Below are 100,424 nucleotides of genomic sequence, written 5' to 3'. Positions count from 1 at the left end.
CGAGACCATCGCGTCCGTTCGCGACGCCGGCGCCACCGTCGCCGTCGCCGGCGGAGCCATCTACAACGCCACCGACCCCGCCGCCGCCGCCAAAGAACTCAAAAAACGCGCCGCCTGACACCGCCACTCCGCTGTGTGCCGAGCACAAGCTCGGCACACAGCGGAGACCACCAACCCCACCACTCCGGCTTCACGGACGGGTTGGGTTCCGCACCGACCGAACAGCCTCGCGGTGCGCCAGACCTGGTACGCGGCAACAAAGCACGATCAGCTATCCGGCCCGCAACTAGTCGGAGAATAGTCGTCGCCGACGAGGCGCTGGTGAACCCCGCCGAGACGACTTGGAGAGAGAAAGGAAGTCGGCGTGGAAGGCCAAGAGTCAGGTGCTCGATCTACTCGGGCGACATCTGCACACGATGCATACTGCTTCTTTCTGCTACAGGCCGCGGGTGTGCTGCGGATGCGCTACGTGCAATGTACCCAGGACACCAGCCTGTCCCCGCTCGCGGCAGACGAGCTGGCAAACGTCTTCGAGGGTCTGGCCAAGAGCGATCCCGCCTTTGACCAGATCGATCCAAACGAGGCGATCGCGTTGGCGCATCGCCTTATTGATGATGATCATCCTGAGATGTCACGAATGTGGCCCAAGACTGGGTAGACAGTCGGGAGTTTCCACCGGGCGCGTTGTCGAGAGCGACTGCTGACAGGTGATCGCGAGGGCCGGTCACGTCTCCGGACGCGCAAGGACCCAATGCCAACGGCACCTGGATTCAGATCTGGTGACGATAGGTGGAGATGGTTCCACTGCGGTTCGTCGACCTTGCTTGTGATTTGCCTTGCCGGGCCGGTGAACCGCGCCGACCACGTCGCCGCCGAATACCTCGCCCCTACGGCCCGCTCGGTTGCGGGTAGTCCGTCACGTCGCAGTTTGTTGGCTACGGCCACGTCCGCCGCTCCGGCCTGGCTACCGTGACCGAGCTCGGTGCGGAAAGCGGGTGATGTGATCGCGTCTCCCGCTTCAACCGCGGACGGCCGATCCTGGACCGCCGCCCAACTTCGACGCACTCAAGGATCAATCACAGCTCAACGAGGAGTAGACGATGACCACTGCCGTTGCCACCGAAGCCCCCGCTCGATCCGCGCCCGAGGGCGACCCCTCCCTGATCGGCGTACCCACCTTCATCGTCGGCGCGACCGCGCTCGGCCTGGTGCTAACCGGGTACGTCCCAACCGGTGCTGTCGGGGCCTCGATCGCGATCATCCTGCCTGCCACGGGCCTGGGCCAACTCGTCGCAGCGGTGTGGGCTGCGGCACTGGGCCAGAGCGCAGTCGCCGCCGTGTTCGGCGTGTTCACCGGTTTCTGGTTCAGCTATGCGGCACTTGTGCTCGGCCTGATCCACGGTTGGTTCGGCATCTCCGGCGAGGCGGCGGTCTCCACACAAGGTCTGTTTCTGATCGCCTGGCTGGTCACGATCGGTCTGCTGACGCTGACCACCCTGCGACTGCCTGCGGCGTTCACGCTGCTGTTCGCGTTGATCGACGTCGCGCTCGCGCTCGTGCTGTACGGCACCGTGGGCGGCTCCACTGCTGCCACCACTGCAGGCGGATACGTTGTGTTCGCGTTCACCGCGGTCGGGGTGTACCTGTTCGCTGGCGCGCTGTCCGCCGCGACGGGCGGCAAGCCGCTGCCGCTGGGTCGTCCGGTGCTGAACTGAGGTGACACTGGGTGGGCGGCACTCTTCGGCCGCCCACCCAGTGTCAGAGCATCCCGGCTTGCCGACCCTCATACATCGTCTCCGCGCGGCTCGACGCATCGATCTTGCGCACATGGAACTTCACAGTGGTCTCGGAGATGAACAGCCGCGCGCGAATGTGGCAGGTTGCCAGCCCTAAAATCTGCAGCTCCGGCCCGTTTCCTTTCACAGCCGATCAGCACCGGCTCCTGGTAAGCCCTTAGTCACAGTGATCCCGGCCGTCAAATCCGAGCGTGCGGGCGGCCGCCGAGAACCTGGCAAACTACACGGCGACAAGGCCGACGATCAGACCGAACTGCGGGTCTGGTTCGACGGCAGCGCAGCTAGTCCGAATTAGACACGGATGCATCGTGTCCAGCGAGAGACTCGGTAAACATCGCTGCGTCCCCGAACCATCGATCGCCTGGCTCTGGTCCACAGCCGACTCGCCATCCGCGTTCACCGGTACGCTGAGCACTTCTGTGCCTTCTCACTCGCGGCAAACCTCACCTGTTGCGGAAACGTGCGCAAGCGCGAACGCGGCCACCGGCGCGCGGCACCAGGACGCGGACGCTCTGCCAGCGCGGTGCCACGGTCCGGTGATCATGACATGAGGTCGTCGAATTCGAAGTCCAGGTAGTTGTGTACGGCGACAACGCCGGGTACGCGGCGTGCTGTGCGGTCGGCGTGCTCAACCGTGCTACGTAGACCGAGTGCACCGTTGAGAGTGGCTATTCCGGCATTGACCTGGACGGTAATGCCGTCGGCTCCGGGGTGGGTACCGGCCACGAGTTCCTCGATGTCGGCCTCGATGGCGGTGTCGTCACGCAGGAACAGACGTAGAGCGTCGGGGAAGGCGAGTACGCCGACCAACTGTTGGGCGCGATTGACGACGCACAGTTGACGGAGCTGGGCCCTGACGAGCCTACGCACGGCGGCACGAAGTGGGGCTTCGGCAGCGATCGTGATCGCCGGTGTAGTCATCAGGTCGGCGGCGGTCTTGGCCGACGACTTGCGCCAGCGTGCTCGGGTCCGGCCGTTTGACAACAGTGGTCGCACGTCGGCTCCGCATTGGAATTCGAGTTTGGCCAGGACGTCAGCCTCATCCACGATCCCGATGGGCCGGCCGGCCGGGTCGATGACCGGCAGCGCGGCGACTCCCGAACCGATCATGACGGAGACGATCTCTCTGAACGGCGTGTCATACACCGCAGTGGCAACGGACCTGTTCATGATGTCGGCGACGATCGGTTCGCGCATCTGCCGCCTCTCAATGTGATCAGCTCAATGCATGATATGAGTTCCCGTCGGCGCTCGCAAACGTAGCTCTGCCAGACAACGCAGTGCGAGGCAACAACGAACCCCAACACATGATCGCGAACAAAGAATCTGTCTGGGCGATCAGCGACCATCCTGACCAACGGAATCGCGTCTTAGCAAACCCTATCGCCGCGCTCAACGCCCTCCCGCGACGAGGAGTATGCTCCGCGCCTGCGAGACGTGACAGACCTGCGATTTTGTACGCGAATGTGCCCGGGATGAGGAAGGTGACTACGGCCCCGTTGAAAGCGGTCGCGGAATGAGGTGAACTTTCCAGGATCGAGACGCTCTGGCCGGATATGTTGCGGGTGGCAGGGTCGTCGACACCGATCATTCCGCGCCTGGTATCTGCTGCGCATGTTCGGATGCGATGGGCGAAAGCAGTGGCCGGTGGCGGATTCCTCGACCGCAGTCCGTTCGTATGCCAATCAGAGAGGAATTTGGTCGTGCCCGGGAGGAGTTTTGACCTCCGCTGCCGCCGGAGCCGTTCGCGCCAGGTCAGACCTCGGGGAAGGCGAAGAACTCCAATGCGATGTTGTCCGGATCCCGGAAGGAGATCCCGCTACCGTAATGGGCGTTCTTTATGCCGTCGTGCGCGATACCCAATTCGGTCAGCTTCTGAGCCCAATGCTCCAGGTCGGTATGCGAGCCCACCGCGAAGCTTACGTGATCGAGGCCGGTGCGCTCCTCTGCGAAGCGATCGCCGGACTCTCGCCCCTGATGAGTGTGCAGGCCGAACAGCATGCCGCCGTCAAGGGCGTAGACGGTGTGGTGGAACCTACCGCCTTCCTCATCCTCGTCGAGGACGGGCCCGGCGCCGAACAGTGCCGAATACCACCTTGTGCTGCGCTCGAGGTCGCTGACGGTGATCGCGACATGCTGCAGGCCGGGGAAAGTCACGGACACTCCCTGTCTATCGGCGGATGGGTCTGTGGGGCAGAAATGGCTGGCTGTCCACCACTTGAACATACTCCTTGAACTATCCGCAAGGTCATAGTCAAGCCAAATGAGGCTCATTGTGTTTACGGATTGGTTGTGGCGATCAGTTTGTTGAGCCAGACGACCTCGGATAGCTCGGGCAGCTTCGCAGACGCTCGCGGCTTGGTGGCTGCCATTGCCTTGGGCGCGGCAGGCATCAACATGGGCACCCGGTTCCTGTGCACACGAGAGGCTCCCGTTCACGAACGCGTCAAGGAGCGAAGATCGAACGAGGCGGGGGAAATTTCTCGGACGTTCGGGGTCTCGTGCGAGGCGTCCGCGGCAGAGAGTTTTATGAGATCGGCGATCTCGATGGCGGCATATGGAGTGCAGGGGCTGATCAACGACATCCCCACCGTGGCACAACTCGTCCGCCGGATCATGACCGAGGCCGAGACACTGATCGAGTCCCGGCTCCGGGCTGCACTGCAGTGAGCGGCGGCATGTGACCTGACCCAGCTCTCAGCGTCTCCTCCTGGATCGCTCCTCGACCCGCACTGCGCACGGGCGGCCCATCCGGTTGCGCAACCAGAAGTTGCGCGACGCTTTGTGGTGTGCGACAGTGAAGCGCAACAGATGGTTGCCTATTGGAGGTCCACGATGGAGTTCAGGACGTTGGAACGCGAGATCCACATCGATGCGTCACCGGAGGTCGTGTTCGACGTGGTGAGTCGACCCGAGCACATCAGAATGTGGTGGTCGGACGACGCGTCGTTCAAGCCCGTTCCGGGTGAAGTCGGTGAACTGACCTGGGGCGACCGCGCCAAAGTCGCACCTCTGACGGTCGTCGAGGTCGACCCGCCTCGCAAGTTCGCGTTCTACTGGGTCGCTCCTGACGGCGAAACGCCCGCGGCGAACAACTCGCTGCTCGCCACCTTTGAGCTAGAGGCCTCCGGTGACGGCACGATTCTGCGCCTGACCGAGAGTGGCTGGCTGGACAAGGGCTGGGAACCTGATGTGCTCGAGGAGGCCTTCCGCGATCACGAGCGTGGCTGGAACCTGTTCCTGCCCAGGCTGCAGAACTACGCCGCGTCCGTGGCGCCGCGATGACCGTCGCCATCGACGACGAAGTCTGGTCGGCGATCGGCGACCCGGTCAGGCGCCGCCTGATCGATCTGCTGCTCGCACAGGAAGCCGGTACGCCGACTGGCCTCAGTGATCGTCTTCCGATATCGCGCCAGGCAGTCACCAAGCACCTGGGTGTTCTCGACCGCGCCGGCCTGGTGCATGCGACACCGATGGGCCGTGAGCGCCGTTACGAAGTGGACCAGGCTCAGCTCTCTCGCGCTGTCCGGCAACTGAACGAAGTCGGCAGGACCTGGGATGCACGCCTGAACCGCATCAAGCACATCGCAGAACAGATCCAGCGTCAACAGGACGACTGACGACAGATCGCCGGAATGTCACGCCCGGTCAAACGGAACAGCAGATCATGCTGCAGGAAACTCTCGTATTTGGCCCAATCCACGAAAGGTCAAGTCATGACTGAATTGCTGCTGGAGAAGAAGAATGCGGTGATCTACGGGGGCGGAGGCGCAATCGGCGGCGCCATCGCGCGGGTATTCGCCAGGGAAGGCGCACGCGTCTTCATCGCGGGTCGGACGCAGGCCAAGCTCGACGCCGTCGCGGAGGACATCACCGCCGCCGGTGGAACAGTCGAGACAGCACAGGTTGACGTATTCGATCAACAGGCGACCGAAAGGCACGCTGACGCGATCGCGGAGACGAACGGCGGCATCGACATCGCCATCAATGCCGTGAGCGTCATGCATGACCAGGGGACCATGCTCGCCGACCTCTCACTGGACGAGTTCATGCGACCAATTGACGGTTTCCTGAGGGCGATGTTCATCACCAGCAAGGCCGTGGCACGCCACATGGGTCACGAACGGCCCGGCGTCATCCTGACCTTGTCCGAACCTGGTGCCAAGCTGGCTGTCGGCGGCATTCTGGGACACGCTGCGAGCGCCGCTGGCAAGGAGGCCTTCTCGCGGGTGCTTGCCGCGGAACTGGCCCCCAGCAACATCCGGGTCATCGGCATCCGCACGCACGCTGTCGCCGACGCGCCCGCGGCAGGTTCATACACAAAGGACCTGTTCCAGCCGGGTGCGGAAGCCGCGGGGAAGACGGTCCAGGAGTTCCTCGACGACGGACTGGCCCAGGGAACGCTACTCAAGCGACTGCCGACGCTTTCTGAAGTAGCGGAAACGGCCGCGTTCCTGGCCTCAGATCGAGGTGGGGTCATGACCGGAACCACCGCCAACCTATCCGCCGGCGCACTGGTCGACTGAGGCCGCCATGTCCGATCAGACCGACAAGGCCGAACTGCTTCGTACCTTGCACGTTCCGGGTGCTCCGCTGGTGCTACCCAACGCCTGGGATGTCGGGAGTGCCCGTGCCGTCGCCGACGCGGGCTTCCCGGTGGTCGCGACCGCGAGCAACGCGATCTCCGCCGCTTTGGGCTATGCCGACGGTGAGGGCGCCCTGAGCGAGGAGATGATGTTCGTCGCCCAACGCATCGCATCCTCTGTCGACGTGCCGGTCACCGTCGACGCCGAGGCCGGCTACGGGCTGACGCCGGAGGAACTGGTCGAACTGCTGCGCGGAATCGGCGTCGTCGGCTGCAACATCGAGGACTCCGATCACGTCAACGGCGGCCTTGTCGACGCCGATGTCCGCGCCACTTACATCGCCCAGATGCGTGCGGCGGCCGGTCGCATCGGGTTGCCGCTGGTCATCAACGCCCGGATCGACTCGTTCTCCCCCTCCTCGCCTCTGGCGGGAAACCAACAGTGTGCCGATGCGGTCAGCAGGGCTGCGGCGTACTGGTCGGCAGGCGCTGACTGCGTATTCCCCATCGGAGCCGGCCTGGACGATCTCCGTGCCATCGTCGCCGAGGCCGGCGCACCGGTGAACGCTGGTCTTCCGCTCAATGGCGGGTCAATGGACGAACTTCGTGCCATCGGCGTGGCCCGGGTCTCCGTGGGGCCCCAGCTCTATCGCAGCGCGCTTGACCACCTGCACACCGATCTCCAGCGTCTTCTCGCGCTGTGCGGCTGATCGCGCTCCGGGTCTGCTCCAGCCTTCAGCGAGCCTCCGGCAATCATCGTCGGAACGCCAGTCACAACTTGGAAACGTCCTCGGGGATATCGGCTCGCCGTGCTACTCGCTGGACCGCGCCAGTAGTTCGCTGGTGAGCGGCGCACTCCGGTACCCGATCGCCGCCGCCCAACGCCGCTCCGTTGAGCTGATCTCCAAAGGCCACCCGGCGCACGCGTAACCCGGACGGTGGTCCGCTCGTTGGCTGTCAAGCGCATCCGCTGCTCTCCGGGAGGCCCCGCGTGTTCCGATCCACTCGCCGCTATCGCCGCGCCGCCGCCGTCACAATCGGCGTCGTCGCAGCTCTCGCCCTTGCCCCAGCATCCGCCTTCGCACACGGCAACGACCACGGCTCCGAGGAACGCGCGGAGAAACGCGCCAGATTCCTCGACGGTACCTCGGTCCCCATGGTGACCAGCCCGAACGTGCGTTTCGTGACGAATGTGCCGGACACGGCAGGCATCTCCGGCATCTTCGCCAAGAGCGCGCCGTACTTCTACGTGTCGAGCACCGACAGCATCAGCGTCTACGACGTGAGCGACCCGCTGAGTCCGCGGATCGTCGGCACACTGCCGAACCTGGTGTTCGAGAACGAGGCCATCAACTACGGGGAGAAGCGGGGAAAGGGCGGCGAGATCGAACGTTTCGTCCTGGTCGGCTCCGACCTCTTCCAGTACACGCCCACCGAACCCGACCATCTCGGGTTCACCAACGAGGTCGTGGTTGTTGATGTGACCGATCCGGCGAATCCCCATGTGCGCTCGCGTGTCCCGACGCAGACCAACACCCACACGATCTCGTGCGTGGACCAGACCGACTGCCGCTACGCTTACACGGCGGGACGCAACGGAGAATTCTCGGTCATCGACCTCACCGACCTCGACGATCCGAAGGAACTGCAGGTTTTCGAGTCACCGGCGGGTAAGCCGAACGAGATCTTCACCCGTGGTGCGGGGCACAAGTGGAACTTCGACGACGCCGGCTACGGCTTCCATACAGGCTCCGGCGGTACAGCGGTCTTCGACGTCAGTGACCCTGCCAAACCGGTGCCTGTCGAGGGGACAAACGAACTCGGCACCGACAACCGGCCCGAGGGTCCGAACGCGGGATGGAACAACTTCATCCACCACAACGCCTTTCGTCCGAACGCGACCCGCTTCACCGAAGGCGCCCCGCCGAGTGTCGAGAACGGCAACGTCCTCCTCGTGACCGAGGAGGACTACGCCAACGACGGCGAGGAACTGGCCTGCGACCAGGCTGGAACTTTCCAGACCTGGTACGTGCCGACCCTGGACGGCGCGGCCTACCGCGCGGGGAACCCAGACCTCGAGCCCGGCCTCGGGAACATGCGTCCGCTCGACAAGATCAACGCTCCCGCCGAGGGTGGCGGGTTGTCCACGCCGGTCGGTGGTTTCTGCTCTGGACACTGGTTCGACTACCACGGCTCAGGCATCGTCGCGCAGGGCTACTACCAGCAGGGCATGCGACTGACGGACGTGCGCGACCCGGGCGACCTCAAGCAGTACGGCTGGTTCACCTCAGGGGTGAGCGAGGTGTGGGACGCGTACTGGGTGCCGCAACGCAACAACAACGGAATCGCCACCGGCAAGCAGACGAACATCGTGTATTCCGTCGACCTCGTCCGTGGCCTTGACGTGCTGACCGTCGACCTGCCGGGTGACGAGACAATGCCGCCCATCGTTGACCTGAGTGTCGCCGACGCCTCGCAGACGGCCGCCATACCACCGAACGGCACGGGCGGCGGTGCATCCGGCACGGGATGGGTCGCACTGCTCGCCGCCGCAGTGGCCATCGCCGCACTCCGTTACCGCGGGCGATTTCCCCTCGCCTGGATGGTGAGTCTGCCGCTCACCCGTAAGCCTGCCGATCCCCACCTCCACAGGTGACCGCTCACCTGAAGTCAAAAGAAGGTGCAGACCGGCCCGTGCTCGGTCAATAGCGCGACAGAGAAGCCTTCTGTCGCGGCGAGTTGCGGGCCGGTCCACCCGGCCAGGGTGTCGGTGCGGCCTGCGGGCAGGCTCAGGCCGCAACCGAGGGTGGTGTCGAGCATCCCAGGCGGAACGCCGGTCGCGTAGCTGTCGTCCGGCGCCACTCCCCTGGGCACTACCTCAGCGGCAACGTCATCCTCGACGCGTTGGACACCCCCTGATTCCGGCCCGCCGGGGAACGCGAGGGGGGTTCGAATGTGTAGTCGCGCAGGGGAAACCTGTGGCTGGCCAACATTGTTTCGAGGGTGGGCGACGCGCGGAAGGGGACGTCGCCGTTCTCATCGAAGTAATAGCTGTTGGCCAGGGAGCAGGAGTCCTGGAAGAAGACCTGGTGCCTGCGCCGTCCGAGCATCGTGCGGAAGTACCGGTCGTTGGCTTCCTGGGTGACCTCCACCCTGCTGGCGCCGATTCGGCGCGCGTGCGTCAGGCACCGCACGATGTGCGCTGACTGGGTTTCGATGAGGTTGAAGTAGGACGAGCCGTTGTAGCCGTAGGGGCCGAGGATGGTGAACAGGTTCGGGAAGCCGGGCACGCTGACTCCCTGGTAGGCCTGGAACCGGTTCTCGTGCCAGAACTTCTCCAGATCGTTGCCGCCGGTGCCGCGCACGGTGAAGGCGGGCATGTTGCCCTTCTCGAAGACCTTGAACCCGGTCGCCAGGATCAGCACGTCCACCGGGTGCTCGGTGCCGTCCGCGGTACGCACGCCGCGCTCGGTGATGGCCGAGATGGCGGTGGTTTCCAGGGTGACGTCGGGCCGGTTGAAGGTGGGAAGGTAGTCGTTGGAGAAGCTCGGGCGTTTGCAGCCCAGCGCGTAGTCAGGTGTGAGCTTGTCGCGGGTCGCCGGATCTCGCACGGCCCTGAGCAGGTGGGCACGGGCGATCCGCTCGCCGACGCTCGCGGTGGGCAGCAGCCGGTGGAAGTGCGCGGCAAGCGGGAACGTCAGCTCCACGAACGTCTGGCTGGCCAGCCTGGCCAGCCGCTTCACGCCGGGCAACCGGTTCAGCGCCAGACGGGCGGGGCCGGACAGTGTGGTGTCCGGTTTGGGCAGACACCAGATGGGGGTGCGCTGGAAGACGGTGAGGTGCTCGACGTCCGGGGCGATGGACGGGATTACCTGTACCGCGGAGGCGCCGGTGCCGACGATCGCCGCTCGCTTGCCGCGCAGGTCCACCTCGTGGTCCCAGCGAGCGGTGTGCATGAGCGTGCCGCGGAATCCCGCCAGACCATCGATGTCCGGTGGTTTCGGCTGGGTCAGTACGCCGGTGGCGCCGATGACGAACCGCGCGGTGATGGACGCGCCGTCGGCGGTGTCCAGCCGCCACAGGTGCGTTTCCTCTTCGAACGTCGCGGCGACGACTTTCGCGCCGAGGCGGGTGCGGCGGCGGATGTCGTACTTGTCCACGCAGTACTCGGCGTAGGCCTTGAGTTCGTTGCCCGGGGCGTAGACGCGCGACCAGCGGGCGACCTGCTCGAAGGAGAATTGGTAGCTGAACGACGGGATGTCCACGGCCACGCCGGGATAGGTGTTCCAGTGCCATGCGCCGCCGAGTCCTTCGCCTTCCTCCAGCACGACGAAGTCGCCGAATCCTGCTTTGTCCAGCAGGATCGCGGCACCGATGCCGGAGAATCCGCCGCCGATGATGGCGACCTCGTGGTCCGGGAAGCTCATGCGGGACGTCCTTCCAGTGTGCGGGCGAAGATCGAACTGCTGCCGAGGACAACGACGTCGAATCGGTGCTCGATGCCCTCGGCAGTGCGCACGCCCTCAGGAACGAAGGCGTACACCGGCCAGGTGATGAGTTTGCAGTTCGACCGCTGCAGTGCGTCGTAGTAGTTCAGTCCGGATGCCAGTCGGCGGGAGCCGAACCGGCGATGTGGGGTGAGCAACTTCCGCAGCCACGGGTCCTTGACCTGCGAGCGCAGGAACGCCCGTGCCACCGCGACGCCGACGACACGCCCGCCTGGTACGGGCAGTGGCAGCATCCAGTCCGGCTCCTCCTGGAACACCTTCACCGACAGCGCGGTGGCGGCCACCTCGGGCGCGATCTGCGCGGCTTCGCGGCCCGGGGCCGCCACGGCAACTCGTTGCCCGGCGTAGTCGTGGCCGAACCATTCGGTGCCGCGCAGCACCTCGCCGGTGAAGCAGGCGATTCCCCTGCCACTCATGACGCCACCGGCTCATGGGTGATTTCCTCGGTCCACGACTGCGGCTTCCCGAGCAGCTTGGCGGGCACGCGGCTGGTGAGCTTCACCATCGGATCGGCAAGGTATTTGTGGTAGACGTGCGAGCGGTCCACGACCATCGCCGCCTGAGCCTTGAGCACGTGGTAGGCCGGGATGCGCTTGGTGAAACTGCCGCGGCTGCCGATGGTGCCGAACCGCTTCACGGCGTTGTACAACTTCTTCTCCGGCAAGCCCATCGCCACGATGTTGTCCCGCATCTTGTTGATCAGCGGCACGAACACGACCAGCAGCCCGAGTACCACCTGCGGTTTGAGATTGCCGATGGTCTCGATCAGCAGTTTGTGCCGCGGCCCGGCACCGATCAGCTCCAGCACCTGGAAGTCCACGGTGATGTGCCGCGACTCGTCGGAGTTGATGTGCTTGAACACCTGGTGGCACACCGGATCGGTGACCTCTTCGAGCAGGAATTTCACCAGTGCGCCGTCCAGCGCGCACTCCAGTAGCGGGATGAGCGTGGCGAGCCCGGTCAGCGGCAGCGTGTCGCCGAAGTTGTCGAGCACCTTGATGGCGAGTTTGACGTTGATGTCCGGCTCGGGCATGGCGCCGTCCTCGTCGAGCATTCCCCAGCGCTTCATCAGCGCTAGCTCGGCGTTGGCGTGCTTCTGCTCCTCGGCATGGAAGTAGCGGTAGATCTCCTGGATCTCCGGGGTGGGCGCCTTCTTGGCCAGCGAGGCGAAACCGCGAGCACCGACGTGCTCGATCCACACCAGGTCAGCCATGAACGGTCGCATCTTGGCGCGCAACTCGTCGGTCATCGTTTCCGCGCCAGGGGCATCCCAGTCGATGTCGGCCAGCGACCACTGTTTGTCCTTGATGGTCTGCAGCATGGCGGCAAAGTCGTGGGTCATCGATCCTCCTTGTGTTGTGGCGCCGGCACGAACCGGCCGAGCAGCCCGGCGACGCGGGCGTAGGGCGTGGGCAGCAACCGTTTGGCGTGCCAGAGCATCTGGGCGTCCGGCTGCGGCACCACGTAGAGCCGTCCGCGGTCATGCGCGTCGAGGGTCCGCCGGGCGACTCGCTCGGGCGAGAACCCGACCAGGTCCGACAACCGCTGGGCCAGCCCGCGGGCGGCGGCGTCGATGAGTTCGCCGCCGAAAATGTTGGTGCGCACGAAGGTCGGGCAGAGCACCGTGACGCCGACGCCGCTGCCGGACAGCTCGGCGGCCAGCGTCTCGGACAGGCTGACCACCCCGGCCTTGCTCACGTTGTAAGCCGCCATCCGCGGGGCGGATGTGAAGCCGGCGGCCGAGGCCACGTTGATGACACCGCCCGCGCGGGCCTGGCGCATCGCGGGCAGAAACGTGTGGCAGCCGTGGATGACGCCCCAGAGGTTCACGCCCAGTGTGCGCTGCCAGTCCGCGAGCGGGACGTCGCCGACCACTTGGCCGCCCGCGCCGATGCCCGCATTGTTCACCACCAGGTCCGGGTCCCGGCCGAGCCACGAGCGCGCAGCGTTGGCCAGGTCACCGACGTCATCAGCACTGGAGACGTCGCCGACGACGGCAAGGGCCTCGCCGCCGTCGGCCTTTACCCCGGCCACGGTTTCCTCGACGGTGGCACGGTCGAGGTCGGTGCAGACCACCCGCCCGCCGCGCCGCGCAAGCTCCACGGCGAACGCGCGCCCGATCCCGCTGCCCGCCCCGGTAACGACGGCGTGCGCGCCGTATGTCCGGCGGCCCATCAGGACGCCTCCCGCAACGGCCCCGGTGCGACGGGGGGTAGGCGGGCGGCCAGGAACTCGCAGGCCCGCTCCAGTGCGGCCCGCCCCTCGGGTATCAGCCGGGGCAGTGCCTGGAACACATGCATCTGTCCCGGGACGATCTCCAACTCGCAGTCCGAGCCCGCACGGCGCAGCACACGCGCCAGCGCCTCCGCGTCGGCGGCCAGCATCTCCCGGCCACCCGCCTGGATGAGCGTGGGCGGGAACCCGGTCACGTCATCGCCGGACAGCCGCAGGCGGGGCGAACGCGGGTCGGCGTCGCGAGCATAGAGACGGATCAACCGAGCGGCCCGCGCCGCGGAGATCATCGGGTCCCGCCGCAGCCGGTCCCGCTCGGCGGCCAGCGCGAACGTCGGGTCAAACAGCGGCGAGAACAACGCCAGCGCGGCGGGCGGCGGGCGACCCTCGCGCAGCAGTTGCAATGTCAGGTCGACAGCGAGGTGCCCACCAGCCGAGTCGCCCGCCAGCACGATCCGCCCGGGGTCGCCGACCTCCGCCACCAGCCAGTCATAGGCCGCACGCACGTCATCGGCCGCACTGGGAAACCGGTGCCGGGGCGCGAGCCGGTAGTCGCAGGCGAACACCGGCACCCCGGTACCTGCCGACACCCGGCTGGTCAGGCCGCGATGGGTTCGGGCCGAGCACAGCACATAGCCGCTGCCGTGCACGTAGAACACCGCGACGTCGTTCCGTACGACCCCTGGCCCTCGGACCCATTCGCCGCGTGGACCGGACCCGGCCGGGCCTATCCGGCTGCCCGTTAGTGGCGGGCCAAAGGTGGCCAGCGCGCTCGCCACGACCCAACGAGACAGCCGGATACCGGCCCGGTTGAGCGGAATCACCGCGGTGAGCGGGCGAAGGGTGGCCGCGGTGACGGCCGCGGCCACGTCACTGCGGATCGTCCGTACGGCCGACCTATTCTGAGGGCGCATGCCATCAGAATTGTGAATGTGAACTGTCATGTCAAGATGTACGGGTGAGCTCCTCAACCGGACCCGCCCGGCGCTACGGCGGTAAAACCGCGGATGAGCGCTGGCAGGAGCGGCGCGACGCCCTGCTCGGGTCGGCGATGGAAATCTGGCAGGAGCAGGGCTGGGCAGCGGTGACCATGCGCGGCGTGTGCGCACGCGCCAAGCTCACCGACCGCTATTTCTACGAGAGCTTCGCCAACCGCGACCAACTGCTCGTTGCCGTCTGGGACCAGATCCGGGACCAGACGCTGCAAATGCTCCTCAGGGTGATCGACGCCCGCGCCGATCAGCCTGCACTGGACCAGTTGCACGCCGCCCTGCACGCCCTCGTGCACCACCTGCAAGCCGAGCCCACCTGGGCGCAAATCCTCTTCGGCGACCATTCCGGCAGTGCCGTCCTGGAACAACGCCGAAGGCAAACCGTGCAGCAGGCCACCGACATCATGGTCGACCTCGCCCGTCCCTTCCTGCGTGACGGGGTCGACGATCAGGCCCTCCGCACCACCGTGCTTCTCGGTATCGGCGGGTTCGTCGAGATCATGCTCGCCTGGAGATCCAACCTCGTCGACGTCGACGCCGACGCACTCGTCGACCAACTCACCGGCATCAGCCAGTCACTGTCCCAAAGCTTCCTCCGCCCGGACAATCGCGATCCCCACGCGGGCACGGCGCAACCGATCGCCCAATACAGTGACCACATAGGTTGATCTGCCCCTCGGGCTCAATGCGAGGTCCAGCAGGTGCCGGGAATGCCGGAGGCAGCACACCGACCTGCGGAAACTTCGATCTGGCCTTCGCCGACGTTGCTGCCGTTGATTGTGCCCTCGGTGCCAACGAGGCCGGGTCAATCCAAACCGGGGACCACCAAGCTGACCGATCGAGAAGCTCAATAAGGCGTGGATCATGCCGTGACCGCACGCGCGCACGGAGAGCCCTTGAGAACCGACGCCGCACTCGCAAGGTCAACACCGGCATCAGCCGCCACCATGCCGTCTGCGCCCGGACCTTCTTGCCGCTGCTGCAGCGCGCACGGCTCAGCGCGGGCAGTCGGTCTGTTGACCAGCGGGCCCAGCGCTTCCAACTCGCCGGTGTCACCGAGTCCGAGCATCACATTCAGGCGCAGGTTGATCTTACGATCCAGACTCAGCAGATCAACATAGACCGCGAAAGGCTGCAGCTTCCGAAGCCGGCTGTACCCATACTCGAGACTGGTGATGAGCAGCATGCCGAAAAGATCGTACGTAAATCTCTTAAACGATCGTAAGCCATATGCCGGCTACATGAGGGCGTTGTTGTTACCGGCCAATAGTGAGTGTACAGTCACTCACGTGAGCGAAGAGCGAGCGACACTGTCTACGTCCGAGGCCCGCCGAGAGACCGTCGTGACCAGTGCCGTGAAGGTGTTCGCGCAGGGCGGTTACTCCGGCACGCCCATCACGGCGGTCGCCGAGCACGCGCGGATCTCGCCCGCGTATGTGTTCAAGCTGTTTGCCGGCAAGGTTCCGCTGTTCGTCGCAGCACTGGAGCGATGTTACGAACGAATCCTCGACGCACTCGAGGACGGGGCCGCGCGCGCCACGACACAGACCCCGGCAGGCGTACTCCACGCGATGGGCGAGGCTTATGCCGCCTTGATCGCCGATCGGGATCTACTGATGCTGCAGGTCCACGCGCAGGCCGCGACCGACATACCGGAGATCGCCTCGGCTGTCCAAAATGGCATCGCTCGCATCACCTCGTTGGCTACCAGCCGATCCCGCGCCAGCGCGGCACAGGTGCAGCGGTTCGTCGCCTATGGACAACTGTGCCACCTGCTGACCACGCTCGACGCCTTCAGCGTCGACGAGCCGTGGGCGACCACGCTGACCGACGGCGTCCGACACCACCCAGCGGAAGGAGGTGAGCAGACATGACCCGCACGGCAACGCGATGGTTTGCACTGATGCCCCTGGCAGTCCTTGACGTCATCATGTTCGTCGCCTGGAACTGATCCAACCCCGCCCGCGGTCCGACAGCGGGCGCTTCTTTTGACCGCTGTAGTGATTGATCAGTCACTCACAACTCGAGGAGTATCCCGATGCCTCAGGAAGCCGACAGCCGCACTCCCGTTCCCGGCGAACTCATCGCCTGGCGAATCACGCTCGCGGTCCTCGTTATCGCCGCCGTACTAATGCTCGGCGCGTGGAACTAGCGGACCGTCCAGCACGCAATCGACATATCGATCCACTCCAGGAGAACACCCATGAGCAGCACAGACCTGCACGTCGTACTCGGAGCCGGGCCGGCGGGTACCGCGATCGCCGCCGAACTGGCAGGCCGCGGCCTCGCGGTGCGCCATGTCGACCGGGAAACGATCAACGGTGCGCCGACCGGTGTCGAGACGCATCAGGCCGACATTTCCAGACCGGAGGCGGCAATCGCCGCGACCGACTCCGCATCCGTCATCTACCACGCGATCAACGTGGCCTACCACCGCCAGGTCGAGGCCATGCCCACGATCGCGAACAACATCCTCACCGCGGCCGAGCGGCACGGCGCGAAGCTTGTCGTGCTCGACACGCTCTACCCCTACGGCGAGGCCGATGGTGAACACATCACGGAGGCCACACCATGGGCGGCGACCAGCCGGAAGGGAAAGCTGCGCGCCGAACTCGACCGGCGCTATCTAGGTGCCCACTCCTCCGGCGCCGTGCTCACCGCGATGGGCCGCTCGGCCGACTTCTTCGGCCCTGGCGTGCTCAACTCCACCCTCGGCGCCGCGTTCTTCCCGGGAGCACTGACCGGGCAGTCCGCACTTGCCTTCGGCGATATCCAGCTACCACACAGCTACAGCTACATCCGCGACATCGCTCACGGGCTGGCCACGCTCGGCACCACCGACCGTGGTGACGGCAAAATCTGGCACCTGCCGACGGTCCCCGCTCTCAGCACCACCGAGATCCACCGCATCGTCGAGGACATCACTGGCAAACCCATCGAGGTCGACCTGCTGACCGAAGCGAAACCCTACGGCCCCTTCGACGAAACGTTCATGGCGGAGTACGCCGAGATGTTCTACCAGCACCGCATCCCGCAGAACATGGTCTCCACCGCATTCGAAAACACCTTCGGGCAGCACCCGACCCCTCTGCGCGATGCGTTACGCGACACCATCGACTGGTACCGCGAGTACCTCGTGCGGACCTGAGGCCGAAGGAGCGGCCGAGGCCGTGCAGGAGTGATTCGGCCGTTCACTGAACGAAGCCCGGCGTCGTTGTCGTCGAGACAGGCGCCGGGCTTCGGCCGGTGGTGGGGTGTGCGACTGCCCCGTCATCCGGTCAGCGGCTGAGGAATTCATATGAGCTGGGGCGCTCTGGCAGCGAACCCTCGCCCTGCCGCCGACGGCAACACCCACATCACCAACCCCATCCATCGGCTCCACCCCATCAAACCCGGCCCGACCTTCCACGGCCTGTGCCACAGCCGCAAACCTGGCTCATCGACGACGGCGTCCTTTCCCTCAGACGTTGCCGGAGGTGTTGTACAGGCCGAAACCGTTCGGCCTGAAGGAATCTGCTGGGGCGGTGCCGAAGTAGCCGTCGTCTTTGGTGTTGTGGTGAGGGAAGTTGCCCTGCCAGATGTTGACTCCGATCGGTCCGTCTTCGCCCGTGGGAAGCTCACCGCGATCAGCACTTCCCGGAGCCGGCTGATCAGGCGTGCTACCGGTGGTTCCGCGGGTCGCCGGTGACGCGAGACGGGTGATGACCACGACGGCCACCGCTACAGCCAAACCGAGCAGGCTGCTGGTCGTTTCGGGGGCAAGCATCGCAAGGCCGGCGAGGGATCCGATGATTCGCGCGACCCAGTGCATGGGCCGGTTGATCCCCGCCATCCAGCCTTCGAAGCTGTAGGCCATCATCGTCACACCCAGGACGGCCATGCCGAACGTGAACGCAATCTCCGGAAGGCTCGCCTGGCCGACCAGAGCGGGGTTGAGCGCGAAGCAGAACGGGATGACGTACTTGACCACGCCTAGCCGCATGGCCGTCAGACTGGTCTGCATGGGTCGTGTCCCTGCGATGCCCGCGGCCGCAAAGGCTGCTAGGGCCACCGGAGGAGTGATGTAGGAGACGGTGGCCCAGTAGATGACGAACAGGTGCGCGGCGATCGGGTCGATTCCCAACGCGACAATCGCGGGCGCCATCACGATAGCCAGGAACACGTAGACCGCCGAGACGGTCATGCCCATGCCCAGCACGAACGAGGTGACCGCGCCGGCGAAGAGAATCAGAAGTACATTGTCTCCCACCAGTACAACCAGCTCTCGGGCCAGCGACAGTGAGACCCCCGACATGGACAGGCCGCCCACGATCAAACCGACACCCGCGATGATGCCCAGGATTTCCGCAATCGTCTTACCCGCGGCGAAAAACATCTCGACCAGGCCCCGAAGCGTCAACCGCTCGGTTCGCCTCAAGGCAGCGACCATGATGAGAGCCGCGACGATGATGAACGGTGCCTGAGCCTCCCTGCGGTAGACCACCAGCAGCACCAGCAGACCCGCCAATGCCACAACGTAGGGCCAACCGGACACCAGCACGGGCAGCGTCCGAGGCAGCTTGGCCCGCGGCATGCCGCTGAGCTTGGACTTCGCCGAGAACGCATCGATCTGCGCGAAAATGCCGAGGAAGTAGAGCACAGCGGGAATGGCTGCTGCCACCGCGACCTCTCGATAGGGAACGCCGACGAACGACACCATCAGGAACGCCGCGGCGCCCATGATCGGGGGTGTGATCGAGCCACCGGAGGAAGCGGTGGCCTCCACACCCGCCGCGTACCGGCCCGGAAACCCCCCCTTCTTCATCGCCGGGATGGTCATCGGACCGGTTGTCAGCACGTTGGACACCGCACTGCCGCTCATCATGCCCATCGAGGCCGAGCTCACGACCGAGACCTTCGCCGATCCTCCCCGGGCATGCCCGAACAGCGACTGCGCGAACTCGAAGAAAAAGCGCGCACCGCCGGTGTGCTTGAGCACCACGCCGAAGAACAGAAAGCCGATGAGGATGCTCGCCGCCGCCTGCAACGGCAGGCCCAGAATGCTGTCCCCACCCATGGCGTGCATCCGGGCCGCGCTGGGCAGGTCGAACTCGATGCCCTGGAGAAACCCGATGGGCACATGACCCGCGAACAAGGGGTAGACCGAGAACACCACGGCGATCACCGCCACCACCGGCCCTGCCGTCCGACGCAGCGCCTCGACAACCAAGACCCACAACACGAAGCTGAAGGCCAGCGCTAGCGGAGGGCCGGTGTAGTCCCACCCCATGGTGACGATGTTCTCCGCGTTATAGGCGAAGTAGACGTTCACCACGATCGCGCCGACGAACAGGAGCATGTCGTACCAGGCGACGTTCCTCGTGGATTCCTTGCGAGCGGGGAAAATCACGAACACCAGCGGGAGAAAGATCGCCAGGATGGCGTACAGGAACTGCGCCTGAAGCAACGTGCCGCCGAACGGGTTCCAGAAGAACGCCTGGCTTACCGTCAACAGCAGCCCCAGCACGGTGAAGGATATGACGACCGCGCGCCAGAAGGTGTTGCACCGTACGTTCATGTCGAATGATCCTCTCTCTGGAGCGTCCCTGCGACGTTCAACCATGTCGCCGGGCCGGGGCATCTACCGCGCCCGGCCACACCGCGATATGCGGCCCCTCATTCAGCCGGGACGTTCTTGTCTTTCCAGGCTGTCCATGCCTTTCCGACGTTGCCGTCGCCTGCGTCCTCGATGAAGCCGTTCCACCCGGCCCTGAGCGCTTCCCCGCGCTTGATCAACTGGTTGTTCCGGGCCTCGGCCTCAGCGCTCCAGGCGTCGTTCTCCTCGAGGAACCGGACCAAGCCCGGGTGAAAGGGGACCTGCCGCGGCTCGGTCTGAATGTTCTCCAGGCTCCAGGCGGGAGTGTTGGCTGTCGCGTCTTTGTAGCTGTCGAAGTTGCCATGAATGGCCTTGACGGTCTCGTACACCAGCGTCTGATCGGCCTCAGCCCACGCCACGACCGGTACGGCGTAGCGGAGACCCACGGCCGTTTCGCCCTTCTCCTGGCCGGGCGCTTCATCGAACACCCCGATCTCGACGGAGGGAGCGGTGTCTTCGATGGCCTCGACCTTCGCCACGGAGTCGTCGTCGATACTCAACCAGCGCACCGGGAACGCGCTTTCCAACTCATAGAGCGCCGCTCCGTATACCGCGTGGAACAGGACGTCGATCTTGCCTGCCTTCAGCGCATCAGGCTGTTCGCCATATCCCATCTCCACCACCTGCACGTCGTCCCAGGTGAGTCCTCCGTAGGCAAGGTATGCCTCCAGCTTGTTGTTCACCGAGGGATTGGCGGTGGTCCGCGGGAACCGTTTGCCGCGCAGGTCCTCGACGTTCTGGATGCCAGAGTCGTCCCGCACAAGCAATCCGGTGTCTAGCGGGGCAGGCCACACCACGCGAACGTCTTGCGGTCCCCACTCCTTGGTGGCGAAGTCATGGTCGCCCTCGAAGGCGTAGATGTAGTCATCACCTGTCCGCGACATCTGGGCCTGCCCGTTGCGTACCGGTGTCAGCCGACCGATGGCCGTGTCCGAGGTGATGATCCGGATCCTCGTGCCCTGGTTCGTGGTTATTGCGTTGGCGACCGCGGCCGCGTCGGCGTAGGTTGAGGTCCCGGTGCCATACGTACTCCACACGATCTGGCTCGGCAGACCCTCGCCGTCGGCGCCTGGAGCCCCGGAAGTGCCGCAGGCGATCAGGCCAAGGGTTCCAACGATGGCGAAGGCAGTCGTAGCAATTGCTTTCCTCATGACGTTTGTGCTCCTCAAGTGAGCCAAATCGTTCGCCGACAGTGCTTTGCACAACACACTCCCCGAACGATTGACATAGATCCAATACGTCCTGTCGGTTAACTATTGCGTTGCGAGTATCAAAATTCCTCTTCACGAGGTTCGGGCGTGACAGAGTGCGTCAACCGTCGGATCGCTTCGTCCTCGTACCCGAGTTGGGCGAGCACCTCATGGTTGTGTTGACCGAGCATCGGTGGTGCGGTGCGAACTTCGGGCCGCGAACCGCGGTAGCTGACCGGGAAGGCGACCTGGTCGAGCGGGCCGACGGCGGGATGATCCACCGTAGTGACCATCCCGAGCGCCTCGGTCTGTGGACAGCTGTAAATCTCATCCAGCGTCCGGATCGATGTGGCCGGGACGCCGCCGCTTTTCAGAGCGCCACACCAGTTGCTGACGGTGTCGCCGCTTAGCGTCGCGTCGAGTTCGGCGTTGAGTTCTTTGCGGTGATTCACCCGGTCTCTGTTAGTGGTGAACCTCGGGTCCGCAGCCAGATCGGCACGGTCAATCACCTCGCACAACCGCTGCCATAGTTGGTCGTTGCCCACGGCGATCACGAAATAACCATCTGACGCCGGGTAGGCCTGATACGGCACGAGACTCGGATGCCCCGAGCCCAGTCGAGACGGCGTCTCACCGGTGGCGAAATACCCGGTCGCCCAGTTGATGTGCAAGGCAAGCTGCGACTCGTACAGCGAGGTTGTCACACACTGGCCGAGGCCCGTACGGGCGCGTTCAACGAGCGCCGACAGGACACCGATGACGCCGAACAGGGCCGCACTGAGGTCACCCATCGCATACCCGGCCTTGACCGGCGGGCCTCCTGGCTCGCCGGTAAGCGACATGAGACCCGCCGCCGCCTGCGCCACCATGTCGTAGCCGGGCTCAGCGCGCAAAGGACCAGTCTCGCCGAACGCGGAGACGTGCAGTACCACCAGTTTCGGATATGTCGCACTGAGTGCTTCGTGGTCGAACACCCGTGCCAGTGAGCTACCCGGCCGGAAGTTCTCGACGACTACATCGGCGCCTGCGATGAGGCGGTGCACCGCCTCCTGCCCATCCGGCGACTTCAGGTCGAGCGTTACCGAACGCTTGTTGCGATTGGTCGCCAGGTAGTACGTCGCATCCGGCCCATTGAACGGAGGGCCCCAGTGCCTGGTCGGGTCGCCCCCGTCAGGATGCTCAACCTTGATAACATCCGCACCGAGATCGGCCAACGACATGGTCACGTAGGGACCGGCCAGAATCTTCGACAGATCCACGACCCTGATGCCCTTGAGTGGCGCCGGGCGGTGCCGCGTTGCGCCCTGCGCCAGCCCGCACTGCGCTGTGTCCGCTTCACGCATATGCGACCTCCTGGCGATCCAGTGCGGCCAAGGCAACGTCCAGGGACACGTGGCCACCGTCGGCCAGTTCTCCCAGGTAGTCGAGAGCGATGTGCGGCCTCGTCATCGCGGAATCCAGCAAGCACACGTAGGTGTTCGCGACCAACAACTTGCGATACCGACGGTTTCCTGCCTCGTGCGCTGCCTGCTCCACCAACAGCGACGCCATCACGGTGTGTGTCATCGACTCGGCATAACTGCCGATCCGCGCCTGCTGCTCGTCCGGCGCCCTGCCCAGCAGTTCCTCACCCTCGTTTCGGACTGCCTCCCATCGCTTGACGAGCGCCGCAACCGTGTTCTGCACATCGGGATTCTCGATGGCGCGTAGCCGCCCGTCGTACTCGTCGACAACAGTGCGGTGCAAAGCTTCACGCCGCATGCACCGCAGGACGTCGAGCGCGATTACATTGGAGGAACCTTCCCAGATCGACCCCAGGTGCGCGTCACGCAACAGCCTGGGGTTGACCCAGTCCTCGATGTAACCGTTGCCTCCGCGAACCTCCATCGCCTCGCCGGTGACCCGACGCGCCTGCTTGCACACCGTGTATTTGGCCAGCGGCGTCAGCATCCGGATCAGCCGTCGCGAGTAGGCATCGCCTGCGTCAGCCTCGTCAAGCCGGACCGCCGCCTCGAGAACCAGTCCTAGCGCGGCCTCGGTGTCGAGGAGCATGGGCAACAACGTCACGCGCATCAATGGCTGGTCGAACAACGACTTTCCGAAGACATTCCGGCCGCGAGTGTGCTCGATCGACTCGAACACGGCCCGACGCATCAAGGCGCAGGCCCGCATAGCATTGGACAAGCGGGAGACGTTGAGCATCTCCGCCATCTGACGGAATCCGTCGGCGAGCTCACCTACCGGAAGCGCATACGCGTCCTCGAGCGTGACCTCCCCACTGGCCATCGACCTGCTTCCGAGTTTGTCCTTGAGCCGATCTATGCGGTAGGTGTTTCGGTTACCGTCCGGAAGCAGCCGGGGGACCAGGAACATACCGAGGCCCCTGGTCCCCGCGCCTTGGCCAGGAACCCGTGCCAGCGTCAGGATGACATCGGCCGAGACATTGGACGCGAACCACTTGTTCCCGCGCAATGTCCAATGTGTACCATGGTTGGTCGCCTCGGTCGCTGTCTGCGCGATGTCGGTTCCGCCCTGCTTCTCTGTCATGAACATCGCTCCTGTGGACAGCGAACTCATGTCCGTTGCGGTAAGCGCAGCGATCTCCTCCGCGAATCGGTCCGGATCGAACATACGGAGGATGCGGGCTGCCGAATCCGTCATCGACATCGGACACGCCAGCCCGAACTCAGCTTGCACGAAGAGGTAGGACAGCGAGTACTTCACCACGTGCGGCGCAGGTGCGGGCCAACCCAGCACGCCGGAACGGTGCGACATCGCGGCAAGGCCGAATCGCCCGAACGCCAACTCCACCATCCGCGCGTAAGCAGGATGGTAGTCAACTTCATCGATTCGCTCACCGCTCGGCGAGTACTGACGCAACACCGGCGGATTGGCATCAGCGGTGGCGGCGAGCCGATCGAGCTCGCCCGCCGCAAGTGCACCGAGCTCGGTGAGCATCGGCTCAAGGCGTGCTCGGTCCGCAGGCGACAGCAACCTGTCCACCAGCGGGCGCAACGCGGGGTCACGGTCGGCAAAATTCATTATGACCTTTCGATCAAGCGAAGAGTGAGGATTGTGAGCGGGTGGCCGTTCCCGTTCTGGAGACACCAATCACTCTGACTGATCGGATTAAGATTTGTCCAAGACCAATCGGCTTAAGCGGTGAGACGTCATTCTATATAATCAGCAGGTGTCGGCAGGACGTCTTCGGCGACCCGTAGCACCGATCGCAGCGCTGCCGAGTTGTTGCCCGAACGCCACGCCAAGGCGATGGGGAGAGGCAGTACGTCTCCCGCGATGGGCCGGAATACGACATGTTCCAAGTGGATGTTCTGGGCTGATTCGACGACTATGGCCACACCGACGCCCGCGCCGACGAGCGCGAGCAGGTTGTATGCGTCCGGTGCCTCCTGGCTGATCATCGGCGAGAACCCGGCATCGAGGCACGCATGCACGGCCGCGTCGCGTATGGCAGACCCGCGCGAGGCAGGGAAGGTCACGAATCGTTCCTGGGTTAGCGCCGTCAGGTGGACGCTGACCCGGTCGGCAAGGAGGTGCGTATCCGGCAGGGCGAGGACCAACTGCTCGACCCGCACCACCCGCGCTGAGATGCCACGACGAACCGGAAGTGCGACGAAACCCAGATCGAGCGTGCCGTCGGTAATGCGTCCCAGTGCTTCGCCCGAGTATGTCTGGCCTCGTAAGGCAAGCTCTATCCCCGGCAGTTCGGAGTTGACGGCCCTCGTCAGCAGGGGCAGTGCCGAGTAGGCGCTTGCTCCCGCGAAGCCGACCGTGATGCGGCCGACTTCACCCAGGTTCGCTGCCTGCACCGTGCGACGCGCGACCGAAGCTTCCGCCAGCACCCTACGGGCAGGTTCCAGGAACGACTCGCCCGCCGCAGTCAGATGAACCGACCGGGTACTCCGGTCGAACAACGTGACACCGAGGTCACGTTCTAGCAGCCGAATTTGCTGGCTCAATGGCGACTGAGCCATGTGTAGCCGTGCCGCTGCACGACCGAAGTGCAGCTCTTCGGCGACCGCGACGAATCCAGCTAGGTGACGCAACTCCACGCTGTCACGATTCCAGGCATCCGGCAGACGATCAAATATTGACGGAAAACTCGATCAGCTCGCCAGAGGGACCTTGGGCTCGCCTGCCTGCCTGCGGAAATCCACACTCTCCGTTCAGTACGACCTTGGCAGGCCGAGCACGTGGGTCGACACTTAGTTCATGACCATCTCCTGGCTCACCGGCGCGAGGCGAAGAATGCGTGACTCGCGGAAGTACCGTTCGACGTGGTACTCCCTGGCGTAGACCATGCCGCCGTGAGTCTGGACAGCCCTGATCGGCGGCGGATCCCGCGTCCGCGCACAACCACTTCGCCATGTTCGCCTCCCGCCCGCAGGGCAGCCCCTTGTCGTAGCGCCACGCCGCGTTGCGGGCCATCAATTCTGCCGCATTGAGCCTGGTCACGGCTTCGGCGAAGGGAAACGCGATGCCCTGGTTCTGCCCGAAGAGACGGTCGAACACGACCCGCTCCTTCGCGTACCGCACGGCGCGGCCGATAGCGGCCCGGCCGATGCCCAGCGCTTCGTGCGCGAGCCGGATGCGCTCCGGTTTGAGGCCGTCGAGCAGGCACCGGAACGCCCTGCCCCTCCGCACCAGTGGGCGACCCACTGGCCGCTCTCAGCTGGCTCGCCCGGACGGCCCGGGAGTTCGGCGAGCCGCTACGCGCCGGTCAGGTGGTGCTTTCCGGCGCACTGGTCCGATGTCGCCCGTGGTGTCGGGCGACGAGGTCATCGCGACGACCACCGGTCTGGGCACGGTCGATGCCCGATTCGACGGCTGAGCAACTGCCGGTCCCGGCCAGGCATTTCCCTTGATCACCGCACGCTTGTGCGGTCCCCACGAGGAGACATGGACATGCAGAAGAGGAAGGTCGCGATCATCGGGTGGGGCAACATCGGCACCCACCTGATGATCAAGATCGTGCGGGTGTCCGACACGGTGGAGGTGGGCGCGATGCTGGGCATCGATCCCGGCTCCGACGGGGCTGGCCCGCGCCTCCCGGTTGGGTTGCCCCACCACTGCGGAGGCGTGGATGGGCCGGTGAGGGCGGAGAAGCGGGGCCTCGGTACAAGCGATGCCTAGGTCATGACGAGTCCACCGTCGACAACCAGGTTCTGCCCGGTGATCGAACGAGCCCACGGTGAGGCGAACAGCAGGACGGCGTCGGCGAACTCTTCGGGCGTGGTCACCTTTCGCAGCGGGGTGCTCGCGGCGATCTGGTCGAACACCGCCTGCGGGGTGGCGGCACTGGCGTCGGTGGTCCGCAGCAGCCCACCGGAGACCATGTTCACCGTGACACCCGCTGGGCCGAGATCGACCGCGCAAGTTCGAGTCAACGACAGCAACGCCGCCTTCGCGGCCGTGTAGTCGTGGTAGGCGACCACCGGGTTCTGAAACAGGTTGGTGCCGACGTTGATGATCCGCCCCCATCCGCGGACCCGCATATCGTCGACGGCGGCCTGAATGGTGTTGAGCGAACCGCGGACGCTGCCCTCGAACTGTGCCGCGAACTCACTCCATCCGATCGACTCCGCTGTGGCCCGGGCATCGCCGTTGAACGAGTAATCCCGGAGCGCATTGTTGATCACCGTGGTCACCGGGCTCCCAAAATGCTCCCGCACGGTCGCGAACAACTCCCCGACCTGACCGGCATCTGTGACGTCCGCCCGCACGGCCACAGCACGTTCGGGGCCGAGCTCCGCCACAAGTGCCGCCGCCTCCTCCGCGCTGCGGTAGTAGTTCACCACGACCCGCGCTCCCTGTGCGGCGAAGGCGCGCGACACGGCACGGCCAACCCCGCGGGCACCGCCGGTCACCAGAACAATCTGCTCGTCCAACTCCATGAACCGACCCTCTCACGCCGGCCATCCCCTGCCGGGGACCGGCAGCCAAACGCAACACCATGCCCGCGACAGACCCACTGCTCCCGCGGCTCGCCCATTAGCGGAGTAGGTGACATCGGACCGATACCTGGCCAGGGCATGGTCACCTCCTGACGCCTCGGCCGCGCAGCCCTCCGGCACCGAGGCGTGGCAACAGCGCACGACCGGAACCTCCTCTGACTTCCCGGCCCTTACCGTGACCACGACCCGCACCCTTGGAACAGACGATCCGTGGGTCGTCCCCAAATCCCTGTTCCGCAACACAGGTATCGCCCGATCTCGGCCTGGCCCGGTGCCGCGATCGACACCTGTCACCTGATCTTGCAGCAGTCCCTGATAAGACGGTGGCGGGATGGGTAGTCTTCTCGCGGCTCAAGTGCTCGCCGGCCACTTTCGAGCGCGTTACAGTTTTTGATCGCGACCGGTTCCCGGACTCGCAGCTGACTTGTGTGAGTGCGAGGGGGTCCGACCTCCATGCGCGTCTAGGTAGGATTCCTTGGCAGCCAACACTTTGCGTCGGAACTCGCAGACAAGAGCGCCATTCTGGTTGTAGCCGCGCGTGTCGACGGTGACGATGCCGCGGTCGGACTTGCTAGCGCTCTCCCGCTTCTCCACCACCGTGGTTTCACCATAGATGGTGTCGCCGTGGAAGGTTGGCGCGACGTGCTTGAGGTTCTCGGTCTCGAGGTTCGCGATAGCGAGCGCCGAGACGTCTTCGACGCTCATGCCGAGTAACAGCGAATAGACGTAGGGCCCGACCACGACGTTCTTGCCGAAGTCGGTCGCTCCCTTTGCATAGTGGGCGTCGAGGTGGAGTGGGTGATGGTTCATTGTTAGCAGTGAGAATAGGTGGTCGTCGTACTCGGTGACTGTCTTTCCGGGCCAGTGCCGGTAGATCGCGCCGACCTCAAACTCCTCATAGCTGCGGCCAAACTGCATTGTGTGCTCCTGGTCGTCGTATGGTCGAGAGACGTCAGGACTCCGGAGGCGTCCATAGTTTGCTGCGCTGCATTGCGGCGGCTCTGCCCTTTGCGGAGATCACCAGGGCCATCTTGCGGGAGGCCTCGTCGATCATCTCGTCGCCGAGCATGACCGCGCCGAGCTGGCCGCCCGCCTCTGAGGTGAAGTGGTCGTAGGCGTCGAGGATGTTCTCCGCATGGTCGAAGTCCTCTTGCCTCGGCGAGTAGACCTGGTTGGCAACCTCGACCTGGGAGGGGTGCAGCACCCACTTGCCATCGAAGCCAAGGGCGGCCGACCGGGAGGCGATGCGCGTATAGCCCTCGACATCGCGGATCTACGCGTACGGACCGTCGATCGCCTGCTTGTCGTGGGCGCGGGCTGCCATCAGGATGCTCATCAGCACGTGGTGGTAGGCGTCGCCGACGTCGTAGCCTTGGGGCTGCTCGCCGATGACGAGGGACTTCATGTTGATGCTGGCCATGAAGTCAGCGGGACCGAAGATGATGGTCTCCACTCGTGGAGATGCCGTCGCGATGGCGTTGATGTTGATCAGGCCCAGCGCGTTCTCGATCTGTGCTTCGATGCCGATCCGACCGGCCTCAAGCCCGTGTTCGTTTTCGAGCTGGGTGAGCAGCAGGTCCAGGGCGACCACCTGCTCGGGCGTCTGGACCTTCGGGAGCATGATGCAGTCAAGGTTGGCTCCGGCCCCCTCCACCACCTCGATCACGTCGCGGTAGGTCCAGTGGGTCGTCCAGTCGTTGACCCGGACGACGCGCAGTCGGTCGCCCCAGCCGCCCTCGTTGAGAGCAGCCACGATGTTCTTGCGGGCTTCGGGTTTCGCGAGCGGCGCGCAGGCGTCCTCCAGGTCCAGGAAGACCTGATCGCTCGCCAGGCCCTTGGCCTTCTCGAGGAACCGGGGGTTAGAGCCGGGCACCGCGAGGCACGAGCGGCGCGGCTGGGACCGGCGGGCGGACAGGGATTGTGTCTCGGTCATCGGATCACCCGTCCACGCGCTCGAAGACGGCAGCAAGCCCCTGGCCGCCCCCGATGCACATCGTCTCCAGGCCGTAACGGACCTGGCGGCGGTGCGTCTCGTAAGCGAGTGTGGTCAAGATGCGCATGCCGGTAGCCCCGGCCGGGTGGCCAAGGGAGATCCCCGAGCCGTGAACGTTGAACTTCTCCTCGAGCTCGGATTGGGTGAGTCCCCACTCCTGAATGCAGGCAAGCACTTGGGCGGCAAAGGCCTCGTTGAGCTCGATCAGGTCGATGTCATCAAGCGCCAGGTCCGCGCGCTTGAGAGCCTTCGCCACTGCGGGCACCGGCCCTATCCCCATCACACGGGGCGGGACGCCGGCCACTGCGGATGTGACCACGCGCAGCATCGGCCGCAAGCCAAGCTGGTCAGCACGGTCGCGTGTGGTGACAATGCAAACCGCAGCACCGTCGCTCTGGCCGCAGGCGTTGCCCGGAGTGACGGTCGATGCCGGGTCGACACTGCGTCGCACGGGCTTGAGCCGCTGCAGGTCTTCCATGGTCAGGCCGCGTCGCGGGTGCTCGTCGGTGGTGATGACCTGCTCGGGCGTACGCCGGGTGGCTGGAATGGTCACCGGGACGATCTCGTCGTCGAATACGCCGGCGTCCTGGGCGGCGACGGCCTTCTGCTGGCTCCACAGGGCGAACTCGTCCTGCGCCTCACGGGTCACGCCGTAGTCGATCCGGACGTTCTCGGCGGTCTCGAGCATGCCACCCGGGACCGGGAAGTTGTAGCCGCCGGCGGTCACCCGGCCGCGCCCGATGCGGCTGACCAGCTCGATCGTCTCCTTCTTCGTGCCCTCCTGCGCGCCGAGCAGGTAGTACTCTGCCTGGCTCATCGACTCCGCGCCGCCGGCCACGACGGTGTCGGCCCAGCCCTCACTCACGGTGAGGGCGGCGTACAGCACCGACTGCAATCCGGAGCCACAGCGCCGGTCCAGCTGGATCCCACCGGTAGTCGTTCCTAGACCGGCGTTGAGCGCTGCGACGCGGCCGATGGCCGGCGATTCTCCGTTGGGGTAGCCCTGCCCAAGGACGACGTCATCGACGTCGCCCTCCGAGAGACCGGTGCGCTGCAACAGGCCGGCGATGGCGGCGGTCGCCAGGTCGGCGGCGTCCAGGCCGCGGAACTGTCCTCCGTCCATCCCCACCGGGGTGCGCACCGGGTTGCAGATGACGACGTCGTTGTTCACTTCGCTCCCTCCGGGGCCGCGCTGTGAAGCTCGGCTGCGAGCTCCCGGAGCGCGGCGGCCCTGATCTTCATTCCATTGGCTCCCCTGGTGGTGGGCATCTCGTCGATCACGTGGACGAACTCAGGCACCTTGTAGCGCGCCAGCTTCTCCACGCAGTAACGCCGGACTGCGTCCGCGTCCACCACGGCGCCGGGAACCGCGGTCACGAAACCGATCGCGCGCGTCTCGGCGCCGCCCTCGATTCCAACCACCTTGACCATGCTCACCTCGGGCAGCTGAGCGATCACCGACTCGATCTCGATGGGCTCGACCAGGAATCCTTTGAGCCGCAACGATTCGCCCAGCCGGTACTGGTAGACGAGAGCGCCGTCCTCGCGCAGGTGGCAGAGATCGCCGGTGTGGAACCACCCGTCGTCGTCGACGTTGTGCCTCATCACCGACCCGTCGCAGTCGCCGAGGTAGGCGTCGACCACCGAGTAGCCGCGCACCAATAGCTCGCCGGACTCACCAGCGGGCAGCTCCTCCCCGCTCACCGGATCGACGATGCGCAGCTCCGCCCGGGGTGAAGACGCGCGACCGCCCCCGACCCAGCGGTCTGATGCCCCGTCGTCGCCAAGCCACAGCGTGAGCAGTGCAAATACCTCGCTGGAGCCGTAGATGCTCACGGCGGTGCCGCCGGTTTTCTCCTCGAACCAGCGGGCGACCTGCAGAGACTGGCCATAGAAGTCGCCGAACAGGAAGCGGCGGAAAGCACTGAGGTCCCGGGGATTCCGTTCCCATGCTTCTTTGATACGTAACCCGACGTCGTCGGCCGAGGTCATGTGAGTCACCCGATGGCGCTCCATCAGCTCCACAGCCTGCGGGCCGTCGAACGAGGGCTGCATGACCAGTGCGCCGCCAGCGCACAATGCCGCATAGCCAGGCGAGAAGGTCAGCACTCCCGAGAGGGGAAGCGGCATCAACATCCGCGAGTCGGGACCCAGGTCGGCGGCCACCGCGACCGCGCGCGAGTGGTGGACCACATGGCTGCCCAGGTGGGCCGCCAGCTTGGGCTTGCCGGTCGAGCCCGAAGTCGTGAAAGCCACCGCGAGGTCGTCGGGTGCGTCGTCGAGCGCCCGTAGGTCGAGCGGTGCCGATAGGTCGGCCGGCCGCGGCGCCCAGGCGCCTGCGCCCAGGTCGTAGGTAGAGACCACGTCGGCCGCGGCTGCAGGCAGGCCGGGGCCGGTGATGACGGCCACCGATAGTGCGGCGACACCGGCCTCCTTCAATCCCTCACGCAGCCGGTCACCGAAGGGGAGGTTCCGGAAGTCGTGAGCCACGGCGACGACCACTGGCCGTGCCAGGTCGAGCACGTGCGCGATGTCGCCGACCGCGTAGCGAGTGTTGAGGCCGATCACGTGGGCGCCCAGGCTCGCGGCGGCGAACTGCCAGACGACGATGTCGACCCAATTGGGGAGGTAGACGCAGACGCAGGAACCTTTACGCACACCGAGCCCGCGCAGTTCGTCCCGTAGCCCAACAACGCGGCGCCACAGCTCGCCGTACGACGTCGTCAGCGCCTCGGGAGTGTCGTCAATGACGGCCGGCGCCTCAGGGTCGCGCGAGACGACCTCGGCCAGCATCTGGGCCAGCGTCATGCTGTCTGGTGGAGCGGCGGTCACAGGTCGGTCAGCCCCTTCATCCAGCCGTGCAAAGTGTCTGCGAAATCGCTGACCTCCTCCATCGGGTAGTGACCGATTCCGTCGAGGACGGTCAACTCGGACCGTGGGATGCGATCGGCTGTGCGCGCCACGTCAGCCGGGTCGACCCACAGATCATCAGTGCCTGCGACCAGGTGCACTGGGCAGGCGATCGTGTCGAGGTCAGTGCCGAGGTCGTGCCGCGTCCAACCGATCAGGTCGCTTGTGGAGACCGCTGGGTCCTCGCGGCGGTGCATGAGCGCGATGAGCTCCGCGGTTTCGGTAGAGACGCTCGCCCCCACGACGGCCTTGGTGCCGAAGTAGGTGCGGTCCGCCCGTGACGGGGCGGCGGAATCGACCAATTCCCGCTCCAGGCCGTGCTCCGTCAGCCGAGGGTGCGAATCCCGGTGGCCGTGGGCAGCCATAGCGATGACGCCACGGAGTCGATCGCCCATGCGGGCCGCCAGGTCGAGGCTGATCCGGCCGCCGATGGAGCACCCAACAATGAAGGGCCGGTCCAGGTCGAGGGTGTCGATCACTTCCGCACACCAGGCCGCGTAGGTGCGCAGGTCCCGGACGGGACCTCCAGACGCCGGTTCAGACTTGCCGTGCCCCGGTAGATCTGGCACTACCACTCGGTAGCCGTGGGAGGCGAGTTCGCCCTGGACGTGGCGCCACTGCACGCCGTGCTGTCCAGCCGTATGCAGGAGCAGGACGGGGACGCCCTCGCCCTCCTGCAGGACGAAGGAGCGGCAGCCACCGATGTCGAGATAGTCGGCGCGCATCAGGCGATCCTTCCCGCACGGGCCAGCTCGCGCGCCTGGTCGACGAAGGCGACCAAGGCTGCGGTGAGCCGGAGGTACTCGTAGGCGTTGCCCCGGACCTGGAACTGATCGAGCATTGCCCGTCGAGCGAAGTCGTTGGTCGGGCCGGTGAAGAGGTCAATCCAGTCGTGCTCACTGGCTTCCACCACGAAGGTGGGACCGGCCAGAGTGCGGGAGACTGCCTCGAGCGTCCGGCCGCGGTAAATCCGGAACTGCATCTCCCGGTCGCCATAGCGAATGCCGATCGCGCCATCCCACGTGCTGGTCTCGGTGGTGAACGCGGGATCATCGTCGAGCCGCTCGGCCAAAGCCGAGGCCCAGGCCCGTGTTCCGAATGCGCGACCGACCCGGACACTGTCATCGTCGAGGACAGTTCGGACCGGCACAAGGGATGTGGTCAGTCCTTCTTGGACCAGGGCTCCGCCATCATTCCTAACCCGGACATGCCTTCCGACTACTCCCTGCGAGAGGTCAGGAGTGCGCCGACAACTCGTGATCGTCACCTCGAAGGTCAGCTCGTCACCGTCGCACACCGGCGCCAGGTAACGCCATCTGCCCTCGATGTCCTCCCAGGTGGCTGCCGCGGAGCGGGCAAACGCGGCGGCGACCATCGCACCGTGAACGCGGCCGTCGATGCCGACCGGACCAACCCGGCCAGCCGGCACAGTGACGCGCTCCCCCACGTTGAGATCCTCGAGATGGATCGGCATGGTCGTAGCAACATCAGCGCTCATCGGAGGGCTCCCAGCATGTCGTCAGATATCACCCGGAGTTGGATCTCGTTTGCGCCTTCGAAGATCCGGGTCAGACGGGCGTCGCGCCAGTGCCGCTCGACGGCGAAGTCGGTCGTGTAGCCGGCGCCGCCGTGGATCTGCATGGCGTCGCTGGTTACCCGCTCCGCCATCTCGCTCGCAACGTACTTGGCCATTGCCGCCTCGCGATCGCACCGGCGGCCGGAGTCGATCTCTGTGGCCACGTGGTACATCAGCTGCCGAGAGGCTTCGATGTCGGCTGCCATCCGGGCGAGCTTGAATCGCACGTCCTGGAACTGCGTCAACGGGCCACCGAACTGTCGCCGAGTCTGCGCGTACTCCGTTGCGTCGTCGAGTGCCGCCTGCGCGAGCCCGATGGCCCGCGCCGCGGTGTGCGCCCGGCCGACCTCAAGCCCGCCGAGTGCCAGGTAGAAGCCGCGGCCCTCCTCGCCGAGGAGCATCGACTCCGGCAGCCTCAGTCCATCGAAGGACAACTCCCACGTACTCCACCCGTGGTAACCGATCTTGCGCACCTTGGTACCGCTCACCCCCTCAGGGAACGTCCCTCGCTGCTTGTCGACCAGGAAGGCGCTGATGCCTCGGTGAGGTTTCGCGGGATCCTTCGGCGAAGTACGGGCGAAGAGGACGAGGTAGTCGGCCTGATCGGCGTAGGTGCACCACATCTTGGTGCCGTGCACTACCCACTCGTTTCCCTCTTGCCGGGCTCGACACGAAAGGTTAGCGACGTCTGATCCGGCCTCGGCCTCGGAGAGCGCGAAGGCACCGAGGTATTCCCCGGCTGCCATGCGCGGAAGGAGTTCCTTGCATTGCTGCTGGGTGAACTCCCCGCCCATCCCGTTACCCCGAGCGAGCAGGCTGGCGACGCTGAGCCAGCCCTGTGCCAATTCCTCGGCGACCAGGCAGTACTCGAAGACGCCCTGGCCGAGGCCGCCGTGCTCCTCGGGAATCATCAGCCCGAAGAAGCCGAGCTCTGCCATTTCGTCGCGGAGCGAATCGGGGATGGTGCCCTGTTGCGGGTCGAGTTCGTCGGCCAGCGGGCGAACTCGCTCGCGGGTGAACTGCCGGGCCAGCTCCTGGATCGCCAGGCGTTCCTCGGTGAGGTAGCGCGGCGTATCCGGTCGCGCGGCGGGACGATGCGTCATCGGGGGCTCACCGGCGTCACATCGGCGGTGCTGGATGCACGATGCTCGACCATCTCGTCGAGGGAGTCGAGCCTCCGACGGTAGGTCTCCGGTAACAGGATGCCCGCGACCAGCGTGACCGCGCACAGACCGACGACGTAGATCCCCACCGGCCAGGCAGCGCCACCCACGGCCGACGACAGGCTGACGGAGATGAACGGGGCGAGGCCGCCGAAGAGGACCGCGCCGATCTCGCGGCTGATTGCAGCGCCGCTGAAGCGGGTCGAGGTGGCGAACAGCTCCGACAAGATCACGCCCTGGACGCCGAACATAATGCCGACGCTCCCGCCGTTGGCGAGTGCCAAAGCGATGATCGCCAGCACAGGGTTCCCGTTGCCGGCCAGCCAGAAGAACGGGTAGGCGAACGCTGCGGCCCAGATGGCGCCGCTGATCAGGACCGGGCGACGGCCCCACTTGTCGGATGCGAGGCCGGCGAGCGGCGCGGTGATCATCACCACGAAACCGGCGACGACGAGGCCGGCGGTACCGACTTCTGCTGAGTGGCCAGACTTGCCGAGGAAAGCGAGGGCGTAGACGGAGTAGACGTAGCTGAGGGCCAACGGTGCGGCGACCGTTCCCATCACGAGAAGGACGTTCTTCCACTGGGTGCGCAGCAAGGTGAGGATCGGCAGTTTCGGAGCGGGGGTGGACTCGCCGTGCAGCTCGTGCTGGTGAACCTTCTCCTCGAACTCGGGAGTCTCCTCGAGGCGAATCCGCATCCACAGACCGAGGGCGACGAGCGCGAGGCTGGCCAGGAATGGCAGACGCCAGCCCCACGCCAGGAACTGCTCGTCCGTGGTCAGTGCGGTTGTCAGGAGCATTGCGGCCGAGGAAAGCACCAGACCCGCGTAGGCGCCGCTGGCCGAAATCCCTCCGTAGAGTCCGCGCCGATTCTCGGGTGCGTACTCGACCGCGAAGATCGCCGCTCCGCTGTACTCCGCGCCCGCTCCCGCTCCCTGCAGGAGCCGCATGACAACAAGCATGATCGGGGCTGCGATGCCGATCGAGGCGTAGGACGGGATGAGCGCCATCAGAGTGGTGGAGATGCCCATCAGCACAAGAGTCGCGACCAGAGCGGGCTTGCGGCCCATCTTGTCGCCGATGTGCCCGAAGATCAACGCACCGAACGGCCGGGCGACGAAACCCACTCCGAAGGTGGCGAAAGAGAGGAGCAGCGATGTGGTTGCGTCCTGCGCGGGGAAGAAGACCTGGTTGAACACCAGGGCTGCAGCAGTGCCGTAGAGGAAGTAGTCGTACCACTCCAAGGCAGATCCCATCAGGACGGCGCCGGCGACCCGAGCGAGCGTGCGGCGCTCGGGCTGGGTCGAGGGCGCCGTGACCGGGTTGTGCGCCATGAAAGGACTCCTTGAGTTACAGTCCGCCTTACACGAACGATCGTTCGTACACCGTAGGCTGGCTCGCACCATCCTTCAAGAGGCTTTGACTGGAAGGACCAATCAATGAGCCAGGACGAAGGCGTCGAGGAGCGGCTGCGCCGACTCGAGGACGGGGCCTTCATCGGGTTATCGACGGCCCGAGGCTCGCATGATCTGAAGTCCTTCTTCGCCAGCCTGCAGGCGGGCAGTCTCGGAGCGTGGTGGCACTTTTCCTCCAACGAAACGCTAAGAGTCGACGGCGACAGGGCGTCCGGGCAGACCTGGTTGTTGCAGCCCTGTGTCGTCAACGGGCAGAGCCAGATCGCTGCCGGGCGGTACCTCGACCGCATGGTGCGCTGCCCCGACGGGCGGTGGCGCTTCGAAGAGCGCCGCATTCTGTTCTTCTGGTGGAGCGACGTGGAGCACGGCTGGAACCCTGGCACCTTTGTCTGGCCGCCAGCCGAGGCGGCTGCCGACGAGCCGGAGGTTGGCCGATGAGTGCACTACTCTCAGGGGATATGAACGAACGTTCTGCAACGGCGGCGATGCCCGACAGCCTGTCCCGCAGCGCCAAGCTGAACGGGATCCTCGACGCCGCCCTCACGGCGTTCGCCGAACTCGGCTTCTCCGGTGCCTCGATGCGCACGATCGCCGGCCGCGCCGGCACCAGCCTGTCCAACCTCTACAACTACTTTCCATCCAAGGACGACCTGCTCGTCGCTGTACTCAGAGAGGCAAACGACGCCCTCTTGCGCAGGGTGACTAAGACGGTCAAATCGGCGCGTTCCACCCCGGAGGACCGGTTGCGCGCCGCAGTTCGGGCGTATGTCGGCTTCTCGACCGACCACCAGCTCGCCTCACTCGTAGCCCTCAGCGAGTTCCGCTATCTCGAGGGCGAGCGGCGCAAAGAAGTCATCACTGCTCGCGACTCGACCCAACAGATCTTCGTCGACATCCTGGCCCAGGGAGTCGAGTCCAGCGCCTTTCACACCGCATACCCACGCGAAGCGGCGCGAGCCGTGCTGCTCCTCTGCTCCACCGTCGCGACCTGGTATCAGCCTGGTGGAGCGCTCGCCCCCGAGGCCCTCGCCGAACAACAGGCCGACTTCGCGATCGCCATCGCCAAAGGGTAAGGACTTGCACACGTTCCAAGCCGCCGCCCACCCACTCCTGACGAGGTATCAGGCGGCGTGTTTGGTCCGTCTTGCGGGCTTCGTAGTGGCGAGGAGATTGAGTAGTGCGGCGATTTCGATGAGCGCGGCCGGTTTCGCTGCGTAGTGGTAGTTGCGGCCTTGCTTCCGGACGGCGACAAGTTCTGCGGCTTTGAGAATTTTTACGTGGTAGGACACTGTAGATGCGGTGACGTCGGCGTCGGCGACGAGATCAGTGCAGGAGATCTCGTCGACGGCCGCGATCCGGACGAGCAAGTCCAGCCGCACGGGGTCGCTGAGCGCCTTGAACACGTCGGTTCGGTTCAGCAGGTCATCGCGCATGGCGTCCATCCCCGTCATAATCGCCCGCTCCGGCGCCAACATCGCATCGTGCACTCAGCTTCCTTCCGCAGCATAGTCACAACTATCGAATTATTCTAGCCTGGATGCACTCCCAGTCAGGCTCCCAAGGCGACCAAGGCACCCTGGAAAGGTTGCTAACCCGGACGCTCATACCAACCGTTAATGCCGATATCGCACGGTGATCGTGATCGCCACTCCGGGCCTTGCCCCATCGTTGCTTCTTCCTTGACGGAACCCCGGGTCGATTGTAGAACTAGCGATACTCTTAAAACCATCAAACTAAAGAGGTACTCGATGCATGCGGACGCGCCACCCTCACTAGATCATCCCCGCGTGCGACCGAGCCGATCTGTGGCGCGAACCAACGAAAAAGGTAAGCCGGCTTGCGCTGGTCACGACCATCCATCGAGCTCCACGCCCGCCGGGGCGTGCCTAGAAGGTAGGGCGGCATGCACTCTGGCGTGTTGAGCTCGGGGTTACAACGCGGCGCGGTCGCTTTTGTGCAGGTGCTCGGGCTCGCGGTGTGGTTCTCGATGTCCGCGGTCGTTCCGAGCCTGCAAGGGGACTGGGCAATCTCGGCGGCGGAGGCCGTGTGGCTCACGGGTTCGGTCCAGGTCGGCTTCGTCGCCGGAGCGATCACCTCGACCGCACTGAACCTGGCCGATCGGATCCGGCCCCACCTGCTCCTCGCGGCAAGCGCGACGCTGGCGGCCGCGTGCACGGTGGCGTTGGCCCTGTGGATCCACGGCATGGCGGGTGCGGTGCCACTGCGCTTCCTGACGGGGATGTGCCTGGCGGGGGTGTATCCGGTCGGGATGAAACTGATGGCGTCGTGGGCCGGCCGTTCTGGACGAGGCCTCGCCCTGGGCATTCTGATCGGCGCGCTGACTCTCGGATCGACGCTGCCACACTTGATCTCCGGACTGGGCTCGCTGCCGTGGCGTGATGTTCTGCTCACCGCATCCGGACTCGGACTGCTGGCAGGCCTGGTAGCGCTGACCATGGTGCGCCCCGGCCCGCATCTGGCCGCGTCGGCACCGTCGCACAACCCGCGATACGCGATCATGATGTTCCGCGAGCGGGGTCCGCGCCTGGTGAATCTTGGCTACTTCGGGCACATGTGGGAGCTCTACGCCCTCTGGACGTGGATACCGACGTTCCTGCTAACCAGCAGTGCCGCACCACAACTGCCCGGCTCGGTTGGGATCTTCGTGTTTATCGCGATGGGCATCGCCGGGGTAGCGGGATGCCTGCTCGGCGGTTGGTGCGCGGACCGCTTCGGCCGCTCCCCAGCGGCCGTCACCGCGTTGATCATCAGCGGACTGTGCTGCCTGATCTCCCCACTGGCCTTCGACTCCGGGCCGGCCTTCCTCGTGGTCTTCTGCCTCATCTGGGGGGCATCGGTCATCGCCGACTCCGGTGTGTTCTCGACATCGCTGAGCGAGACGGCCGACCCCCGCTACGTCGGCACCGCACTCACCGCGCAGACCGCCATCGGATTCGCACTCACCGTCATCAGCATCCAATTGGTACCCCTGATAGCCGATTGGGTCAGCTGGCGTTACGCATTCCTCCTGCTGGCACCTGGACCGCTGATCGGCGCACTTGCCATGCGCGCCTTCGGCACCCAGGCCGAAGCTCTGTCCCCTGAGACCGGATCACAGCGCCACCCGTAGGCCTGCCAGGCGACGCCCAGCACCCCGCACGTCACCAGTTCACGGACGAGCGAACACCTTCTGCCGGCAGACCGCCCGGCGGCAAGAACGCGACGCCTCCATCTCGCCGAATCCTGCGGCCTCCGGTCAGCCCCTCGACGCCAAACTCGCGTGCTCGACCAGGTCGAGGGGTGTCGACGATCATGTCCTCCTACCCGCCGACCAGTTGCACGCCCTGCTCGAACTCGCACCACGGATACCGGGCGACATCGGCGAAACAGGTGTCCACCGCAGACGCGCGGCGTGCCCAGATCGTGCTGATCGAGGTCGTTGGGGTCTCACCGGAACTGGAGGCCAGGCGCCACGCCGTGCTCAACGAGTTCGCGGACCTGGTGACCGACGTGTGGCTGGACACCGTCGAGCCCACAACAGTTGCGACGGCTGACGGCGGTGGCGCTCGTCGGAGGGGTCAACCACCTGCTAGTCGACTGGCTGCTCAGCGGAAAGACCCAGCAACCCAGCGATCTCGTGCAGGCCTGCTCGACGCTGTTCGCCGGAGCCCGAAACCAGCTCCTCCGCACACTTACTGAAACCAGCCGACGTCCCGGCAGCCGATCGTCAGCTTTACGTTGTGTCGCCCGCGAAGGGCAGCGCGATGTGGGCGGACCGGATGTGCTGGTCGACCCGTTCGGCGGCGAGGGCTCCGTCGCCGGACTCGATGGCTGCGAAAATGGCGTGGTGATCCGCCCGCAACTGGTCGGCGACGCGCTTCCAGTCCTCGCCGAGCTCCTCCAGTGCACGCAGGATCGGGCGCCGCATCGAGTCGCGGATGGCGATTGTCATGTCCGCCACCAGCCGGTTTCGGCCGGCCTCGGCGATCGCTACATGGAACGCGGTGTCCAGCTCGTTGAACCTGTCCCGGTCCACGTCGCGACTGTCCATCCCGTCCAGTGCCACGCGCATCGCTGCGAGATCGCCCTCACCCGCGTTGTCGGCGGCGAGGGCGGCGCTGGAGCGTTCCAGCATCACTCGTGCCGCTACCACGTCGGGGATCGGGAAGTTCGCCAGCGCCACGTGAAGACGCAGCAGCCGGGTCAGTGCCTCACTGGGCAACGCCGACACGACGGTGCCGGCGTCCTTGCCTGATCCGACCGCGGAGCGCACCACGCCCTGGGCCTCGAGGCTGCGAATCGCCTCTCGCACGGCGGCCCTGCTCACCTGCAGGTGGCTGGCAAGGTCCCGTTCTCCGGGGAGCCGATCGCCGACGCGCAGCCTCCCGGCCAGGATCTGTTCCTCGATCTGATCCACGACCAGCTCGTACGAGCGACTCCGTGCGATCGGCTGCCACGGCATCGTCCCCTGGTCGCCGTTCCCGGACACAACGTGCTCACTCAGCGTGGGCCACCTCCCCCTTGACGCGTGATAGGGCCCACTATACAGTCCGCCGCTGTGGTCAGACCACAGAATGGTCGACCGATTGAGTGATCGTGGACCGACCCGTGGAGACTCGATGTACATTCCCGATCTCGCGCCATTGGGTGACAGCCTCGCCCTGTCGGCGCTGGTGGCGGCACTGCCACTGCTGACGCTCTTCGTCACCTTGGGCCTGCTGCGCTGGAAGGCCCACTGGGCAGGGCTGGCCGCGCTCGCGGTGGCCCTCGGTGTGGCGGTGACCGGCTACGGCATGCCGCTGCACCTGGCCTTGCTGTCGGGCACCCAGGGCGCCGTGTTCGGCCTTTTCCCGATCATGTGGATCGTGCTCAGCGCGATCTGGCTGTACCAGATCACCGTCGTCAGCGGCAGGTTCGAGGACCTGCACGCCACCTTCGACCGGATCCATGGCGACCCACGGGTGCAGGCGATCATCATCGCGTTCTGCTTCGGCGGGCTGCTCGAGGCGCTGGCCGGCTTCGGCGCTCCGGTGGCGATCACCGGGGTGATGCTGATGGCGATCGGCTTCTCCCGGCTGCGCGCTGCGGCCGTGGTGCTGCTCGCGAACACCGCCCCGGTGGCCTTCGGCGCGATCGCCATCCCGATCATCACCGCAGGAAACCTGACCGGGATCCCCTACGAGGAGATCGGCGCGTACGTGGGCCGCCAGACACCACTGCTGGCCGCCGTGGTGCCGCTGCTGCTCGTCTTCGTGGCCGACGGCAGGCGCGGCGTTCGCGAGACGTGGCCGGTCGCACTGACCGTCGGCGTGGTCTTCGGTGTGGCCCAGTTCGTCAGCTCGAACTTCGTCTCGGTGGAACTGACCGACATCATCGCCTCCCTCGCCGGACTGGCAGCCGCGGTGCTCGTGCTCCGGGTGTGGCAGCCGCGCGGCGGATCCGCGGTGCGGGACCGGCTCGCCGCGGACGAGGAGCACGACAGGGCGCCGGGTTCCGACGCCCTTACGAACGGCACCGCTGTCGCGGTCGAGCCCCGGACCGAGGCGCCTGCCGGCACGCTGACCGGTCGCCGGGTGCTGCTCGCGCTGTTCCCTTACCTACTGGTCATCGCGGTATTCTCCGTTGCCAATCTGGTCGGCCCGATCGAGAAGGCCCTGACCGCAAGCGACCTCGCCGTGGCCTGGCCGGGTCTGGGCGATATCGCCGACAGCAGCGCGTACAAGTTCCAATGGCTCTCCTCGCCCGGCACCCTGCTGCTTCTGTGCGGCGTGGTGGTCGCCGCGGTGTATCGCGTGCCCGTCGCCACCGCCGCCGGGGAACTGGTGCGCACCGTGGTCAAACTCCGGTTCGCACTGCTCACCGTGGCCGCGGTGCTGGCGCTGGCATACGTGATGAACCTGGCGGGCATGACGGTCACCATGGGCACCTGGATCGCCGGTGCCGGGGCGGCGTTCGCGTTCCTCTCCCCCGTGCTTGGCTGGCTGGGCACGGCGGTGACCGGGTCCGACACCAGCGCCAACGCGCTGTTCGCCACCCTGCAGCAGACCGCCGCTGTGAACACCGGCCTCGACCCGACCCTGCTGGTGGCCGCGAACACCTCCGGTGGCGTGGTGGGGAAGATGATCAGCCCACAGAACCTCACCATCGCGGCCACCGCGGTCGGCTTGGTGGGCCGCGAATCCGAGATTCTCCGAAAGGTGCTGCTATGGAGCCTGGGACTTCTGGTGGCGCTGTGCCTGCTGGTCGGCCTGCAGTCCACGATCCTGTCCGGGATGCTCCCGTGAGCGGCGGGGCCGGAGGGCGAGTGGCACTGTTCGCCACCTGCTTCAACGACACGATGTGGCCGGGCACGCCGAAGGCTGTGGTCCGGCTCCTGGAGAGGCTCGGCTGCACAGTCGAGTTCCCGCTCGAGCAGACCTGCTGTGGGCAGATGTTCACCAACACCGGCTACGCCCGCGAGGCGGTGCCGCTGGTGCGCCGTTTCGCCGATGTGTTCGCCGGCTACGACGCCGTGGTCGCGCCGTCGGGGTCCTGTGTCGGGTCGATCCGGCTGCAGCACGCCACCCTCGCCCGCGAGGCGGGTGAGGACGAACTGGCGGCCGAGGTGCGAGATCTGGCGCCCCGTGTGTACGAGCTGTCGGAGTTCCTGGTCGACGTACTCGGTGTCACCGATGTCGGCGCCTACTTCCCGCACCGGGTGACCTACCACCCGACCTGCCACTCACTGCGGATGCTGCGGGTCGCGGACCGGCCGTTGCAGCTGTTGCGGGCGGTTCGGGGCCTAGACCTGGTCGAGTTGCCCGCGGCCGAGGAGTGCTGCGGGTTCGGCGGCACCTTCGCGATGAAGAACGCCGACACCTCCGTGGCGATGGGCGCCGACAAGGTCCGCCACGTGTGCAGCACCGACGCCGAGGTGCTCGTCGCCGGGGACAACTCCTGTCTGGCCCACATCGGTGGCCTGCTCTCACGACAACGTGCCGGGGTGCGCGTCCTGCATCTGGCCGAGATCCTCGCGTCCACAGAGGAGGTGCACCGATGAGCGGCACGTTCCTGGGGCTGCCCGCGTTCCCCGAGGCTGCCCGGGCGGCCCTCGCCGACACCCAGCAGCGCAGGAACCTGCGCCACGCCACGCACACCATCCGCGGCAAGCGCGCCGCGATGGTCGACGAGGTGGACGACTGGGAGCAGCTTCGAGTCGCCGGGGCCGCGATCAAGGACCGCGTGCTCCGCCACCTCGATGTCTACCTCCAGCAACTGGAGGCGTCCCTGACCGCCGCGGGAGCAGAAGTCCACTGGGCGCGTGACGCCGCCGAGGCGAACAGGATCATCGTCGACCTCGTGCGTGCCGAGGACACCGACGAGGTGGTCAAGGTGAAGTCGATGGCGACCCAGGAGATCGAGCTGAACGAGGCCCTCGAGGCGGCCGGGATCAATGCGTGGGAGACCGACCTCGCCGAGCTCATCGTGCAGCTCGGGCATGACCGCCCCAGCCACATCCTGGTCCCGGCCATCCACCGCAACCGATCGGAGATCCGGGACATCTTCCGCAGGGAGATGGGCCAGGTCGGCGCACCCGCCCCCGACGGGCTCACCGACGAACCGGCGCAATTGGCCGAGGCCGCCCGGCTGCATCTGCGGGAGAAGTTCCTCCGCGCGAAGGTCGCCGTCTCCGGCGCGAACTTCGCTGTCGCCGACACCGGCACGCTCGTCGTCGTCGAGTCCGAGGGCAACGGACGGATGTGCCTGACGCTGCCCGAGACGCTGATCTCCGTGGTCGGCATCGAGAAGGTCGTACCCGCCTGGGCGGACCTGGAGGTGTTCATGCAACTGCTTCCCCGCAGCAGCACCGGGGAGCGGATGAACCCCTACACCTCCACCTGGACCGGAGTGACCCCGGGCGACGGCCCGCAGAACGTGCACGTGGTGCTGATCGACAACGGCCGCACCAACGCACTCGCCGACACCACGGGGCGACAGAGCCTGCGGTGCATCCGGTGCTCCGCGTGCCTCAACGTGTGCCCCGTCTACGAGCGCGCGGGCGGGCATGCCTACGGCTCCGTCTATCCCGGCCCCATCGGCGCGGTGCTCACGCCGCTGCTTCGCGGCACGGACAGCGACGTGGACCGTTCGTTGCCGTACGCCTCCAGCCTGTGTGGGGCCTGCTTCGACGCCTGTCCGGTCCGGATCGACATCCCCGAAGTGCTGGTACACCTGCGGACCAGGGTCGTCGACGAGAAACGCGGTGGCATCCCGACCGGGGAGCAGGCCGCGATGCGCGGGGCCGCGTGGATGCTCGGCGACCGCCGCCGCTACGAGACCGCCCAGCGGGCCGCAGGCCTGACCGGCCGAGCCCTGCGCGGTCGTCCGACCCTGGGCAAGCTGCCCTGGCCGTTCTCGGCCTGGAGCCAGACTCGGGACGCGCCGGCGCCACCACCCGAGTCATTCCGGACGTGGTGGCAGCAGCGCTCGGAGGAGGGAAAGTAATGGACGCACGAGAGGAGATCCTCGGCCGCATCACGGCTGCGCTACGTGACGTACCCCGGGGCTCGACGCCCGACGAGGCCGAGGTGCCCTGGACCTACGGGGTGCCCGGCCCGGCAGGCGACCACGCGGCGCTGTTCATGGAGCGGGTCGCGGACTACCAGGCCGTCATCGAACGAGTGCCGCCGGAGCGGGTCGCCGACCGCGTGGCCGCGGCCCTCGCCGGGGCCGGCGCGCACCGGGTCGTCACACCTGCCGGCCTCACGCCGGCGTGGCTCGACAGTGCGCGGACGACGGGGACGGAGGTCATCGTCGACGACGGCACGATGACCTCCGCCGAATTGGACACGACGGACGGCGTGGTGACCGCGTCCGCGCTCGCCATCGCCACCACCGGCACCATCGTCCTGGACCATGCCCGGGATCAGGGCCGGCGGGCACTGACCTTGGTCCCCGACGTGCACGTGTGCATCGTCGCGGAAGACCGGCTGGTCGGCGACGTTCCCGAAGGCGTGGCCCGCCTGCAGGACGCGGTGGACGGTGGTTCGCCGCTGACCTGGATCAGCGGGCCGAGCGCCACCAGCGACATCGAACTCGACCGCGTCGAGGGCGTGCACGGCCCCCGCACCCTGCACGTACTGCTGGTCTCCGCGGCGCCGGAGGACGACAAATCTCCAGGTGCGGCGTGTTGATCAGGCCGACCCGTTCAGGAGTGCGGGATCGAGCCTGTCGACAAGGCGGATGCGTCTGACCGCGCCCACTGGGAGTGCTGCCACTTGGCGCATCGCGCTGCGAAGATGGTCGACTACCCGGAGCAGGTTGTCTAGATCCTGGTCATGATCTGAGTTGCTCGGCGAGGGCGTCGAGTGTGCTGATTGTGTAGCGGGGTGCGGTGAAATAGCCCGGGTAGGGCGTGCCGGTGCGGTTGATCCACGCCGTGGTCATGCCTGCGCGGGCCGCGCCGTCGATGTCCCACGGATGCACCGCGACCAGCAGCATGTCACCAAGGTCTGTACCGCAGCGGCGGGCCGCGTACTCGTAGGCGGTGCGAGCGGGTTTCCAGGCGCCGGCGTCCTCGACCGAGAGCAGGGCCTCGAACTCCTCCAGCAGCCCCGCGCGGGTCAGCAGTGTCTCGGCGACGCGGGTGGAGCCGTTGGTCAGCGTGACCAGCCGCAGACCCGCCGCGCGCAATGCCCGCACACCGGCGGCAACGTCCGGGTGGACGGGCAGTTCACCGAACCCGGCCATCACGTGGTCGACGGCGGCGTCGAGGTTCCGGTCCAGCGACACTCCGGTGAGGATGCCGCGCAGGCCCTGCTCGCCCAGCATGGCGAAGGGTTCCTGCGCGCCGGCGGCGGCGAGGGCGAACCCGTCACGCAGCAGGGACGCGAACCACAGCTTGGCCAGCTGCTCGGGCGCGCCGACGTCGGCGAACCGCGCGGCCAGCGGGCTCATGTCCGACAGGGTTTCGTTGACGTCGAACACCACGACGGACGGTGCTGGTGTATTCATGCGCTGACCTTTCCGGTGTACCAGTCCCCGATCGCGTGGCCGATCTCGTCTGGCGAATCCTCCTGCGGAAAGTGGTTCCCACGGACCGTGACCTCGGTCTGGTTGGGCCAGGTGCGTACCCATTCGCGTTGCGGCCCAGTGAGGATCGCCCCAGGGTCGGCGTTGACGAACAACTTCGGGATCTCGCTCGTGGACAACCAGTCCCCGTAGGAAGTCACGATCTCCACCACGTCGGCAGGGTGGCCGTCGATCGGGAGTTCACGGGGCCAGGTCAGGGTTGGGCGGCGATCCTCGCCAGGTGTGCGATAAGGGGATCGGTAGGTCTGCATCTCCTCCTCGGTGAGCCCGCGCAGCACCGAGCCCGGCAAAACGCGTTCCACGAAGACATTGCGCTGCAGCACCATCTCCTCCCCGGACGGGGACCGCAGAGCCTGGAACATCTCCCGGGCCGACTCCGGCCACTCCTGCCAGGTCACCGGCCGCACGATCGCCTCCATGTAGGCGATACCCTTGACCGCGTCGCGGTGCCGGTTGGCCCAGTCGAACCCCAGGGCCGAGCCCCAGTCGTGCAGCACGAGCGTCACCCGCTCCCGCACCCCGATCCGCTCCAGCAACGCATCCAGGTAGCGGCGATGCTCGACAAAACGGTAGCTGCCCGGTCCGCTCCCGGACAGCTTGTCGGAGTCACCCATCCCGATCAGGTCGGGCGCCAGGCAGCGGCCGTGCGGCTGAAGGTGTGGGATCACCTTGCGCCACAGAAACGACGAGGTGGGGTTGCCGTGCAGGAACACGATCGGATCGCCGCTGCCCGCCTCCGTGTAGGCGATCCGGCGACCCAGCACGTCGACATAGTTCTTCTGCTCCGTCATCGCCATGCCGTCAATCCGCTCCTTCCGCTGGGGTCCCCGGCAACGGTCACCCGCCGCACCATCGTTCTCGACGTCGGCGAGCGCGAACTCCATCGCGGCTTTCCCGATCGCACACCACGTCGCAGAACATCTCGCCGGTCAACGACACGAGTGCGGTCTCCTTCTCATCCGGACGCTCACTGCTAACGTTAACCTGATTGACAGGTTAGTGCAGGTCGACGACATTTCGTGGGGAGAGCGGCAATGAGCGGTCCCCGAGCTGATGTGGTGGCGCGTCCCCGTTTCGACACTGGCCGCGACTGCCTGAACCTGCTCGCCACTGTCGGTCTGCGCGGCGCGGACCCAGTGGAACGCGTCCCGGACGAGGCGGCCCTGGCCGCCTGGCTCGTCGCGGCGGGCCTGCTGGACGCACCACCAGTGGTGCACGCCAAGCATCTGGCCGCGATGCGTTCGTTGCGCACGGCCACCTGGGACGTGCTCGCCGCCCTGCGGGCCGGGCGGCCGGTGCCGGACGACGCACTCGTCCTGATCAACACCGACGCCGCCCACTCGACCCCGATCCCCCGGCTCACTGCGGACGGGCGGGGCGTCCGCGAGAGCGCACACCCCGTGGAGTCCGCACTGGCCGCCCTCGCTCGCGACCTGATCGACCTCGTCACCGGTCCCGATCTTGACCGGGTCAGCGAATGCACCGACTCGCACTGCCGCATGCTCTTCGTGGACACCTCGCGCGGCGGGCGCCGCCGCTGGTGCTCGATGACCCGCTGCGGCAACCGCGCCAAAGTCCGCGCCCATACCGCCCGCAACCGTCGACGGGCGCGCGCGTGAGCGACTCCTCATCGACAGAGCGTTTCCCTCCCGGCTGATCCGTCCGGCCGTGCCGCCGCACATGCCCTCCGGCACACGGGCCTCTCGGCGCGAACGATCGTGAATCCCACCCGAGTAATCGTTGCCGCCGTCGTCGGCGTCGGCTCGCAACCGCGCAACCCCGGGAGTTACTTCGGGGTGGTGCCGGAGCCGAAGGTGTCCTTCATTTTCTCTGTCATTTGGTGGCGCATGCTCGAAGCGAGGATGGCTTCATCCCGGTCAGCGGTGTCGCCTGTGGGTGGAGAGAAGAGCAGTTTTTCGGCGTAGGGGGCGGAGCGGCCCATGGCGTAGGCGGCGGCGGTGTCGGCGTAGAGCCCCCGGGCGTCGTCGACCGATCGGCGGCCTTCGATGAGTTCCACGGCCCGGTGCGTTACCAAAACAACTTGGTGGGTGTGGACTCGTTGGGCGGGCCGTAGTGATCGAGAATCTTCTCGGCGGTCTTCTTCGGCGCCTCGGGCCACTGCTCGATGATCGACCGGGCCTCATCCAGAGGCACGGAATGGCGCTGGCCCAGCTCGGACGCGTCGGAGCCTTCGGCGTGCAACCTTTTGGCACTGGCCTTGGCGGTGGCCATCGAGCCTATCCGCTCGTGCGTCGGCATCTGCAGATTGTCGTCTTGCGAACCCATGATGTTCTCCGTGGTCGACGTTTTTTTAGCTTGTTCAAGTCAGGGGTTGGTCTTCAGCAGCGCCCATCCGCCTTCCACGGTGGCGGCGACTGCAAGCCCGAACGCGAGGTGTGCGACGAAGCCGCGCACGTGGGTGACGAGGGGGTCGTCGAGGTTCGGGGCGCTGAATCCGAACGCTGGTGTCATCAGCTCGTCTGCGATGACACTCATTCCCGGTGCTCAGCCCGGCCGCGACGGGGCTGAGGTGAGTACCGCGGCGCAGCAGCGGGTACTGCGAAGCCCACTGGATCGCCAGACCGTGGTGCAAGGCCATGTTGAACTGGCTCATCTGCTGCTCACCGAGTTGCACGCCGAGCAGGGTGTCGAGGTCACCGTCGTGGGCAGGTTCGCCCCACACACCGAACCGGAACTGTCCGCGATCCTGGCCGAAGTGTTCCGCGACGACGGGATCACCGTCATCGCCGAACGCGCCACCAGCGTCGACACCGACCACACCGACGCTGGGGGCGTGGCGGTCACCACGGACACCGGCCGGCGAGTCACCGGGCAGCGGCTGTTACTCGCGACCGGGCGGCAGCCCGTGACCGCCGGACTCAACCTGGACGCGGTCGGCGTGAAAACCGGCTCTCGCGGCGAGATCGTCGTCGACGAGCACCTGCGCACCGGCAACTCCCGCATCTGGGCGGCCGGGGATGTCACCGGCCATCCGCAGTACGTCTATGTCGCGGGCGCCCATGGTGCGGTCGTGACCGACAACGCCTTCGACAACGCTGGCCGCACTCTGGACTACCACCACCTGCCCGCGGTCACCTTCACCACACCCAGCCTCGGCTCCGCCGGGCTCACCGACGCCGCCGCCGTCGAACAGGGTTACGACTGCGACTGTCGCGTGCTGCCCCTGGAGTATGTGCCACGGGCCCTGGTCAACCGCGATACCCGCGGCGCGATCAAACTCGTCGCCGAACGCGAAACGGGACGCCTGCTCGGCGCGCACGTGCTCGCCGCCGGAGCCGGCGACGTCATCGCCACCGCCGTCTACGCCCTGGCCAACCACATGACCGTGCACGACATGGCCGACCTATGGTGCCCCTACCTGACCATGGCCGAAGGCCTCAAACTCGCCGCCCAAACCTACACCCGCGACGTCACCAAACTGTCCTGCTGCGCCTCCTGACCACCACGCAGAAGAAGGAAACACCCGATGGTGGTGAGCGCGGTGTAGGTGGGGGTGTCGGCGGGCATGGTCAGAACCGGTCGCTGTAGGTCTGTGGCGGTGGCGTCGGTGGGTTGGGTGAGGGTGTCGCGGACGTGGACCATAGGCTGCCGCTGCCATCAGCGTCGCCTCTGGCCTCCTTGTCGCGATCGCATGTACGAAACCCATCCCGCAGCCGACAGGCAGCAGACCCGCGAGGAGAGCTCATCGTGACCATTCCAGCAGGCCTGCAGAATGGGCCCGTCTATCTCGACTATAACGCCACCACACCGGTGGACCCGAGGGTCGCGGAGGCCTTCCTGCCCCACCTCACCGAACACTTCGGCAACCCGTCGAGCAGCCACCGTTATGGCCGTACGGCGAAGGCCGCCGTCACGGCAGCCCGCGCTTCGGTCGGCGGACTGCTGGGAGCCGCACCCGCCGAGGTGGTCTTCACCGGAGGTGGTTCGGACAGTGACACCCTGGCCATCCGCGGAGCCGTGCTCGCCGGCGGCAGCTGGGGCAAGCACGTCATCACCCAGGCCACCGAACACCCCGCCGTCCTCGCCGTCTGTGCGAGCCTGCAACGGTTGCACGGCACGCGCATCACCTATCTCCCGGTCGACCACCACGGGCTCGTCGATCCCGCGGACCTCGAGTCCGCGCTCACCAAGGACACGGTGCTGGTGTCGATCATGCATGCCAACAATGAGACCGGCGCGGTCCAACCCATCCGGGAACTCGCCGACCGGGCGCACCGAGTGGGTGCGCTGTTGCACACCGATGCTTCCCAGTCCGCGGGCAAACTTCCGGTCTCCGTCGCTGACCTCGGCGCCGATATGCTCACGATCACCGGGCACAAGATGTACGCGCCGAAGGGCGTCGGTGCACTTTACGTCCGAAACGGACTCGACCTCGAGCCGTCCACCTATGGTGGCGGACAGGAAGGCGGCCTACGTGGAGGGACCGAGAACGTCGCCATGGCCGTCGCTCTGGGCCGCGCCGCCGAGCTGGTCGCCGATCTGCCGGCATCCGAACCGCGACGGGTGCAACGCCTGCGCGACCTGCTGCACGACCAGCTCACCAGGCTGCTGCCCGGCCGGGTGCACCTCAACGGACATCCGGACCGGCGACTGCCGAACACCCTCAACATCAGTATCGACAACACGATCGGTCCCGAACTACTCGCCGCGACACCTGCGATCGCCGCATCCACCGGTTCCGCCTGCCACGACGGCACGACCGAGCCATCCCCGGTGCTCACCGCGATGGGCCTGTCGAACGACCGAACCCTCGCCGCGCTCCGGCTCACCATCGGCCGCTGGAGCACCGACACCGAGATCACTGCCGCGGCGCAGGCAATCGCCAACGCAGTCCACACTGGACCGCGTTAGCGGGTGCGCGGGATTTCGCCTTTGGTGTTGATGATGTGGGCGAGGTCGCGCACCTTGATGTTGTGGTCCTGCGACGCCTTGGTCAGGCTGGCGAACGCCCGCGAGCTCGGGGTGGCGAGCATGATGGGATTCCTGCTCTTCATCGACAGTGCAGACGATATCGGCGCACTGGACCTCTGCTCATCTCGGCCGGGAGCGTTCACCGACCACTCGGAGCACGTGGGCTGAACCCCGCCACCCTGCCACAACGTGCGACATGTGGCTCACTGCGCGGACCTGTCCCGGTTTCCCCGCGCGACGTCGGTGTCGCCGAGGTGGACGACGTCCAGGTCGTGCAACTGAGCCACCACGTGGTCCAGCGTCGAGATGAAACCGCCCAGATCTGCCGCGGGTACCTCGCCGAACAGGGTCTGGCCCAGTTCCCCGTATCCGGACTGCAGCCGCTGCGCCAGTGCGCGCCCCTGTTCGCTCAGTCCGACCAGGACTGCCCGCCGGTCGGTGGGATGGGCATCCCGGGTGACGTAGCCCGTCGTCTGCAGGGCGTCGAGCAGCCCGGTGACGTTGCGCGGGGTCACGCGTAAGGCCTGGCTGAGCTCGCGCTGCGTCACCGGTCCGGAATGGTGCAGCAGCCAGATCACGGTGGCTCGGGCTCTGGTCAGCCCGTGTTCGCTGAGCCAGCGCTCCATCACCGGGCCCAGGGTGGTGACCAGGGCGAGTAGGCGTTCCAGTGCTTCCCCGCGCGGTCCGGGACACTCTACATTGTGTATCTCGTTCACTATGTATATCCTCCGTCGTCATGGTACTCACTCGAGAAGGTGGCCGGATAGTGGTCTCCGGACTGTCCAAGGCGTTCGGCCCTGTGCGGGCCGTCGATGACTTGAGCTTCGAAGTCGAGCCCGGGGTGATCACCGGATTTCTCGGCCCCAACGGGTCCGGTAAGACCACGACACTGCGCATGCTGCTCGGCCTGATCTCGCCCGACTCGGGATCGGCGACCATCGGCGGCCGCGGCTACTCCGCCCGAACTCGCCCGAACAGCGACATCGGCGCGGTCCTCGATGCCGCTGGCTTCCATCCGGCCCGCACGGGCCGCAATCATCTGCGCGTCTACTGCACAGTCAACGGCTACCCGCCCAGCCGTGCCGACGAGGTGCTGGCCCTGGTCGGCCTTGCCGAATCAGGCAAGCGCGCGGTGCGCGGGTACTCGCTGGGGATGCGACAACGGCTCGCGCTGGCTACCGCTCTTCTCGGGGATCCCGCCGTTCTGGTGCTCGACGAACCCGCCAACGGGCTGGACCCCGAAGGCATCGTCTGGATGCGGGAGTTGTTGCGGCACCTCGCGGACGAGGGGCGCACGGTACTGGTGTCCAGCCACGTGCTCTCCGAGGTCCAGCAACTGGTCGACCACGTGGTGATCATCAACCGGGGCAGGCTGGTTCAACAGTCCACTTTGGTGGCATTGGCGGAGGCCTCGTCCAGGGTCGCGGTACGGACACCGGACGTGGAACAGTTACGTGCGGCCCTCGATCGGGCCGGCGCGCACGTGGAACAGTCGAAACCGGACAGCCTCCAGGTCACCGGGTTGACGGTGGCCGAGGTCGGGCACCACGCGTTCGCCGCCGGAGTCGAACTGCACGGACTCGCCGCCGAACACGGTGAGTTGGAACGGATGTTCTTCGCGCTCACCGCCGACACCGAGCAACAGCCGGAGACGATGTCCGGACGGGTGCGGTGATGTTCGCGCTCATCGCGGCCGAGTTCCGCAAACTGTTCACCACCCGGCTGTGGCTCTGGCTGCTGCTCGGTGCGGTCGCGATCACGGCGTTGTATGCGAGTCTGGCGATCGCGTTCGCCGAAGACCCGGGAAACCCGACCCCGCCGCTGGACACCGCAGGCGGGCAGCGCACGGTGTTCTCCGTAGGCCAGGGTGCGGGAACACTCGTGGCGGTGCTGGCCGCAATCGGCCTCACCTCGGAGTTCCGGCACCGGACCGCGACGGCCACGTTTCTGGCCATCCCGCATCGTGGCCGGGTGGTCGTCGCCAAACTCGTGACCTACGTCGTTGTCGGTGCCGCCTATGCGTTGGTCTGCATCGCGGCCACGGCGGCGATCGCGTTGCCCTGGCTGTCGGCCAAGGGCATCACCGTGTCCCTGACCGAGAACGGGATCCCCGCCACGCTGGCCGGTGTCATCGCCGCGGTTGCTCTGTACGGCCTGCTCGGTGTCGGGCTGGGCGCACTGTTGCGGGACCAGGTCGCGACCGTGGTCGGACTGCTGATCTACCTGTTCGTCGCCGAACCCATCGTGTCCCGTGTGCCCGCGCTACAGGACTGGACGATCTATCTGCCCGGACTGGCCGCGGGCGCGCTGACGCAGGTGTCCCAGGCGAACCAGGAGTTCCTTGCGCAGTGGCAGGGCGGGCTGGTGCTCGCCAGCTACGGACTGGCCTTCGCCATCGCCGGAACCCTGCTGACCCTGCGCCGCGACGTGACATGACCACCCTGCCACCGGACAAGAAAGCGACGACGACCTCATGAGCGAACACGACAACACCCAGCGACTGCGGGAACTCTGGGAACGGTACGCACCACGTTACGACCGCGACATCGGCTGGTGCGAACGCCTGCAGTTCGGCGACGGCCGAGCCTGGGTCTGCGCCAAGGCCACCGGCGAGGTACTGGAGGTCGCCATCGGCACGGGCCGCAACCTGGGGTACTACCCGGAGGAGACGCGGCTCACCGGAATCGACTTCAGCCCCGCCATGCTCGACATCGCCCGGCAGCGCGCCACCCAACTCGGCCGTCTCGTGGACCTTCGGGAGGCCGACGCCCAGGAGTTGCCGTTTCCCGACGCATCGTTCGACACCGTGGTCTGCACCCTGTCCCTGTGCGGCATTCCCGACGAGCGGGCGGCGATCGCCGAGATGTACCGGGTCCTGCGCCCCGGCGGGACACTGCTACTGCTCGACCACATCGGCAGTCACCACCGGTTGATTCACTTCGGACAGCGACTGCTGGAGATACTGACCGTCCGCACACTCGGCGACTACCAGACCCGCCGACCACTGCCACTCGTGCAGGGCTGCGGGTTCGTCATCCAACACCAGCAACGGCTCAAGGCAGGCACCATGGAACGCCTCGCCGCAACGAAGCCAGGGAGCACCTGACGGGAGTCGACTCGGCGCATGTCACCCAATTGCGGCGTTACGGCGCGCCCCAGTCAGACGGGAACCCGCGGCCAGACCATCAGGATGCCTTCGTCGCGCCGGCCCGGCGGGTGTTCGACTCCGACGTCCAAGCTCGCCGGGACGCGCAGCTTTACGGCGCGTGGGGGATTTCGCCGGTGGTGTTGATGGTGTGCGCGAGTCGCGCAGTTTGATGTTGAGGTACTGCGAGACTTTGGTGCAGGGCGAACGCGTCCTGTTCCGGGTAGGAGTGGCGTTCCATCACGATACCCAGGGTGAAAACTTCTCATTCCACTACCGCAAAGTAGCCCGGGCGATGGTAGCGGAAGTGGCACTGCAGTTGAACGCGAACTGCGCCTCGTCGCCGATCCCGGCTGCGGTGCACGGCCGTTCAGGACTTCGATGGATCCGGGGTTCTCGAGCTCCAGATCGTCAGCCAAACTCCTGTGAGACGCCATCACGTCTGGCTACGCACTGTTCGCGAAGTGCCTTCTCGGCTCTGCCAAGTATTCGGTAGACGGCGACATGAAAGTCCTTGCCACGGGTAGCCGACTGCCAAGGCCGAGTGCAAGGAGATCACGATGCTGAAGAAGAACGTCGCGGATGGAGTTCACTGCGTGGAGGACTCCTACGTCAACTGGTTCATCGTCGAGGATGACGAGGGGCTCACCATCATTGACGCAGGCCTGCCGACGTCGTGGGCTTCGCTGCAGCAGGCTCTGGGTGATCTGGGGAAGCAGCTCCGCGATATCAAGGCGTTGGTGTTGACCCACGGGCACTTCGACCATCTCGGGTTCGCAGAGCAGTTGCGGTCCGAGGTGGGCGTGCCGATCTATATCCACGACAACGATGTGCCGCTGACGCGGCACCCGCGTCAATACGGTCGCGCCCGTCCGCTCACGTGGTACCTGGTGACTCAGTTCAAGGCGATGCCTATGGTCGCCAGTTTCATGAAGAATCGCGCATGGTGGCCGAAGCCGATCAAAGAGGTGCACCGGATTCGTGACGCTAAATTGCCAGTGCCGGGCGTACCGCGGGTGTTGTTCACCCCCGGCCACACGTTGGGTCACTGTGCGTTCCACCTCCCGGAGCGCGATACGGTCATCGCTGGCGACGCTGTGGTGACGCTCAATCCGTATCGCGGCACACGAACGCCGCAGATCATCTCGGGAGCGGCCACCGTGGACCCGGAGCGTGCCCTGGAGTCGTTGGGTGTGATCGCGGAGACCGGAGCCCGGACGGTACTCATGGGCCACGGCAGCGCCTGGACGGATGGCGCCGAGCGACTCACCGAACTGGCCCGCCAGCACGGCGCCTCGTAGGCCGTGTCCCAAAGTCGCCGACACTCGTAGCGTACGGCGAGCTTATCGCACAGGTGTCGCCGTCAGCGCGAACTCGATGCCTTGATCGGAAGCAACCTCCGGTTGTGCCACCGGGATAGATGAATGTTGTTCTGCTTCCTCCCAGTTCTCCGCACGGTGGCGTGAATCTTGTCGCCCAGGTCGGGGACATGCGGTCGTTCGAGCATCACCACCCTTCGAACTATATTAATTTAAAGTTCGTCGCGTTGAGTTCCGGTTTCCGGGCCTCGCGTCCTGATGTAGTCCAGCCAGAAAGGCAAGGCCACAGATGACGAACTCGGACAACGACGAAACTGGCGAAAACTCCGCACGTGGGCCCAATCGCCGGGACTTCTTCAAGACCTCGGCGGCCTTTGCCGGTGCGGCGGCAGGGCTGGCGGCATTCGGTGGTGCGCCGGCGTTCGCCGCACAGTCGCCGCGGCAGATCCCGTCACCACCACCGCTCGGCGCGGAGATTCCGTGTAGTTGTCTCGCCGTCAACACACCACTGACGGTGCGAGCCGCCACGGTCACTGTGGACTTCAGGGGTGAGATCCGCGTCCGGGTGGAGGCGAGCGACCCCTTGGACCCGTGGAGTCTGCGGCTCAAGGTGATCGGTCATAAGGTTTCCGCCAACGACAACGGCGAGGGCAACGATCCCGGTTCTCGCCAGGACCAGGGCCTCGGCGAGATCACGATCGAGCAGGGCGACTTCGAGACCACGCCGGACAGCCTGGTGAAGATGCTGTCCCAGTCACCGCCGAAGTGGGAGCAGACCATGTTCCTGGACTTCACCATGACCATCGAGAGGCCGCCGGAGGAGCTGATGCGGCGAGCGCTCGGGGTGTCGCTGAGCCGGGCGCCGGAGCCACTGGTGCTCTCGACCAAGGAGCCGGGCAAACTCATCGGTCAGCTCGACAACTTTCCTCCGAAGGGCGAGATCTACCAGCTGCAGAACCCGATCAACCTGGTCATCCCGGACAACCCCGACGAGGTCGTCGCCTCGATCGACAAGTTCCCGGTCAAGGTCGGCGGGCTGTAGCCGGGCGCCTGGTTAGGAAAGGCCGAGTATCGCAGAACACCGCAGCACCGCGCCGGGGTCGCCGGTCAGGGTCAGCGATCCCGTCGCGGTCGCCTCGATCGGCGTCAGCGCCCCGGCGCCGATCCTCGCGAACGTCGCCGCGTCGGTCGTGGCCGTCAGCACGGGGTCCTCCGCAGGACCTCGCACCGCCGACGCGGCGCCGTTGACCACTCGCAGATGGAACACCTCTTCGTCCACTCTGAACTCGTAGGTTTCCCGCACTTCCGGCATTTGCGCGGCGTTCGCCATCGCTTCCACCGCGAGAAAACCCCAGTGGGCGCGCACGGTTGCCTCTTCCGGCATCTCGCCGAGCAGCGATATTCCCCAGCGCGCCAGCGCTCGGACCGGCTCGCGCAGCGACTCGCCGGTGTCGGTCAGTTCGTAACGGTGCCCGCCGGAAGCGCTGTCCACGCGACGCACCACGCCGAGTTCGCACAGCTTCCGTAGCCGATCGGCCAGCAGGTTCGTGCCGATTCCGGGCAGGTCGGCGAGCAGTTCGCTGTATCGCCGAGGGCCCAGCGCGAGTTCGCGGACGACGAGCAACGTCCAGCGCTCGCCGACGGCATCCAGTGCGGCCGCGAGGCCGCAGTACTGGCGGTAGTTGCGCTCACGCCGCCCGCCCGCTTCCGCTACGCGCGTCATCCCGCAACGGTACCGCAGTGACCGCTGGTCGCCGTGCCACCATGACCACGCCGGCGGCAACGGTGCCAGCACCGACCACAATGGCCACGACAAAGAAGCCGAGCGGCGCGGTGATCACCGAAGCCAGTGCGACAGGACCAACGAGGCCGCCCAGTTTGCTCGCACCCGCGATCCTGCCGATCCCTCGCCCGCGTCGCTGACGGACGAAATGGACCGACGCCATGGGCACGATCGCGGCAGTCATCGCGTTACTGAAGAACACCGTGGCCGTGAGCGCGACGGTGAGCAGCCAACCGTGCTGTCCGGCGGCGAGCACAGCTCCGGTCACCATCAGTGCCGCACCGGCCCCGGTGGCCACGACAAGAGCGCAACGCTCTGCGGAGTAACGGCTCAAGACCAGCGCCAGGACGACGGCCGCCGGTAGCGCGACCCACGCCTGAGAAGCCAGTAGCCGTTCCCCCGCTCCACCGTCCAGTCCGGCGGATCGCAACACAGTGGGAACCCACGTGAGAACGCCGAGCGCGACCAGCCCGGCCATGAATCCGAAGAAGACATACCTCCCGCGCAACTCGCCCACGTACGCAGGCACGGCAGCAGCGCGCCGCGGAGGCAGAACTGGGCGACGCGCGGCGTCGTCACACCACGCTGGCACACAGGGCAGCACGAGGAACAGCAGTGCTCCGCTGAACGCACCGACCAGCCACAGCGAGCGCCACCCGTGGTCGCTACCGAGCAGCACCGCCGACTGACTCGCCACCAGGTAACCGCCTGCCGTGGCGATCCCGGCCACGAGGGCACCTACAGCGGGAACACGGTGTGCGGGCACCAGTGCGGTGATCGCGGAGAACACGACCGGCACGAGGCCGCCGACGGCGAACCCCATCAGCCCGCACATCACCAGGTTTCCGGCATAGGTCGGCATTGACCCGCAGACCGAGGTGGCGATAAATCCGAGGGTGGCCAGCAGCAGGGCGCGCCGCACCCCCAGCCGGTCCACCAGGGAGCCCCACACGAGCGAGCCGAGTACGGTTCCGGCGAGCCCGCACACCGGCAGAAGTGCGGCCTCCTGCGCGCTGATGCCGTACTCGGCGCGCATTCCGGGAAGTACGAACCCGAGTGTCGCGGTCTTGGACACGTCGACGATCATCGCGAACGTGAGCACGCACAGCGCTGCCTTCCGGACCGCCCCGGAAGGTGGACGCGCCGCACGCCGCACCGTGGGGCGAACGAGAAGGCCGGCCAGCGCGAGCAGCACGCCGATCGCGATCAGTGTCATCTGGTCCCTGTGCGAGCCGGTTGCCCCTGCGTTCATCGAGGCACCGCTCATCGGCCCGTGCACGAAGATTCCGTAGACGTGCCACACCGAAGTTCCCGCCACCAGGACACATCCGGCCACGATCGCGGCCAGCGGAAGCGATTGGGCTCGCGGCTGACTCAGCACGCGAGCGGGCGGTACGGCTTCAACGCTTGAGCCAGTTCGACCGGCACGGGTACCGGTTCGACGCCGTGCGAACCCCGCCGCATACACGCGACTGTCTGGCTGCCGCGTGCGACGAGTTCTGCCTGTGCCGCGTTGACCCGGTAGTAGCCGAACGCCATCGACACCCTGTTGTCCTCCACGACGTCGAGTGTCATCCGGAGTTCGACGGTGTCCGCCGCGTAGAGTTCGCTGAAATAGTCGCAGCCGCAGGAGACCGTCACGAGTGCGAGGTCGTCGGTCAACGCCCGCAGCACTCCCGGCGCTCGTTCCATGAGGAAGTGCTCGCGACAGTGTCCTTGCCAGCGAACGTAGTTCGAGAAGTAGACGTTTCCGACCACATTCGTCTCCTCCAGCGTCACCAGGTGCCGGTAGTCATAGCTCGGTGTGCTCCACATCAGCGCCGGTCCTCCCGCGGCCCCGACAGGATCGCGATCGCCAGCGGCGTCGCGCCGTCGGCTACTGGAACGACGACAGTTGCAATGCGCGCCGAGCCGCAGCGCAGAACCACCCAACCTCCGTCGTACACCCCCTCCAGCAGCAGAGGTCCACTGTCCGCACTGGACAGGCACTCCACGGCCGTCCGAATCCGGCTAGCACGAGAATCGTAGGATTCGGGGCACTGTGCCTGCATCTCTTCGACTGCGTCCACCCGTTCACCGAGGAGTCGGCACCACTCGTCGTGGCTCCTACTCGCTACGGTGCGAGCGGCACAGGCTGAACGCTCTCCCCCGGCGACAGTCAGCACGACGCCCGCGGCACGGGCTACTGAGCGAGCGTCCGCCAGCGTGGCATTGGTCTCCGCGCTATCCGGCAGGATCGAGACCCGCAACGCCTTGTCGAGGCCGATCGTGGTGACCGTCCGTTCAACATGGACCGCGAGCAGCGGCAGCGGCCATGCGTCGGTCGGCGGCAGCGGCCCGGCGTCGGCCAGGGTCAGACCGTGCCACGTGATCACGGCGGCGCCGCCCGCGCCGTACGCTACGACATCCCAGATGTACTCGCCGCCGCTCGCGGAGCGTTCGGCCGCGCACAGGTGCAGTTCCGTCTCCGCCGCCGGCGCGAAACTCATTCGCTCACACCGCACCGGCAGCAGTCTTCGATGCGGGACGCACGCCTGCAACGCGTGTACGGCGGCATCGTTCACCGCTGGACTCCCCAGCAGCGGCGCGGTGTCGAACCACGGGTCGTCCTCCTTGGCCAGCACTCGTATCTGGCAGCGCCGGGCCCCGTGGGCGACGAGTTCTCGCACTCGCCGAAAGCGCCCGGTATGGAAATACACCGGTCCGTACAGGTCTTCGCCGTCCACAACCGATCCGGTGTCCGCCGCTTGTGGTTCCGGCGGCACCGGCTCTGGATTCGCTGCCACGAGGAAGGAGGCGCGGAGGTGCTCGGCACGGAACCCGGTTTCGTCGCTACGCACGACGACGTCGACGATGTCGCCACGCCGGAGCGCACAGATGCGGATGATTCTGCTGCCCTCGTCCGGCACCACGATCGGCCGGTCCAGCACAAGGTCGGCCACCTCCCGTACCGGGTGGCCCACCAGGCGGTTCACTGCCTGTGCCATTGCCTCCAGTCCCAGCACCGCAGGCAGTACCACGATGCCATCGATCCGATGGCCGTTCAGGTACTCGTCGCGCGAGAGTCCCAGTGTGGCGTCGGCGATCAGCTCCACGCCGGGATGGTGTATCCGAACCCGCTCCAAGAACCGGCCCGCGCCCGCTTCGGTTTCGGCCGCTTCCACCTCGGCCGAACCGTCCATCCCGCCGAGTCTGCCGTGCACCGCGACCGAAGCCGGAAGGTCATTCGCCGCGAGCAGCCGCAGGAACATGTCCGTGCCCTCGGCGAGTGGTATGGCGGTAACGTCGAGCTGGGCGAGGGTGTCGAGCACACCGAGACGCTCCCCCATGCCCGTCCCAGCCCACACCGACCAGTCAATGTTGAGCACCCGGCAGTCCGGCAGTGCGTCGCGAAGACGCTGCATCTCGGCTCGCAACACACCGTTGGCCAACGCGTAGTGGCTCTCGCCGGGTAACCCCCAGGTACCGATCACCGAGCCGAAGGTGACCAGTGTCCGCAACCGTTCGGTGGCGACAGTGGCGAGCAGGTTGCTCAGTCCGGTGATCTTCGGCGCGAGGTGGGCGCGCAGTCGATTCTCGTCGAGCTGGTCGACCCCGGCGGGCTCGTTGATGCCGCTGGAGTGCAGCACGCCGGTAATCGGACCCAGTTGTTCCCGCAGCCACCCCACGGCCTCTGCCACGGCTTTCGGATCGGTCACGTCGGCGCGGTGATAGGCAGCGTTGATGCCATCCTCGTGAAGTCTGTGCAGATTATCGCGGAGCGCGGCGTCGTCGGCGGGGTCAGAACGTCCGAGCATCGCGAGGCGGACACCAGATGCCCTGGCCAGCGCCACCGCACAGGCGACACCAATTCCCTTGCCACCGCTCACCAGCAGCACGTCGTCCTGGCCGAGGAAGTACCCGTCACCCTGTTGATCGAGATCCAACGGGTTCTCGGCGGGCTCACCAGCCTCACCATCCGTCAGCACGCGCTCTCGCCATACTCCCGGTATCACGGTGGCGTACGGGTGAGCTGCCCGCAGGTCCTCCTCCGTGCTCGGAACGCGTAACAGCGTGATGCCGAGTGCGGGGTGCTCGTGCCGCAGAGTGCGCAGGAAGCCCCGCAGGGCCGCGTCGTGCGCCACCGCGACCAGCCCACCGGCGTCCACCGCAGCCTTGACCGCGGCCAGTACGACAGCAGGGACATCGGTCGCGGCAGGGTCGGGAACATAGAGCAGCGGGTACCGCAGCCCCGAACCGAATACGTCCGCGACACGGCCACTCAACGGGTGTCCCCGCACAATGTACGCACGGTGGGACCCGCGTTCCGTTGTGGACGGTCCAGACGGTATTGACGGGTCGATCGGCCGTAGTGTCTCTGTGAAGCATCGCAGCCAGGGCGCGACGCCTTGTGGTGCGTATTCTGCGCTCGCGGCCTTTGCGGTGGGAAGTTGTTCGACGACGTCGATCAGATCGGCGACCGTGGCGTCGGCGACGCTCAGCGGTGCCTCGGGACGACCACGCCCGGCGGCCTCCGCCGCGGCGGCGACGAGTTGCACCACGCGCAGCGACGTCAGGTGGAGATCGCCGAGCAGGCGCAGTTCCGGGGTGATCAGCGTGGGATCCAGTTCCGTCATGGTCGCCACGAGCTCACACACGACCTCGGCAGGGCCCGCCGCCACCACTGGGTGTGGCTCTTCGGGCACGGGCGCCAGGGATTCCCGGTGCGGCGTGCCGGGGGCGGTCGAACAAGGGTTGGCGAGGAACACTGGGTCGCGCCAAATGTCGATCGGTCGAGCGGCACGCTCGGCGAACAGCGGCGTCAGGTCCGGTACGGCCTTCGCGGCGAATAGTGCGGCGGCGGCCTCGGCCCGTGTCCGGGCGTCGCCGTGCTGGTCCACCCCGACCACCGGCACGGCGGATGCCTGGGCGACCAGTGCCCCGAGGGTGCGGCCGGGACCGACCTCGCAGAAGAGGTCGATGTCTTCCGCGATCTCGTCGAAAGCACAGGCGAACCGGACCGGCTCGGTGATTTGGCGGCACAGCAGTTCCACGAGATCGTCCGAGGCGCTGATCGGCTGGCCGGAAACGGTGGACACCACGTGTCGTTCCGGCGGATGAAACCCTGCCTCACTCAGCAGTGTGCGGAATTCGGGGACACACCCGGCGACCGCAGGCGAGTGAAACGCATGGGACACCGGCAGGAGCGCGGTGTGCAGGCCCGTCGTCCGGGCGCGCTCCGCCGCGGCGCGCAGGTCCGGCAGCGGGCCGGCGAGCACGTGCGAGTGGGGACCGTTGAACGCAGCGATGACGAGTGCGCTGCCCTCGCACAGCGCCAGCGCCTGCCTCGCGTCCGCGGTAACGCTGAGCATGCCCGTGCCGGTGGTTCCGGCGCCTTCCATCAGCCGGCCTCGCTCGCGGACCAGCCGTTCGGCATCCTGTTCGGACAGACAGCCGGCCCATACCAGCGCGGCGAACTCGCCGAGGCTGTGCCCGATCGCCGCGAACGCCCTCGCACCAAGCCGCTGGAGCCAGCGCAGTGCCACAAGCGACTCGCGGTGAATCGCCGGTTGCACGGCTTCGGTGCCCTCTCCCTGTGCCCGCACCGGCGCTCCCTGCCCGGGAAAGAGCAGGCACACATTCCCCCGCACCCGCCCGGCCGCGTAGACGCCGTCTCGCGCGACCAGCCCGCTATCGGGCAGGGTTGCGAGCAACGCCGAAGCGGCCTCGGCGCGGGCCGCCAGTTCCTCCGGGCTCGCGGCCACCAGAGCGACTCTCGGGCCGTGTCCTGCTCCCTGCTGGCCGAAGCGGCAGGCCACATCACCCAGTTGTGCCTCCGACAACCGTGGAGCGAGCTCTGCCAACCTGCCGAGCATCGCGTGCAGCTCGCCGACGTCCCGGCCCTCCAACGGCACGACGTCGACTCGGGGAGCCGGGCCGCGCACCTCGACCGTGTCGCGCCGCGCATCCGCGGTGCCGCGCAGCACGACGTGGGTGTTGATACCGCCGAACCCCATCGCACTCACGCCCGCCAGCCGCGTCCCGTCCGGCCATGCCCGCGGCCGGTCCGCCGCGGTGAGCACCTCGGCCGCCGCCCGTAGCGCGGGGTGCGGCCGCTCGCAGCCGGTGGTGGGCGGCAGCAACCCCGATTCCAGACTGCACACCGTCTTGATGAGCGAGGCCGCGCCGGCAGCCGCCTTGGTGTGGCCGATGTTCGCCTTGATCGAGCCGAGCACCGCGGGACGGGTCGCTTCACCGCGGAGTTCCGCCAGCGCGGCCAGTTCGGTCTCGTCACCCACAGCGGTGCCGGTGCCGTGGCCCTCGTGCAGCAGCACCCGCGCCGGGTCCAGTCCACCGGACGCGTAGGCACGCCGCAGCGCCAGTAGCTGTCCCGTACGTTCGGGCCGGGTGATGCCGCCGCTGCCATCCGAGGACACACCCCAGCCGGCGATCTCCGCGCGCACCGAAAACCCCGCCGACCGTGCGTCGGCGGCGCGCATGAGCGCGACCATGCCGCAACCCTCGCCAGGCCAGAAGCCCGCCGAGCGCTCGTCATACACCCGCATCCTGCCGGCCGCCAGCGCGCCCGTCTTGGCGAATCCGACCAGTTCGAAGGGGTCCAGGCTCAGGTCGACGCCACCGGCCAGCGCGAAATCCACGCTCCGGTCCCGCAATGCGCGACACGCCGTGATCAGGGCCAGCAGCGACGACGCGCACGCTCCGTCCACTGTGTACCCTCCACCGCCGAAGTCGAAATGGTTGCAGATCCGCCCCGCGATCGTGTTGGACAACGATCCGGCCAGCGTCTCGTCGTCCACCTCGGGGAACGGGGCCAAGTATCTTTCCGCCGCCCGGTCCAGTACCGCGCGCAACCGCTCGTCCGACAGCCCTTCGGCCGCCATGGCCGAAGCGAGGACGCGCCGGACGTACGGCCAGCGCAAGCGCAGCGTCCTTGCCCGGGTCACCTCTCCAGTGAGCGTGTTCCCGACGAGCACACCCACCCGGTCGCGGACCAGCCCGGCGCCTCCTGGCCTGCCCGCGTCGGCCAGCGCCTTGTCCGCCGTCTCCAGCGCGAGCCAGTGTGCGGGATCCGCGGCCCGATACACGCTGGCGGGGACCCGGAAGCGTGCCCGGTCGAACTCCCAGCCGTCCAGAACCGCGGCGTAGGCACTGTAGGTGCGATCCGCGGCTGCCGGATCCCGGTCCCAGTAGTCGTCCGGATCGAGCCGCTCCTTCGGCAGTCTGCGAAAGGTCCGCCTGCCCTCGAGCGCTATCTCCCACAGCTGTTCCGGGGCCTCTGCATCTGGGTACCGGCACGCCATGCCGACCACGGCGATCGGTTCGGCCCGCTCCTCGGATTCGCCACTCATTTCGCGACCTCACCCATTGGTTCGGCAACAACATCTCGCGCCGGTGTCCACCTTTCGGTGGCCTGTCGCGGAATCTCCGGCACCGTGCGGCGGTATGCGTCCAGCGCGATCAACACGCCTGCCCGCAGCACGCAGGTGATCACCAAGGCGAAGAACAGCCCGAAGACGATGTGCAGTTGCACGAGGACGCCGTATATCGCGGCCGTGCCCGCGCCGAACAGGACCTGGTTGCGCGGCCGCGACGGTGTCGTTCCCGGGTCGGTGATCATGTAATTGGTGAACAACACGAACGCCACACCGGTCAGCGGCAACAGCGCACTGATCAGCGAGATGTCGGTCATCAATGCGCGTAGTACCGCCTGCAGCACGAACCCGCCGATCCACCCGAGGATCAACGGCACCTTGCGGGTCAGTTTGGCGTTCAGCATCGTGCCGGCGATCAGCAGCACGGCGGGTGCCAGCGCGTCCAGCCAGCCGGAGATCCACTCGGTGAACTGGTACGGCGGCGCGATACCGACCCAGGGGAACAACAGCAGAACAACGACGATGCCGGTGTTGCTCGGGTTGAGCACGTGCCGCCAACGACCGGCCGACCGGACGCGGATGACGTACTTGCTGGATACCGCGACCACGGCGGCGAGCACCACGGGCCACAAACGGTGGTTGGCATACAGGAGCATCGCGCAGGCCAGACCCGCGATGTATGCCGGCAAGAGGAAGTTCACTACGTGACCGCGCTCGCCGAGGAAGCGCGGGCGCCTGCCGTTCACGGCGGAGTCCGACGCCTCCAGCAGCACCTCGGTGGCGATAGCCGCCAGCACGGCAATCACGGGCGTGAGGTAGGCCTGCTCGAAGCCGAGCACCGTGTGCCCGAGCACGGTCAGCGCCGTGATCGACAGTCCGAACCGGCGCAGCGCCGCTCCTCGGGGATCGCGCGCTGTCATCGGGCCTCCCGTGCTGTTCCGTCCGCTCGCACAACGATGTCGTGCCAACCGGTGCCCAGCGACAAGTCTGCGATGTGCCGCTCGCCGCACGCGTCTCGCCAGGTAATCTCCACCGGGACCTCGCCGACCCCGCGCTCACCGAGACCGAACAACAGTTCCGGTGCGTTGACTCCCCCGTGGCCGTTGGCCGGGTACAGCTGCTGGACCTGGTCGCCCTCGCCGGTGCGCACCCGGGCGGTGGCACCGACCGCCGGTCGCTTCGCATCCCCGCCGGCGGTTCCGCACGGCCCGCTCACCGGTTGCCGCAATCGCAGCCCGAGGAAGGCACCGGCCTCGGACTGGTTGTGGTACAAGGTGGATCGCGCCCACTGGTTGGCGGCGACGAAGTCCTGACGGCCGTCGGAGTCCACATCACCGACGGCGAACGCGCGGCTGACGGCATCGGTACCTACCCCCACCTCCGCGGCCACGTCGACGAATCGCCCGTCGTCTCCGCGAACGAAGAAGGTGTTGCGGTCATGCCCGGAGAGGTCGTCACCCGGGCCGACATTCGGCCACAGCTGCGGATCGGCGAGGATCAGGTCGTTCGAAGTAGCGGTCTCCTGCAGTTGTGGCCACCTGTTGGTGTGTCCTGCGACGAAACCCGTGGCGTGCATGACCTCGGGCCCGCCGTCGTTGTCGAAGTCGCCGGTCTTGACGTCCCACGACCAGCCACTGCGCGCCAGCCCGAGCCGTTCGCTGTGGTCCTCGTACGGTGCCGCGCCCGCATGCAATACCTCGGGGTCATCAACGGAAAGGTAGGCGAAGTTGCTTTCGTGCAACGCATACGCCTCGGTGATGTTGCTGACCAGGATGTCGGGAACGGCGTCGTCATTGAGGTCCCGGAAGTTCACGCCCATCCCCTTGAACGAATCCTCGCCGACCACCGTCGATTTTGGCGTTGCCGGCCGCCGGTCACCCTTCGCCTCGACGAACCGGATCCGGCCGTTCTCGGACTCGTTCACCAGCAGCTGGTCGGGACCGAAGTCGTTGGCTACGTACAACTCGGGCCTGCCGTCGCCATCGAGATCCTGAGTGCCTAGCGCGAGGGTCCATTGCCGGGCCTGCTCGGCGTCGAAGACCCCGTCCACTTCGGTGAACGCCACGTCCGGGCCGGCTTCCGTGCGCACTGGGTCGAAGCGGAACATCCGGTTCACCCCGCCATTGCGGGCGTCGGACAGTGACTCGTTCATCTGCAGCTCGTCCTGGTGAGCACCAGGGTCGAGAACCCTGGCCCCGTCCGGAAAGTAGTTGCCGAAAACCAGGTCCAGGTGACCGTCGCCGTCGTAGTCCCCGATGGTGGCAGCGTTGGTGTTCCACACCTGGCTCGGCTGGACGAGCTCCCTCGGCCGGAAGGCCCGGGATTCAAGCGGAACACCGGGTTCGCGCAGAAAGATCACCGGGGAACGTCCCCAGTAGTACACCAGCACGTCCTGCCAGCCGTCCTCGTTCAGGTCCGCGGGCACGCAGCCCATCGGGGCCGAGGGCGCGGGTCCCGGCGTATCCGGTGTCAAGGTGAACGGACGGTACCGCGCTCCGCTGGTGGGCACCGGTGAGACCGTCACGGTATCGCTGCGTGGGTCCACAAGGCACAGATCGCGTGCCGTGGCGCCACTGCCGGCGGCGAAAAGTCCCGCTCCCGCCCCGACCGACGAGATCCAGGACCGGATCTTGTGATAGGCGGGAGCGACGGTTCTTACGGCCCGATCGCTGTGCTGATCGGCCGGGCTCACCGGATGGGAGCTGAACTCGAAACGATCGGCTAGCGTCGATCGCTCTTGCGGTGAGGCGACCGGTTGCTGCGCCACGAACCACACCGCGACCGAACACAGCACGGCGACGACCCCGGCAAAATGCCGACGTACGAGCAACCTCACAGTGCGGCCTCCTTCGCAGTGTTCGCCGGAACGTGCGCGGCCTCGCCGGAGCACCCGGACTCGGCCTCCGCCACATGTGTCCGCTCGTGCTCCCTGAATCGCAGGCGGATCCCTGCCCGCCATTGCTCGTAATGGGCAGCGCCTGCAGAATTCGGGCCGAGTTCGGTCACCGACTCGTCGGTCCACCCTGCCGCGCGAGCGACCGGGACACCCGCCAGCAGCTTCGCCGCGCGATGCACGTGCTCGGCGACCACACCCGACCTGGTGTGGGCGGCACAGGCGAAAGCGCAACCCTGCGCGAGGTGCTCGCGGTGGTCCCCCGCCAGTCGAACCAGCCGCGCCAGCTCGCCGGACTCGGCACCACCTGCGTAGGTGGCCGCGAGCCCAGCACCGCTCCACAGATCCGATCGCCGGGCGACTGGGAACTCGTTGATCCGCAGCGCGATCCCCGCCGGATCAGCGCACTCGTGGAACCACAGCGCGCGCCCGAGCCCCTGATCCCGGATGCCGCGTTGCTCGAGGGTCAACCCGCGCTCGACCCGTCTCCGGCCGATCACCGCGTCCGCGTGGAAAAAGCCCTGATGGAAGCCGAAACCGTCCAGGGCGAGCCAGCGCAACAGCGGATCGGTCTGCGGTATCCCCCACCGAGGGCGCAGCCGCAGGCGGGCGTAGGCCCAGCCGATTCCGACGTGCGCCAGGTGCGGATAGTCCCGTGCTGGACCGTGCAACAGTTCGGCGACCCGGCGGCCACGTGACGCGGTCAGCAGGTCCAGCAGCGCGCAACCCATTGCCGCGCCCTCATAGCCGAATCCCCGCAACGCCGGATCCAGGGTGTCGACCCGGTCGGCGGCGGCGTTCACGTCCGTGGTGTCCGCGACCGCGTTCAATCCGTCCAGGAATGCCGTGGCACAGGACTCCAGCACACGCCGCGCAGGCCCAGCACGCAGCCGGAATCGGCGTATGCCGAAACTGACCTGCTCGTAGTCCTGCCGCAGCAGGGCGGACAACGGCCCTCGGGACCCCTGCTGATTTCTCCGGAACTGCAAGGCAACTCCTTTCGACTGCCAGATCACTCCCGGGCGGCGAGGACGGCCCGTTCCAGCACTGCAGCGGTCAGGAACGGCTTTGCCTCCCGCTGGAAGTCGACGTCGGGGTGCAGATCCCGTACCGAACCCTCCAGCACCAGCAGCGACAGGATGGGAAAGACGAACTGTGGGTCGGCGTAGAGCCCGTACCGGCGCTGTAGGTCGAACAGCCGCGAGGCGAACGACACGAGGTCGAAGTCGGCCGCGCGCGCGCCCGAGTGCGCCTCGACCAGTCGCGCCAGCTCCCGGCGGAACCCGACCTCGTCCGTCCTCGGACCTGGTGTGGCGGTGGAGAGGACAACATCCGCGGACGCGGGGCCATCGCCCAGACTCATGCAGTAGAAGAAGGCGGTGAACTTTGTCTGCGCGTATGGGGTCAGCTGCACGGTGAATCCGGCATCGACCAGCGCCACCGTCCCATCCGCACGGAAGTAGAGGTTTCCCGGATGCAGGTCGCAGTGCACGAGGCCGTGCCGGAAAAGCATCCGGTAGACGGCGCGCAGTGCCGACACCACGGCGTCGTGACGCCCCTCGGTCGACAACCGACGAGCGGTATCGCGATCCAACCCTTCCAGGTACTCCATCACCAGCACCTCAGAGGTGCACAGCTCCGGCACGGGCCGAGGCACCCGCATCCGGTCCTTGCCGTCGAGGTTGTCGTGCAGTGTGCGCAACCTGTCACGTTCGTGAACGAAATCGGCCTGTTCCCGGATACAACTCGCGAGCTGGTCGACGATCGGCAGCACGGGCACGCCACGCAATGGCGGCGTCCACGCCAGCAGTCGTGCGAGCCCACGTAGCAGTGCCAGATCGACCGCGAGCAGTCGCTCGATGCCCGGCCTGCGGACCTTCACCGCGAACACCCGGCCGTCAGGCGATGTGACCCGGTAGACGCAGGCGATACTGCCCGATGCCGCCGGCGGCAGATTCTGCGCGGTGATCGTCCGTCCGAGGGGACCCAGGTGCTGCTCCAGCACGGGTGACAGATCCACGGCAGGGGGCGCGGCGACATCGTCATGCAGTCGCGCCAGCCCCTGACAGATCCGCGGTGGCAACAAGTCCACCCGCGTGCTGAGCAGCTGCGCCGCCTTGATGCAGGCGGGACCGAGTTGGGACACGGTTGTCGCCAACCACTCGCCGACAGCGGGCGCCTTCCCGCGACCCCGGAGCCACCCCCAGAGCACAAACCGGCGGACAAGGACGGTGAAGATCCGCACTCCGCGGATGACGAGGTCAGCCTTCGTCGGCGAGTGGTCCTGCCCGCCGTCAAGGAGATGCCAGCCGCCCCTGCCCTGTCGATGCACGACTCCCCAATCTGATCACTGAGCGCAACCAGATCGACACTAAGCGAAGTACGTCCTGTTGACAGCCCTATTCACCGAGTCTGATGACACGAACACAGCTCCCATACCGGTCCCGCCCGCGCCCTGCCACACATTCAGGTACTCCCTCCTGCCGACAATGAACGAGCAGGCCGACGCGGTGCTTACGTACAAATGGCCAACCCGGGTGACAGGCGGATGCAACCACTGATATCGCGCTTAGCTTGCCTGCCTCGGTTTCGGTCAGCTATTGGCATACAGTCGTTGGGCGCGCACGTGGCCTACGGCCAGGGTCCCCGGGGTGGGCGGGCGTCCCACAGGACGGCGCACGTGATCAGCAGTGCTGCCAGTATGAGCATCGTGGCGCCGAGTTCGATGAGTGCGTTGGTGGGCATGCTCAGCTCCCGGGGGTGGATTCTGCGGTGCGGCGGTTGGCGCGCAGGCTGGTCAGCGTGACGGTCGCCAGGATCAGCACGATGACGCCGAGGGAGATCGGAGTGGGGATCTGCGGTACCGCAGGCCAGATTCCGTGGGCCCAGTGCAGTACCAGCTTCACGCCGATGAACGCGAGGATCAGCGCCAGGCCGTGGTTGAGATGAACGAGTTTGGCTAGTGCGGTGTGCAGGACGAAGTACAGGGCCCGCAGGCCCAGCAGCGCGAAGGCGTTGGTGGCGAACACCAGGTAGGGATCCTCGGTGATCCCGTAGATGGCGGGCACGGAGTCGACGGCAAACACTACATCGGTGGCGAAGATCGCCACGACCACGACGGTCAGCGGGGTCAGGGCACGTCTCCCGCCCTCACGCACCGTCAGTTGGGTGCCGCGGTAGTCGTCGGTGACCGGCATGAGTCGGCGCAGCAGCCGTACCGAGCGCAGTTGCGACACGTCGCGGTCAAAAGCACTCCCGGCGAGCGTTTCGTGCAGGATCTTGGCGGCGGTGACGAACAGGATCGCGCCGAACACCAGAAACGCCCAGGTGCCAGCCTGCAGCAGGGCGGCACCGGCGGCGATAAAGATGCCGCGCAGAACCAGGGCGCCGATGATGCCGTACAGCAGCACCCGTTGCTGCAACGCGAACGGTACAGCGAAGCCGGTGAGGATGAGCATGAACACGAACAAGTTGTCCACCGACAGAGACTTCTCGACCACGAAGCCGGTAATGAACTCCATGGCCTGACCGCCGCTGTAGGCCGTCCACAGGTACACGGCGAAAACGAACGGCAGCGCCAGGTAGAACACCGACCAGCCCACGGCCTCGCTCATCGACACCTCATGCGGCCGACGAGTCACCAGAAAGTCCGCGGCCAACAGGAGCAGCAACACGACGATACTGACGCCCCACAACAGCGGTGAACCGATCGAGCCCGCCGGGGCAGCAAAAACGGACGTAGGGCTAGCCACAGAAGTCTCCTCGAACAGCACTCGCGTTCGAGGTCTCCTTCGCCCCACACACCGGGACGGCCGCCCGAGGACACCATACGAATGTCCGGCCTGACCGGGCCAGCCCGAGGAAGTACTCCCCTCACCCGCGAGTATCACACAGGTCTGAAATCTCAGCCAGCCGCGAAACGGAACCGGGGCCGCGATCGTGGCAAGCAGAAGAATGACAAGCAGGACTTTGAACCGCCCCGAGTTCGGTAGAGGCTCGTCGCTGGGGACGCATTTACGGCAAACCAAAAACAATGCCCGACCTGCGAAAACATGCAGGTCGGGCGATCATGAAAGCTGTGGAGCTAAGAGGACTCGAATCCCTGACCCCCTCACTGCCAGGACCTGGCCACTCTTAGTCCGCAGGTCAACGCTAGCAAGTCGAGAATCCCGTAGTCAAACGCTGCCCTTCATCGCTGTTGGGTGCCATTGCCCTGCCGTTCAACACGCCCCTGTGCTCCACGATTGCTCCAGACATAACCGCGTGAAGCCCGGCAACCCATTGTCAGAGAGCATGGCAACGCTACTCTGCATCTGAGCGGGCTTTTCATAAGCGAGACAACTACTATCGATCGAGATAACGGCTAGCACGGTCTCGAAGCGGATGGCGAGTTTGTCGTAGCGATTGGCCATTCCGGTGGTCGACAACCGGCGTTAGCCACCGTTGTACTCAACGCTACTTCGGCGCCAGTCAGCTGTGTTGTTGTGCGGCTCGCTGTATGGCGGCGTACGAGACACGTTCTTGTTCCAACCGGACAGAACCACCCAGGGCACCCTCCACGAGGTCGGTATAGAGGTTTGCCTCGTCTGGGAGTAGTGCCTCGAGGTGGTCGGTGGTGGGGTTAGCTTCGTCGACCCATTGGCCCTCGTGCGCAAGAAGCGTAGCGCGATCCATGAGCATGGATCGAGTACTCTCGAACGCGCGGCGCACGTTGTTCAAGATCGCGAAGCCGTGCGTGTCGATGTCACCCCAATAGACGAGCTTCTTTTCCGCAAGCCACCGCAGAGGGTGCAGCCGGGATGCCGCATACCCCTCGCCGAAGATCACAATAGCGTTCTCGACGGACGGGAAGGCCAGGTAGGTGATTTCGTTCTCGACGACGAACACGGTGCGCACCGTCAGCGGCCTATTCGCCAGTTCGGACACTCGGACGGCAAGTTCGTTAAATCCGGGACCGTCGGACAAGTGACGAAATCGGACGTAGGCGGGCTTCTTACGGAAGAAGTATCGGCCGGCGAAATCCGAAGGCGGTCTGGTGCGGTCAACTCGGTATTCGACGAGTTGGCGGTCCAGCAACACCGCCAAAATGGCGCGATACCGCTCGATGAACTTGGTGTCGACGCCGGGCACGTCGATCTGCCGGAGGTACATGTCAGGACGTGCGCACTCATCGATCCACAGTGTGGTGTCGACCAGCCTGACCCATTCGCCTTTGTACCTGAGTACTTCCATCGGCTTGGCTGACATCCAGTCGGCGATGACCGGGGCTCTGAGCCTGGTCGCGTCCAGCAGAGCCCCAAAAGTCTGCACATCCGACTGCACGCCGAGAACGGCCCACAGCTGTTCATAGGAGTCGATCCAGACTCGGCCCGGGATCTCGTTCGTGCCGGTGACTCGGCCACCGATCGTTCTCATCTCGACACGGAGATGCCGGGCGCGATGCCATTGCTCGACCCACGTACGTGCGTGGTCCAGGTGCGCGGAGGTGTCATTCGCGCTCGGTCCCCGTAACCCGATTGCCAGCGGTTCCCATCGGGTTCCCATAGCAAATCGGGACAGGAACTCGCCGCGATCCCATCGTCGTCGCAGCTTGCTTATGACATCGCCGGGTACGGTCCAGCCGGTTGGTGCCACGTCAATCGCCATGGCTGGATGCGGTGCCGTGGGCATGGGCGAGCTGGCGTTGTTGGTATTCCTCGATGGTCAGGGTCTGCAACCGCGAGCTGTCACCGGCCTTGTTGTCCACGAACCCGACAGCCGCGACGTACGGTTCGATGACGTGGATCTTCTGCAGCGGTGTCACGATCAGCAGTTGCAGGCCCAGCCGCCGGAACAGGCCGAGCGCGAATCGGGTCGACTCGTCGGAGCCCCGGCCGAACGCCTCGTCGATCACCACAAACCGGAAGGTCTTCGACTTGCTCACACCCCAGTCGAGCTTGAACTGGTAGGCCAGTGACGCCGCCAGGATCGTGTAGGCGAGTTTTTCTTTCTGCCCACCGGATTTGCCGCCCGAGTCAGTGTAGTTCTCGTACTCGGCGTCGTCGGCGCGCCACCGCTCTGAGGCCGCGAAGGTGAACCAGTTGCGCACGTCGGTGACCCGACGGGTCCATTGCCGGTCGGGTTCGGTTTGGCCCTCCCTGCCCCGAAACCGTTCGACCAGAGCTTTTACCTGGAGAAACTTCTGTTCGGAGTACTGATTCGAGTCGTCACCGCTTAGAGATCCGCTGGTGCACTCCCGGAGGTCCTTGCGGAAGTCGCGGATCTCGACGTTCACGGTGGGATGTGGTTCAAGTCGGATGAATCGTCCTGGGTTGTAGTCGATGTCGGCCAGCGAGTCGTTGATGGTCTCGATTCGCTGTTTGATCAACTCGGCCTGTTTGGTCAACTGAGAGTGGAACCCCGCGATGTCGCGAATGGTGTTGGTGTTGAGGTAGGTCTTGAACTCGGACTCGAACCGAGGCAGATCGTCAGACGCGATCCGGTCGTACAACAAACGGTATTCACTAGCAGACTGCACCGAGTTGTCGAATTCCTCAGTTTCCAGCGGGTACGCTTTACGGAAGTCGCCCATCTTTCCGACCACTCGATTCGCTACCTTGTTCTGCCTGCCGGTAAGCCGATCGATATCCTTTGTGATCTCGTCGTTCACCTCGATGAGGCACGTGTCGCAGTCTTCCGGAGTCGCGAGGCTCCTGGTTCCGACGTGCTTGTCCACCAGAGGAAACGATGCTCTCGCGAATTCGGCCGCCGGTTCGTCCAGGGTGGTCTTGGTGTCGCGCAGCTGTTTCTCCGCGGCTTCGCGTTGGGCGCCGAGGTTTCCAAGCCCCTCCTGCGCCTTGCCTTTGGCCCTTTCCGCCGCCTCGATCTGAGTGCCGACGGCGCCCAGCTCCGCGGTCAGTCGTTTCAGCTCGTCCGACTGCTGCTCCAGGCGCCGCTTCTCGTCGTCCAGTTCCGCGATGCGGTTCACCGAAGCGCGCCAGTCGATCTCGGCGAACCCGCTGAACTGCTCCAACAAGCTCAGAGTCGTGGCAAGCCTCCCCTTGGCGCTCAACGCGGCTGTGACCTTCTTCGTCCGGCCGCCCAAGTCACGTAGCTGAAGTTGTAGGCGGCTTGCCTGGTCAAGCAGCGCATCGATCTTCGCTTGGTTATCCCAACCCAGCACATAGTGACGGCGGTCGTCGATTCGGCGGGCGTCGTCCTTCTCGTGCCTGCCGCGAGCACCTTTGATCTGCCCGGCCTGGGTCACGGCTTTCGCGGCACGTCGGAACTCGACCATGGTGTCCACACACTCGTAGTCGGCGCGGTGTGCCAGCTCGCGATCCAGCCACGCCGCGAACGGCGAGTCCTTGATCTCCAGTTTGGTGAACAAGGACCGCTCGGAGAGCGGCGAAGACGGAGTTTGGCGTAGCTGTTCGGGCACCCGGTAGTAGACGAGCTTGATGCCGAGGTGCCGTTCGTTGATCCACTCGGAGACGGCGTCGTAGTGCTCGCTCGCGACCAGCATCGACAACCCGAAGCTGCGCAGAAGCCGTTCGGCAGCGCCTTCCCACGGGGCGCAGTCCGCGCGTACCTGGATGATTTCGCCGGCGAACGGCAGCGCGGCGGAATCGACCCGCAACGCGGCGCACAATGCGTCCCGCACGTCCAGGCTGCGTTTGGGAATGTTGCTGCGCCGCTCCCGCAAGCTCAACAACTCCGTGTTGAGTTCCACGGCTTCACCGTCGAGCTCGCGGCGCTCGACGGTGAGATCCGTGAGCTGATTCTGCAGATCGGCCTGTTCCTGGTCGAGAGAGCCCTGCTTTTCGACGACAGCACGTTGCCGGGCAGTGAACTGCGCCGGGTCGACGACGGCGGGCAGGCTGGCCGCATCCAGCAGCGCTTGATACCGGTCACCTTGTTCCTTCCGCCGGACGCGTTCCTTCTCCTCGGCGTCGATCTCGGCTTCGAGCTGACTAATCCGGTCGCCACCGCAACCGGCGCGCTGGATTTCGAGATCCCGCTCCTTGCGGCGCAGCCGGTCCAGGTCATTCTTCGCGTTCGCCAAGCTCGCGTCCTGCTCACCGATCTGGCCGGTGAGCGCACTCAGGCGATCGCTTAGCAGCGTCGCCTTGCGATCCGCGCAATAGAATCGCAGGGCTTCACGCGCGGCTTTGCCCGCCGTGATCCTCGCGTCGAGCTCGTCGTAGGTGTCACATTCGGCGAGCAGTGGTTCCAGCAGGGTGAGCTGTGTGCGCGCCTTGAGCACTGCTTCGTGCGCCTTGGTCAGGTCTGCGAAGTGGTCGACCAGCCTGTTGGTCCAGTCGGCGGCGTCGAACGATTCCAGCATATGAGAGCGGACGAAATCGTTCAGGTTGCCGACTGACTTCATCGAAACTGTCTGGTGGAACAGTTCCATTGCCTGTTCGGATTCGATCCCGAGCCGTCGGCAGAAATCTTTGCTGTAGGCGGGGAAGTGCTCGTGGATACGGACGTCCTGCTTGCGCAGTCGGCGCTTGAGCGTCGCGACGTCCCCGCCGAAGTCGGCGAAATCGCCCGCGATCGTCAGGCCCCGGTCCGCTGTCACATAGAACCGGTCCGGCTGACCGACGGACGCGTCACGAAACCAGAACACCTGCGCCAACGTCACTGTCGAGTCGTAGCCGGCGTTGGTGAAGGAACCGAGGACAACCGAGAACGAACGGCGGTCTCGCAGTCCGACCGGCCGGGACGCGCCGGTAGCCTCGTTACGCTCGGACTTGTGGTAACCGAGGACGTAAGAACGGAGGTGTCGCTCTTTCGACTCGGCTCCCGCTGCCTTGTTGTAGGAGATGCGGTGGGCAGGCAGCAGCAACGTGGTGATCGCGTCGACGATGGTGGACTTCCCGGAGCCGATGTCGCCCGTCAGCAGGCTATTGCGCCCCTCGGGTTGGAACGTCCATACGCGCTGGTCGAATGTTCCCCAGTTGTAGACCTGCAGCCGCTCCAGCCGGTAACCGGTGAGTTCGGCTCCCTCGGTGTCGAGACCCGCCGCGCTGAACAGGCCCTCCATCAGTCCTTGTCCTCTCCGCCGCCCAGTTGGGCTGCGTACTCGGCGAGTCGCTGGTCGAATTCCGCCAGCCATTGCCCATCGACGAACGCCTTGAGAATGCGCCGCACCTCGTAGGCGGCTTCCTGCCCGGTAATCCGCCGCAGGAAGCCGAGTTCGACGATCTTGGTGAGCTGGGTGTCGATCTGGTCGACCAGCCGCGCCTCGTTGCTGCTCTCGGGCAGGAACATCCGCACCATCTCAACGAGCTGATCCCTGGTGAGGATCAGCCGACTCTCCGCGCCGGATGCGTCGAACTCCGCCAGCTTCTTGCGCAGCAGGGCCAGCAGGAGACTCACGTGAAAGGACAAGGCACGCCGCGGAATCAGCCGAGGCAGTTTCCCGTCCAACTCCTCGTCCTCCGGCTTCGAGCGCAGGAAGGCATAACCCTCGGCTTCATCGACGACAACGGTCAAGCCCATCACACCGACGTAATCCCGCACCTGGGCCTGCAGAGGTAGCAGATGACGCCACGCCTTCTCGTGGCTGTCCGCGTAGACCACTCCCTTCATCAGGTGCGTGATGACCAACGGCAGATCAAGCTCGTCCCTGCGTAGTGATGCGGACACGGTGCTCATGCTAAGCGCGCCCACCGACAGAATCGCCACTGCTCGAGCCCCGGAAGAAAGTCGCACGGGGAATGGTCGCGACCCGCTCCACACCGGTGCCGTCGATCCAGTGCACCTGCTCACGCGTGTTCTCGTCGAAGACGACCTGAAAGGCAGGATCTTCCAGGGAGAGGTAACCGATCAGTTCGGCCATGCCCTGCTCGAGGGGATGGCGGCCGAGGACCTCACTCAGTCCGATCTGGGCGCGTTCCCGCAGCTCACGGCGCACGATGTCGGACAATCGCTCACGATCTACATATACCTGTTCGAAGAGGGCTGACGCGTCGACGTCCTCATCGGCCGCGGTGATGCCCGCACTGTCCAGCTGGACCTTCGCTTTCGGGGTGTAGAGCGGCCGTTCCATCGGCAGCGCGACCGACGGTGCCGTGGCATCGAGTTCGCAGGTGAGTGCCGGAGCGGCCTGCTCGCGGAGCTTGAGCGCCGACGACTCGATGCTGCGCAGGATGTCCATCACCCGGCGGTTCTCCAGCCACACCTGATCGTCGAGGAACCGCCGCAGCTGTTCCGACAGCAACCGCACCGTCGTCTGGGTGCGCTCGGCCGCGTCGAGCCAGTCGTAGTGGATGTGCCGCATGCGCGGGTCGGGTTCACCGACAACGTCCAGAGATTGAACCTTTCCGAGCAGGTCGGTGAGCTCGTTCTGCCGCTCATGCGAGAGGAGGAAATCGTAGAAGGCCTGGAAGCTGCGTCCCTGGTCTGAATCGGCGATGGTAGTGCGGTTGCCGACGACCTCGTCGAGCAGCTCTCCCTTGGAGCCCTCCCAGCTGGCGATACGAGCACGGAGGTCCCGATCAAGACCGCGGAAGTTGGCCTCGACCTCACGGAAGTCGGACAGCAACTCACGCGCGGTCGCGGCGAACTGCTGATAACGATCTCGCTGGGCCGACGCATCGAGGACAGCGAAGTCGCCGCCGGCAACCCGGTTAATCTCGACATCGATCTCGGACCGGCGTCGATACAGCTCGGCGAGCCGGACATCCGGATCGGTCTCCGCTCCGTAAGCCATCTGGCGCAGCAACTCGAAGATCGTGTTCAGACGAGACTCGGTACCGACGAACGAGCGTTCCCGAAGCGAATCGACCCACGTCAACGCCTTCTCCACAGCCGGAGTCACGTCGAAGTGCGCCTCGTCCGACCCTGCCGGATAGTACTTACGCAGCCACCCGTTGCCCGGAGCCGCCCAATCATCCAGGTAGGCCTTTGCCGCCCTGGGAAACGTACCTTCGCCGAGCCGCTCATTAAGCGCGTACAGCTCGTCGTCGAGTCTTCCAATCAGCTCGGAAGCCGAAATCGAACGGACGTTGTCATCGACGAAGACCTCACGGAGGAACCCGAGTACAAGCGGCGCGTTGTCGGCACGCAGCAACTTCCAAGCCGGGTCATTGCGACGCAGCAGGTCAAGCTCATCGAAATCCACAACTCGAAACGTCGCTCACGAACGATCATCCGTTACGAGGGCGGCGGGAACCGGCCAGTCTACCGCCGTTAGTTCGCCCGTCGAGTTGCGGAAGCGCTGTCGCAGGCAGATACCTGGCCTGTCCGCTTTCGAACGTCGAGGAGGCCATCATGGCTTGGATAGAGAAGATCGGCCCACACTCGTGGCGCGTCCGCTACCCCACCGCCGACGGCAGAATCGGCTCGCGTTCAGGATTCGACACCAAGAAGTTTGCCAGCGACTACGCCAACCAGATCGAGGCCGACCAGCGGCGTGGCACCTGGCCAGATCCGAAGGCAGCCAAGATCAGCGTTTCCGCCTGGGCGACGTTGTGGGCAGACACCCTCGATGTGGAGATCCGCACCGAGGAGAACTACCGCAGCCGGATCCGAAACCACATCGAACCACGATGGGGACGTACCGCCGTCGGCGACATCACCGCCCTCGCGGTCACGCTCTGGGCCAAGCAACTCCGGCGCCGCTACGCCAGGTCGACCGTTGCCGGCACCATCACGGTGTTCTCCATGTTCTCCATGATGCTCGACGACGCCGTCGACGAGCGGCTCATCGCCGTCAACCCCGTACACCGCAGGGCGCGACGGGGCCGACGCCGCGAACAGTCACCCGTTCCCATCGAACGGATCTGGGCTACACCCGAACAGGTCGTCCGCATCGCGGACAACGCCGAATCGCTCGGCAACCGCTGCTACGGACTGCTGGTCGTGAGACCGCAGGCTGGACCGGAGCCCGCTGGGGCGAACTGACCGGCCTGCGCCGCGTCAACACCCACCTCGACGACGGCTGCCTCGTCATCGACCCTGACACCGGCAGCCTGCATGAAGGCGCACACCGGTTGTGGCTCGGGCCGCCGAAGACCCCCGCTTCGGCGCGAACCATCACACTGCCGCCGTTCCTGATCGACCTGCTACGGGATCACCTCGACAGTCGAGACGGCGACTTCGTGTTCACCAGTCCGCGCCGTTGCTGGCTGCGCCGCAGCGACTTCGACCGCCGCGTCTTCCGCCCCGCCATCGACGGCACCCTGCAACGGCCCGACGCGGCGGTACCGATCGAGCCGGTCCGGCCAGGGCTGACATTCCACGGACTGCGACACAGCCACAAGACGTGGATGATCGCCGACGGCATCCCTGAGATCGCCCAAGCTCGACGACTGGGCCACCGCCTCGACAACCGTGTCGTCGAGACCTACAGCCACGTCGCCCCCGAAGTCGAGCGACGCTTGCTTCGCCACCTCGAACGCCGCTGGCGCACCGCGAGGACCACGGTCGACCGCGCCGCGGCTCAACCAACAACCTCGAGTGAGCCTGCCCGCGCGGCTGACCCCCACCGCGCCGCAGTGGTGCGAAACCAGCAGTGAGATACCCCCGAAGCCAGCTGCTCATTGTGGGGTAGGTGCCGCTGTGGGGTGGCGGCTGGCGTTCTCGCCAAACTCCTGACACAGCGGATCGGCGACGATCAGAGGCACCTGATCGACCACCATTTACGAAGATTGACTCGCACACGCTGCCAGCGCCACACGACGCTCGACGGCGGGATGCAGATGCCGGGACCCTGTACCTCGGCGGGCGGAGGGCTCGGACAGCCAAACGAAGTGCCCCAGCATCTGTTGCTCGGACGCTGGGGCACTTCGGGCCCTTGGTGCGCGTGCTACTGGCGAGCGATCGCCGCTTCAATTCGTAGCCCGGCGCCCGTGACGGCTAGTACGACAGCCAGCAGGTAAGGCCACTGGTCGTAGCCACTTCCAATCGCTTGCAGGAACACGATCACGAACGCGGCGAGTAGCGCCACCGAGCCGAAGGAGGCCCTACTCGCCGCAGAGCTGGATAGCTTGTCTCTCATAGTGCTGAATTATGTATGGAAGACCTCGGTGGCATCTCGCGACCAAGGCTGCGATGCCAGGAGCTAATTGGTCGTTAGTCATGATGGAGGAAGCACATGCTGGCGCGAATCACGGTGACCCTGAAATCTATGCACAACCGGGCGGCGCCGCATCTTTACACCGGTCCTGCCGTCTACGCCGGGTTCCTCAGCGCCGTTGCGACAGCGCACCCAACCTTGTCCGCGGCCCTGCACGACGCACCGAAGTACAAACCGTTCACCCTCTGAATCCGCTCTGGATGTAGGTCAACAGGTGCGGCGAAGCGCCCTGGCCGCCAGGGCCAGATCCCCGAGCGTGCTCGACACAAAGGCATCGGCGCTCTCACGGTCTCTCGTCAGCGCATCGAGCATCTCCTGGTCGGCATACCTGGCCACACGCGACGGCGAGCCTAACCGGATCAGGACCGCCTGGGCCGCGACCGCCTCGGCGTGACCCCTCGAGGCCGTAGCCCGGGCGACCGATCGTCACGTGGACCCCCTCCACATCGCGGAGACGCCGCAGCAGGTCCACCTCCGGCAGTTCCTGGCGCACAGGGAGCCAGATCCAGCGTGCGCCACGCTCTCACGAGCCACGAGGGTCTTTGGGATCTCCCGGTACGATCACCACACAGCGTCGCGGCTGAACGCCCGAATAACTCGACAGGACACCCGTTCGGGCGACCGGGCTGGAGCAGATCTGGTGACCCCATTTCGCCCGGAACCCCACACTGCTCCAGTTTTGCTCCACCTACTGAACAGTAACTGAAGCGAGATCCATAATGGACGAGTGTTCGGTGCACCAAAAAACAACGCGCGACCTGCGAAAACATGCAGGTCGGGCGATCATGAAAGCTGTGGAGCTAAGGGGACTCGAACCCCTGACCCCCTCACTGCCAGTCTCTCTGTCCGCAGGTCAACGGTAGCAAGACGAGAATCCCGTAGTCAAACGCTGCCCCTTGATTGCTGTTGGGTGCCGTTGCCCGCCGTTCGACACGCCCCTGTGCTCCACGATTGCTCCAGATATAACCGCGTGAAGCTGGGCGCCACATCGACACAGGCCGTGGCAACACTGCTCTGCAAGGAGTGTGTTAGTCATCGCGGATCTTCACGGCCGATCAGCACGATATCGTTCACCAAGAGGTGGAGACCGCCCGGCCACCCAGATCCTCGCCGCCGAGCAGTCCCACTGGAAGCCCACGGGAGTGAAGCTGTCGAACAACAGATGCCCGATGCACGCTGGGCGCTGCCTGCTGATGAAGGAAAAGGCCTGCGGCCTACTGCGCGGGGCTCTGGCAACAACAGTAGGGCCGCATTGAACCAGGACCATCCGTCGGCTGGCTCGACTAGCATAATGTCGGCGGGCATCGCGGCGCACGGAAGCGTCCAACGAACGAGGTAGGTACCCATGAAGAGGCTGGACATAGAGTTCAAGAACTGCCACGGCATTCGCGAACTCGACGCGTCCTTCAAATTCTACAGGAACGGGAACTCTGTCGCGATCTACGCTCCCAATGGGACGATGAAGACTTCCTTCGCCCGGGCTCTCGCCGACCTCTCACGGGGTATCGAGACGCAGGACCGCATGTTTCCCGAGCGCGAAACTGTCCGGCGCATCACCGACCAGGACGGTAACGAATTGACCGCAGGCGATGTGGTGGTCGTGCTGTCCTACGACGAGGAGCTGGGTCCAAACGAATCCACTTCTACTCTTCTTATCAATCCCGAGCTTCGTAAGGAGTACGAGGCACTACAACTCGAACTTGTAGAGGCTCGTGACGAACTCGTGGTTGCGTTAAAGGAGCAATCGGCCACGAAACAAGATGTAGCCGACGTCGTCTCTCGGGTGTTCACTCAGCAGGAAGATAACTTCTTCACTGCACTCGTTCGGCTCAACTACGAAATCGAGGAGCAGGATTCTGCACCCTTTGCCAAACTTCCTTACGAAGTGCTGTTCAACAGCAAGGTGCAGCCGATTCTGCGCACACCTGACCTCCAGTTGGCGCTCGCGGATTACGTGACCCGACTCAACGAACTGCTCGACAAGTCAACCTTCTTCAGCCGGGATTCCTTCAACTTCTATAATGCGGCCAACGTCACGAAGAGCCTTGGTGACAACGGGTTTTTTTCGGCTCAGCATTCAATCCTCCTACACGGGGAAGTGGGGGACCCGAAAGAGGTTACGAGCAAGTCTGATCTTGACTCGGTAATTGCCGTCGAAAAGCAACGAATCACTGACGATGATGCACTCCGAAAGAAGCTCGATACGGTCGAGAAGGCGCTCAACAAGAACGTGGACACCCGGGCCTTTTTTGCCTACATCGCTAAGCATGTCGAGTTGCTTCCCGAGTTCACCAACGTGGACCTGTTCGAGCAAAACATCTGGAAATCCTACATCAAGACACACGAGCGGCTCTACAAGCGCGTGGTCGACTGTTTCAAGAGTACGGAGAAGCGAAAGAAGGAAATCGAACAACAGGCCACCGCCGAGAGCACCCAGTGGGAACGGGTCATCGACATCTTCAATGACCGGTTCTTCGTACCCTTTCGGCTCATTGCCAATAACCGCGACCGGGTGGTACTCGGACAGGAGAAGCTACTGAAGCTCGGCTTCGAGTTCGAAGAGGGTACTGAGAGCACGCCCGTGGAGCGTGGAGACCTGCTGCAGATCCTCAGCAATGGCGAGAAGAAGGCGCTCTATATTCTCAACGTGCTGTTCGAAGTTGAGGCTCGTAAGTCCTCGGGACGCGAGACCCTGTTCGTCATCGATGACCTCGCCGATTCCTTCGACTACAAGAACAAGTACGCCATCATCCAGTACCTGAAAGAGATGTCAGAGCAGTCGAACTTCAGGCTGATCCTCCTCACTCACAACTTCGACTTCTTCCGCACGTTGGAGAGTCGAGCCGTCGTAGGGTACGACCGCTGCTTCATGGCACAGAAGAGCGAGAGCAAGATCGTCCTGAGCAACGCGGTCGGCGTTAAGAACCCCTTCATCAAGGACTTCAAGTTGAAGTTCTTCGAGAACGGCATGAAGCGGGTTGCTTGCATTCCCTTCATACGAAACATTCTGGAGTACACGAAGGGTGAAAGTGACCCTGACTATCTGAAGTTGACCTCACTCCTTCACTGGAAGAGCGACACCTCCTCCATCACTCACCACGAACTCGACTCCATCTTCACTGGAGCATTTGGCGGCGATGGCGTGTGGCCGTCGTCATCGGATGCTGTACTAGACCTCGTGATCGAGCAGGCAAACCTCGCACTCAAGGCGGACGAAGGCGCGAACTTCGAAAACAAGATCGTGATGTCCATCGCCATCCGCTTGCTGTCGGAACGTCACATGGTCGCGGAGTTGGCGGATCGCGAATTCACGGACAATATTCCGGCGAATCAGACCCAGGCCTTATTCAAGGCCTACAAGAACCGACGGCACGGTAGTGCCGAGGCGCGCGAGACTTTGGACGCGGTAGTGCTCATGACGCCAGAGAACATCCATGTCAACTCGTTCATGTACGAGCCAATCATGGACATGTCCGACGCTCACCTGCGGAGGCTGTACAACGACATTCAGAAGTTGCACCCCACGTCGTAGATTCAAATTGCGGCACAGGACGATTCACCTTTGCAGACTGCCGACGCCTGCTCCGGAACCGAGTCGGCGCACATGAAGATCTTCTCGTTTAATAAGCGATCAAATTTAAATAGATCAGTTAACCGGCACCGGAAGTCCCTGGCGGCCGCGACGGTGGGAGAACGGCCAGCTCAGGCTGGCAGGCACTCTGCTACAACATCCCAACCGGCACGATGTTCGACCCCTACGAGACGGCGGAGGGTGGCGAGGATGCCAGCCATATCTTCTACGTGAACAACAACCTGCTCATCGCGCCAGCAGGCGATCCACTCGTGGCGCGTGCCCTCGAACGAGTGACGGACCAAGTCCTATCCTCACGGGCGAGCGGTCGGGACATCCAGTCGATGACCGGACCGGGCAACCTGACGGCTAGCCTCGTCGAGCATCCGGTAGAACTCTCAGTACAGGAAGGTGAACTCGACTTCACACTACTGCTGAACTGGGATGCAATTGCCGTGAGCACGTGGCCGCTCGAGTACCGCTCCGACGACCGCAACTGGCGGAACGGGTGCGTAGCAATGGGTGATCTCGTCTGGGGCACGGGAGGCAAACGCCCATGAACACGCTGACCTTCGCGGAGTTCAAGGAGCGCCTCGCCCATCGCGTTCGGCTGCGAACACGTGTGCTCGACCCGCAGCGACGGGCCTCCGTCTTCTCCCAGAGCGGGGAAGCGAACTCGCTGGGGCGCATCTACGTGATCAATCTCGACCGGAAGCCAGATCGATGGCGACGGGTTGGGCGTGAGCTTGATCGCTTCCGAGGCCGGCACGGTGAGCGCCTGACAGCGCTGACCCGCAGGATCTCAGCCATCGATGCCCGGTACTTGACCTCTACACCCGACCCGGCGGTGCTTCGTCCGGCCTACACCCTGGCCGACCAGCTCACCGTCGATCCGAACCCGCTACTGAAGATCGATGATTCCACTCGGGCACATGAGATCGCGATGACCCGGCAAGAGATCGCGGTGGCGCTCTCGCACATCGAGACCTGGCGCCGCGTCGTCGCTGGCGACGACGCGGCGGCACTGCTCCTGGAAGACGACGTCGTCATAGCCTTCGGTTTCGCTCGCAGGCTCAAGGCGACGTGGACTGCACTGCAAGACCCGAGTGGAAGCCACGACTTCGACTTGCTATACCTCGCCTACAAGGATGTGAGCACGAAGAAACCCAGTCCGGGCGCTGAACCAGTCCACAGGCGAGAACCTGGCGTCTGGGAAGCCGCAGCATACGTCCTTACCAAGGCGGGCGCGCAGAAGCTCCTCGACCAGTTGCCGGCCTTCGGACCGATCGATCTGTGGCTCAACCTGCAATTCGCAACGCTCAAGACGTTCACTGCCGGACGGCACCTGATCGAGCAGCGCATCGACGAACCGTCGACCAACTCATACTCGGTACTGCCGGTGCTATCGCAGGTCGGCGTCATCACGAAGGAGAAGGCACTACTCCCGTCATCGCGCAGGCTGCGTGGCCCGGTGTTCGGGCTGGGCGATGCCCAGTCCGGCCTAACATCGCTTGCTAGGGCGCTCTCGATGGTTGGCTACACCTGTTCGAGTGACCTCGACCAGATGCCCGCACGCGAGTTCGACACGCTCCGACGTGGCGAGCGTGGTCGGCTGTTCAATGCCTACGTGAACATCGGCTCCCTCGACGGTGAGTCCGTTCGGGAGATCGTTGCGGCCAACCCGCACGCCTTGTTCGTTCTGACCACGCCCGATCACGCGCCGGGCGAGCTTCCCGCCGGCCGAGTCCTGCACCTGGCCCCAACTGTCGCGGACAAGTGGAACAGCTTGAGTGAGTTCCTCGATATCGAATACCCGGCGTTTCCTTACCCCGAGGAGGACGACGTCGGGCAGAGGAGCGTCGCGTCGCGGTTGCCTCTCGACACTCCACTCCCTGCAACCGACCTCACGTTCGACACATCGCCGTGGATCCTGTCGCGACGGCTGCTCAACTGGCAGGGCATCCCGATTCAGCCTGATCAGTCGACCAGCAGTGCGACGACCTCGATCGAGTGGTTCGCCGGCGAGCCACTCGACGACGAAACCTGGAAGTTCCGCGACGACACTTTCCCGAGCAACCTCGCACTCTTCTCCCCCAAGAACGTCACGGCTCACATGGACGGACTTGCACTGGCCGTGCGACGCGAGAGAACGCCGGTCCGTGAGTTCACGGCGGCAGCCATTGCCAGCCGCATGAACTACCTATACGGATCGTTCGAAGCCGAACTCCGACCGTCGAACGTGCCCGGGCTCATCACCGGGCTGTTTTTGCATCGCAACGGGCCTCGCCAAGAGATCGACATCGAGTTTCTCGGGCGCGACACGACTAAGATGCTCGTCAACGTCTTCTACAACCCCGGCCCCGACGGCACCAAGCTCGAGTACGGCTATCGCGGCACGCCGACGGAGATCAGGTTGGACTTCGATGCGGCTGCAGCATTTCACATTTACGAGATCGACTGGCGTCCGAACCACATCGCTTGGAAGGTCGACGGCGTGACTGTCGACGAGCGGACGCTCTGGAACCCGACTCCGATCCCCGATCGCCCGCTCGAGTTCAACCTCAACCTCTGGCACTCACGCTCGTCTGAATTCGCCGGCTGCCTCGACACCAACCGCCTACCCACGTGTGCCGAGGTTCGCTCAATCGTGGTTACGACATCAGAGAGCCACGTAGTTCCAGGAACCCTTGTCTAGCTGAGGTGCCCCAGGAAACGAACACACCTTCCTGGCCGTCGACGACGTCTTCTCCATCGCCGACATCCCCGTCACTCCTTGGGACGTCATCCGCGACCGCGGGATCGTCCTCTAATCAGCAGAAACCGCACAAAACCGTAACCCTCGGGTTCGGGGGGTTGCAGCTGGACGAACGTCGCAGCCAAAGTAGGCGACGGGACGACCCTTGCCCGACGTTGGCGGCAGGCGCGTGTCAGCCTGCTGCTCACGACGGCAACTTGAGGACTTGACGAAGCACATCCCACAGGAATGACGTCTTGGTGCCTTGCTACGCGTCGCCTGGCTGAATCTCCAGTTCCGCTTCGTGATCGCATCACGCTTCCATCGACCCATCCCCGTGGCGACACTGACCGTTATGCCACTTCTCGAGCTGACCGCCGACAGCCTTGAAACCGTGCCCTCGTCGACCTTCGCCGCGGAGCAGATCCTGGAGCGCACGGACCTGCAGCGACTTCTGCGTGCGCGTATCGACACGGTGATCGAGGACGTGCTCATCGTCAGCGAAGAGTTCGCGGAGTTCACCCGTGGCCGACGACGCGTCGACCTTTTGGGCATCGACCGGGAGGGCCGGCCTGTGGTGATCGAGCTCTGCTACGGACTGCTGGTCGTGACCGCAGGCTGGACCGGAGCCCGCTGGGGCGAACTGACCGGCCTGCGCCGCGTCAACACCCACCTCGACGACGGCTGCCTCGTCATCGACCCTGACACCGGCTGCCTACACGAGGGCACACACCAGCTGTGGATCGGGCCGCCGAAGACCCCCGCTTCGGCGCGAACCATCACACTGCCGCCGTTCCTGATCGATCTCCTGCAAGATCACCTCAACGGCCAGGACGGCGACTTCGTATTCGCCACACTGCACCGTTGCTGGCTGCGCCGCAGCGACTTCGACCGACGTGTCTTCCGCCCCGCCATCGACGGCACCCGACAACGGCCCGTCCAGGGCACGTCGGACACGACTGGCTTCCCCTAACGGCACCACCACAAAATCCTTAACGAGGGCTACTCGTCGGCGACTTCGGATCAGATCAGGTCGGCGTGCCAGTTCGTGGTGCGGGCGAGGTGCCGGTAGCCAACCCACTCCTGGGCGACGCGGCGTCGTCCCGTGAGCAGCCGGACGATGGCATCATGATGTTCGACGGGAAGCCAGGCGGCCAGCTGGCGTGCACGGTCCTCGTCCACAGTCCTGTCGGCGGCTCGCCAGCTCCGGCCGATCGCGAACAACTCCGCGTAGAGATTCACCGCGGGGTCGACCGGCGGCAAGCCGCCCACGCGTGCGGTGCGCCGGGCGGAATCCGGAATACGCAGGCCGGACAGGTCGACGTCCCCGAAGTAACGGATCCGCCGGATCTCGTGGTTGTCGGTGATCGACAGGATCGACGACATGAAGCTCGCACCCAGACCCCAGGCGATGTGCCCGAGGTTGTGCCGCGCGGGCAGGGCCTTCACGATCGACCACCAGGTGGCGCTGTTCTCGACGACGAGCAGCAGGTCGCCGTCGCCGACTCGGGTGAGCTGGTTGGGTACCGCTTCTTCGAGCGGCTGTTTGCTCAGCAGTGGTGGCGGAGTCGCCACGGCGCACAGCAGACGTAGGAGACGTTCTCGATCACGGAACAACGGCCCGCTGCGAATTTCGTCAAGAACCTTCTCGGGTGAGTCGTAGTCCTGCTCGCTGCCGTACCTCCCGAAGATCTCCAGCGAGCGTTCCCGCAGCGGGACCTCAGCAGTGTCCGGGTTACCCATCAGCCAACGGTTGATCGCCATGTACCGGACTCGCTGGTGGGCCGTAGCCGCGGGCCAGGCGTCCTCCAGGTCGTACAGCGATCTGTGCCACCGAGGCATCGGGGGTATGACCTTTGAGGCCTTCGCTGCCGTCGGGACGAGCTTGATCTTCTGTGGCAGTTCCACCCTTTCGAAGTCGGTTGCCTTCCCCATCACGATCTGCCCGAGGTCGGACAGGATCGACAACGTGGTCTGCAGCGTGGCCGCGATCCCGCCGTCACCCTCGCGATGATCGAAGATAGCGCCGAAGCACCGGCGTACCTCGTCGATCGGCACTACCTTGTGCGTGGTGCCGCGCCAGGTCCCGGCCCAGCCGAGCAGCTCCTGATAAAGGGCGTCGGCAAGGCGTTCAGTTCGCTTCGTCATGGCGCCGTTTCGGCAGGGTGATCCTGGTCGCGGTGAGCACTCCGGTGTCGGTCGGCTGCAGGAGCGAGTCTAGGTACGGGACGATGCGCTCGTGCACCGACAGGTACTTGCGTCCTGCCCGGAGGTCCGCGTCGTTGCGCAGCCGGATGATCAGTGGGAAGCCGGCCAGCGCTTCCTCTTCGAAAAGGCCAGTGGTGTAAACGAGCTGGACACCGAGCGCGGCGGCCACGCCTCGCTGGAGGTCCAGCAGGTAACCGGCCGAAGCGCGGCCGATGGGGTTGTCCAGGAAGAGGACCCCCGAGTGGTGACGACGGACCTTCCCCTGGTCGTTGGCGCGCAGCGCGGCCAGGGTGCAGTAGAGGATGATCGCCGCGGTGAGATGCTGCCCGCCGGAGAACACGTCACGCACCTCGGAGATCCGGACGCGTTCGGTGCGCAGCACGGCGTCCGGTTTGAGCATCGTCACCGTGAACCCCTTGGGCACCGCGGCCCGGACCGCGCGCAACACCACCGCGAGACCGTCGCACTTCTTGGTCTTCGCGTGGTGCTCCACCACTTCGTCGAGGACCAGGCCCAGCTGATACGCGAGCAGATCTCCCTCGACGGGTGAACAGCCGATGCGCAAGAACTCCGAACCGGTCCAGTCGCCGAGGCCATCCGGGAGTTTTGACAGCCGCTGCGCCGTTCGCAGCCTGCGGAGCGCGCCGTCCACGATCGCGCTCAGCCGCTCGAGGATGGCGGCCCGGTGCCGGCCGATCTGGGCCAGGTCGTCAGCCAGCGACCGCAGCCGCGGCCGCAGCTGCCGAGCCCAGTCGGCCGCGTGTTCGGCCAATGCGGAGACCGCGACCCCTTGGATCTGCGTCCGGGCCGGAATCGCGAGGGACTCAAACCGGCTGTCCACGGCACACCCGGTAACGCGTTCGGCCCGGCTGAGCAGCTCCCGCTGCGCGGCCTGCGAGTCCTTCAGCGCTTGCGTAGCAGCGCGGCGAAGCTCGCTGTACCGGTTTTGCGCGGCTTCCTTGTCACCGGTGAACGGCTCGACATCCGTGGTGTCGACGCCGGGTTCGTCGTCCGAGGCCGCGCGGTGCGTCTCAATGATCGTCCTGAACGACTCGGCGGTCGCCTTCGCCTTGGTCAATTCGCCCTCAGCCGCTTCCAGGTCGGTGGTACGCCGCCGATAGGCTTCTTCGACGTCGCTCGCCTCGCGGCGGGCTTCGGCCACCAGCTGGTCGCCGTGCTGCGCGTCGCGCGGCTGCCGTGACTCATCCAGGGTGGCCGTCGGTTTCGGGAGCTGCTCCAGGCGTGCGCGGCAGTTCGCGGTCGCGGTCATCGCGTCCTGGTGGGTTTTCTTCGCGGTCTCTAACCTGGTGCCGGCCGCCGTGATCGCGGCGGCGCGGGAGGCGGCGTCGGCCCCGTCGGTGGACGAGAGCAGCTGCCGAGCGATCTCGCGGATGCTCGCAGGCTCGTTCTCCCACGCGCGGCGCACCTCGTCCGCCTTGGCCTCCGCGTGCTGCAACTCCTTGAGCTGGTCGTCTCCGACCTGAGCCTTGTCGTAGACGCGCTGAGCGTCGGCGAGGAACGCGCGCAGCACGGCGACGGGGTGCTCGGGAACCGGGTCGGCGCGGTCGGCGGTGCTGCCGCCGGGCAGCTCGTCGATCTCGTCCTGCGCCCGGACCGCGACGGCACGCCGGTCTGCGGCCAGAAGGCGGTTCGCTTGGATGTCTTCGCGCAGCTTGTCGAGGATCCCGTAAAGCGTTGCCGCCCTTGTGTCTTGGGTTTCGGCGGCATCGCGAGCGCGTCCGGCATCCAGTCGCCAGCCTTCCGCCTCACGACTCCGGCCGAGTAGCTCGGTGAGCTTGCGGGACCGCTCGATGAGCTTCTCGAGTGCCCGGCGCATGCCGCCGAGCTGTTCTTTCAGCTCATCGCGGGTCTTGATGGCGAGCTTGAGCGCCTCCTCGTGGCGCGCAACAGTCTGGCGGGCCTGTTCGACCAAGACTTCGGCCGACGCGACCACATCGGCGAGCTCGCCCAGGGCACCGGGCGGGTACTCGACACGCCAAGCGGTCAGCCTCGCCGAGAGGGCCCGGTCGGCGGCGTATACCGCGTCCAGCTCGGCCAGCCGGCTCTTCCGTTCGGCGTGTTCTCCAGCGATCCGCACCCGCTCCGCGTCGGCCGCTTCGTGGTCGAACAGCGCCGGGTTGGGTGCTGCGACGAAACCGGTGTCCGAGCGGAACGAGAGATCGAACTTCGTCTCGACCACCACATCGAATGACTGGGTGGTAGCGACGACCACAGTGCCGGTCGGGTGGTAGCCGTTCTCCGCGAGGACCTCCCTGGCGCGCTCCAGCAGGTCAGGTTTGTTGATCAGGACACCGCCCGCCAGGTGAGGCAGGCGGCGCACCAATTCGGCGCGGCTCGACTCGTCGGAGCGCTCAGCCAGGTAGGTCCAGCCAGCCACACTGGTGATGCCAGCCTCCTCCAGCAGCTGCCGGGCCCGGTCGACTTCGTGATGGGGCGGTAGCAGGGCTTCAGGGTCGTCGTCCCAGACGACACGCGCGGGTTCGTCGGCGGCGTCGGCGACCTTCAGCCCGATCCGTCGGCGGTCGACGTCGGCCTGGGCCTTCGCCAGCTGGTCGAGGAGTGTCTCGGCGTCGTATTCCAGCATCACGTCGCCGGTGTCGAGGAGCTCGCCCAGCCGCGGTTCCCGGCTGAGCGCCGTCGCGGCGGCGTCGGCCCGCCGTACCGCGGTCCGCGCTTCCTCCACCTTTCCCTTCGCCGCGATGAGATCCTTCTGGGATCTCAGAAGATCGTCCCGGGCCTCCTCGACTTGCGCGTCGAGCTCGGCCAGCTTCTCCTCGCTCTCCTCGATGGCACTCGCGTCGGACCGGGCTCGGCCGGTCAGCGTCTGGGCGTCGTCGGCTAGCGCGGCTGCCGAAGAGGTCAGACCGCCTCGCACGGCAGTGTCGATTTCGGCGTCGACGACAGCGGCACGTTCGTCGAGCTGGGCCGCGCGCGCCGTGGCCTGGGCGGCACTGTCCACGGCCGACCTCCATTCGGGGGTCGTAGCCTCGACCGAGTTCTTCAGTTTCCCGACGGCGGTATCCAGTTCCCCGGCCTCTGCCGTCGCCTCGTCCACAGTAGACAAGAGAGAACGGGCCAAATCGCGGGACTTCGCGTCTCGCGTCTCAAGGGCAACACGAGCGGCGTCTTGTCGCACACTCACGAGTCTTCGCAAGGCGGCCGCCGATTCAGCGGCCGCCTCGTGCTTCTGCAGCTTGCGCGTCGCGTCCCAGCCTTGCAGGACCCGCTGCGCTTCGTCTTCGGCGTCCTTGGCGGCTTCTTCGGTTGAAAGAGCTGCGGCGAGCCGCAGGTCCGCGGTGCGATGAGCAAGGGCGGCACCGATCTTGCGCACTTGGTCAAGGTAAGCCGAAGTCTGCGAAACCACGCCGTTCAGCTCGCCGATGTGCTGAACGCGTGTTTCGAGCAAGGCGTTTTCGTGGGCGACTCGCGCGCCAAGCCGGGAGACAAAGCCATGAAGGTCACCCGCGGCCGTATCGGCCGCGTTGCGGGCTTCTTCGGCGGCGGTCCGTTGTTCGGCCAGCGGACCGAGCAGCTCGAGTAGTTCTTCGACGAACCTGTGCTCCAGTTCGAGGTCCTGGCGGGTTGCGAGTTTTTCGGCGTGTCCGGCGATGGAGTCGGCGAGATCCTCCGAATCACCGGCCGGGAGGACCGCCTTGAGGAGGAAGTCGACGAAGTTCTCGTCAGTGGTGAACGTGAAGGCGTCGGCCGCTTCGCCTTCGCCCGTGTTCATGACCCGCTGGTAGCGGAACAGCTCGGGGTCCAGGCCCAGCTCGTCCAGCTGGGCGGACCAGTCGCGATGCTTGCCGGCCCACTGCAGCTCGAGGGCAGGGTCCGTGCGGTAGAGGTCGTCCAGCCGGGCGCGGAAGTCGGCGGCCGTGAGGTTTTGGCCGTCCTCGGCGAAAGGCAGCGAAGCCACGTCGACGGCGGTCCCCGGGCGCAGGCTGTACCAAAGATCGACGAGCTTCTCCTCGCCCTGCTGGGGACTGCGGTCGCGCCACTGCGACACCTTGCCGGTGATCAGCAGACGGCCTGTCCGAGTGTGCGTCCACTCTAGAACGACGTGGGCGACGTCGACCCGGCCGACGAACTTCTCCAGCACCTTTGTGTTGGAAGTGCCAACCACTTCACGGCGGCCCGGGAGCACCACCGAGAAGATCAGCTTCATCAGCACCGACTTCCCGCCGCCGTTCTCCAGGAAGAGGATCGAGGCCGGAGACGGGCGCCGGATCTCCTGGTCCCCGAGCACCAACTGCTGGTCGCGGACCGCCGCTCCGACACCGGACAGGTCAAGAAGCACGTTCTCGTACCGGGCGCCAGCGGGGCCGACGGAATACAGCCTGACCTTAGACAACTCATACATAGGACGTTCCCCGGTTCAGTTCGTCTCGGAGTTCGGCAGGGCGCCCCCGCCTGCCGCCAGCGGCGGGACGACCCCGAAGGCGAGCAACTCGTTGAACGCGGCCTGTGACGCGAGCTCACGGACGTGGATCTGGTAGCGGTTGGTGGTCCGGAAGACCTCGTCGGCCTCTTCGCCAACCGCTTGCAGGAGCCCGCGGTCGGCGAGCCATCTGAGGGCCCGGCTGACCATGCCGCGTGTTGTGTCGCTGTTGAGCCTGCTGTCCTTCGTGGCCGCCACCTCCGGACGTCGCAAGTAGGCGCGCCAGGCGCGTTCCAGCTCGGGCTCGTTAGAGAATGGATCGTTGTTGGCGGCGTCCCGGCTCGCCCGGTCGTCCAGCACCCGGCAAGTCTCCCGCACGACCAGGTCGACGTCCTCGACCTTGACGCGGCCGACGTACTGGTTGTTGGCCAGGTCGTCCGCCCGGGGGAAGCACAGCGCTGCGACGGCGAGGTGGGCGATCCCGTGCAGGATCTTCTCAGTGTCCCGTCGGTCCCGCAGTTTCGCTTGCCGGGCGTAGTCGTCCATCTTCATTTCGAAGGCCGAGCCAGGCTGGGCCGCGAGCACGATGCCGCTGACCTCCGTCACGTCGAGCACGACCAGGCCCAGCCCCGCCGCGGTGGAGTCAACGGCTGCGGCGAACACGTCGTCCTGACAGTAGCGGCGGACGAGTTCGCGGTACGCCACGTCCCGGGCGGGCACGTGCTTGCGGCGCAGGCCCAGTGCAATCAGCCGGGCTGGCTGCTCTTGGTCTATCGGTCTGGGAAGCATCACGAGGCCTCCACGTCGTCGCGGTCGGGGACGTCGTCGGGCACGGCGACGTCGGCGGTGGTGAGCAGCAGGTCGTCGCCGGTGACGTCGGCGCCTGACGGCTCGATCGGCTGGTCCGTGGGCACCGCGATCAGCACTCTGTCCCGTCTGTGTCGGACCACGGCACCGAGTGCCGGGCTGTAACCATGGACAGCGCGCAGGGCCACGAGTACCGGGAGATCGTCGTCGAATTCCGCAACTTCGCGCAGGACAGAGCTGAGTGTGCGGACCTGCCCGGGCAAGTCGAGCAGTGCGTCAGTCAGCTCCCGGTGCTCGTCGGTGAACCTCATGTCGTCCGGAGCTTCGTCAAGCACGGGTTCGACCACCGGCCCGGCCGTGCGGTCGCGATCGGCGACCGGCCGCAGCAGTATGGACACAAGAGAAGGTAGGGAGAGCGCGTCTGGGCTGTCCACGCCCGAAGCAGCGCTGAAGAACTGTTCCAGCGGATTGACGGCTTCGGCTATGGACATACCCAAGACAGGCTCGAGCAGCTGTTCGTGCAAATCCAGTGCCGCTCGCTGGGGCGGTCCGGAGAACTGCTGACGGTCCTGCTCCGCGCGAAACATCGTCCGGGCGGTCTGGAGCCGGCTCTGAAGCTGGGTGTGCCTGCGGATGCAGTCCGCGACGATCTCCACCAGCTCGGCGGCCCGGCGCTTGTGACCAGGATCGTCGGACTCGTCGCGCGCGCTGGTGATGTTGCGCAGGATCGCGTGCTCGACCTTGAACCGCTGCTCGATGTGCTCAAGCGCCTCGTCGAGCATCTCCGGAAGCTCGGTTTCCCAGTCCACCACGCGCACGTCGCGCCGAGTGGCTTCGAGCTTTTGCCGCAGCAACTCGCCGTACTGAACAGTGCGGTACTGCGCCTGCTCGGCGGCCACTCGCGCGTCGGCGAGCTGCCCACGGTTGATCAGACTCTCGAGCTTCACCTCGGCGGCCACCTGGGCCGACCTGACGTCGGTGTCGAGCGCCCCGACCAGCACGTTGATCGCCTCGTCAGTGGCCCGTAAGTAGATCTCGCCCGCCGCGCCCGGCACCTCGCGTATCAGTTTGAAGTCGAATACGCGCCGCTGGTAGCGGCCGTCAACGTCAATTTCCCCGTAGTCGTGCCGGAACACCCGGTCGACGGTGCCGACGTTAATCAGCTTTTCCAGCACCCACCGGGCCACTCGCCGGTGCTCATCGGGAGTGCGATCTGGTGACTGAGCGGCTACGAACGGCATGACCCGTTCTTGAACGGCTTCGTGCGCCGCGCCGGTGTCGAAGTCCATCGCGATCGTGACCTGGTCGATGGTGTGCATCGCGATCTCGGCCATGTGGTACTTGGTGGCGTCGACCCAGTCGAGCTTGGCCTTGTGATAGTCCAGCTCGTGTAGCGGAGCTGTGCAGGCGAGCGCCTTGAGCCGGCGAGTCAGCCCCAGATCCGCGCTGACCCCGGAACTAAGGCCACGTTCAGTGGCCTGCGCAGGCTCGGCAGATTGCGGTCGTGCCACCGGGCGGCTGCCCGCTCGGGTAGGAGTGGGGCGATTCAACAGCACCGCACCGCCGGGTCGAAGGCCTCAGCGAGGCCCTCCGCTTCCGCGAGCTGGCACCACTTCAGCGCTTCGGCGTAGCGCTTCAACCAGGTAGACGTACCGGACAGGCGAATGACGGCATCGTCCATTCCTTCCTCCACCGCGACTGCTAAGTTGGCCGCGGCTTCGGGTGCACTGGCGTTGGCGGTATGCCGCCGACCTTCGGCCGACACCAAGTTCATCCAGCGGCGGGCAACGATGTCACCACCCGACAAATAGGGATCGGGCTCACGTGCGCCGAGGAACAGCTCGTGAATGTTCATCGCGGTTCACCCGCGTCCGCGGACCGGCCAGTGCAGCTGGGTGTGGGCCCACCCGAGGCACCTACGCAGGGTACTTTCCTCGTGATCCAACAAGCGGGCGATCTCACGCACCTCCAGATCGAATACATGCCGGACGCAGACGACGCCGCGCGTGGACAGCCGACCAACCGCCTCCCAGAGCGTGGAGTCGACGGAGATAGCCGCGCGGCAGTCCGCGACGGCCTGCGGCACACCCGGAAGGACCGATCAGACCGTCGTCGGAGCACAAGTCGGGAACATGCGCCGGGTAGTCCGGTCCAGATTCACTCGCAGATCCACAACTTCGCTCCCCAGTTAAGTGGCACTCCACCCGACGAGGCAATCATACTCTCCCCATGATGTCGGCCAATTTACGGCAGTTGCAGAAAGAATCACCGCAACAGCCGAACGCTGTCTCAACAATTTGCAGCTCATGGTGACCCCGGCACGGGTGATTTCACCGCACTGGAGCAGAGTTCCCGACAACGAACGTGAATTCGACACACGAATGCACACAGTCATCGGCCCGACCTCGTTTCAAATGAACGGCAGTTCGCGCTTGCCCCGTACCGCCCTCTTGGGAGTTGACATCGACCGAGCCAAGGCGCATCACGGACTCAGTCAGCATCCGCGTGGTTTGGAGGTCGTCATGGCGTGGGTCGAGCGATCAGGACAACATTCGTGGCGGGTTCGCTACCGGCAGGCTGCGGGCGGCACGAGTTCAGTGGGCGGATTCCGCAGCGCCGAGGACGCCCACGCCTACCTCTCCGACATGGCCACCGATCGACGGCGTGGTGCCTGGATCGACCCCGCCGCCGCCCGGACGACCCTCGCCGACTGGGTCCAGCGCTGGCTGCCCGCCCTCGACCTGGACGAACGCACGATCGAGAGCTACCGCAGCAAACTACGCTGCCACATCCTGCCCCACTTCGGCACAACACCGCTCGGCGCCATCAGCACCCTCGATGTCACCCTCTGGACCAAATCCCTCACCCAGCGCTACGCCCCCACCACCATCGCAGGCCTGCTCAACCTGCTGTCGATGATCCTCACCGACGCCGCCGACCAACGACTCATCCCCGCCAATCCCATCCACAAACACCGCCGCCGCGGACGACGCTCCCGCCACACCCGACCCGAACGCACCTGGGCCACACCGCAACAGGTCGTTCACATCGCTGAGCAAGCCGCCATGATCGGCGGCCCCGTGGCCTACCTGCTCATCATCACCGCCGCCTGGACCGGCTGCCGCTGGGGCGAACTCACCGGCCTGCACCGCAGCCAACTCGACCTCGACCACGGCATCCTCACCATCGACCCGTTCCTCGGAGCGCTGCACGAGTCCGCACACCACCGCTGGCTCGGCCCACCCAAAACACCCTCCGCCGCCCGCCACATCACCCTGCCACCGTTCCTGACCCACCTGCTACGCGAACACCTCAACCAGCACCCATTCCAGTTCGTGTTCACCACCCCGTCAGGCACCTGGCTATGGCGCTCCACCTTCATCCGACGCGTCTTCCGACCTGCCGTTGACGGCACCCACCCTGGACTGCAGCCCATCCGCCGCGGCCTGACCTTCCACGGGCTGCGCCACAGCCACAAAACCTGGCTCATCGCCGACAACGTCCCCGAAATCGCCCAAGCCCGCCGACTCGGCCACCGCCTCGACAACCGCATCGTCGAGACCTACAGCCACGTCGCCCCCGAAGTCGAACACCGACTCCTCACCGCACTCGAAGACCGCTGGCACACCGCCACCCACCACGACCCACCACCGGAACCCACCACGCCCGACAACCGACCACTCGCCCCGGTTGTCCCCCTCTTCGCCGGTACGCGGGACACCACCGACCAACACCGCAATTTTCAACGTCAGCAGCGAAAGCATCAGCGTGCACAGTCCACATGTCACCGGCTGCTGCCCCACAAACGCCCCACGTGGGGCACGCACACGACACTCCCCCGGATCACCGAAGATCACCCCAGGGCACAAGCAAACCCCTCCGACCAGCCGAAACGGCTCGGTCGAAGGGGTTCATTACGAAGTGGAGGTTAGGGGACCTTACTCGAACATAAAAGACCAGGTCAGAGCCCTGGAAGAGCTCCGTGAGAAGCTTCCCAGCCTCGATACGCCCGAGCCGCCGTCGATCGAGCGCGATCGGCCCCGGCGTGCCCGACAACTCGGTGCCGATCAAGTCGTGGAGTTGATCGCGGGCTATCAGTCCGGCGCGACAGTGTACGAACTCGGTGACCGGTTCGGCATCGAACGGCGAACGGTCAGCAACATCCTCCACCGGCACGGCGTGCCCATGCGCCGCCGCGGCCTCTCCCCCGACCAGGTCGACCACGCCATCCACCTCTACAACCTCGGCTGGTCCCTGGCACGAGTCGGCGAACACCTGGGCGTCAACCACACCACCGTGCTGAACAAGCTGCGTGAACGCGGCATCCCCACGAGAGACAGCCATGGACGTCCGCGCGTCGAAGCAGGTGATCTTCGATGACCCGGCCCGCAGCTATGTCAGTTCGATCAGGTTCGGACGCGGCCACCGTCGTGAAGGCCGTCACCGTGATCATGGGCGTCGTCGTCGGTCTCACCTTCCTCTTCGGCTTCGGCAACGTCCTCAACCTCGCCCTCCGGCTCGGAGTCCCAGTCTGGGTCGCGCCGCTCGTCGCACCCGCGGTCGATCTGTCGATCCTTGGTCTGCTGCTGGGTACCCGGCATCTGGCACTCGCTGGCGCGTCGGCGGAGGTACTGCGGCCGGCTCGTCGACTCCTGATCTTCGCGAGCGTGGTCACGTTGGCGTTGAACGTGGCCGACCCAGTAGTGGCAGGTGAGTACGGAAAAGCAGCCTTCGACGCCGTCGGGCCGCTCCTCTTGATCGGCTGGGCTGAAGTAGGCCCGAGCTTCCTACAGGCAATCGGTGAATGCAGTGCTTCGACGGCCACACGCGGTGCGGTTGCTGAAGAGCAGCCGGAGGTACTCGTGCGGGAGAAACCTGGAGCCAGCCCGGCTGGCAGCGATAGCAACGAGGACGAGGTAGCTGACCGGGATGGGCCCGGCCTGACGCGGCAGAAGCGTTCGCCGGAGAAGCTCTTGTCGTTGGCTCGGGAAGCAGACGCTGCGCATCGTGCCGCGCACCAGAAGCCAATTTCGGCGGACACGCTTCGTGTTCAGTTGGGCATAGGTGCGACTCAGGCGCGGCGGCTGGTCAAGGCCGTGCGTTCCGAGTTTCAGGCGCGGATCGAGGGCGATCAGCGCCTGAGCAGCGTTCCGCAAGACGCAGAGCGGGGGAGCCTGTTGCCGCCTGACGTACACGTTTACGACATCGTGAGCGGTCGCGGCGTTGAACGAGGTCAGGGCGGTGCCGAAATGGCTCGCGGCTGCCGCGGACAGCGACGCGGCCGACGTGTGCGCTGCGGCGTCAACGCCTGCTGCGGCGCTGAGGGTGCGGCTGCCAATCCTGACCTGCTGTCTCCGGTCGACGTGCCTGAGTGAAAGGCTGAAGAGCGTGAGTCTTGATGACGACGCGGTTGAGGAACTCGACCTGGTGCTCGGGCAGACGCATCACCTACTTGGTGAGGCTGGTGACGAGTTGGCACAGCGCCTCGTGCAGGGGACCAAGCTGACTCTGCGTCGTGACGGCGGGTACTTCCACCCGACGCCCGGCGACAACTGGCGGTCGGATACCTACGAGGCCGTGTTCGAAGTGGCACCGTCGTTGGTTCCGGAGTTCGCCAGCGAGATTGTCGACCGCATCTGGAGCAACTGGAGCCAGTGCTGCGACAACACGGCCGACAGGATGTGTTCGGAGTCGTCGTTGAACCGACGGTACCGCCGCTGCCGGAGGTGGCCGCTGATTGGCGGGCACAAGCCGAGCAGCCACCGGTTGCTCTGCCAGGCAACCAGGCCCGGCGGGAGCGAGCGAATGGCGGCTACCCGGTGTCTGACGGGTTAACGTTCGGTAGTCGAGCCGAGATCGTGGTCTATGAGTTGCTCGTCGAACTTCAACGGGCGTGCTCCCGGCACCGAGCCATCGCCATGATGCCGCTGCCAGCGGCCAAGCTGCGCGACGGCGGCGTACGCACCCCGGACTTCATCGTTCTAGGCAACGGCCGCGCTGTAGTGATCGAGGTCGATGGACCGCACTGGCCGTGGCATCGTGATTTGGCCCCGGTTCGGCACCGCTATCGGGCCCCACCGATCGGGCGAATTCCTGCTCGTGGTGTGCGAGTCGGCGGGTCGAGTTGAGGGTCCTGGGTGGACAGTGCCGGTG

88 protein-coding genes and 4 pseudogenes are annotated in these 100,424 nt (G+C 65.7%); 38 read left to right on the top strand and 54 right to left on the bottom strand.

All coding sequences use genetic code 11. From position 1 onward, the window contains the following. Positions 1–460 precede the first annotated feature (460 nt). Positions 461–658, top strand: coding sequence for a hypothetical protein (locus D0C15_RS18855; protein ID WP_245975983.1), 198 nt, complete (start codon positions 461–463; stop codon positions 656–658). 442 nt (positions 659–1,100) lie between these two features. Then, complete coding sequence (locus D0C15_RS18850) at positions 1,101–1,715, top strand: GPR1/FUN34/YaaH family transporter (RefSeq protein ID WP_116047174.1); 615 nt, start codon at positions 1,101–1,103, stop codon at positions 1,713–1,715. 621 nt (positions 1,716–2,336) lie between these two features. On the opposite strand, the gene D0C15_RS18845 is transcribed toward D0C15_RS18850, so the two are convergent. After that, positions 2,337–2,993 (bottom strand): CBS domain-containing protein, encoded by a 657-nt coding sequence (locus D0C15_RS18845; protein WP_245975980.1) that lies wholly within the window; start codon positions 2,991–2,993, stop codon positions 2,337–2,339. Between the two features lie 558 nt (positions 2,994–3,551). Continuing rightward, entirely contained in the window at positions 3,552–3,953 is a 402-nt protein-coding gene (locus D0C15_RS18835) for a VOC family protein (RefSeq protein ID WP_211323255.1), read from the bottom strand. 171 nt (positions 3,954–4,124) lie between these two features. Between D0C15_RS18835 and D0C15_RS18830 the strand changes: the two are divergent. From D0C15_RS18830 to D0C15_RS18805, 6 genes and pseudogenes are all read left to right on the top strand, one after another. Further along, a pseudogene (locus D0C15_RS18830) lies at positions 4,125–4,466 on the top strand (nitronate monooxygenase); the annotation flags it as partial. 165 nt (positions 4,467–4,631) lie between these two features. Further along, on the top strand, positions 4,632–5,081 hold the full coding sequence (locus D0C15_RS18825) for an SRPBCC domain-containing protein (RefSeq protein WP_116047167.1): 450 nt from the start codon (positions 4,632–4,634) through the stop codon (positions 5,079–5,081). Then, positions 5,078–5,416 carry an ArsR/SmtB family transcription factor gene (locus tag D0C15_RS18820; RefSeq protein ID WP_116047165.1) on the top strand — a complete coding sequence of 113 codons (339 nt, stop codon included), beginning with the start codon at positions 5,078–5,080 and terminating at the stop codon, positions 5,414–5,416. The genes D0C15_RS18825 and D0C15_RS18820 overlap by 4 nt, the downstream gene beginning before the upstream one ends. A 96-nt stretch (positions 5,417–5,512) precedes the next feature. After that, positions 5,513–6,322 (top strand): SDR family NAD(P)-dependent oxidoreductase, encoded by an 810-nt coding sequence (locus D0C15_RS18815; RefSeq protein WP_116047163.1) that lies wholly within the window; start codon positions 5,513–5,515, stop codon positions 6,320–6,322. Between the two features lie 7 nt (positions 6,323–6,329). Next, positions 6,330–7,091: an isocitrate lyase/PEP mutase family protein gene (locus tag D0C15_RS18810; RefSeq protein WP_116047160.1), complete on the top strand. Its 762-nt coding sequence runs from the start codon at positions 6,330–6,332 to the stop codon at positions 7,089–7,091. Positions 7,092–7,372: 281 nt separating this feature from the next. Further along, entirely contained in the window at positions 7,373–9,037 is a 1,665-nt protein-coding gene (locus D0C15_RS18805; RefSeq protein WP_116047158.1) for an LVIVD repeat-containing protein, read from the top strand. Between the two features lie 14 nt (positions 9,038–9,051). Here D0C15_RS18805 and D0C15_RS18800 read toward each other — a convergent pair whose 3' ends face one another. Genes D0C15_RS18800 through D0C15_RS18775 form a run of 6 tightly spaced genes read right to left on the bottom strand, consistent with a single transcriptional unit; the run spans position 9,052 to position 14,035 of the window. Continuing rightward, positions 9,052–9,255 (bottom strand): hypothetical protein, encoded by a 204-nt coding sequence (locus D0C15_RS18800; RefSeq protein WP_162830143.1) that lies wholly within the window; start codon positions 9,253–9,255, stop codon positions 9,052–9,054. After that, positions 9,255–10,808, bottom strand: coding sequence for a flavin-containing monooxygenase (locus D0C15_RS18795; protein WP_116047154.1), 1,554 nt, complete (start codon positions 10,806–10,808; stop codon positions 9,255–9,257). The genes D0C15_RS18800 and D0C15_RS18795 overlap by 1 nt, the downstream gene beginning before the upstream one ends. Beyond that, positions 10,805–11,305, bottom strand: a complete 501-nt coding sequence (locus tag D0C15_RS18790) for an NAD(P)/FAD-dependent oxidoreductase (protein ID WP_116047152.1) — start codon at positions 11,303–11,305, stop codon at positions 10,805–10,807. Before D0C15_RS18790 ends, D0C15_RS18795 begins: the two co-directional genes overlap by 4 nt. Beyond that, positions 11,302–12,231, bottom strand: coding sequence for a ferritin-like domain-containing protein (locus D0C15_RS18785; RefSeq protein ID WP_116047150.1), 930 nt, complete (start codon positions 12,229–12,231; stop codon positions 11,302–11,304). The genes D0C15_RS18790 and D0C15_RS18785 overlap by 4 nt, the downstream gene beginning before the upstream one ends. Continuing rightward, a complete protein-coding gene (locus tag D0C15_RS18780; protein ID WP_116047147.1) occupies positions 12,228–13,064 on the bottom strand; it encodes an SDR family NAD(P)-dependent oxidoreductase in 837 nt (278 codons plus the stop codon). The genes D0C15_RS18785 and D0C15_RS18780 overlap by 4 nt, the downstream gene beginning before the upstream one ends. Beyond that, on the bottom strand, positions 13,064–14,035 hold the full coding sequence (locus tag D0C15_RS18775; RefSeq protein WP_245975974.1) for an alpha/beta hydrolase: 972 nt from the start codon (positions 14,033–14,035) through the stop codon (positions 13,064–13,066). The genes D0C15_RS18780 and D0C15_RS18775 overlap by 1 nt, the downstream gene beginning before the upstream one ends. A gap of 44 nt (positions 14,036–14,079) precedes the next feature. Between D0C15_RS18775 and D0C15_RS18770 the strand changes: the two genes are divergently transcribed. Continuing rightward, positions 14,080–14,781, top strand: a complete 702-nt coding sequence (locus D0C15_RS18770) for a TetR/AcrR family transcriptional regulator (protein ID WP_245975968.1) — start codon at positions 14,080–14,082, stop codon at positions 14,779–14,781. Positions 14,782–14,975: 194 nt separating this feature from the next. Here D0C15_RS18770 and D0C15_RS18765 read toward each other — a convergent pair whose 3' ends face one another. Next, positions 14,976–15,299, bottom strand: coding sequence for a hypothetical protein (locus tag D0C15_RS18765; RefSeq protein WP_116047141.1), 324 nt, complete (start codon positions 15,297–15,299; stop codon positions 14,976–14,978). Positions 15,300–15,402: 103 nt separating this feature from the next. On the opposite strand from D0C15_RS18765, the gene D0C15_RS18760 reads away from it, so the two are divergent. Together D0C15_RS18760 and D0C15_RS18755 are read left to right on the top strand one after the other, a co-directional pair. After that, a complete protein-coding gene (locus tag D0C15_RS18760) occupies positions 15,403–15,987 on the top strand; it encodes a TetR/AcrR family transcriptional regulator (RefSeq protein ID WP_116047138.1) in 585 nt (194 codons plus the stop codon). Positions 15,988–16,316: 329 nt separating this feature from the next. Then, positions 16,317–17,261 (top strand): NAD-dependent epimerase/dehydratase family protein, encoded by a 945-nt coding sequence (locus D0C15_RS18755; RefSeq protein WP_116047137.1) that lies wholly within the window; start codon positions 16,317–16,319, stop codon positions 17,259–17,261. A 312-nt stretch (positions 17,262–17,573) separates the two neighbouring features. Here the strand turns inward: D0C15_RS18755 and D0C15_RS35080 are convergent, their stop codons facing one another. From D0C15_RS35080 to D0C15_RS35750, 6 genes are all read right to left on the bottom strand, one after another. Next, entirely contained in the window at positions 17,574–19,670 is a 2,097-nt protein-coding gene (locus D0C15_RS35080) for a TRAP transporter fused permease subunit (RefSeq protein WP_162830142.1), read from the bottom strand. Between the two features lie 98 nt (positions 19,671–19,768). Beyond that, a complete protein-coding gene (locus D0C15_RS18745) occupies positions 19,769–20,899 on the bottom strand; it encodes a TAXI family TRAP transporter solute-binding subunit (protein WP_116047134.1) in 1,131 nt (376 codons plus the stop codon). A 119-nt stretch (positions 20,900–21,018) separates the two neighbouring features. Further along, on the bottom strand, positions 21,019–22,281 hold the full coding sequence (locus D0C15_RS18740) for a CaiB/BaiF CoA transferase family protein (protein WP_116047132.1): 1,263 nt from the start codon (positions 22,279–22,281) through the stop codon (positions 21,019–21,021). Beyond that, the gene (locus tag D0C15_RS18735) at positions 22,274–23,980 is read right to left on the bottom strand and encodes an acyl-CoA dehydrogenase family protein (RefSeq protein ID WP_116047130.1); all 1,707 of its coding nucleotides are present in this window, start codon (positions 23,978–23,980) and stop codon (positions 22,274–22,276) included. Before D0C15_RS18735 ends, D0C15_RS18740 begins: the two co-directional genes overlap by 8 nt. 128 nt (positions 23,981–24,108) lie before the next feature. Then, positions 24,109–25,011, bottom strand: a complete 903-nt coding sequence (locus tag D0C15_RS18730; protein ID WP_116047127.1) for a LysR family transcriptional regulator — start codon at positions 25,009–25,011, stop codon at positions 24,109–24,111. 31 nt (positions 25,012–25,042) lie between these two features. Continuing rightward, on the bottom strand, positions 25,043–25,618 hold the full coding sequence (locus tag D0C15_RS35750; RefSeq protein ID WP_425455404.1) for an acyl-CoA dehydrogenase family protein: 576 nt from the start codon (positions 25,616–25,618) through the stop codon (positions 25,043–25,045). A gap of 246 nt (positions 25,619–25,864) precedes the next feature. Between D0C15_RS35750 and D0C15_RS18715 the strand changes: the two genes are divergently transcribed. Next, positions 25,865–26,092: a hypothetical protein gene (locus tag D0C15_RS18715; protein ID WP_162830141.1), complete on the top strand. Its 228-nt coding sequence runs from the start codon at positions 25,865–25,867 to the stop codon at positions 26,090–26,092. Here D0C15_RS18715 and D0C15_RS18710 read toward each other — a convergent pair. The 9 genes and pseudogenes from D0C15_RS18710 to D0C15_RS18670 form a co-directional block, all read right to left on the bottom strand. Further along, positions 26,089–26,853, bottom strand: coding sequence for a 3-oxoacyl-ACP reductase (locus D0C15_RS18710; protein WP_116047121.1), 765 nt, complete (start codon positions 26,851–26,853; stop codon positions 26,089–26,091). The genes D0C15_RS18715 and D0C15_RS18710 overlap by 4 nt on opposite strands. A 441-nt stretch (positions 26,854–27,294) precedes the next feature. Beyond that, positions 27,295–27,834 (bottom strand): annotated as a pseudogene (locus D0C15_RS18705) (MaoC family dehydratase); the annotation flags it as partial. A 31-nt stretch (positions 27,835–27,865) separates the two neighbouring features. Beyond that, positions 27,866–28,846 (bottom strand): annotated as a pseudogene (locus tag D0C15_RS18700) (HpcH/HpaI aldolase/citrate lyase family protein). A 4-nt stretch (positions 28,847–28,850) separates the two neighbouring features. After that, entirely contained in the window at positions 28,851–30,077 is a 1,227-nt protein-coding gene (locus D0C15_RS18695; RefSeq protein WP_211323254.1) for an acetyl-CoA C-acetyltransferase, read from the bottom strand. Continuing rightward, positions 30,074–31,714 carry an AMP-binding protein gene (locus tag D0C15_RS18690; RefSeq protein ID WP_162830140.1) on the bottom strand — a complete coding sequence of 547 codons (1,641 nt, stop codon included), beginning with the start codon at positions 31,712–31,714 and terminating at the stop codon, positions 30,074–30,076. Before D0C15_RS18690 ends, D0C15_RS18695 begins: the two co-directional genes overlap by 4 nt. Before the next feature lie 20 nt (positions 31,715–31,734). Continuing rightward, positions 31,735–32,541: an alpha/beta fold hydrolase gene (locus D0C15_RS18685; protein WP_116047113.1), complete on the bottom strand. Its 807-nt coding sequence runs from the start codon at positions 32,539–32,541 to the stop codon at positions 31,735–31,737. Beyond that, complete coding sequence (locus D0C15_RS18680; protein ID WP_162830139.1) at positions 32,541–33,314, bottom strand: hotdog family protein; 774 nt, start codon at positions 33,312–33,314, stop codon at positions 32,541–32,543. Before D0C15_RS18680 ends, D0C15_RS18685 begins: the two co-directional genes overlap by 1 nt. Beyond that, on the bottom strand, positions 33,311–34,495 hold the full coding sequence (locus D0C15_RS18675) for an acyl-CoA dehydrogenase family protein (protein ID WP_116047108.1): 1,185 nt from the start codon (positions 34,493–34,495) through the stop codon (positions 33,311–33,313). The genes D0C15_RS18680 and D0C15_RS18675 overlap by 4 nt, the downstream gene beginning before the upstream one ends. Continuing rightward, positions 34,492–35,889 carry an MFS transporter gene (locus tag D0C15_RS18670; protein ID WP_162830138.1) on the bottom strand — a complete coding sequence of 466 codons (1,398 nt, stop codon included), beginning with the start codon at positions 35,887–35,889 and terminating at the stop codon, positions 34,492–34,494. The genes D0C15_RS18675 and D0C15_RS18670 overlap by 4 nt, the downstream gene beginning before the upstream one ends. A 105-nt stretch (positions 35,890–35,994) precedes the next feature. Between D0C15_RS18670 and D0C15_RS18665 the strand changes: the two genes are divergently transcribed. Both D0C15_RS18665 and D0C15_RS18660 read left to right on the top strand, forming a co-directional pair. Next, positions 35,995–36,408, top strand: coding sequence for a nuclear transport factor 2 family protein (locus D0C15_RS18665; RefSeq protein ID WP_116047103.1), 414 nt, complete (start codon positions 35,995–35,997; stop codon positions 36,406–36,408). A gap of 20 nt (positions 36,409–36,428) precedes the next feature. Then, positions 36,429–37,043, top strand: a complete 615-nt coding sequence (locus tag D0C15_RS18660; protein WP_116047100.1) for a TetR-type transcription factor C-terminal domain-containing protein — start codon at positions 36,429–36,431, stop codon at positions 37,041–37,043. A gap of 48 nt (positions 37,044–37,091) precedes the next feature. Here the strand turns inward: D0C15_RS18660 and D0C15_RS18655 are convergent, their stop codons facing one another. Next, complete coding sequence (locus D0C15_RS18655; protein ID WP_211323253.1) at positions 37,092–37,457, bottom strand: ArsR/SmtB family transcription factor; 366 nt, start codon at positions 37,455–37,457, stop codon at positions 37,092–37,094. 416 nt (positions 37,458–37,873) lie between these two features. Between D0C15_RS18655 and D0C15_RS18650 the strand changes: the two genes are divergently transcribed. After that, entirely contained in the window at positions 37,874–39,100 is a 1,227-nt protein-coding gene (locus D0C15_RS18650; RefSeq protein ID WP_211323252.1) for an MFS transporter, read from the top strand. A 190-nt stretch (positions 39,101–39,290) separates the two neighbouring features. Here the strand turns inward: D0C15_RS18650 and D0C15_RS18645 are convergent, their stop codons facing one another. Together D0C15_RS18645 and D0C15_RS18640 are read right to left on the bottom strand one after the other, a co-directional pair. After that, entirely contained in the window at positions 39,291–39,494 is a 204-nt protein-coding gene (locus D0C15_RS18645) for a hypothetical protein (protein ID WP_162830137.1), read from the bottom strand. Positions 39,495–39,703: 209 nt separating this feature from the next. Beyond that, positions 39,704–40,459: a FadR/GntR family transcriptional regulator gene (locus tag D0C15_RS18640; RefSeq protein WP_245975967.1), complete on the bottom strand. Its 756-nt coding sequence runs from the start codon at positions 40,457–40,459 to the stop codon at positions 39,704–39,706. Between the two features lie 130 nt (positions 40,460–40,589). Here D0C15_RS18640 and D0C15_RS18635 point away from each other — a divergent pair, with 130 nt between their 5' ends. From D0C15_RS18635 to D0C15_RS18620, 4 genes are read left to right on the top strand one after another with little or no spacing between them, the layout of a single operon-like run. Further along, positions 40,590–42,254, top strand: coding sequence for an L-lactate permease (locus tag D0C15_RS18635; protein WP_116047095.1), 1,665 nt, complete (start codon positions 40,590–40,592; stop codon positions 42,252–42,254). Between the two features lie 53 nt (positions 42,255–42,307). Further along, positions 42,308–43,009, top strand: a complete 702-nt coding sequence (locus D0C15_RS18630) for a (Fe-S)-binding protein (RefSeq protein ID WP_245975987.1) — start codon at positions 42,308–42,310, stop codon at positions 43,007–43,009. After that, a complete protein-coding gene (locus D0C15_RS18625) occupies positions 43,006–44,454 on the top strand; it encodes a LutB/LldF family L-lactate oxidation iron-sulfur protein (RefSeq protein WP_116047090.1) in 1,449 nt (482 codons plus the stop codon). The genes D0C15_RS18630 and D0C15_RS18625 overlap by 4 nt, the downstream gene beginning before the upstream one ends. Beyond that, on the top strand, positions 44,454–45,143 hold the full coding sequence (locus D0C15_RS18620) for a LutC/YkgG family protein (RefSeq protein WP_116047088.1): 690 nt from the start codon (positions 44,454–44,456) through the stop codon (positions 45,141–45,143). The genes D0C15_RS18625 and D0C15_RS18620 overlap by 1 nt, the downstream gene beginning before the upstream one ends. A 142-nt stretch (positions 45,144–45,285) precedes the next feature. Here D0C15_RS18620 and D0C15_RS18615 read toward each other — a convergent pair whose 3' ends face one another. After that, positions 45,286–45,963, bottom strand: a complete 678-nt coding sequence (locus D0C15_RS18615) for a haloacid dehalogenase type II (protein ID WP_116047085.1) — start codon at positions 45,961–45,963, stop codon at positions 45,286–45,288. Next, positions 45,960–46,925 (bottom strand): haloalkane dehalogenase, encoded by a 966-nt coding sequence (locus D0C15_RS18610; RefSeq protein ID WP_245975965.1) that lies wholly within the window; start codon positions 46,923–46,925, stop codon positions 45,960–45,962. The genes D0C15_RS18615 and D0C15_RS18610 overlap by 4 nt, the downstream gene beginning before the upstream one ends. Positions 46,926–47,075: 150 nt before the next feature. Between D0C15_RS18610 and D0C15_RS18605 the strand changes: the two genes are divergently transcribed. Further along, positions 47,076–47,660: a CGNR zinc finger domain-containing protein gene (locus D0C15_RS18605; RefSeq protein ID WP_116047083.1), complete on the top strand. Its 585-nt coding sequence runs from the start codon at positions 47,076–47,078 to the stop codon at positions 47,658–47,660. Positions 47,661–47,827: 167 nt separating this feature from the next. Here the strand turns inward: D0C15_RS18605 and D0C15_RS18600 are convergent, their stop codons facing one another. Genes D0C15_RS18600 through D0C15_RS34185 form a run of 3 tightly spaced genes read right to left on the bottom strand, consistent with a single transcriptional unit; the run spans position 47,828 to position 48,537 of the window. After that, a complete protein-coding gene (locus D0C15_RS18600) occupies positions 47,828–48,058 on the bottom strand; it encodes a hypothetical protein (protein ID WP_116047081.1) in 231 nt (76 codons plus the stop codon). Positions 48,059–48,069: 11 nt separating this feature from the next. Next, positions 48,070–48,327, bottom strand: coding sequence for a hypothetical protein (locus D0C15_RS18595; protein ID WP_116047079.1), 258 nt, complete (start codon positions 48,325–48,327; stop codon positions 48,070–48,072). Between the two features lie 39 nt (positions 48,328–48,366). Beyond that, a complete protein-coding gene (locus D0C15_RS34185; RefSeq protein WP_162830136.1) occupies positions 48,367–48,537 on the bottom strand; it encodes a hypothetical protein in 171 nt (56 codons plus the stop codon). Between D0C15_RS34185 and D0C15_RS18590 the strand changes: the two genes are divergently transcribed. Together D0C15_RS18590 and D0C15_RS18580 are read left to right on the top strand one after the other, a co-directional pair. Continuing rightward, positions 48,527–49,501 (top strand): FAD-dependent oxidoreductase, encoded by a 975-nt coding sequence (locus D0C15_RS18590; protein ID WP_245975963.1) that lies wholly within the window; start codon positions 48,527–48,529, stop codon positions 49,499–49,501. The genes D0C15_RS34185 and D0C15_RS18590 overlap by 11 nt on opposite strands. A gap of 248 nt (positions 49,502–49,749) precedes the next feature. Next, positions 49,750–50,913, top strand: coding sequence for a cysteine desulfurase family protein (locus D0C15_RS18580; protein WP_116047073.1), 1,164 nt, complete (start codon positions 49,750–49,752; stop codon positions 50,911–50,913). On the opposite strand, the gene D0C15_RS34180 is transcribed toward D0C15_RS18580, so the two are convergent. Continuing rightward, positions 50,910–51,056, bottom strand: coding sequence for an ANTAR domain-containing protein (locus D0C15_RS34180; RefSeq protein ID WP_162830135.1), 147 nt, complete (start codon positions 51,054–51,056; stop codon positions 50,910–50,912). The genes D0C15_RS18580 and D0C15_RS34180 overlap by 4 nt on opposite strands. Positions 51,057–51,176: 120 nt before the next feature. Continuing rightward, positions 51,177–51,689 carry a MarR family winged helix-turn-helix transcriptional regulator gene (locus tag D0C15_RS18575; protein ID WP_116047071.1) on the bottom strand — a complete coding sequence of 171 codons (513 nt, stop codon included), beginning with the start codon at positions 51,687–51,689 and terminating at the stop codon, positions 51,177–51,179. Between the two features lie 20 nt (positions 51,690–51,709). On the opposite strand from D0C15_RS18575, the gene D0C15_RS18570 reads away from it, so the two are divergent. From D0C15_RS18570 to D0C15_RS18550, 5 genes are all read left to right on the top strand, one after another. Next, positions 51,710–52,648, top strand: coding sequence for an ABC transporter ATP-binding protein (locus tag D0C15_RS18570; RefSeq protein WP_116047069.1), 939 nt, complete (start codon positions 51,710–51,712; stop codon positions 52,646–52,648). Further along, the gene (locus tag D0C15_RS18565) at positions 52,648–53,409 is read left to right on the top strand and encodes an ABC transporter permease (RefSeq protein WP_116047068.1); all 762 of its coding nucleotides are present in this window, start codon (positions 52,648–52,650) and stop codon (positions 53,407–53,409) included. Before D0C15_RS18570 ends, D0C15_RS18565 begins: the two co-directional genes overlap by 1 nt. Before the next feature lie 37 nt (positions 53,410–53,446). Then, the gene (locus tag D0C15_RS18560) at positions 53,447–54,079 is read left to right on the top strand and encodes a class I SAM-dependent methyltransferase (RefSeq protein WP_116047066.1); all 633 of its coding nucleotides are present in this window, start codon (positions 53,447–53,449) and stop codon (positions 54,077–54,079) included. Between the two features lie 599 nt (positions 54,080–54,678). Continuing rightward, a complete protein-coding gene (locus D0C15_RS18555) occupies positions 54,679–55,419 on the top strand; it encodes an MBL fold metallo-hydrolase (RefSeq protein ID WP_116047064.1) in 741 nt (246 codons plus the stop codon). A 307-nt stretch (positions 55,420–55,726) separates the two neighbouring features. Then, positions 55,727–56,479: a hypothetical protein gene (locus tag D0C15_RS18550; protein WP_116047061.1), complete on the top strand. Its 753-nt coding sequence runs from the start codon at positions 55,727–55,729 to the stop codon at positions 56,477–56,479. A gap of 12 nt (positions 56,480–56,491) precedes the next feature. Here the strand turns inward: D0C15_RS18550 and D0C15_RS18545 are convergent, their stop codons facing one another. The 13 genes from D0C15_RS18545 to D0C15_RS18485 form a co-directional block, all read right to left on the bottom strand. Then, positions 56,492–57,160 (bottom strand): winged helix-turn-helix transcriptional regulator, encoded by a 669-nt coding sequence (locus D0C15_RS18545; RefSeq protein WP_116047059.1) that lies wholly within the window; start codon positions 57,158–57,160, stop codon positions 56,492–56,494. Then, entirely contained in the window at positions 57,126–58,601 is a 1,476-nt protein-coding gene (locus D0C15_RS18540; protein WP_116047057.1) for an MFS transporter, read from the bottom strand. Before D0C15_RS18540 ends, D0C15_RS18545 begins: the two co-directional genes overlap by 35 nt. After that, the gene (locus D0C15_RS18535) at positions 58,595–59,035 is read right to left on the bottom strand and encodes an acyl-CoA thioesterase (protein ID WP_162830134.1); all 441 of its coding nucleotides are present in this window, start codon (positions 59,033–59,035) and stop codon (positions 58,595–58,597) included. Before D0C15_RS18535 ends, D0C15_RS18540 begins: the two co-directional genes overlap by 7 nt. Beyond that, the gene (locus D0C15_RS18530) at positions 59,035–64,569 is read right to left on the bottom strand and encodes a type I polyketide synthase (protein WP_116047055.1); all 5,535 of its coding nucleotides are present in this window, start codon (positions 64,567–64,569) and stop codon (positions 59,035–59,037) included. Before D0C15_RS18530 ends, D0C15_RS18535 begins: the two co-directional genes overlap by 1 nt. Beyond that, on the bottom strand, positions 64,566–65,513 hold the full coding sequence (locus D0C15_RS18525; RefSeq protein WP_116047052.1) for an RnfABCDGE type electron transport complex subunit D: 948 nt from the start codon (positions 65,511–65,513) through the stop codon (positions 64,566–64,568). Before D0C15_RS18525 ends, D0C15_RS18530 begins: the two co-directional genes overlap by 4 nt. Next, complete coding sequence (locus tag D0C15_RS18520) at positions 65,510–67,429, bottom strand: CRTAC1 family protein (RefSeq protein WP_116047050.1); 1,920 nt, start codon at positions 67,427–67,429, stop codon at positions 65,510–65,512. The genes D0C15_RS18525 and D0C15_RS18520 overlap by 4 nt, the downstream gene beginning before the upstream one ends. Next, the gene (locus D0C15_RS18515; RefSeq protein WP_162830133.1) at positions 67,426–68,475 is read right to left on the bottom strand and encodes a DUF1702 family protein; all 1,050 of its coding nucleotides are present in this window, start codon (positions 68,473–68,475) and stop codon (positions 67,426–67,428) included. Before D0C15_RS18515 ends, D0C15_RS18520 begins: the two co-directional genes overlap by 4 nt. A 23-nt stretch (positions 68,476–68,498) precedes the next feature. After that, entirely contained in the window at positions 68,499–69,818 is a 1,320-nt protein-coding gene (locus D0C15_RS18510; protein ID WP_116047045.1) for an ABC1 kinase family protein, read from the bottom strand. Between the two features lie 415 nt (positions 69,819–70,233). Beyond that, positions 70,234–71,238 (bottom strand): TerC/Alx family metal homeostasis membrane protein, encoded by a 1,005-nt coding sequence (locus tag D0C15_RS18505; RefSeq protein WP_116047182.1) that lies wholly within the window; start codon positions 71,236–71,238, stop codon positions 70,234–70,236. Positions 71,239–71,956: 718 nt separating this feature from the next. Continuing rightward, positions 71,957–73,132, bottom strand: coding sequence for a Wadjet anti-phage system protein JetD domain-containing protein (locus D0C15_RS18500; protein ID WP_162830132.1), 1,176 nt, complete (start codon positions 73,130–73,132; stop codon positions 71,957–71,959). Next, complete coding sequence (locus D0C15_RS18495; RefSeq protein ID WP_116047040.1) at positions 73,122–76,514, bottom strand: ATP-binding protein; 3,393 nt, start codon at positions 76,512–76,514, stop codon at positions 73,122–73,124. Before D0C15_RS18495 ends, D0C15_RS18500 begins: the two co-directional genes overlap by 11 nt. After that, positions 76,514–77,119, bottom strand: a complete 606-nt coding sequence (locus D0C15_RS18490) for a DUF4194 domain-containing protein (RefSeq protein WP_211323251.1) — start codon at positions 77,117–77,119, stop codon at positions 76,514–76,516. Before D0C15_RS18490 ends, D0C15_RS18495 begins: the two co-directional genes overlap by 1 nt. Before the next feature lie 10 nt (positions 77,120–77,129). After that, positions 77,130–78,596 (bottom strand): DUF3375 domain-containing protein, encoded by a 1,467-nt coding sequence (locus D0C15_RS18485; protein ID WP_116047037.1) that lies wholly within the window; start codon positions 78,594–78,596, stop codon positions 77,130–77,132. Between the two features lie 149 nt (positions 78,597–78,745). On the opposite strand from D0C15_RS18485, the gene D0C15_RS35075 reads away from it, so the two are divergent. Both D0C15_RS35075 and D0C15_RS18480 read left to right on the top strand, forming a co-directional pair. Further along, positions 78,746–79,378 (top strand): hypothetical protein, encoded by a 633-nt coding sequence (locus tag D0C15_RS35075; protein ID WP_245975988.1) that lies wholly within the window; start codon positions 78,746–78,748, stop codon positions 79,376–79,378. Next, the gene (locus D0C15_RS18480) at positions 79,303–79,992 is read left to right on the top strand and encodes a tyrosine-type recombinase/integrase (RefSeq protein WP_245975985.1); all 690 of its coding nucleotides are present in this window, start codon (positions 79,303–79,305) and stop codon (positions 79,990–79,992) included. The genes D0C15_RS35075 and D0C15_RS18480 overlap by 76 nt, the downstream gene beginning before the upstream one ends. A 290-nt stretch (positions 79,993–80,282) precedes the next feature. On the opposite strand, the gene D0C15_RS18475 is transcribed toward D0C15_RS18480, so the two are convergent. Then, the gene (locus tag D0C15_RS18475; protein WP_116047033.1) at positions 80,283–80,474 is read right to left on the bottom strand and encodes a hypothetical protein; all 192 of its coding nucleotides are present in this window, start codon (positions 80,472–80,474) and stop codon (positions 80,283–80,285) included. A gap of 96 nt (positions 80,475–80,570) precedes the next feature. Between D0C15_RS18475 and D0C15_RS34175 the strand changes: the two genes are divergently transcribed. Continuing rightward, positions 80,571–80,741 (top strand): hypothetical protein, encoded by a 171-nt coding sequence (locus tag D0C15_RS34175; RefSeq protein WP_162830131.1) that lies wholly within the window; start codon positions 80,571–80,573, stop codon positions 80,739–80,741. An 18-nt stretch (positions 80,742–80,759) separates the two neighbouring features. Here the strand turns inward: D0C15_RS34175 and D0C15_RS35495 are convergent, their stop codons facing one another. After that, positions 80,760–80,888 carry a hypothetical protein gene (locus D0C15_RS35495; RefSeq protein WP_281270711.1) on the bottom strand — a complete coding sequence of 43 codons (129 nt, stop codon included), beginning with the start codon at positions 80,886–80,888 and terminating at the stop codon, positions 80,760–80,762. 1,009 nt (positions 80,889–81,897) lie between these two features. On the opposite strand from D0C15_RS35495, the gene D0C15_RS18470 reads away from it, so the two are divergent. The 4 genes from D0C15_RS18470 (at position 81,898) to D0C15_RS18455 (ending at position 87,830) form a co-directional block, all read left to right on the top strand. After that, positions 81,898–84,084 (top strand): ATP-binding protein, encoded by a 2,187-nt coding sequence (locus D0C15_RS18470; protein WP_116047031.1) that lies wholly within the window; start codon positions 81,898–81,900, stop codon positions 84,082–84,084. Positions 84,085–84,296: 212 nt separating this feature from the next. After that, positions 84,297–84,683, top strand: coding sequence for a hypothetical protein (locus D0C15_RS18465; RefSeq protein ID WP_116047029.1), 387 nt, complete (start codon positions 84,297–84,299; stop codon positions 84,681–84,683). Continuing rightward, positions 84,680–86,818 (top strand): family 16 glycosylhydrolase, encoded by a 2,139-nt coding sequence (locus D0C15_RS18460; RefSeq protein ID WP_116047027.1) that lies wholly within the window; start codon positions 84,680–84,682, stop codon positions 86,816–86,818. Before D0C15_RS18465 ends, D0C15_RS18460 begins: the two co-directional genes overlap by 4 nt. Before the next feature lie 394 nt (positions 86,819–87,212). Then, positions 87,213–87,830 (top strand): hypothetical protein, encoded by a 618-nt coding sequence (locus D0C15_RS18455; RefSeq protein ID WP_162830130.1) that lies wholly within the window; start codon positions 87,213–87,215, stop codon positions 87,828–87,830. A gap of 50 nt (positions 87,831–87,880) precedes the next feature. Here the strand turns inward: D0C15_RS18455 and D0C15_RS18450 are convergent, their stop codons facing one another. The 5 genes from D0C15_RS18450 to D0C15_RS18430 form a co-directional block, all read right to left on the bottom strand. Continuing rightward, a complete protein-coding gene (locus D0C15_RS18450; protein WP_116047023.1) occupies positions 87,881–89,005 on the bottom strand; it encodes a Wadjet anti-phage system protein JetD domain-containing protein in 1,125 nt (374 codons plus the stop codon). Beyond that, the gene (locus tag D0C15_RS18445) at positions 88,989–93,446 is read right to left on the bottom strand and encodes a coiled-coil domain-containing protein (protein ID WP_116047021.1); all 4,458 of its coding nucleotides are present in this window, start codon (positions 93,444–93,446) and stop codon (positions 88,989–88,991) included. Before D0C15_RS18445 ends, D0C15_RS18450 begins: the two co-directional genes overlap by 17 nt. 15 nt (positions 93,447–93,461) lie before the next feature. After that, positions 93,462–94,253: a hypothetical protein gene (locus D0C15_RS18440; protein ID WP_116047018.1), complete on the bottom strand. Its 792-nt coding sequence runs from the start codon at positions 94,251–94,253 to the stop codon at positions 93,462–93,464. Beyond that, positions 94,253–95,710, bottom strand: a complete 1,458-nt coding sequence (locus D0C15_RS18435) for a hypothetical protein (protein ID WP_116047179.1) — start codon at positions 95,708–95,710, stop codon at positions 94,253–94,255. Before D0C15_RS18435 ends, D0C15_RS18440 begins: the two co-directional genes overlap by 1 nt. A 107-nt stretch (positions 95,711–95,817) precedes the next feature. Beyond that, positions 95,818–96,126 (bottom strand): hypothetical protein, encoded by a 309-nt coding sequence (locus D0C15_RS18430; RefSeq protein ID WP_116047016.1) that lies wholly within the window; start codon positions 96,124–96,126, stop codon positions 95,818–95,820. A gap of 337 nt (positions 96,127–96,463) precedes the next feature. On the opposite strand from D0C15_RS18430, the gene D0C15_RS18420 reads away from it, so the two are divergent. From D0C15_RS18420 to D0C15_RS18405, 4 genes and pseudogenes are all read left to right on the top strand, one after another. Next, positions 96,464–98,203, top strand: coding sequence for a tyrosine-type recombinase/integrase (locus D0C15_RS18420; RefSeq protein ID WP_162830128.1), 1,740 nt, complete (start codon positions 96,464–96,466; stop codon positions 98,201–98,203). Between the two features lie 142 nt (positions 98,204–98,345). Beyond that, positions 98,346–98,651: a hypothetical protein gene (locus tag D0C15_RS18415; RefSeq protein WP_162473052.1), complete on the top strand. Its 306-nt coding sequence runs from the start codon at positions 98,346–98,348 to the stop codon at positions 98,649–98,651. A gap of 14 nt (positions 98,652–98,665) precedes the next feature. Continuing rightward, positions 98,666–99,379: pseudogene (locus D0C15_RS18410) on the top strand (hypothetical protein); the annotation flags it as partial. Between the two features lie 280 nt (positions 99,380–99,659). Beyond that, positions 99,660–100,106, top strand: coding sequence for a hypothetical protein (locus D0C15_RS18405; protein WP_116047009.1), 447 nt, complete (start codon positions 99,660–99,662; stop codon positions 100,104–100,106). Positions 100,107–100,424: the final 318 nt, after the last annotated feature.

It is taken from the genome of Amycolatopsis palatopharyngis (genome assembly GCF_003385185.1).
In the GTDB taxonomy this organism is placed as follows: domain Bacteria; phylum Actinomycetota; class Actinomycetes; order Mycobacteriales; family Pseudonocardiaceae; genus Amycolatopsis; species Amycolatopsis palatopharyngis.
The sequence above is the reverse complement of the archived record's forward strand: the minus strand, read 5'-3'. Positions and strand labels throughout refer to the sequence as shown.

Bases quoted from the DNA above. Each gene is read 5' to 3' on its own strand.
- D0C15_RS18855 (WP_245975983.1), top strand. From the start codon at position 461: ATGCGCTACGTGCAATGTACCCAGGACACCAGCCTGTCCCCGCTCGCG.
- D0C15_RS18850 (WP_116047174.1), top strand. From the start codon at position 1,101: ATGACCACTGCCGTTGCCACCGAAGCCCCCGCTCGATCCGCGCCCGAG.
- D0C15_RS18845 (WP_245975980.1), bottom strand. From the start codon at position 2,993: ATGCGCGAACCGATCGTCGCCGACATCATGAACAGGTCCGTTGCCACT.
- D0C15_RS18825 (WP_116047167.1), top strand. From the start codon at position 4,632: ATGGAGTTCAGGACGTTGGAACGCGAGATCCACATCGATGCGTCACCG.
- D0C15_RS18820 (WP_116047165.1), top strand. From the start codon at position 5,078: ATGACCGTCGCCATCGACGACGAAGTCTGGTCGGCGATCGGCGACCCG.
- D0C15_RS18815 (WP_116047163.1), top strand. From the start codon at position 5,513: ATGACTGAATTGCTGCTGGAGAAGAAGAATGCGGTGATCTACGGGGGC.
- D0C15_RS18810 (WP_116047160.1), top strand. From the start codon at position 6,330: ATGTCCGATCAGACCGACAAGGCCGAACTGCTTCGTACCTTGCACGTT.
- D0C15_RS18795 (WP_116047154.1), bottom strand. From the start codon at position 10,808: ATGAGCTTCCCGGACCACGAGGTCGCCATCATCGGCGGCGGATTCTCC.
- D0C15_RS18790 (WP_116047152.1), bottom strand. From the start codon at position 11,305: ATGAGTGGCAGGGGAATCGCCTGCTTCACCGGCGAGGTGCTGCGCGGC.
- D0C15_RS18785 (WP_116047150.1), bottom strand. From the start codon at position 12,231: ATGACCCACGACTTTGCCGCCATGCTGCAGACCATCAAGGACAAACAG.
- D0C15_RS18780 (WP_116047147.1), bottom strand. From the start codon at position 13,064: ATGGGCCGCCGGACATACGGCGCGCACGCCGTCGTTACCGGGGCGGGC.
- D0C15_RS18775 (WP_245975974.1), bottom strand. From the start codon at position 14,035: ATGCGCCCTCAGAATAGGTCGGCCGTACGGACGATCCGCAGTGACGTG.
- D0C15_RS18765 (WP_116047141.1), bottom strand. From the start codon at position 15,299: ATGCTGCTCATCACCAGTCTCGAGTATGGGTACAGCCGGCTTCGGAAG.
- D0C15_RS18755 (WP_116047137.1), top strand. From the start codon at position 16,317: ATGAGCAGCACAGACCTGCACGTCGTACTCGGAGCCGGGCCGGCGGGT.
- D0C15_RS35080 (WP_162830142.1), bottom strand. From the start codon at position 19,670: ATGAACGTACGGTGCAACACCTTCTGGCGCGCGGTCGTCATATCCTTC.
- D0C15_RS18745 (WP_116047134.1), bottom strand. From the start codon at position 20,899: ATGAGGAAAGCAATTGCTACGACTGCCTTCGCCATCGTTGGAACCCTT.
- D0C15_RS18740 (WP_116047132.1), bottom strand. From the start codon at position 22,281: ATGCGTGAAGCGGACACAGCGCAGTGCGGGCTGGCGCAGGGCGCAACG.
- D0C15_RS18735 (WP_116047130.1), bottom strand. From the start codon at position 23,980: ATGAATTTTGCCGACCGTGACCCCGCGTTGCGCCCGCTGGTGGACAGG.
- D0C15_RS18715 (WP_162830141.1), top strand. From the start codon at position 25,865: ATGCAGAAGAGGAAGGTCGCGATCATCGGGTGGGGCAACATCGGCACC.
- D0C15_RS18710 (WP_116047121.1), bottom strand. From the start codon at position 26,853: ATGGAGTTGGACGAGCAGATTGTTCTGGTGACCGGCGGTGCCCGCGGG.
- D0C15_RS18690 (WP_162830140.1), bottom strand. From the start codon at position 31,714: ATGACGCTGGCCCAGATGCTGGCCGAGGTCGTCTCGCGCGACCCTGAG.
- D0C15_RS18685 (WP_116047113.1), bottom strand. From the start codon at position 32,541: ATGCGCGCCGACTATCTCGACATCGGTGGCTGCCGCTCCTTCGTCCTG.
- D0C15_RS18680 (WP_162830139.1), bottom strand. From the start codon at position 33,314: ATGAGCGCTGATGTTGCTACGACCATGCCGATCCATCTCGAGGATCTC.
- D0C15_RS18675 (WP_116047108.1), bottom strand. From the start codon at position 34,495: ATGACGCATCGTCCCGCCGCGCGACCGGATACGCCGCGCTACCTCACC.
- D0C15_RS18670 (WP_162830138.1), bottom strand. From the start codon at position 35,889: ATGGCGCACAACCCGGTCACGGCGCCCTCGACCCAGCCCGAGCGCCGC.
- D0C15_RS18665 (WP_116047103.1), top strand. From the start codon at position 35,995: ATGAGCCAGGACGAAGGCGTCGAGGAGCGGCTGCGCCGACTCGAGGAC.
- D0C15_RS18660 (WP_116047100.1), top strand. From the start codon at position 36,429: ATGAACGAACGTTCTGCAACGGCGGCGATGCCCGACAGCCTGTCCCGC.
- D0C15_RS18650 (WP_211323252.1), top strand. From the start codon at position 37,874: ATGCACTCTGGCGTGTTGAGCTCGGGGTTACAACGCGGCGCGGTCGCT.
- D0C15_RS18635 (WP_116047095.1), top strand. From the start codon at position 40,590: ATGTACATTCCCGATCTCGCGCCATTGGGTGACAGCCTCGCCCTGTCG.
- D0C15_RS18630 (WP_245975987.1), top strand. From the start codon at position 42,308: ATGTGGCCGGGCACGCCGAAGGCTGTGGTCCGGCTCCTGGAGAGGCTC.
- D0C15_RS18625 (WP_116047090.1), top strand. From the start codon at position 43,006: ATGAGCGGCACGTTCCTGGGGCTGCCCGCGTTCCCCGAGGCTGCCCGG.
- D0C15_RS18620 (WP_116047088.1), top strand. From the start codon at position 44,454: ATGGACGCACGAGAGGAGATCCTCGGCCGCATCACGGCTGCGCTACGT.
- D0C15_RS18615 (WP_116047085.1), bottom strand. From the start codon at position 45,963: ATGAATACACCAGCACCGTCCGTCGTGGTGTTCGACGTCAACGAAACC.
- D0C15_RS18610 (WP_245975965.1), bottom strand. From the start codon at position 46,925: ATGGAGTTCGCGCTCGCCGACGTCGAGAACGATGGTGCGGCGGGTGAC.
- D0C15_RS18605 (WP_116047083.1), top strand. From the start codon at position 47,076: ATGAGCGGTCCCCGAGCTGATGTGGTGGCGCGTCCCCGTTTCGACACT.
- D0C15_RS18595 (WP_116047079.1), bottom strand. From the start codon at position 48,327: ATGGGTTCGCAAGACGACAATCTGCAGATGCCGACGCACGAGCGGATA.
- D0C15_RS18590 (WP_245975963.1), top strand. From the start codon at position 48,527: ATGACACTCATTCCCGGTGCTCAGCCCGGCCGCGACGGGGCTGAGGTG.
- D0C15_RS34185 (WP_162830136.1), bottom strand. From the start codon at position 48,537: ATGAGTGTCATCGCAGACGAGCTGATGACACCAGCGTTCGGATTCAGC.
- D0C15_RS34180 (WP_162830135.1), bottom strand. From the start codon at position 51,056: ATGAAGAGCAGGAATCCCATCATGCTCGCCACCCCGAGCTCGCGGGCG.
- D0C15_RS18570 (WP_116047069.1), top strand. From the start codon at position 51,710: ATGGTACTCACTCGAGAAGGTGGCCGGATAGTGGTCTCCGGACTGTCC.
- D0C15_RS18565 (WP_116047068.1), top strand. From the start codon at position 52,648: ATGTTCGCGCTCATCGCGGCCGAGTTCCGCAAACTGTTCACCACCCGG.
- D0C15_RS18560 (WP_116047066.1), top strand. From the start codon at position 53,447: ATGAGCGAACACGACAACACCCAGCGACTGCGGGAACTCTGGGAACGG.
- D0C15_RS18555 (WP_116047064.1), top strand. From the start codon at position 54,679: ATGCTGAAGAAGAACGTCGCGGATGGAGTTCACTGCGTGGAGGACTCC.
- D0C15_RS18550 (WP_116047061.1), top strand. From the start codon at position 55,727: ATGACGAACTCGGACAACGACGAAACTGGCGAAAACTCCGCACGTGGG.
- D0C15_RS18545 (WP_116047059.1), bottom strand. From the start codon at position 57,160: ATGACGCGCGTAGCGGAAGCGGGCGGGCGGCGTGAGCGCAACTACCGC.
- D0C15_RS18535 (WP_162830134.1), bottom strand. From the start codon at position 59,035: ATGTGGAGCACACCGAGCTATGACTACCGGCACCTGGTGACGCTGGAG.
- D0C15_RS18530 (WP_116047055.1), bottom strand. From the start codon at position 64,569: ATGAGTGGCGAATCCGAGGAGCGGGCCGAACCGATCGCCGTGGTCGGC.
- D0C15_RS18525 (WP_116047052.1), bottom strand. From the start codon at position 65,513: ATGACAGCGCGCGATCCCCGAGGAGCGGCGCTGCGCCGGTTCGGACTG.
- D0C15_RS18500 (WP_162830132.1), bottom strand. From the start codon at position 73,132: ATGGCGATTGACGTGGCACCAACCGGCTGGACCGTACCCGGCGATGTC.
- D0C15_RS18495 (WP_116047040.1), bottom strand. From the start codon at position 76,514: ATGGAGGGCCTGTTCAGCGCGGCGGGTCTCGACACCGAGGGAGCCGAA.
- D0C15_RS35075 (WP_245975988.1), top strand. From the start codon at position 78,746: ATGGCTTGGATAGAGAAGATCGGCCCACACTCGTGGCGCGTCCGCTAC.
- D0C15_RS18475 (WP_116047033.1), bottom strand. From the start codon at position 80,474: ATGAGAGACAAGCTATCCAGCTCTGCGGCGAGTAGGGCCTCCTTCGGC.
- D0C15_RS34175 (WP_162830131.1), top strand. From the start codon at position 80,571: ATGCTGGCGCGAATCACGGTGACCCTGAAATCTATGCACAACCGGGCG.
- D0C15_RS18470 (WP_116047031.1), top strand. From the start codon at position 81,898: ATGAAGAGGCTGGACATAGAGTTCAAGAACTGCCACGGCATTCGCGAA.
- D0C15_RS18465 (WP_116047029.1), top strand. From the start codon at position 84,297: ATGTTCGACCCCTACGAGACGGCGGAGGGTGGCGAGGATGCCAGCCAT.
- D0C15_RS18460 (WP_116047027.1), top strand. From the start codon at position 84,680: ATGAACACGCTGACCTTCGCGGAGTTCAAGGAGCGCCTCGCCCATCGC.
- D0C15_RS18455 (WP_162830130.1), top strand. From the start codon at position 87,213: ATGCCACTTCTCGAGCTGACCGCCGACAGCCTTGAAACCGTGCCCTCG.
- D0C15_RS18450 (WP_116047023.1), bottom strand. From the start codon at position 89,005: ATGACGAAGCGAACTGAACGCCTTGCCGACGCCCTTTATCAGGAGCTG.
- D0C15_RS18445 (WP_116047021.1), bottom strand. From the start codon at position 93,446: ATGTATGAGTTGTCTAAGGTCAGGCTGTATTCCGTCGGCCCCGCTGGC.
- D0C15_RS18440 (WP_116047018.1), bottom strand. From the start codon at position 94,253: ATGCTTCCCAGACCGATAGACCAAGAGCAGCCAGCCCGGCTGATTGCA.
- D0C15_RS18430 (WP_116047016.1), bottom strand. From the start codon at position 96,126: ATGAACATTCACGAGCTGTTCCTCGGCGCACGTGAGCCCGATCCCTAT.